Source organism: Leifsonia sp. NCR5 (assembly GCF_002105485.1).
Classification (GTDB): Bacteria; Actinomycetota; Actinomycetes; order Actinomycetales; family Microbacteriaceae; genus Leifsonia.
In genome coordinates this window covers 1-113592 of sequence record NZ_NCSR01000014.1, presented here as the reverse complement: position 1 = coordinate 113592, position 113592 = coordinate 1, and the positions used below count along the sequence as shown (strand labels likewise).

Below are 113592 nucleotides of genomic sequence, written 5' to 3'. Positions count from 1 at the left end.
CCGAAGTTCCAGGTGAGGAACGACGCGTTGTAGATGTGGAAGGAGATCAGGTCGCCGGCCGCCGGCTGGGCGTTGCCGAAGAGCACGAACGGGGTGTTGAAGTCGTTGAACGTCCATAAGAACATCACCAGCAACAGCACCGTGTTGACCGGCCGGAGCATCGGCAGAGTGATCGCACCCCACTGCCGGAACGGCTTCGCGCCGTCGACGGCAGAGGCCTCATAGACCTCCTCCGGGATGGATTGCAGCCCGGCCATCAGCATCAGGAAGGCGAACGGCCACAGGCGCCAGATCGCCACGACCACGATCGACCAGAATGCGTTGCCGCCGATCAGCCAAAATGGCTTGTCCCCCGGCAGCCCGAGGTTGTCGAACAGGAAGTGGTTCACCGCTCCCGTGTCCTTCTGCAGCATGAACTTCCAGGCGATGATGCCCGCGTACATCGGCAGCGCGTACGGCACCAGGAACAGGGTGCGGAAGAAGCCGCGGCCCCAGAACTTGCGCTGCAGGGCGACCGCGGCGGACATCCCGAGCGACCAGGAGATGCCGACCACCAGGATCGTGAACGCGCAGGTGATCAGGAACGACTGCAGCAGCGCCGCGCCGACGGAGCCGTTGAAGTCGAGGGCGACGGCGTAGTTCTTGAAGCCGACGAACGGCGCCTCCGACCAGTTGGCGATGTAGAACTTCGTGAGCTGCACGAAGCTGATCCAGATGCCCGTGAGCATCGGGATGACGTGGATCAGGATCTCGAAGATGATGGCGGGCGCGAGCAGGGCGAGAGGGATCCACCACCCCTTGTTCCTCTTCTTGCGCTTGCGCGGAGGGGCCGGCGCTGGGGCTGCGGTGGCGGTGCTGAGTGTCGTCGTCGACATGGTGACCTCTGTCTGGTCAGGAGGTGGTCATGGAGTGCTTGGGGGTGCTGCCAGGCACGGGATGCGCGGTGTGCTGCACGCGCATCCCGCACCTGGCGCCGGTGGTACTAGCCGCCGATGGACTGCTTCACCTGGTCTTGCGCCGACTGCAGCGCTGCCTTGATGTCGCTGTCGGAGACGGTGCCTCCTGTGGCGATCTTCGCGAACATGTCGTTCATGGCCTTGCCGACCGTGTTCTCGAACTGGTCCTCCGCCGGGACGAGCGGCAGCGGCTTCGACATGGTGTTGTAGATCTTCTGGAAGGTCGCGGCCTCTTCAGCGTTGTCGGTGAAGTTGGCCTTCGCCCCGTTGAGCACGGGGAGGGTGGCGTACGGCTTGCCCAGCGTGGTCTGGGTCTCCTCGCTCGTCATGTACTTGACGAACTGGAGCGCCGCATCCTTGTTCTTGGTGTTCTTCATGATCGACAGGTTGATGCCGGCGACGTGGCTGGCGACCGGCTTGCCGCCCTGAGGTGCAGGGAACGGGACGACGCCGTACGCGTCGGTCTTCATGCCGTTGGCGTTGATCGACGAGTCTGCGTTGTTCTGGCTGAGGATCATCGCGACCTTGCCCGTCGCGAAGTCGTTCACCGCCTGCACGCCGTTGTCGTACTGGGCGTTCGAGGTGTTGACGACCTTGTCGGTCTGCATCAGGTCGAGATAGCGCTTGATGCCGTCGACCGCCCCGCTCGACGTGAAGGTGGGGTTGCCCTTGGAGTCGAAGAACTCCGCGCCGTTCTGCGCGGCGTTGATGAAGGCGAAGTGCGCGTTCTCGGTGTAGCTGCCCGCCGCGAGGGAGAAGCCGTACGTCGTGCCGTTCGTCAGCTTCTTGGCGTCGGCGACGAGGTCTTCCCAGTTGGTCGGCGGCTGGACGCCGGCTGCGGTGAACATCGACTTGTTGTAGTACAGCCCGTATGCGAGGCCGTAGAGCGGGACGCTGGTGACGTCCTTGCCCGGCGCACCACCCGTCTCGAGCGCCGTCTTGACGAACTTGTCGGAGCCGCCGATGGCCTTCATGTTGGCGGAGTCGAACGGCATGAACGCGCCGGTGGCCTGCAGCGATGCCGCCCAGGTGTTGCCGATGTTCAGCACGTCGGGGCCCTGGCCGCTGGTGACGGCGGTCTGGATGCGGGTCTGCAGGTCGTTCCAGCCGATCACTTCCAGCTTGACCTTGATGCCGGTCTTCTTGGTGAAGGCGTCGAGCACCGGGGTGAGGACCTGCTTGTCGTTGTCGAGGCTGGTGCCCTGGTTGCTGGCCCAGTATGTGATGGTGGATCCGCTGGCCGAGCTACCCGATCCCGAGCTGCTGCAACCTGCTGCGACGAGCGCGACCGCGGCAGCGATGGCACCCGCGAGGATGGCGCGTTTCTTCATAGTGACTCCCTTGTCTCTTGGTCGTGGCGCACACACCACGAGTTATACGCTAACTGAACCGGTTCAGTTGTCAAGGGGGCGAAGAAAACGATTCGGCATCGGCTGCCTCCGCTATCGGGCGGGGATGCTCGTGGCCCGGACGACGAGCTCGCTCGGCTTCGCGGCGGTCACCTCGGAGGGCACGCCGGCCAGCGCATCCAGCAGCATCCGGGTGGCGCGCCTGCCCTGCTCCTCCGGGAACCGCGCGAGCGCGGTGATCGGGCGGGAGCCCAGGCGGCACATGAAGGAGTCGTCCCAGCTGACCAGCGCGACGTCGTCGCGCCCGAGCCTGCCGAAGGCGGCGGCTGCGCCGAGCGCGAGCACGTCGTTCGAGGTGACGACGGCGGTGATGCCGGGGTCCGCGGCCAGGTGCTCGATGACGAGCCGCTCCCCCGCCTCCGACGAGTAGTCCGACTCGGCGAACACCGTTCCGATGCCGCGCGCGAACGCCTCGACCTCGATGGAGGTCGCCCTGTCGCCCTCGTGCTCGAACTCCCGCGGACCGGTGACGTGCAGCACCGTGCGGTGGCCGAGCCGCGCCAGGTGCCCGACGATGAGCGCGGACTCGGCCGGCGGGTCGTAGACGAGCACGTGACCTGGCGCGATGTCGTCGCGGTTGCCGTGCATCACGTAGTCGAGGCCGAGCTGATCGAGGAGGGCCGGCCGCGGGTCGTTGACCCCGATGTCGAACAGCATCACGCCGTCGACCCTGCCCTGGGCGCTCCAGCGCCGGTAGGTCTCGAGGTCCTGGCCGACGCCGGTGCCGACCATCCGGAGCATGAGCGCCTGGTCGGTCTCCGCGAGCACGCTCTCGACGCCGGCGAGCAGGCTCATGTAGAACGGCTCCGTGCCGAGCAGGCTCGGGTCGCGGCGCAGCACGATGCCGATCGCGTCCGTGCGGGACCGCGACAGGGCGCGGGCGCTCGCGCTCGGGTGCCAGCCGAGGTCGGCCGCGAGGTCGAGCACCCTCCTGCGGGTCTCGTCGCTGACGCCCGGCTGGCCGTTGAGGGCGTAGGAGACCGACGCCTTGGAGAGCTTCAGCTGGGCCGCCAGCCCGGCGATCGTCACACGCGTCACGTCACCCTCCTTGTCGACTCAACGATACTCACAGGCGGTATGCGAACGTGCCGGCGAACACTCCCGGGCTCGCTACCCGAAAGTCCGCCCGGTGCTCGCCGGCACGACGCGCCAGTGGATGCGACCCGACAGTGTGCCGCATCCACCGGATGCCCAGAACTCTCCGCCCCGCAGCGGGAGTCCGGGTCTGGTCGGCGACGGGATGCGTTCAGGGGGGAATCTGCATCCCGCCGCCGAGTCTCACTGGGCGGCGGTGCCGCCGCCCAGAATCGTGTCGATCTCGTCCTGCGTGAGCGGAGCCCACGGGGACGCGTCCGGGTTGGCGCTGGCGGCCTCCGGGCTGTCGCCCTGGGTCCACCACTTGGCCTCGAACGGCACGCCGTCGAAGAGCACGCGGGCGCCCTTGTCGAACTGCGCGGTGCCCGTCCACTCCGGGTACGTGCCGGCCGGGACGGTGGGCTGCGGGATGGGCGTCTCGCCCGGCAGCACGGGGCCCACCAGCTCCCACGGCGTCTCCCACGCGTTCAGCACGGGGTCGTCCGGCATGTCGCCCTTCGTCCACCACTTGGCGACGTAGACGTTGTGGTGCCAGACCACCTTGGTGCCCTTGAGGTACGAGTGGGACGTGGTCCAGATCGCGTACGGCGAGGTGGCGGGGTCGTCCTTGGCGGCGGTCGAGACCGGCTCCGGCGTGGTGACGGCAGCCTCGCCGAGCGAGATGTGCCCGTCGAATCCCTTGGACAGCAGCCCGGCGAAGGTCTGCTTGCCCTGCTTCACGCCGCTGCACGCGTCCGAGACGACGGAGGTGTCCACGTAGTTCGACCCGCAGGTCTTGTCGCGGTTCGCCGACCACATCGACATCCGGCCGACGCCCGTGGAGACGGCCCACGCGTTGAACGACTTCGCGTCCGCGAGCGAGAAGACCTCCTTCTCGACGTCGTTCTGGCCGATCATCGGGGTGGCGCCGACTTTCGACCAGAGGCTCGGGTCCGACTGGTGCAGTTTGGCGCGGTCGTAGAGGATGCCGAGCTGGCGCTGGGTGGCGGTGACCGCATCCTGTGCGGCGTCGGACATCGACTGCTTGGCCTTCTTGGCGTCGCCGAAGTCCATCGTCATGGCGTTGACGCCCGCGATGTCGACCTTGGCCTTGAGCATGGCGGCGACCGCGTCCGTGCCCTGGCTGGTGAGCCCGGTCGGAGAGGCGGGCAGCGTCAGCCAGACGGCGAGGCTCTTGCCCTCCGCCCTGCGCTCCTTCTGCAGGGCGGCGATGGTGGATGCGCGGCGCGCGTTCGCGTCGGAGTCCGCCAGGCCGTCGCCCTCCAAGTCGAGGTCGATCGTGCCGATCTTGTAGCGGTCGATGACCGCGGCGTACGCGGCCTTCAGCTTGGTGGCGTCGGTGCAGGCGACAGCGAGCTCGTCGTTCAGCTGGCCGCCGAACGACACGGCGACGGTCCCGCCCTGCTGCTGCAGCCTGGCGATGCGGCGATCGAGATCGAGGGAGCCCCGAGCCTGGTCGAGCGTGTACGCGTTGCCCCACGACGGGGTGCATGCCGAGGAGGAGTCGGCCACGATGAACGAGAGGACGGCGTCCTTGTTCTTCGTGCTGCCGAGGTTCTCGAACGCGAACCGCGGAGTGGCGGTCACGTCGACGTACGACGCGAACCAGGGCTGCGCCTCCACGGCGGCCTTCGCACTCCACCACTGGAACCCGACGACACCGACGCTGACCACGACGGCGGCGACGAGCGCCGCGCCGACCACCCGGAGGGGCGAGAGGCGGCGGCCGCCGTCGGCGTGTCCGGCCGACGGGGACTGCGCGTCCGGAGCCTGCTCGGCAGGAGCCTGGGTCTTCGGCGTGTTCTTCCTCCCCATCAGGCGGCCTGCTTCTCGGTCTCGGCGGCCGGGAGGGCGATGCGCTCCACGTGCGGCAGGTCGCCGCCGGTGTGGCCGTGGTAGAGCACGGAGCGCCAGTCGATCACGTCGGCGGCGGGGGCCGTCGACGTCGCTGCCGTCTTGCGGTTCCGCTCCACGTACAGCGGCTTGGTGAGGCCGAGCCAGATGTCGACGATCGCGTTGCCGACACCGATGTAGCTGACGATCGCCCAGATGGCGAGGGTCGCGTTGAAGGCGGCGAACGCGGCGTTGCCCCAGTTCTGCGCGTTCACGTCACGCCACAGGGTGAAGGCCGAGAACGCGACGATCAGGAACGGCGTGATGACGTAGAGCAGCGGAGATGCCGTGCGGTTCTTGACCTTCGGGGTGCGGACGAACGGGATCTTCTTGCCGGTCAGCGACTGCTGGAGCGACTTGAGAACGCCGGCCAGGTTCACCGGGAGCAGGATCAGGTTGAACCCGTAGATGCGGAGAACGTCGGTGGCCTTGTATCCGGCGTAGCGCAGGTCGCTGGCCATCGCGATGAAGTACGGCAGTGCGGCGAGCAGCACGACGGGGCTGAGCAGGCGGCCGTCGTACGGGTACGCCAGCAGGAAGATCAGGCCGAAGCTGGCCCAGGCGATCGACGCCATGTAGTTCACGCGCAGCAGCAGCTCCGTGCGCGAGATGACCTCGCCGCGGCGCTTGCGCTCGCGCAGCTGACGCCACAGCTTCGGCAGGATGAGGAGTCCGCCGTTCGCCCAGCGGCGGCGCTGCACGATGAGCGAGCCGAAGTCGGGCGGGGTGGCGGAGTAGCTGAGGCGCTCCGGGTAGTTCACGAGCGTCCAGCCGTGGGTGCCGAGGTCGATGCTCGACTCGGTGTCCTCGATGACCGTGCGGTCCTGGACGTAGCGGCGCACCTCGAAGCCGCCGACGAACTCGGTCTCCACGATGTCCTCGATGGCGCGCTTGCGGATGACCGCGTTCGCACCCACCCAGAAGGTGGCGCCGTAGAAACTCATCCCCTGGTGCAGGATGTGCTGGATGTCGGTGGTCGCACCGGCGAGGCGCTCGATGCGCGTGCCTGCCCCACGGAAGGAGGAGTACGGCGTCTGCGTCACGGCGACGCGGGCGTTGTCCGGCTGCTGCAGCAGGTAGGTGAGACGGAGGCAGTACTCGCGGAGCAGGATCGAGTCCGCGTCGAGCGTGAGCAGGAAGTCGCTGTCCGGGATGACGATGTCACCCGGGCGGCGCGAGGACACCGGGGTCAGGATGGGGCCGTCCGGCGTCTCCTCGACGCGGTACGTTCCGCCCATCAGGCCGATGTACGCGTTGAGGTTCATCGCCTTGTTCGCCTCGTGGGACAGGGATGCCCACTGCTTGCGCTCGAACACGTCCAGCTCGGCGTCGAACGTCCAGGCCAGGCGGCGGTAGAGCTGCGCGACGCGCTCAGACGTCAGGGCCGCGCCCTCCTCGACGGCGGCTTCCACAGCCTGGGCGGTGAGCACCAGGTCGTCCCCGAGGGCGCGGAGCACCTGGTCGGCGAAGAACAGGTCGACGTGGTCTTCGACACCGTGGGCGTCCGCCTGGTCGTGCAGCCACTGCGCGGCCCAGGTGTAGTGCGCCGCCAGGTCGAGGGTGTCCGACTCGGAGGCGAACGCGCCGGTCTCGGTCAGCTCGTAGTGCAGCAGCGCGTCGCTGAAGCGGGTGCGCGGCTCGGCGAGCAGCGCCGCGATGTCCGTGCCGAGGGCGCGGGTGGCGTTGAGCCGCTCCGCGACGGCTGGATCCTTCGGGTTGGGGTTGTCGTCGAGCAGCAGCACGACGCGCATCGACGGGAACTCCTGCAGGGCGGCGGAGAGCAGCGTCATGCGCACGACCTCCGGCTCCTCGGCGTACGAGGGCACCAGGACCGTGATGGACGGCTGGTTCTCGGCGAAGTGCCTGTCCAGCTCGGCGCGGGGAACCCGCACGTGCTTCTGGAACCGCTGCAGCGCACCCTGGCGGGCGACCAGGTACATCAGAGCGGAGAAGGTCAGGAAGGTGACGACGATCAGGTAGCCGATCGCCTCCATCGTGAACCGGAAGTCCTGCGTGCCGAGCACGAGGAACTGGCGGATGATGGTGGTGACGACGTAGATGGCCCAGAAGAGCACGGTCGCGACGATGGCGACACGGCTCCAGGTGACCTTGCGGTCCGAGGGCTTCGGGTGGACGGTCGGGAGCGGCTCGGTGCGGCGCTCTGCGCCCCACTGGCGTTTCCGGGCAGGGGAATATGAACTTGTAGAACTCATGATCGGGTATGCGTCCTTGATTCTCAGAGAGCCCGCGCTTTCGGGTCGCGCGGTCGGGTAGCTCTCGTTGTCCACAATAGTGAGGACAAGCCGGGGTACAAACCCCCCGTTGTGGTGAGATTTCAGGCACGGGGCTACTGTTACGCCATGGACAGTGTCGCGGGTCGTCTGCGTTACGACCACGAACCGGTTGCCAGCGACCGGGATCAATACCAGCTCGGCAAGGATGCCAGAGCCCGCATCCCGCGGTCGACGCACGCCGAGTACACCCCGGATGCGCGGCGCGACCCCCTCGCGATCCTCGAGCAGCAGAACGCGAGCCGCCTGCCGAACCTGGTGCCGCTGCGCACCGCAAGGATGCTGCAGGATCCGTTCGCCTTCTACCGGGGAACCGCGGCACTGCAGGCCGCGGACCTGGCCGGCGGGGCAGCATCCGGAGCGAACGTGGTGGCCTGCGGCGACGCGCACATCGCCAACTTCGGCATCTTCGCTTCGCCGGAGCGCCGGATGGTGTTCGACCTCAACGACTTCGACGAGGCGACCATCGCGCCCTGGGAGTGGGACCTCAAGCGCCTAGTCACCAGCGTGGTCATCGCGGCGCGCGGCCGCGGGGCCACCGACGCCGCTGCGGAGGAGTCTGCACTGCGCTCCGCGATCGCGTATAGGGACGGGCTGCGGACCTCCCTCGGGCTCGACGTGACGCAGCGCTTCTTCGAGGCGGCGGTCATCCGGGGAGGGCGCCAGTACGGGAAGGAGACGCAGCGGCTGGTGAAGAAGGCCGTCGCCTCCGCCGAGAAGCGCACCTCCGCCCACGTCGTCTCACGCATCACCGAGCTGGCGGAGGACGGTTCCCGCCGGATCGTCGAGAACCCGCCGAGACTCACGCACGTCCCCGCGGAGATCGAGGACAGCGTCGGCGAAGTGCTCGCGCAGTACAGCCGCACCGTCTCCCCCGACATCGCGCTGCTGCTCGACCAGCACACCGTCACCGACATCGCGCGCCGCGTGGTCGGCGTCGGCAGCGTCGGAACGCGATGCTTCATCGTGGTGCTCACCGGGCCGCGCGGCGAACCGCTCGTGCTGCAGGTCAAGGAGGCGACCCAGTCGGTGCTGCACGAGTTCGGCGGTGTGCCGGAGTACGACGTGGCCGGGATCGACAGGGCGACCCTCGCCGCGCACCACGGCTACCGGGTCACGGCGAGCCAGCGCATCCTGCAGGCGGTCTCCGACCCGTTCCTCGGGTACGTCAATTTCGAGGGGTTCGGCTTCTACGTGCGTCAGTTCCGGGACAGGAACCTGTCGTTCGACATCCCGACCATGCCGGACGAGCCGTTCGACGACTACGTCCGCACCTGCGCGACGATCCTCTCCCGGGCGCACTCACGCAGCCCGAGCAGCGCGTTCGTCGCCGGGTACATCGGCAGCGGCGACGCGCTGCCGCGCGCGGTGACGGCCTGGTCGATGGCGTACGCCGACCAGTCGCTCGCCGACTTCGAGGCGCTCGGCGAAGCGGCCGCAGCCGGCCGCTTCGCCGTCAGCGACGTGCTTTAGCCTGACGCGGAGAAGCGGGGCGACACGCCGCCGGTTTGTCCGTTCGTGCGGAGAAACCGGCCAGATCGGCGCCGAACTCCGCTCGAACGGAGACGCGCTCAGCGCATCCGGGGACTCCGTTCAAGCGGAGGGATGCGCGAACGCCGCCGGTTTGTCCGTTGGAGCGGAGAAACCGGCGGCGTGTCGCGGCGGGGTTCCGCGTGAGCGGAGCGAGCGAGCGAGGCTAGCGCTTGCGCTTCTCGCGCACGCGCATGTTGAGCGTGATCGGCGTGCCCTCGAAACCGTAGATCTCGCGCAGGCGGCGGATGATGTATCGGCGGTAGCCGGGGTCGAGGAAGCCGGTGGTGAACACCACGAATGTCGGCGGACGGCTCGACGCCTGCGTGCCGAACAGGATGCGCGGCTGCTTCCCTCCGCGCACGGGGTGCGGGTGCGCCGCCGTGAGCTCGGCGAGGAAGGCGTTGAACTTGCCGGTCGGGATGCGGGTGTCCCACGACTCGAGCGCGAGCTCGAGGGCGGGGACCAGCTTCTCCAGGTGGCGTCCGGTGCGCGCGGAGATGTTGACGCGCGGCGCCCAGGAGACGTGGGCGAGGTCCTGCTCGATCTCGCGCTCCAGGTAGCGGCGGCGGTCGTCGTCGAGCAGATCCCACTTGTTGAACGCGAGCACCAGCGCGCGGCCGGACTCGAGCACGAGGTCGATGATCCGCACGTCCTGCTCGCTGATCGGCTCGGACACGTCGAGCACGACGACGGCGACCTCCGCCTTCTCCAGCGCGGTGGATGTGCGCAGCGAGGCGTAGAAGTCTGCACCCTGCTGCAGGTGCACGCGGCGGCGGATGCCGGCGGTGTCGACGAAGCGCCACACCTTGCCGGCGATCTCGACCTGCTCGTCCACCGGGTCGCGGGTGGTGCCCGCCAGCTCGTTGACGACGACGCGCTCTTCGCCTGCCGCCTTGTTGAGCAGCGACGACTTGCCGACGTTCGGGCGCCCGACGATCGCGACACGACGCGGACCGCCGACCTCCTGCTTGGCGACGGCGGAGACCTCGGGCAGCTTCTTCAGGATGTCGTCGAGCAGGTCGGCGACGCCGCGGCCGTGCAGCGCGGAGACCGGTCGGGGCTCGCCGAGGCCGAGCGACCACAGTTCGGTGGCGTGCGGCTCCTGGCGGAGGTCGTCGACCTTGTTGGCGGCGAGGAAGACGGGCTTCTTGGTCTTGCGCAGCATCCGGACGACGTGCTCGTCCGTCGCGGTCGCACCCACGTTCGCGTCGACCACGAACAGCACGGCGTCCGCGAGGTCGATCGCGACCTCGGCCTGGGCGGCGACGGAGGCGTCGATGCCCTTGGCGTCCGGCTCCCAGCCTCCGGTGTCCACGATGGTGAACCGGCGGCCGTTCCACTCCGCCTGGTACGAGACGCGGTCGCGGGTGACACCGGGGGTGTCCTCCACGACGGCCTCTCGACGGCCCAGGATGCGGTTGACCAGCGCCGACTTGCCCACGTTGGGGCGGCCGACGATGGCGAGCACGGGCAGAGCAGGCAGGTAGGTGATCGCATCGGGATCTTCGCTGGCGGTCTCGAGGATGTCGAGGTCGCCCTCGTCCAGCTCGTAGTCGTCCAGCCCGCTGCGGAGGGCGGCGGCGCGCTGCGTCGCCAGCTCCTCGTCGAGCCCGGAGAGACGCTCGACGAGGTCGTCGGCTCCCTGGGGCTCCTCAAGTTCTTTGTCAGACATGCGCGTCAGGCGCCTTTCCGGATTTCGGTCTGTACGACGTCGATGACCGCGGCCACGGTCTGCTCGAAGTCGAGATCGGTTGAATCGACGGTGGTCACACCGTCGGCGGCGTTCATGAAGTCGACGACCCGGGAGTCAGCCAGGTCGCGGCGGTGCAGCTGCTCACCGACATGGGCGGCGGAGTGGCCGACGAGTTCCGCGGAACGCCTGGCTATTCTAGCGGCTTCGCTGGCAGTCAGCAGGATGCGCACCGGAGCATCCGGGGCCACCACCGTCGTGATGTCCCTCCCCTCGACCACGATGCCCGGCTTGTCCGTGCCGCGCATGATGCGCCGGAACAGCTCGGTGAGGAACGTGCGCACCTCCGGAACGCGCGCGATGGCGCTGACGACGGCGGACACCTCCGGCTCCCGGATGGCGTCCGTCACGTCGTGGTCGCCGACGAACACGTGGTATGTGTCCGGGTCGGTGCCGATGCGGTAGTCGAAGTCGGGCAGCGCATCCACGACGGCTGCCGAGTCGGTGGGATCGAGCTTCCTCGCGACCACGAACCAGCTGAGCGCCCGGTATGCGGCCCCGGTGTCGAGGTAGGCGTATCCGAGCTCGCGCGCTGCCGCCTTGCTGACGCTCGACTTGCCGCTCCCCGCGGGGCCGTCGACGGCGACGACCGTCGGGGTCTGCTGCCTCTGCTGCTGTTCGGTCGCGCTCATCCGGCGATCCTCCATCCTCTGGCTGTCAGGTCGTCGATGGTGCGCTGCAGCACCTCGGGCAGCACGGCGATCTCCGCGAGCCCCACCTGCGCGCCGGGCGAGTGCTCGAGGCGCAGGTCTTCCAGGTTCACGCCGATCTCGCCCAGCTCGGTGAACAGCCGGCCGAGCTCGCCTGGGCGGTCGTCGACCATGACGACGATCGAGGTGTACCGCTTGTCCTGACCGTGCTTGCCCGGCAGGCGCGAGACGCCGACGTTGCCTCCCGCGATCTCCTCCGCGATGGTGCGCCTGGCCCCGGAGGCGTCGACGTCGCCGAGCGCAACGAGCATCCTGTCCAGGTCGTCGCGGTACGCGTGCAGGATCTCCACGATGGCCGGGGCGTTCGCTCCGAGGATCTGCACCCAGAGTTCCGGCTCGCTGCCCGCGATGCGGGTCACGTCGCGCAGTCCCTGACCGGCGAGGGCGAGAGCGGCGTCCGTCGATCCGGCGAGGCGCTTCGCCATCAGGCTCGCGACGATCTGCGGGGTGTGCGAGACCAGCGCGACGGCCGCGTCGTGCTCCGTCGTTCCCATCTCGACCGGCGTCGCACCGAGGTCGAGCAGCAGCGCCTCCACCAGGGAGACGGCGGACCTGTCGTTCTCCGGGCGGGCGCAGACCACCCACGGACGGCCGACGAACAGGTCGGCACGTGCAGACGACGGCCCTCCGCGCTCCCGTCCGGCCAGTGGATGCGAACCGACGTAACGGGACAGGTCGGCCCCGGTCGCCTCCAGCTCGGACAGCGGAGCGACCTTCACGCTCGCGACATCGGTGACAACCGCATCCGGATGCGCGGCGAGCTCGGCCAGCACCACGGACGCCACCAGGTCCGGCGGAACGGCCACGACGATCAGCGCCGGCTCTGCCGCGCCGTCGTCCGGACGCCCTGCTCCGTAGTCGGCGGCGAGCCGGAGGTGCGCCGGCGACGCGTCGGCAAGCAGCACGTCGACGCCGCGGGCGCGCAGCCCCAGCCCGACCGAGGCGCCGAGCAGCCCGGCGCCGACCACACGGACGGGTCCGGTGAGCCGGGAGGCGGTGTCGTTCACTTGGTGTCTTTCTGGCGGGAGATCGTCAGCAGCTGGCCGAGTTCCACCTTAGTCAGGTCGCGCATCTGGCCCACCCGGAGCGTGCCGAGGTGCAGAGGTCCGAACTGGCGCCTGACCAGCTCGATCACCGGGTGACCGACCTCGGCCATCATGCGCCGCACGATCCGGTTGCGGCCGGAGTGCAGGGTCAGCTCGACGAGGCTGTCCTTCGCGGACGAGCTGCGTTCGAGCAGCCGCGCCTTGTCGGCGGCGATGGGGCCGTCCTCCAGCTCGACCCCGCGGGTGAGCGTCGCGATGGTCTGCGGGGTGACGACGCCGCGCACGCGCGCGATGTACGTCTTGGTCACGCCGAAGCTGGGGTGGGCGAGCACGTGCGCGAGCTCCCCGTCGTTCGTGAGGATGAGCAGGCCGGAGGTCTCGGCATCCAGGCGCCCGACGTTGAACAGGCGCTCGGGAAAGTCGGCGGTGAACCGGGACAGATCGGGGCGTCCCTGCTCGTCGCGCATGGAGCTGACGACGCCGACGGGCTTGTTCAGCATCACGTAGCGGCGCGAGGTGTCCAGCTGCACGGCGGAGCCGTCGACGGCGACCAGGTCGGTGAGCGGGTCGATCCTGCGGCCGAGCTCGGTGACGACGTCGCCGTTCACGGTGACCCTGCCGGCCGCGATCAGGTCTTCGGAGACCCGGCGGGATGCGACGCCCGCCGCGGCCATGACCTTCTGCAGCCGCTCCCCCTCCGGGCTGCCGTCCGCCTGCTGCGGGTGCGTCTTCTTGTCGTCGCTGTAGTCTCTAGCGTCTTTAGCGGACATCGCCGTCGAATCCATCCGTTCCGTCCGCCAGCAGCGGGGAGATCTTGGGAAGCTCGTCGATCGAGTTGATGCCGAGCTGGGTGAGCAGGAGCTCCGTGGTGCCGTAGTTGATGGCGCCGGTCTCGCTGTCGGTGAACATCTCCGTGATCAGCCCGCGACCGAGCAGCGTGCGGACGACCGAGTCGACGTTCACCGCCCGGATCGAGGCGATGGCACCGCGGCTGATCGGCTGCTTGTACGCGATCACGGCGAGCGTCTCCAGAGCGGCCTGGGACAGCTTGGTGGGGTTCTGGGCGAGCACGTAGTCGGCGACGACGGGGTCGAACTCCGGCCGCACGTAGATGCGCCATCCTCCCCCGACTTCGCGCAGCTCGAAGCCGCGGCGCGTTCCTCCGTCCGCTCCGTCGAAGTCGGCGACCAGCGCATCCACTGCTGCCCGGACGCGCTTGACGGGTGCGCCGACGGCGGTGGCGAGGGTGACGACGCTCATCGGCTCGTCGGCCACCATCAGGATCGCTTCGAGGGCGCGCTCGATGGCGACGCCCTCCGGCAGAGCCGGCCGTGCCTCGTCCTGGGTCGCCGTGTCCACGTCGTCAACCGTCATAGTCCGCTCCCAAATTCGACAGATTCTCCTCCGACCAGTGCTCCGCCGTCCAGCGGAGCGTCAGCTCACCGAGTGGTTCGAGCTGTTCGAACGCGATCGCCGCGTGACGATACAGTTCCAGCACCGCGAGGAACCTCGCGATCACGACCCCCTTGAGGTCGGCGCCGGCCACCAGCTGCCGGAAGGTCACGGTCTCGCCGGACCGCAGCATCCCGACCACGAGCGCCGCCTGCTCCCGGATGCTCACCAGCGGGGCGTGCAGGTGGTCGAGCCCGACCACCGGGATCTCCCTGGGCGTGAGCGCGAGCGTCGCGATGGCCGCGAAGTCCTCCGCGGTCAGCGTCCACACCAGCTCCGGTGTGCGCTGCCGGTACTTGTCCTCCAGGCGGACGCTGCGCGTGTGCCTGGTCGCCTCCGCCTCCATGCCGCTCTGGAACCACGCGGACGCCTCCTTGAACGCGCGGTACTGCAGCAGCCGCGCGAACAGCAGGTCGCGGGCCTCCAGCAGGGCGACGTCCTCCGCATCCACCAGCTCGCCCTGCGGGAGGAGGCCGGCCACCTTGAGGTCGAGCAGCGTCGCGGCGACGAGCAGGAACTCGCTCGCCTCGTCGAGGCTGTCCGCCGAGTCGAGCGCGCGCAGGTAGGCGATGAACTCGTCCGTCACGCGGCTCAGCGAGATCTCGGTGATGTCGAGCTCGTGCTTGGTGATGAGCGACAGCAGCAGATCGAACGGGCCCTCGAAGTCGCCGAGCGCGACACGGAACGTCGCCGGCTGCTGGGTCTCCTCGCCGGCAGGGCTAGGCGACGGCACCACGCGCGATCAGTTCCCTCGCGAGCTGGCGGTACGCCTCGGCCGCGGAGTGCTCCGGAGCGAACTGGGTGATCGGGGTGGCGGCCACGGACGCATCCGGGAACTTGACCGTGCGCGAGATGACCGTCTCGAGCACCCGGTCGCCGAATGCGTCGACCACGCGCTCCAGGACCTCGCGGGAGTGCAGCGTGCGGGAGTCGTACATGGTGGCCAGGATGCCGTCCAGCTCGATGGCCGGGTTGAGGCGCTCGCGCACCTTGTCGATCGTCTCGATCAGCAGGGCGACACCGCGCAGCGCGAAGTACTCGCACTCCAGCGGGATGAGCACCCCGTGTGCAGCGGTCAGCGCGTTCACCGTGAGGATGCCGAGCGACGGCTGGCAGTCGATCAGGATGACGTCGTAGTCGCCGCTCACCTTGCGCAGCACGCTGGCGAGGATCTGCTCGCGCGCGACCTCGTTGACGAGGTGCACCTCCGCAGCGGACAGGTCGATGTTGGCCGGGATGATGTCGAGCCCGGGGACGCCGGTCTTCTGGATCGCCTCCGCCGGGTCCTTCGAGCGTGAGAGCAGGAGGTCGTAGATGGTGGTGACGTCGTGGGTCTGCGCGCCGAGACCGGCGGACAGCGCACCCTGGGGGTCGAAGTCGATCGCGAGCACCCTGCGGCCGTACTCGGCCAGGGTCGCCCCCAGGTTGATGCTCGTCGTCGTCTTGCCGACGCCGCCCTTCTGGTTGCACAGGGCGATGATGCGCGCGGGTCCGTGACCCTTCAGCGCGGGAGGCACAGGGAACGGCCGCAGCGGGCGGCCGGTGGGTCCGAGCGGCACGGCGAGCGATGCGTCATCCATGCCCGGAAGCTGGGTTCTGACCTCGTCGTTGCGCGTCACCTGCGTGTTCCTCGTCCCTTTGTCGCTGACTTACGTCAGTTGCCCATCCTACCGACGCAACCCCCATCTCGCGGGGCGCACCGCCGCGCGGCGGCGGGGCCAGGGTCAGCGGGCGCGGGTCAGCGGGCGCGGGGGTGGGCCGAGGTGTAGACGTCGCGGAGGGTGTCAGCGGTGACGAGCGTGTAGATCTGCGTCGTCGCCACCGAGGAGTGGCCGAGAAGCTCCTGCACGACGCGCACGTCCGCCCCTCCGGCGAGCAGGTGGGTGGCGAACGAGTGGCGCAGCGTGTGCGGGGAGACCTCGACGCCGAGCTGCGCGCGCTCCGCGGCCGCCCGGATGATCAGCCAGGCGTTCTGGCGGGACAGCCTGGCCCCGCGCATCCCGAGGAAGAGGGCGGGCGTCGCCCTGCCCTTCAGCGAGAGGGTGGGGCGCGCGCGCACCAGGTAGGTGTCGATCGCCGCCCTGGCGTAGCTGCCGAGCGGCACGATGCGCTGCTTGCTGCCCTTGCCGGTGAGGCGAACGATGTCGTCGTCGATCACGTCATCCACGTTGAGGTTCACCGCCTCGCTGACGCGCGCGCCCGTCGCGTAGAGCAGTTCGAGCAGCGCCTTGTCCCTGAGCGAGGCGATGCTGTCGCCGTCCGTCGCGGCGAGCAGCGCGGAGACCTGGTCGACGCTGATCGCCTTCGGCAGACGGCTGGCCAGCTTCGGCGGCTTCACCTCGTGCGCCACGTCCCGATCGACGACACCCTCGTCGAGCAGGAAGCGGTGGAAGCCGCGGACCGTGGACAGCACCCTGGCGAGCGACGACGAGGTCAGCGGGGATTCGGCGCGTGAACCGAGGTGGAGCGTGAACGCGGAGATCATCGGCGTCGTGATCTCCGCCGGGGCTGTCACCTGCTGCTCGGCCAGCCACTGCGTGTACAGGCCGAGGTCGCGCCGGTACGCGGCGACGGTGTTCGCCGACAGCCCGCGCTCGATCGAGACGTGCCGCAGATACGAGTCGGCGGCCGCCTCGACGGTCATGCCTCGAGCTTCGGGTGCCGCAGCCACGGCAGGTCGGCCGCGCCCAGCTGCGACCAGCCGTTCTGCCGTCCGATGTGCGCGGCCAGCACGCCGATGGTCAGCGACGGGTTCTGGATGCGGCGGGCGAGCACAGCATCCACCGCCTCGTCGAGCGGCACCCAGCGCACCTCGATGTCCGCCTCCTCGTCGAAGCGGTCGAACGCCTCAGCGGTCGGCCGCAGCCCACGGGCGAGGTAGATCCTGATCGCCTCGTCGCTCCCGCCCGGGCTCGTGTAGAACTCGGAGAGCACGTTCCACTGGTCGGCCTGGAAGTCCGCTTCCTCTGCCAGCTCGCGCTTGGCGGCATCCAGCGGATGCTCGCCGCGCACGTCGAGCAGACCGGCCGGGATCTCCCAGTCGCGGTGCCGCACGGGGTGCCGGTACTGCTTGATGAGCAGCACCCGGCCGTCGTCGTCCAGGGCGAGGACGGCGACGGCACCCGTGTGGTCGACGAAGTCGCGGCCGATCTCGTCGCCGTTGTAGCGGAACGTCTCGTGCCGCACGTCCCACACCCGGCCGGAGAAGACCGTCTCCGAGGAGACGACCTCCGGCGAGAACGGGTCGTCCGTCAGCTCCGCCGTCATCAGGCGTCCGCGGCGACTTCGAACAGCATGCTGGCCTTCTGCCGTTCGAGAGCGGCGCCGACGAGCCCGCGGAACAGCGGGTGCGCACGGTTCGGGCGCGACCGCAGCTCGGGATGCGCCTGGGTGCCGACGTAGAACGGGTGCACGTCGCGCGGAAGCTCGACGTACTCGACCAGGTGGCCGTCCGGCGACGTTCCGGAGAACCACAGGCCGGCGTCCGCGATCTGCTCGCGGTAGTTGTTGTTCACCTCGTAGCGGTGGCGGTGACGCTCGGACGCCTCTGGCGCCCCATAGAGCTCGGAGACGATGGAGCCGTCGGCGAGGAGCGCCGGGTAGAGGCCGAGGCGCATGGTGCCGCCCAGGTCGCCGCCCGCGATGATCTCCACCTGCTCCGCCATCGTCGCGATGACGGGGAACTCGGTGTCCGGGTCGAACTCCGACGACGACGCTCCGCCGAGACCGGCCTCGTTGCGGGCGTACTCGATCACCATGCACTGCAGGCCGAGGCACAGGCCGAGGGCCGGGATGGCGTTCTCACGGGCGAACCGCAGCGCGCCGAGCTTGCCCTCGATGCCGCGCACGCCGAACCCGCCGGGCACGCAGATCGCATCCACGTCGCTCAGCTGAGCCGCCGCGCCCTCGGGGGTCTGGCACTCGTCGGAGGCGATCCACTTGAGGTGCACCTTGGTGTTGTGCGCGAAACCGCCTGCGCGCAGCGCCTCGGTGACCGAGAGGTACGCATCCGGGAGGTCGATGTATTTGCCGACCAGGCCGATGGTGACCTCGTGCTTGGGGTCGTGGACGGCGTCGAGCAGCTCGCTCCAGCCGTCCCAGTTGACCTCGTCGGCCTTGTCGAGGCCGAGCTGGTCGATGATGTACGCGTCGAGGCCCTGGTCGTGCAGCATCGTCGGGATGTCGTAGATGCTCGGCACGTCGACGGCGTTGACCACTGCGCTCTCGTCGACGTCGCACATCAGCGCGATCTTGCGCTTGTTCGACTCGGAGACCGGGCGGTCGCTGCGGAGGACCAGCGCATCCGGCTGGATGCCGATGGAGCGGAGGGCGGCGACGGAGTGCTGGGTCGGCTTGGTCTTCTGCTCGCCGGAGGCGTTCATGAACGGCACCAGGGAGACGTGCACGAAGAAGCAGTTCTTGCGGCCGAGCTCGTGACGCACCTGCCTGGCCGACTCGATGAACGGCTGGGACTCGATGTCGCCGACCGTTCCGCCGATCTCGGTGATGATGACGTCCGGAGCGGGCTCGCCGTCCGGCCCAGGCTGGGCCTGGAGGCGCATCCTGCGCTTGATCTCGTCGGTGATGTGCGGGATGACCTGCACCGTGTCGCCGAGGTATTCGCCCCGGCGCTCCTTGGCGATCACGTTGGAGTAGATCTGGCCCGTCGTCACGTTGGCCGACTGGCCGAGGTTGATGTCGAGGAACCGCTCGTAGTGCCCGATGTCGAGGTCGGTCTCCGCACCGTCGTCGGTGACGAACACCTCGCCGTGCTGGAACGGGTTCATCGTTCCAGGGTCGACGTTGAGGTACGGATCGAGTTTCTGCATCACGACGCGAAGGCCGCGAGCAGTGAGAAGGTTGCCGAGGCTAGCGGCCGTAAGACCCTTGCCCAACGAAGAAACGACACCACCCGTCACGAAAATGTGCTTGGTAATGCCGTTCGAAATGCCCGCGTCTGATTTATCCACCACGGGCTTTTATCCTATCACCCTGTTCGGGACGTTCCGTGCGCGCGACATCACCGCGACGCTCCCGCCATCTCCACCAGCTCGCGCGCGTGGGCGAGTCCGCTCTCGGAGTCGGGCAGACCGGAGAGCAGGCGAGCCATCTCAGCGATGCGCTCGTCGCCGCCCAGCTGCCGGACACTGGATGCGGTCACCGACCCGTCGCTGCCCTTCACCACGGTGAGGTGGTTGCCCGCGAACGCGGCCACCTGCGCGAGGTGCGTGACGACGATCACCTGGGAGGTCTCCGCCAGCTTCGCGAGCCTGCGGCCGATCTCGATGGCCGCCGCCCCGCCGACGCCCGCGTCGATCTCGTCGAAGATGAAGGTGGGCACAGGGTCCGTGCCGGCGATGACGACCTCGATGGCGAGCATCACGCGGGAGAGCTCGCCCCCGGATGCGCCCTTGCCGAGCGGCCGGGGCTCCGCGCCGGAGTGCGGCTGCAGCAGGATCGAGACCTGGTCGCGGCCGGCGGCGGTGAACTCGTCGCGCTGGATCACCTCGACCACCACGCGCGCGTCGGCCATCGCGAGGGCCGTCAGTTCGTCGGAGACGGCCGTGCTCAGTCGCTCAGCGGCCGACCGACGCTGGGCGCTGAGGCCGTCCGCGAGCTGCTCGGCGAGGGCGGCGTCCGCCTCGACCTCTGCCCGCAGCTCCTCGATCCTGTCGGAGTCCCCGTCGAGTTCGAGCAGGCGGCCGCTTCCGGTGTCGAGCGCCCCGATCACGTCGGCGAGCGTCGGACCGTACTTGCGCACGAGCGTCGCAAGCTCCGCGCGCCTGTCCTGCACGATCTCGAGTTCGCGCGCACCGTCGGTGTCCAGGGTCGCCAGGTAGGTCGACAGCTGCGCGGCGACATCGGAGATCAGGTAGTTGGCGTTCGCGACGGACTCGGCGACGGCGACGAGCGCGCTGTCGTGCTCGGAGACGCGTTCGAGGTGCCTCCTGGCGCTGTCGAGGAGACCGAGCGCATCAGCGCCCTCCGACTCCTCCGCAGAGAGCAGTTCGCGGGCGCTGGCCGCTGCCAGCCGCAGTTCTTCGAGGTTGGACAGCCGCTCTGCGCGCTCGGCCAGTTCGTCGTCCTCCCCCGGCTGCGGAGCGACGGCCTCGATCTCGGCCATCGCGATCCGCAGGTCTTCCGCCTCGCGGGCGCGCCGGTCCTGATCGGCCACCAGCTCGTCCAGCTCGGCGCGGTTGTCGCGCCAGCGGTGGAAGACCTGCGCGTACGCGTCGACGGCTGCCGCGAAGTCCGGACCGGCGAACCGATCGAGCGCCTCGCGCTGCGCGACGGCGGACCGCAGCCGGATCTGGTCGGACTGGCCGTGCACGACGACCAGCTGGCCGCCCAGCTCGGTGAGCACGCTCACCGGCGCGCTGCGGCCCCCGACGATCGCGCGCGAGCGCCCCTCGGACGAGACGGAGCGCGTGAGCACCAGCTCCGCTCCCCCTCCACCGACGGGGTCGACGTCTCCGCCTGCATCCCGCACACGCTCGACGACATCGCTCGACTCCGCGATGCGCCAGCGCCCTTCGACCCACGCCTGCGCGCTGCCGAGCCGCACGGCTCCCGTGTCCGCCCGCTCGCCGAGCAGCAGCCCGAGCGCGGAGACCACCATCGTCTTGCCTGCGCCCGTCTCGCCGGTGATCGCCGTGAAGCCCGGTCCGAGTGGAAGAGAGGCGTCGGCGATGACACCCAGGTCTTTGATCGAGATCTCCTCGATGCCTCCGCGGTTCTCAGTCACGGTCGGCCGGCCCCCTCCATCCCGTGACGGGAAGGTTGAACTTGTGCACCAGGCGGTCGGTGAACGGACCGGGATGCAGGCGGGCGAGACGCACAGGGATGGGCGACCTGCGCACGACGACGCGCGCTCCGGGCGGCAGATCGTATGCACGGCGGCCGTCGCACCAGAGGATGCCGGCCCCGCCCGTCCTGTCGAGCAGCTCCACGGCGAGCGAGGAGTCCGCGTCGACCACCAGCGGCCGTGCGAAGAGGGCGTGCGCGCTCAGCGGCACGAGCAGCAGGGCCGCGACGCCCGGCCACACCACAGGGCCGCCGGCGGAGAACGAGTATGCGGTGGACCCGGTCGGCGTCGACATCACGACGCCGTCGCAGCCGAAGCTCGACATCGGTCGTCCGTCGACCTCGATCACCACTTCGAGCATGCGCTCGCGGCTCGCCTTCTCGACGGTGGCCTCGTTGAGTGCCCAGCTCTCGTAGACGACCTCCTTGCCGAGCTTGACGCGTGCAGACAGCGTCATGCGCTCCTCGACCTCGTAGTCCTTGGCGAGACCGCGCGCGACGGCCAGCGCGAGGTCGTCCCGCTCGCTCTCGGCGAGGAACCCGACGTGGCCGAGGTTGATGCCGAGCAGCGGGGCCGAGCATCCACGGATCAGCTCGGCGGCGCGCAGGATGGTGCCGTCTCCACCCAGCACGATGACGAGCTCCAGCTCGTTCGGCTGCACGTCGACGCCGAGCACGGCCACGTCGTCGAAGCTCGGCCTGGCGGCGAGGACGTCACGCCGCTCGTCTTCGCTGAGCACGGGCACGACGCCCGCCTCGATCAGCTGGGAGCAGACCTGCACCCCTGCTTCGAGAGAATCTTGGCGACCGGTGTGCGCGACGACGAGGATGTACCTGGTGGGTGCATCCATTGGCGTCACGCTCCATTCTGGTGGTGGAATCCGGTCTTCCCATTCTGTCGGTTTTCGGCACGTCTGTGTGAGCGCGCGGCAGGTTGGGGAAAGCTCTCAGGGTGTGGACAACGTGTTCGCGCCGTGCCTGAGCGTCAGCGCGCGGTGACCGCCTGCACCTCGGCCAGCCACTCGGTGGGGTTGACCCCGGATGCGTTCAGCCAGACCAGGTATTCGCGGTTGCCCTGGCTGCCGGCGATCGGCGACGCGATGAAGCCCTTCGTGCCGAGGCCGAGGTCGTGCGCGGCCCAGAGCACGCTCGTCACCGCGTCGGAGCGGAGCGCCGCGTCGCGCACGATCCCCTCCTTGATGCCCGTGCGGCCCACCTCGAACTGCGGCTTCACCAGCAGCACGAAGTCGGCTCCGTCCGCCGCCGTCTCCGCGAGCGCAGGCAGCACCTGGGTCAGCGAGATGAACGACAGATCCCCGACCACGAGATCCGGACGCACCTCATCGCCGACCAGCCCGGCGAGCGTCCTCGCGGTGAGCGTCCGCACGTTCACGCCCTCGAACGACGCCAGCCGCTCGTCGCCCGCGATCAGCGGGGAGAGCTGCCCGTGGCCGACGTCCACGGCGATCACCCTGGCGGCTCCGCGCTCCAGCAGCACCTGGCTGAACCCGCCCGTGGATGCTCCCGCGTCGAGCGCGACGCGGCCCGCGACGTCGATGCCGAACGCATCCAGTGCACCGATCAGCTTGTGTGCGCCGCGGCTGACGTAGTGGTCGGCGCCGGCCACCTCGACCACCTGGTCGTCCCGCACCTTGTGCGACGCGCGGGTGACGGGCACGCCGTCCACCGTGACCAGTCCGTCGGCGATCACGGTGGCGGCGTGCGAGCGCGACCGTGCGAGTCCCCTGGCGGCGAGCGCGACGTCGAGACGGGAGTCAGCCATTGCGCTGCACGTCGCCGCCCTCGAGCTGGTCGCGCAGTTCGTCGTGCACCTGCGCGTACGCCTCCGCCCGCGCTGCGAGCGCCTGCTCTTCGATCACGGCGAGGCGGGAGACGAGCCCGTCTTCACCCCTGTCTGTCGCATCCATGGGTTCAACGGTACGCGACAGGGCGGTCGGCTACTCGACGAACAGGCCGGCGAGCGTCTTCTTGCCGCGGCGGAGCACGACGAGGTTGCCGGGGAGAACCAGGTCGCCGACCGGCACCTCTCCGTCGTCCACCTTCGTGTTGTTCACGTAGACGCCGCCCTGCGCGATGGCACGCCTGGCCTCGCCGAGGCTCGATGTGAGGCCGGTGTCGACCAGGGACTGGGTGACGGTCGCCGTGGGTGCCGTCGTGGTGTTCGGCAGCTCGCGCAGCGCTGCTTCCAGCGTCGACGCATCCAGTGCCGTCAGCTCGCCCTGGCCGAAGAGGGCCTGGGCGGCGGCGATCGCAGCCTCCGTCGCCTCTGTGCCGTGCACCAGGCTGGTCACCTCGAAGGCGAGCGTGCGCTGCGCCTCCCGCTTGAACGGCTCGTCGGCGACGGCCTGGGCGAGGCGCTCGATCTCGGCGCGGCTGAGGAAGGTGAACACCTTGAGGCGGTCGACAACATCCGCGTCGTCCGTGTTCAGCCAGAACTGGTACATGGCGTACGGGCTGGTGAGCGTCGCATCCAGCCAGATGGCGTTGCCCTCGCTCTTGCCGAACTTGGTGCCGTCGCTGTTCAGGATGAGCGGGGTGCCGATGGCGTGGACGGAGACGTGCTCGACGCGGCGGACCAGATCGGTGCCGCTGGTGAGGTTGCCCCACTGGTCGCTTCCGCCGGTCTGCAGCACGCAGCCGTATTCGCGGTACAGCTCCAGGTAGTCGAGACCCTGCAGGATCTGGTAGCTGAACTCGGTGTAGCTGATGCCCTCGTCGGAGTTGAGGCGCGCGGCGACGGCGTCCTTCTTGAGCATGGTGCCGACGCGGAAGTGCTTGCCGATGTCGCGGAGGAAGTCGATGGCGGACAGCGGCTCTGTCCAGTCGAGGTTGTTGACCAGCCGCACAGCGTTGTCGCCCTCCGCGCTGAGGAAGCGCGAGACCTGCCCCTGCAGGTAGCCGACCCACTCGGAGACCGTCTCCTTGGTGTTCAGCGTGCGCTCCGCGCTCGGGCGGGGGTCGCCGATCAGGCCGGTGGAGCCGCCGACCAGGCCGAGCGGCTTGTGGCCGGCCAGCTGCAGCCTGCGCATGGTGAGGAGCTGCACCAGGTTGCCGAGGTGCAGGCTGGCCGCTGTCGGGTCGAAGCCGCAGTAATAGGTGACCGGCTCGCCGGCGAGGAGCTGTTTGAGCGCTGCTTCATCCGTGGACACCTGGATGAGCCCGCGCCACACCAGCTCATCCCAGACGTCGTCGAAGGACGGATCGTTGGTCTGTGCGTTGAGCGTTTCGGAGTCGGACACGCACTCAGATTATCAGCGGGGCCTCCGCGAGATTGCCGCGGGCGATCAGGGCTGTGGGCCTGATCCGGGTTGAATCAGGTCTGTGGGCCTGATATTGTCAGCATCAGGTTCACAGCCCTGATGGAAGGAGTGCACCGTGTACGTCATCACCGCAGATCAGGTCGACAGCAGGAACAGGCCGGACATCGTCGCCTCCGCCCTGGACGACCTCAACGGGCGCTACGCCGACCGGCTCGAACTCCCCGTCGACCGCAACGCGGGAGACGAGCTCCAGGCGCTCACCGCGTCGGCGGACGCGGCCGTCGACCTCGTGCTCGACCTCACCAGGCGGGGCGCCTGGAGCGTCGGCCTGGGCATCGGAGCCGTGCGCACCCCGCTCCCCGACGCTACCCGCAAAGCGGCAGGGGACGCGTTCGTCGCCGCGAGAGACGCCGTCACCAGGGCGAAGCGCGCCAGCACCCGCTTCGCAGCCGCGTCCGTCGCATCCGAAGCCTCCGGAGCCTCCGAGCAGGACGCAGCGGACGTCGAGGCCCTGATGAACCTCCTGCTCACCATCCGGGCGGAACGTTCCGACGCCGGCTGGGAGCTCTACGACCTGCTGGAGACCGGCCTCACCCAGGCGGAGGCCGGCGCCCGCCTCGGCATCACACCGCAGTCGGCCAACGACAGGGCGCGGGTGGCGAACCTCCGCGTCGAGCAGTCCGCCGTCCCCGCTCTGACTAGGCTGGTGGCGCGTGCCGACGAAGCCGGGCGCGACGCCGGGCGCAGAACGGAGAGAGCGTGACGACCATCCCATACCCCGCGATCCTCGCCGCTGCCGGCCCGATCGCCGCCTGGTCGTTCGCGCTGGTGCTCGCCATCGCAGCGCTCTGCTGCATGATCGCCACACTGCGGTCGCCGCGGCGTCCGCTGGTCTACGTCGCCTCCGGGCTGCTCGCCCTGGCGGTGGTGCTCGTGATCCTGCCCGGCCAGCACGCTCCCCTGCTCTTCCAGGTGCTCATCGGCATCGTGGCCATCGCGCTCAGCGTGGCGGGAGGCGGACCGGCCTCGCAGGTGGTGCTGGCCCTCGCATCCCGGTCCACCGTCGACGGCGTGCACGGCGGCATCGTCGTCCCCGACCGCGTCGACGGCCAGAACGGCACCCGCGAGGTGCTGCGCGGCGGAACGACGATCGGCTTCCTCGAACGCTTCGCGACGACCGGCGCGATCATGGCCGGCTTCCCGGAGGCCATCGCCGTGCTCGTTGCCATCAAGGGCGTCGGCCGCTTCACCGAGCTGGACGCGGCCGAGGCGCGCGAGCGGTTCATCATCGGCACGCTGACCAGCCTGGTCTGGGCGTGCGTGTGCGCCGCGCTGTTCCGGATCGCCGCCGGCTAGTCGTGCGCACGCTGCTCCCGCCGGATGCGCACACCTGCCCGGATGGGTGACCTCCGTCAGCAGATGGCACCTTGCTGCACCGCCTCAGTGAGCAGGGTGACGCCGCCGAGGAGCACCAGGTTGCTGGGTGTGATGACCCGTTGCACGTCGTTGACATTTTTCAGGACGCAGCCCTGGGCGGAGAGGACGAGTGGCGCCTTCTGTCGCCCTGCGACCACCGCACCCGCCAGGGCATCAGGGAAGTTCATGCCGGACGCGAGGTACATGCTGCCGCCCGTGGTGTGGTGGGCTTTAGCGATCAGCGTGGATGTGTTGAACCGGTCGGTGCCGGCGTAACGGACGACCGAGTATTTGGCCTTCAAGCCGGTCTCGATGCCCACTGAAACGACCGTTGCGCCTCCGGCGATGTAGGCGGTCTTCACGCCGATGCCGCTGAGGAACGCGGTCGTGGTCGCAGGAACAGCACCATATGTACCGGGGACGAGGACGACCGGAGCGCCGAGCTTCCCCGCCGCTGCGCCCGCAGAGAGCGCGTCGGGATAGTCGAGGCCGGTCGCGACGAACGCGGTAGTCGACGACGTCCAGCCGTACTTCCCGATCGCGACAGACGTATCGAACCGGTCAGCGCCGGAGATGCGCTGCACGGTGCCACCGGCCGTCACGAGTACCTTCAGCGCGGCCTCGACAGCGCTCGGGATGACCGTAGCGCCGCCAACAATGACGATCTTCGATGGCTTCAGCCGTTTGATCTCCGTCGTCGTCGCGGCGGGCAGACCGCTGGGATGGGCGAGCAGGAGTGGGCCGCCGAGCTTCGCCGCGAGCGGCGCTGCGGCGAGCGCGTCGGGGAAGTCGGTGCCGGTCGCGACGACCAGGGTGGACACCTTCGCCGGATCGGCGAATCCGTGCCGGGAGATCGTGGCGGCGGTCTCGTACCGGTCACCACCGGACAGGCGGGTGATCGGGGTGCGGGTGCGGTAGTTCGCGATCACGGGCGCCATCAGGTTGAAGCTGCGCGCGGCATCCGCCGCGGGGGTGCCGGACGGGATGGTGGGATGGCCGATGAACTTCACGTTCGGGTTCGAATATTGAAGCTTCTGGGCACAGTCGTTTTTCGGGCAGTCGTAGGCCATGATGTCTCGCGCCTTGCCAGCGACCTGGTGTCCATAGCTGAAGGCGTATGGCACATCTTCTTTTTTCGTGTTCGCGATGTTGTGGTTGCTGCCGAAGTTGTGGCCGAGTTCGTGCGCCAGGGCGTTGCCATCCAAGCAGCTCTCCGGCGTGACGCTGAACGCGTAGTCCGGGACACCCCCGGCGAACGGGATGTAACCCCTCCCGCACTCGCCACGCGTCACCTGAGGAACGATGAGAGCAACGAGGTCCGCCCCAATCGCATCTCGCTGGTTGTGCAATTGACCGAGCCCGTTGGAGCCCTGCTGCAGACGCCGAATATCGGCCAGCAACCCTTCTGCCGACTGCGCGTAGGCGACGGGCGCGATAGACATGAGATTCACACGCATGTTCACACCCGAGGTAGCGAGCGCTGCATTCGTTTCCGTGATGCGCTGGGTGATTTTTGCCGTCACAGCGGCACCGAGCGAGCTCGAATATCCAACGAGCAGATCAATCGTCGTGAGGGTGGCCGCCGCCCGGCCGGGAGGAGCCATCTCAGCGGGATCGGGTGCTGTGACCGCCCCCGGCGCAATGACGGCGTCGTCGACTTCGGCAGTACCTTCCTGGGCCTCCCCAATTTCATGGAGGACAGCGATTCCGCGGGAGGGCTGGTCAATCTCCACCCGCGATTCGGTGCCGCGGTCGATCCCGCCAGAGAGCGCGTAGCGCCCCGAGTCGTCGGGAATGAACGTGAACGCCGCGGTTGCACCGTAGCCCTCGCCCTCTCGCCTACTGCCGATCACTTCGACGGTTGGCATCGGATCGACGCCGTCGGCATCCAGAGAAACCGCAACCTCGGACACGTCGATCATCAGCCGCTCCCCACCGAAGAGAGTCAGCGAGAGGTCTCCGTTCTTGGGAACGATCAGGCGTTCCCCCGTCTGGGCGAGCGCGAGGGACTGAGGCGACACCACGGCCCGCACAGCGGTGTCCGCATCCAGCACAACGGCCCGGCTCCGCGTCGTGCCCGATGGCGCCTCTTCGGCAACATTCCGACCAAGCCGGGCGTCCGCGGCGAACCACTCGCCAGCGCCATCCCGTGGCGCGGCGGACGCGACGGTCGCCGGGACCGTGATGAACCCGGCGAAGAGGATCGCGGCGACCGAAAGCGCCGCCCTGGATGTGGTGATGACTTTCATGGGACTCCGTGTCTGGGACCGTTACCGTGGGTAAGCTTGCCACATGCACAACGCCACTATAAAACATATAGGTTATGGAAATAACATGTCGCGCAGGCCGCGAAGGCTTCTAGAACGAGTGGTCTGTTCTGCGTACGTCGGCCTCAGTACAGCCGCCATCGGCATTCTGACGATCACCGCGCCCGCGCTCGCCCTGGACGAACCCACTCCCACGCAGACAGCCGAAACCCCACTTTTGCCGCGGGAGGACTACGGAAGGGTCGCCACATTCACCGTTTCCCCGCAGCACGCGCTTCCCGGTGGGCTTGTTCGCGCCACGGGCACATGTACCCTCGCGGGCAGCCCGGCGACAGAGGTTATGTTCTTCCTTGCTCCGCTCGACAGAGACCTGGGCGAGATTGCGATCCGCGTGCCCCCGCCTGGCTCGGATGGCAGGTTCGACGCAGACGTGCGCATCCCCGACGATGTGCCGCCGGGACCGTACGACCTGGGAATGCTCTGCGCCCTCGACGACATGGTCTTCGGCGGAACCGCCGAGGATATTCGCTTCACCGTGCTGACCCCGGAGACGCCGACTCCCGACCCATCGCCGACGCCTACGGCACCGATCGTGCACGCCGACGACAGACCGGCAACCACGGGCGGCGCAACGGACGAACTCGCTGCCACCGGGGCATCCACCAGTACCGCCGCCATCGCCGCCACGGCCCTCGCCGCAGCGGGCCTCTCCGCCCTGCTCATGCACCGCCGACGCTCCCGCCGCAACTCCTAGTCGTGCGACTTCGGGTGCCGCTTGTACGCGGACACCGACGGTTCCCCCGGCAGCCAGTACCGCCACGGGAACGCCGCTCCCCCGCCTGCCCCTGACACTCCGGTGCGCGGGCCCGTCTCGTGCGGCAGCGGGATGCGCGGCAGCAGCAGCGAGAACGGCGGCGCGTACAGGTCGGCACCGTCGTCGGCGAGGGTGATCCCGGCGGCGACGACGAGCCGCGCAGGCCCGCGTCCCAGGTCGCGGCGCGCGACGACGCGCCCCGTCGGGCCGGAGCGCCGCAGCGTCGCCAGCTCTTCGCCCTCGACCACCTCTGCGCCGCGCAGCAGCACAGCCGAGGCCTCGCCAGGCGGCGAGCAGACGACGTTGGCGCAGACGTGCATCCCGTAGGTGAAGTACGCGTAGAGGTGCCCTGGCTCGCCGTACATGACGGCGTTGCGCTTGGTGCGGCCGCGGAAGGCGTGCGATCCCGGGTCGAGGCCGTCGCCGATGTACGCCTCGACCTCGGTGATGCGCAGGGAGACCGCGCCCTCCGGCGTCTCGTGCCGCAGCACGCCACCGAGGAGCCGAGGGGCGACGTCGAGCGACGACGCCAGGAAGAACTCGCGGTCGGGCAGGAAGAGCCCGTCCGCGAGCTCCCCCTGGCCGCCCGAGGTCATGTCCGCTCGCCGCTCAGAAGATCCGGCCGCCGGCCACGAGCGTGACGATCAGGCCGACGACGATCACCAGCACGGCGACCACGACGATCGCCGGGATGATCCACGGGTAGCGCGGAGACTTCTTGTCGGGACGATAGCCGCTCATCAGCCGAGATCCCGTCGTGCTGCGACGAACGCCGAGGTCAGCACGCGAACCCGCTCGGTGAGCGCGGCGAGCTGCTCTGCCACGCGCACGGGAGCGGTTCCTCCCACGTTGTCGCGGCTGGCGACGGAGCCGTCGATGGTCAGCACCTCGCGCACATCCGGGGTCAGCAGCGGCGACACCGAGGCGAGACCGGCGTCGTCGACGTCGCTCAGCTCCAGGCCGCGCTCCTCCGCGAACTTCACCAGGTTGCCGGTGATCTCGTGCGCATCCCGGAACGGGACGCGCCGCTTGACCAGCCACTCGGCCACATCGGTCGCGAGCGAGAAGCCCTGCGGCGCAAGCTCGGCCATCCTGTCGGTGTGGAAGCGGAGCGTCGCGACCATGCCGGTGAATGCGGGGAGCACCACCTCCAGGGTCGTCACAGAGTCGAACACCGGCTCCTTGTCCTCCTGCAGGTCGCGGTTGTACGCGAGCGGGAGGCCCTTGAGGGTGGTGAGCAGGCCCGTCAGGTTGCCGATCAGGCGCCCGGCCTTGCCGCGGGTGAGCTCCGCGATGTCCGGGTTCTTCTTCTGCGGCATGATCGACGACCCGGTCGAGTACGAGTCGTCGAGGGTGACGAAGCCGAACTCGCGCGTGTTCCAGAGGATGATCTCCTCGGCGAACCGCGACAGGTCCACGCCGATCTGGGCGCAGACGAACGCGAACTCCGCCACCACATCCCGGGCGGCGGTGCCGTCGATCGAGTTCTCCGAGCTGGCGGCGAAACCGAGGTCGCGCGCGACGAGCAGCGGGTCGAGCCCGAGCGTGGAGCCCGCGAGAGCTCCGGAGCCGTACGGCGAGACGTTCGCGCGCTTGTCCCAGTCGGCCAGGCGCTCCAGGTCGCGGACCAGCGGCCAGCAGTGCGCGAGCAGGTGGTGCGCGAGCAGCACCGGCTGCGCGTGCTGCAGGTGCGTGCGCCCCGGCAGGATGGCCGATGGATGCGCGTCCGCCTGAGCGGCGATGGCGTCGATCAGGGCGATCAGCCGCTCGGCGATGACACCGGCGTGGTCGCGCAGGTAGAGCCGCACCAGCGTCGCGATCTGGTCGTTGCGGCTGCGCCCGGCGCGCAGCTTGCCGCCGAGCTCCGTTCCCGCCCGCTCGATCAGGCCGCGTTCGAGCGCGGAGTGCACGTCCTCGTCCGTCTCGAGCGCCGCGAACGCGCCGGAGGCGACGTCGGCGTCGAGGCGGTCGAGTGCCGCGAGCATCCCGTCCAGTTCCTCGGGCGCGAGGTAGCCGGCTGCCGCGAGGGCGCGGGCGTGCGCCCGGGATCCCGCGATGTCGTACGCGGCGAGCTGCCAGTCGAACTGGGTGGACTTGCTGAGCGCTGCCAGCTCCGGAGACGGCCCGCCGGCGAAGCGGCCGCCCCAGAGGGCGCCCGCCTCGCCGGCGCGATTGCCCGCGGCCGGCTGATCGTTCTGATCAGACACCGTGCTCCTTACTGGGCCTGGTCACGACGAGCCGAGATCTTGCTCGGCAGCGACCACAGCTCGATGAAGCCCTTGGCGAGCGACTGGTCGAACGTGTCGCCGGTGTCGTACGTGGCGAGGTTGAAGTCGTACAGGCTGGTGTCGCTGCGGCGGCCGGTGACGACCGCGGAGCCTGCGTGCAGCTTCAGGCGGATGTCGCCGTTGACGTACTTCTGCGTCTCGTCGATGAACACGTCCAGGGCGCGCTTCAGACCGGAGAACCAGAGGCCGTCGTAGACGAGCTCCGACCACTTGGCCTCGACGGTCCGCTTGTAGCGGGCGACGTCGCGCTCGACGGTCATGTTCTCGAGCTCCTCGTGGGCGGCGATCAGCGCGATGCCGGCCGGCGACTCGTAGACCTCGCGGCTCTTGATGCCGACGAGGCGGTCCTCGACGATGTCGATGCGGCCAACGCCCTGACCACCGGCGACGGTGTTCATCAGCTGGACGGCCTCCAGCGGGGTGACCGGCTTGCCGTCGATGGCCACGGGGATGCCCTCGCGGAACGAGATGACGACCTCCACGGGGTCGCGGGTCACGGCCGGGTCCTGCGTGTAGGTGTACAGGTCTTCGATCGGGGCGTTCCACGGGTCTTCGAGGAAGCCGGTCTCGACGGCGCGGCCCCACACGTTCTGGTCGATGGAGTACGGCGACTTCTTCGACTGCTCGATCGGGAGGTTGTGCTCGGCCGCGTAGACGATGGCCTTGTCGCGGGTGAGCGCGAAGTCGCGGACGGGGGCCAGCGAGGTCAGCTCGGGGGCGAGCGCTGCGACGGCGGCCTCGAACCGCACCTGGTCGTTGCCCTTGCCCGTGCATCCGTGGGCCACGCTGTCCGCACCGAGTGCCTTCGCAGTCTGCGCGAGGTGCTTGGCGATCACCGGGCGGCTGAGCGCGGAGACCAGCGGGTAGCGCTTCTGGTACAGGGCGTTGGCCTTGAGCGCCGGCATGATGTAGTCGTCGGCGAACTCGTCCTTCGCATCCACGACCACGGACTCGACCGCGCCGCAGTCGAGCGCGCGCTGACGGATGGCCTCCATGTCCTCTCCGCCCTGTCCGACGTCGACCGCCAGGGCCACGACCTCTTTACCGGTCGCGTCCTTCAGCCAGCCGATGCCGACCGAGGTGTCGAGACCGCCCGAGTACGCGAGAACAACACGTTCCGCCATGATTCTCCTTCAGTTCTGTTTCGTAAAGATTCTAGGGAGTGCCGCTATGCGGCGTTCTTCGCGAGCAGCCAGACCAGCAGGGCCTTCTGGGCGTGCAGGCGGTTCTCCGCCTCGTCCCAGATAACCGACTGGGGGCCGTCGATGACGTCGGCCGTGACCTCGTAGCCACGGTCGGCGGGAAGACAGTGCATGAACAGCGCATCCGGCTGGGCGAGCGCCATCAGGTCGGAGTCGACGCGGTAGCCGCCGAAGACAGCGATGCGCTCCGCCTTCTCGTCCTCCTTGCCCATCGACACCCAGGTGTCCGTGATCATCACGTCCGAGCCGGCAGCCGCCTCGCGCGGGTCGGCGAACAGGGTGACGGACCCTCCGGTCTGCTCCGCGATGGCCTCCGCGTCGGCGACGACCGCTGCGCTCGGGGCGTAGTCGGCCGGGGAGGCGACGCGCACGTGCATCCCGGCCGTGACGCCGCCGAGCAGGTAGGACTGGCCCATGTTGCTCGCGCCGTCGCCGAAGAAGGTGAGGGTGAGCCCCGCGAGCGATCCACGCTTCTCCCTGATCGTCAGGAGGTCGGCGAGGATCTGGCACGGGTGGAAATCGTCGGAGAGGGCGTTGACGACGGGAACCGTCGTTCCCTTCGCCATCTCCTCCAGGCCGGACTGCGCGTATGTGCGCCAGACGATCGCGGACACCATGCGCTCCAGCACGCGAGCCGTATCGGACGGCGTCTCCTTTCCGCCGAGCTGACTGTTGGCCGTCGAGATGATCAGCGGGCTGCCGCCGAGGTCGGCGATGCCGACGGCGAACGAGACGCGCGTACGGGTCGACGACTTGTCGAAGATCACGGCGACCGTCTGCGGACCGGCGAGCGGCTTGGTGCCGAAGCGGTCCTGCTTCAGCTGCACGGCGAGATCCAGGATCTCGGCCTGCTCGGAGGGGCTGATGTCGTCGTCGCGCAGAAAATGCCTGGTCATGATTTCTTTCCGGTGGTGTGGATGGAGGCGAGGGCTCGGCCGAATCGCTCGCGGAACTCCGCCAGCTCGTCGTCGCCGACGATCAGCGGCGGGGCCAGCCGGATGCTCGACTCGTTGGGGGCGTTGATGATGAGCCCGTTGGCGAGCGCGGCATCGGAGAGCCGGTGCGCCTCCCCCTCTGTCAGGCCGATGCCGACGAGGAGGCCCTGGCCGCGCACGTCGCCGATCAGCGGGGAGTCGTAGCCGCGGATGATCGCCCGCAGCTCCTCTCCTCGGCGCTCGGCGTTGCCGACCAGGTCGGCGCGCTCGATCTCGCCGAGCACGGCGTTGCCCGCCGCGGTCGCGAGCGGGTTGCCGCCGAAGGTCGAGCCGTGCTGGCCCTGCGAGAACAGCTCGGACGCCCAGCCGAAGGTGACGAGCGCGCCGATCGGGACGCCGCCCGCGATGCCCTTGGCGACCGTCACAGCGTCCGGCAGGATGCCGGCGTGCTCGTAGGCGAACCAGCGTCCCGTGCGGCCGACACCGGTCTGGATCTCGTCGATGATGAGCAGCACCCCGTGCTGCTCTGTCAGCTCGCGCGCCCGCTTCAGGAAGCCGTCCGGCAGGTCGAGCACGCCGGCCTCGCCCTTGATCGGCTCGACGAACAGCGCGGCGACGCGGTCGTCGATGGCTGCTTCGAGCGCCTCGATCGTGGTGTCGATGTGCTCCACCCCGGCGGGCAGCGGCTCGAACGCCTCGCGCATCGGCGGCTTGCCGGTGAGCGCCAGCGACCCCATCGTGCGGCCGTGGAACGCGTTGTTCAGCGCGAGCACGCGGGTGCGGTGACCGGCTGACCTGTTGAGCCTGGCCAGCTTGAAGGCCGCCTCGTTCGCCTCAGCTCCCGAGTTGCAGAAGTACACGCGCCCGGCGTCGCCGGCCCCGGTGATCCTGGTGAGACGCTCGGCCAGTTCCAGCTGCGGCGGGGTGGCGAAGTAGTTGGAGACGTGCGCGAGCGTCGCGATCTGGCGGGAGACCGCATCCACCAGCACGGGATGCGCGTGGCCGAGCGAGTTGACCGCGATCCCCGCGAGGAAGTCGAGGTACTCGTCGCCGTCCACGTCCCAGACGCGGCAGCCCTCCCCGCGCGCCAGCATCAGCTTGGGCGTGGCGAGCGTGCGCATCATGGTGTGGCCGAAACGGTCGGTCCAGCCGGTCGTCGTGCTGGTGCTCACGATGGCACCACCTCCGTTCCGATCCCCGATTGGGTGAAGACTTCGAGCAGGATCGAGTGCGGGATGCGCCCGTCGATGATCGCGGCCTTCGCGACGCCGCCGTCGACGGCGTCGAGGCAGGCGGACATCTTCGGGATCATGCCGGACTCGAGCGTCGGCAGCAGTTCGCGCAGCTCGCCGGCGTCGATCTTGGACAGCAGCGAGTCGCGGTTCGGCCAGTCGCTGTACAGCCCGGCGACGTCGGTCAGGATGACGAGCTTCGCCGCCCCGAGGGCGACGGCGAGGGCCGCGGCCGCCGCGTCGGCGTTGACGTTGAGCGAGTGCCCTGGGTCGTCGATGTCCGGCGCGATCGAGGACACGACCGGGATGCGCCCGGCGTCCAGCTGCGCGTGCACGGCCTCCGGGTTCACGCCGATCACGTCGCCGACCAGCCCGAGGTCCACCTCGACGCCGTCGACGACGGTTCCGCGCTTGCGCCCCTGGAACAGCCCGGCGTCCTCACCGGAGATGCCGGCGGCGAGCGGACCGTGCTTGTTGATGTTGCTGACGAGGTCGCGGTTGATCTGGCCGGTGAGGACCATGCGCACCACATCCATCGCCTCCGGTGTCGTCACCCGGTACCCGCCGCGGAACTCGGACTCGATGCCGAGCCTGTCCAGCATCGCGGAGATCTGCGGGCCGCCACCGTGCACCACGACCGGCCGGATGCCCGCGTAGCGCAGGTAGACCATGTCCTCGGCGAACGCCTGCTGCAGCTCCTCGCTGACCATCGCGTTGCCACCGAACTTGACCACGATGATCTGGTCGTGGAACCGCTTCAGCCAGGGAAGCGACTCGATCAGCGTCTCGGCCTTGGCCGAGGCGCTCCTGCGCTCCTCCGCCTCCGAAGCGTCGGTCTCTGCTCTCGTGTCGAGCGTGCTGTCGTCTGTCATCTCAGCTCGCGTATGCACTGTTCTCGTGCACGTAGTCGTGCGTGAGATCGTTGGTCAGGATGGTCGCCGTCTCGCTCCCGGCGTGCAGATCGATCAGGATGTGCACGGCGCGCGGCGTCAGGTCGACCAGCTCGCGCGGCTGGTCCGGCTCCCCCGCCGTGCAGATCTGGATGCCATTGATCGCGACGTCGATGCCGTACGGGTCGAACACCGCGTCGGTCGTGCCGACCGCTGCGAGCACCCTGCCCCAGTTGGGATCGTTGCCGAAGATGGCCGCCTTGAACAGGTTGCTGCGGGAGACGGCGCGGCCGACGGTCACGGCGTCGTCCTCGCTCGCCGCGTTGACGACCTCGATGGCGATGTCGTGGGATGCGCCCTCCGCGTCGGCCTGCAGCTGCTCGGCGAGATCGCGGCACACCGCGGTGAGCGCCGCGGCGAACTCCGCCTCGTCCGCTGCGACGCCGCTCGCGCCGGAGCCGAGCAGGGCGACGGTGTCGTTGGTGGACATGCAGCCGTCGGAGTCGAGCCTGTCGAAGGTGACCCTGGTCGCGGCCCGGAGCGCCGCATCCAGCTGGGCGGAGTCGAGGACGGCGTCGGTGGTGATGACCACGAGCATGGTCGCGAGGCCGGGCGCGAGCATTCCCGCTCCCTTGGCCATGCCGCCGACCGTCCAGCCCGCCGGCGAGCGCTGCTCCGCCTGTTTGGGCTTCGTGTCCGTCGTCATGATCGCCTCGGCGGCGGCGAGTCCGGCATCCGCGCCGAGGCCCGTTCCCTCGGCGAGGGCTGCCGCGGCGTCTGTGACGCCCGCCGTGAGCTTGCCGAGGTCGAGCTGGTCGCCGATCAGGCCGGTCGAGCAGACGAGCACGTCTCCGGCGGAGACGCCGAGCCGTTCGCCGACCGCCTCAGCGGTGGCATGGGTGGTCTGGAAGCCCTGGGCACCGGTGTAGCAGTTGGCTCCGCCCGAGTTGAGGACGATGGCGGAGACCACGCCGTCCGCGATGACCTGCCTGCTCCAGATGACCGGGTTGGCCTGACACCTGTTGGTCGTGAACACTGTGGCCGCTGCGCTGAGCGGGCCGAGGTTCTGCACGATCGCGAGGTCGCGCGTGCCGCTGGCCTTGAGGCCGGCTGCGACCCCCGCCGCGGCGAATCCGGATGCTGCTGTGACGCTCACGGTGCCACTCCGTTCACGGTCAGGCCGGCGGTCTCGTCGAGACCGAGGGCGATATTGGCGGACTGGATGGCGGCGCCGGCCGTCCCCTTGTAGAGATTGTCGAGCGCGAGGACCGTGACGACGCGGCCCGCGGCCTCGTCGACGGCAACGGCGATCAGAGCGGTGTTCGCGCCGAGCACGTCGGCGGTGCGCGGCACCGTGCCGGCCGGGAGCACCTGCACGAACGTCTCGCCCGCATAGGCGGACTCCCACGCGCTCTGCACCTGCTCGGCCGTCACGCCCGGCTTCAGCCTCGCGGTGGAGGTGGCCAGGATGCCCCGCGACATCGGAACGAGCACCGGGGTGAACGAGACCGTGGGGTTGGCGGCCCCGGCCTTGCGGAGGTTCTGCTGAATCTCCGGGATGTGGCGGTGGGTCCCGCCGACCGCGTACGGATTGGCCGAGCCCAGGATCTCGCTGGCCAGGTACATCGTCTTGAGGCTCTTGCCTGCGCCGGACGGGCCGACGGCGAGGACGGCGACGATGTCCTCCTCCTCGATCAGCCCAGCGGCGATGCCGGGGGCGAGCGCGAGGGAGACGGCGCTGGCGTTGCACCCGGGTGCCGCGATGCGCTTGGCTCCGGCCAGCGCATCCCGCTGCTTGCCGTCGCCGACGGGCAGCTCGGGCACACCGTACGCCCAGGAGCCGAAGTACTCGCCGCCGTAGAACGCGGCCCACGACTCCGGGCTCTCCAGCCGGTGGTCGGCGCCGCAGTCGACGACGAGCGTCTCCTCCGGCAGCAGCGCCGCGATCTCGCCGGACTTGCCGTGCGGAAGGGCCAGGAAGACCACGTCGTGACCGGAGAGGTTCTCCACGGTCGACTCGACCAGGGTCAGGTGGCTGAGGGAACGGAGGTGGGGCTGGTGCGAGACGAGCGGCTGCCCGGCGTTCTGATGCGCCGTGACGGTGCGGACCTCGAAGTCTGGATGACCGGCGAGGATCCGCAGGAGCTCTCCGCCCGCGTAACCGGATGCTCCGGCGACGGCTACCGAGAAAGTCATGCTTCTACCTTATTGAGTGGACGACAGGGGGCCTCGACGAAGGCGGCACCCACGAGTCCCTCGGAAAGGGTCGCGCCAGCGCCGCCTAGATTCGGCGGTCGCGCAGGCGTCGGCGCATGGCGCGGGCGGCGGAAGCCGAGCGCGTGTCCTCGATGCACCGAACGAAAAGCATGCGCCAACCCTATCGTCACTCCCCACCCCCGCACCAAATCGGGCGCCGAACGCGCGAGAGCGCGGCCCCGGCAGACGGGGCCGCGCTCTCGCACCGTGGATGGTCGATCAGTCGCGGATGTGCGCTCCGAACAGCTCCTCGGCGCGCGCCGCTCCCGCGAGCTTGGCCTCGCTGGCCTCCGCCGCGGTAAGCGTGCGGTCGTCCGCGCGGAACCGCAGCGCGAACGTCAGGCTCTTGTGCCCGGCGGGCAGGCCGTGGCCGCGGTAGTCGTCCACCAACCGGATGTGCTCCAGCAGCGCCCCTGCACCCTCCTGCACCGCACGCTTGACGTCGCCGGCCGGAACCTCCTGGCGCACGACGAGCGAGAGATCCTGGGTGGCGGCGGGGAAACCGGAGATCGTCCCGGCTACGACGTCGGCGGGCGCGACCGCGATCAGCGCATCCAGGTCGAGCTCGAACACCGCGACGACGCGCGGCAGGTCGAGCTCCTCCGCCAGCGCCGGCAGCAGTTCGCCCGCGTAGCCGACGGGCACCTCGACGCCGTCTGCTCCCCGGGCGATCAGCTGCGCCGTGCGGCCGGGGTGCATCGCCTGGTGCGTGCTCTGCACGGGGTCCACCTCGATGCCGAGCGCCGCTGCGGTCTGCGCCACCATCGTGAGCGCGTCGGCGACACCGGCGGCGATCGCCTCCTGACCTGGCTGCTTCTGCACGGGATGCCCGAGCACCAGCCCGGCGAGGTGCCTCGGCTGCGCCGGGATGCCGGCGTTGAGCCCGGCGAGCACGTCGTCGGACGGCAGAGCAGCGCCGAGCGGGAGCGTCTCGCTCCCGAGGCCGTCGCCGGACGGACGGAAGACGGTGCCCAGCTCGTAGATGCTCAGGTCGACCAGGCCGCGGGCGAGGTTGCGCTTGGCCGCGTCGACCAGGCCGGGGAGCAGGGCCGTTCGCAGGTACGGCGCCGTCGCGTCCAGGGCGTTCGCCAGCTTGACGGCAGGGACGCCGCCCGCCTCCGGCGAGCCGAAGAGGTCGTTCGCCTTCTCGCTCACGAACGGGAACGCCAGGATCTCGGTGGCGCCGTTGTCCGCGAGGGTCTGCGCGACCGCGCGGCGCAGCTTCTGCTCGCGGGTGAGGCCTCGGCCGGGAGGCGCGACGGGCAGCTCCGACGGGATGCGGTCGTAGCCGACGATGCGCGCCACCTCCTCCGCGAGGTCGGACTTGTCGCGCAGGTCCGGACGCCAGGTCGGAGGGACGACCAGGAGGTCGCCGTCGGACTCGGAGACGGCTCCGCCGATCTCGGCGAGCGCGCCGCGCACCTCGTCGTCGGTGAACTCGACGCCGATGAGGGAGGCGATGTACGTGCGGGGAAGGCGGATCGCCTCCGGAGCCTCCGCGGCATCCAGCACGGAGCCGAGCGCGTCGGCGTGGCCGCCGGCGAGCTGTTCGAGCAGCTGAACGACGCGTCCGGCGGCAGCGACGGCGACGCGCGGGTCGACGCCGCGCTCGAAGCGCTTGGACGCCTCGCTCGGCAGCTTGTGCCTGCGGGCGGTGCGCGCGATCGACACCGGGTCGAAGTTGGCGGCCTCGATCAGGACGTTCGAGGTCTCTGCGCCGATCTCGGTGGATGCGCCGCCCATCACGCCGGCGAGGCCGATGGGACCGGAGTCGTCCGTGATGACGAGGTCTTCCGCATCCAGCGTCCTGGTCTGGTCGTCCAGGGTCACCAGGGTCTCCCCCTGGTGCGCCCTGCGCACGACGATGCCTCCGTGCAGCTTGTCCAGGTCGTAGCCGTGGATGGGCTGGCCGAGCTCGAGCATCACGTAGTTGGTGATGTCGACCACGAGAGAGATGGAGCGGATGCCGGCGAGCTTGAGCCTGGCGATCATCCACGCGGGCGTCGGGCGGGAGCCGTCGACGTCGCGGACGACGCGGGTGACGAACACGGTCGCTCCCGAGCGGCCGCGGATCGGGGCCCTGTCGTCGATCGCGACGCTGAAGCCGTGCGCGTGCGCACCGGCCGGCAGGATGCCCGCCGCGTCGGCGGGGTCGCGGAACGCCGCACCGGTGGCGTGCGAGTACTCGCGGGCGATGCCGCGGATCGAGAACGCGTATCCGCGGTCGGGGGTCACGTTGACCTCGACGGCGGTGTCGTCCAGGCCGAGCAGGGCGATCGCGTCCGCTCCCACCTCCGGGTCGAGCCCCAGGGTGGAGAGGCGCAGGATGCCGTCGTGCTCGTCGCCGAGGCCCAGCTCGCGGGCGGAGGCGATCATGCCGTCGGAGACATGGCCGTATGTCTTGCGGGCGGCGATCGGGAACGGTCCGGGCAGGACGGAGCCCGGCAGGGTCACCACGACCTTGTCGCCGGGGAAGAAGTTGCGGGCACCGCAGACGATGCCGTGCACGGCGTCTCCGCCGTCCGCGGCCTTCTCACCCTCCGGCGCGACGCGCACCTGGCACCACCGGATGGTCTTGCCGTTGCTCTGCGGCTCCTCGACGAAGTCGAGCACCTCGCCGACCACGACAGGTCCGGAGATCTCGAACGAGTGGATCTCCTCCTCTTCGAGACCGACGGAGACGAGGGCCGCGTGGACCTCCTCGGGGGTCGTACCCGGCTCGAGGTCGACGTACTCGCCGAGCCAACTCAGGGGGACGCGCATCAGACCACCATTCCGAACTGCTGAGAGAACCGGACATCGCCCTCGGCCATGTCACGCATGTCTTTGACGTCGTTGCGGAACATCAGCGCCCGCTCGACGCCCATCCCGAACGCGAAGCCCGAGTACACCTCTGGATCGATCCCCGCCGAGCGGAGCACGTTGGGGTTGACCATGCCGCAGCCGCCCCACTCGATCCAGCGCGCCCCGCCCTTGAAGGTGGGGTGCCAGAGGTCGAGCTCGGCGCTCGGCTCGGTGAACGGGAAGTAGTTGGGGCGCAGCCGCACCTTCGCCTCGTCGCCGAACAGCGTCTTGACGAAGTGGTCGAGGGTGCCGCGCAGGTGCGCCATCGTGAGGCCCTTGTCGACCGCGATGCCCTCTGTCTGGTGGAACACCGGAAGGTGGGTCGCGTCGAACTCGTCCGTGCGGAACACCCGGCCGGGCGCGATCCGGTACACCGGCAGCTCGTTGCCCAGCAGGGCGCGCAGCTGCACCGGAGACGTGTGGGTGCGCATCACGAGGTGCGCGTTCGTCGGCTCGACGAAGAAGGTGTCCTGCATCGCACGCGCCGGGTGGTCCTCATCGAAGTTGAGGGCGTCGAAGTTGTACCACTCGCTCTCCAGCTCCGGGCCTTCCGCGACCTCCCAGCCCATGCCGACGAAGACGTCGGCGATGCGCTCCTGCAGCAGCGAGAGCGGGTGACGGGCGCCCGGGGTCCAGCGCGAAGGGAGGGCGGTGACGTCGAGCGCCTCCGCTGCGAGACGAGCCTCGTTCTCCTCGCGCTCGATCTGGGCCTCCTTGGCCGCGAACGCCTGGTTGACGGTTCCCCTCGCCTGGCCGACCAGTTTGCCGGCGGAGGCCTTCTGGTCGTTGGGCACGGAGCGGATGGCGGCGTTCAGGCGCGCGAGCGGCGAGCCCTCGGCCGTGTGCTCTGCGCGCACGACCTTGAGTGCAGCCGAGTCGGCCGCGGCGTCGATCGCCGCGATGGCCGACGCGACCGCCGCCTCGACGGCGGCTTCGGAGATTTCGGAGGATTCAGACACGAGACCCAAGTTTAGTGGGCAGCGCTAGCCGGCACTCCCCTGGTGCGCACCGAGCCCGACCGCCGGCAGCAGCACGCCGTCGATCAGCGAGATGAGGAACTCCCTGTCCACCGGCTTGTGCAGGATGAGGGTGCGGTACGAGGCCATCGACGGCGTCACGAGCGCGAGCGTCTCGATGTCGCAGTCCGCGGAGATCTCCCCGCGCTCGATCGCCCTGCGCATGAAGAACCGGTTGACGGATGCGCGGGGCTCGACGATCGCCGCGTTGACCGCCTCCGCCAGGTCGGGGTCCTGCGCGAGCATCGAGATGAGCCCGGCCATCACGCGCAGCTTCCTCTCCGCGTCTTCGAGGCTGTGCGGCTTGATCATCGCGATCATGTCGCCGCGGAGCGTCCCGGTGTCCGGCAGCGCACCCTGGTCGACGTCGATCTTCTTCATGCACGCGACGGCCTCGATGACCAGTTCGGCCTTGGAGCTCCAGCGGCGGTAGACCGTGGCCTTCCCCGCCTTGGCGCGGGAGGCGACCATGTCCATCGTCATGCGTTCGTACCCGGTCTCGGCCAGGACGTCGAGAGCGGCGGCGAGGATTTCGGGGTCGCGCGTGTGGTCGCGTTTGCGACCCAGCTTCGCGGGCGCCGTCCGCGTTTCGTCAACGGTGTCGAGCTGCGTCATTGCGGCTTCCTTCGTGTTGTGGCTGTCCATCCAGACCATTGTAAGGTTAATTTTAGAACTTGGTAGATCCGGAACTGCTTAGTTTCGTATATAGTGACCTCCATGTCGCAGAATCCCCCTCCCGTTTCGACCCGCCGCTGGTGGACGCTCGTCACCGTCGCCCTCGCGCAGCTCATGGTCGTCCTCGACTCCACGGTCGTGAACATCGCCCTCCCGTCGGCACAGGCCGACCTCGGTTTCAGCAACGCCGACCGCCAGTGGATCGTCACCGCATACTCCCTCGCCTTCGGCAGCCTGCTGCTGTTCGGCGGAAGGCTCTCCGACCTCATCGGCCGCAAACGCGCCTTCATCATCGGCCTCATCGGCTTCGCGGGGGCATCCGCCCTCGGCGGGGCTGCCGGCAGCTTCGGGATGCTCGTGGGCGCCAGGGCACTGCAGGGCGCGTTCGGCGCACTGCTCGCCCCCACCGCCCTCGCCGTGCTCACCACCACCTTCACCATCCCCAAGGAGCGTGCCCGCGCGTTCGGCATCTTCGGAGCCATCGCCGGAGCAGGCGGCGCGGTCGGCCTGCTGCTCGGCGGCTTCCTCACCGAGCAGTTCGACTGGCGCTGGAACCTCTACATCAACGTCGTCATCGCCATTGTGGCGATCATCGGCGCGACCATCTTCGTCAGCAGCGTCGCCCGCTCCGGCCCGCGGCCGAAGCTCGACGTGCCGGGCACGATCCTCGTCTCCGGCGCGCTGTTCAGCCTCGTCTACGGGTTCTCCAACGCGGAGACGGACGGCTGGGACTCCCCGCAGAGCTGGGGGCTGCTCGCCGCATCCGGTGTGCTGCTGATCGCGTTCGTGCTCTGGCAGCGCAGGGCGGCGCATCCCTTGCTTCCGCTGTCGATCGTGCTCGACCGCAACCGCGGAGCCTCGTACTCGTCCATCCTGATCGCCGGGGCGGGGATGTTCGGCATCTTCCTCTTCGTCACCTACTACCTGCAGACCACGCTGAAGTTCAGCCCCATCCAGACCGGCCTCGGCTTCCTGCCGATGATCGTGATGCTGGTGATCGCCGCCCAGCTGTCGACCAACATCTTCGTGCCCAAGTTCGGGCCGAAGGTGATGGTGCCGATCGGCATGACCATCGCCGCGATCGGCATGGTCTACCTGACCCACCTCGGCGTCACGGCCAACTACGCGACCGACGTGCTGCCCGCGCTGATGATCCTCGGAACCGGCATGGGCTCGATCATGCCCGCGGCGATCCAGACCGCGACCCTCGGCGTCGACCGGCACTTCGCCGGGGTCGCCTCCGCGATGGTGAACACCAGCCAGCAGGTCGGCGGATCCATCGGCACTGCACTGCTCAACACGCTCGCGGCTACCGCGGCGACCGACTACATCGCCTCGCACCTGCCGCCCACCCCCTCGGTGGCGGCGGAGGCCGCCGTGCACAGCTACGCGACCGCGTACTGGTGGGGCGCAGCATTCTTCGTGTTCGGCGCGATCCTGTCCGCGCTGCTCTACCGCCGCCGCGGAGACGGCGCGTCGCTCGGCAACCCGGGCGGCACGGCGGGGGCGGCAGCGGACGCACCGGAGCCGACCGAGCCGGTCGTCGCGCACTGAGGTTCTGACGCGCTTACGCACTCATGCAGGAACGCCCTGCGCGGATATCCACGCAGGGCGTTCGTGCGTCCCTGGCCGGGACGACGCTCAGTCCGTCACCGCGGCCGAGCGCTGCGCGAACGCGGACTCGTAGAGGCACACGCTCGCGGCGGTCGCCAGGTTCATCGACTCCGCCTTGCCGTAGATCGGCACGGTGACGACGCGGTCGACCAGGGGAAGCAGCTCGTCGGCGAGGCCGTGCGCCTCGTTGCCGAACACCCACGCGGTGGGGCGGGCGAGCTGCCCGTCCGTGCGCGCGGCGAGAAGGTCTTCGCCCTTGATGTCGGCGGCGAGCACCTGCAGTCCGGCGCTGTGGGCGCGCTGAAACACGTCGTCCAGAGTGGCGCCGACAGCGACGGGGACGTGGAAGAGCGAGCCGGTGGTCGAGCGGACCACCTTCGGGTTGTAGAGGTCGACGGTGCGGCCGGTGAGCACGACGGCGTCTGCACCGGCGGAGTCCGCGGCGCGGATGATCGTGCCGGCGTTGCCGGGGTCGCGCACTTCCTCGAGGACCGCGACCAGGCGCGGCTCGTCCCGGAAGATGTCCTTCACCGAGGTGGGGAACTGGCGGCACACGGCCACGAAGCCCTGCGGGGTGACCGTGTCGGCCATCGCATCCAGCACCTGCTCGGTGACGAACTCGACGTCGACACCAGCATCCACGGCGGTCTGGCCGATGTCGCTGTACCGTTCGAGCGCCGTCGGCGTCGCGTACAGCTCGACCACGAGCTCCGGACGGAACGACAGAGCCTCGGCGACGGCCTGCGGCCCTTCGAGGAGGAACAGGCCGGTCTCAGCCCTGGCGGCACGCTTCGCGAGTTTGGCGACGGCCCGAACGCGCGGTGAGCGCGGGTTGTCAAGCATGTCCCCAGCTTAGAGGGATGCGCCCGCACAACGAGAGAACCCGGCCGACACGATGGTCGACCGGGTTCTGACGTGGTGGGTGCGAGTTACGCAGCAGCCTTCGGCGCCGAGGTGTCGGCGGGGAGAGCCTTCTTGGCGGTCTGCACGAGAGCCGCGAAGGTGGCGGGCTCGTTGACGGCCAGCTCGGCGAGGATGCGACGGTCGACCTCGACACCCGCGAGACCCAGGCCCTGGATCAGACGGTTGTACGTGAGGCCGTTCGCGCGGCTCGCGGCGTTGATGCGCTGGATCCACAGGCGGCGGAAGTCGCCCTTGCGCGCACGGCGGTCACGGTAGCTGTAGACCAGCGAGTGAGTGACCTGCTCCTTGGCCTTGCGGTAGAGGCGCGAACGCTGTCCGCGGTAGCCCTCGGCACGCTCGAGGATGACCCGACGCTTCTTGTGAGCGTTGACCGCCCTTTTTACTCTTGCCATGTCTTCTTTACTTCCTTAAAAAGTCGGGTGGGGTTACTTGCCGAGCATGCGGCGGATGACCTTGGCATCCACCTCGGGAACGACCTGCTCCTGGTTGAGGCGACGCTTGCGGTCGCTGGACTTGACCTCCAGGTTGTGGCGCATCCCGGCCTGCTGCTTCATGACCTTGCCGCTTCCGGTGATCTTGAAACGCTTCTTGGCCCCGGAGTGGGTCTTCTGCTTGGGCATTATTTCTCCTCGTTCGTCGCCTCGGCGGGCGAACTCTCTTCGGACTGAGCAGAGTCGTCTGCGTCAGCAACCGCCTCGGTGTCGCGGCCCTGGGCCCGCGCTTTCGTGGCGGCACGTTGTGCGTTGGCCTCGGCCTTGGCCTCTGACTTGTTCTTCAGAGGGCCGATGACCATGACCATGTTTCGACCGTCGATGGTCGGGTTGGATTCGACCGAGCCGAACTCGGCCACATCTTCTGCGAAACGCTGGAGAAGACGCACACCCTGGTCTGGGCGCGACTGCTCGCGACCCCGGAACAGGATCATCGCCTTCACCTTGTCGCCGGCCTTCAGGAAGCCTTCGGCGCGCTTGCGCTTCGTCTCGTAGTCGTGCTTGTCGATCTTGAGGCGGAAACGCACCTCTTTGAGGATGGTGTTCGCCTGGTTGCGCCGGGCCTCCTTGGCCTTCTGCGCAGCCTCGTACTTGAACTTGCCGTAGTCCATGATCTTCGCGACAGGCGGCTTGGAGTTGGGAGCAACCTCAACCAGATCCAGGTCTGCTTCCTGTGCGAGTCGGAGGGCGACCTCGATTTTGACGACGCCGACCTGCTCACCGCTGGGGCCGACAAGTCGAACTTCGGGGACGCGGATACGGTCATTGGTACGGGGATCGCTGATGCTTTTCTCCTCTGATCAAGCGATACTTCGCGGCCGCGATCTCGTCGGGTGACGACACCGGCGAAAGAGGATTTTCCACGCACCAACGCATTCCCGCGATTTCTCGCAGGCCTGGTACAGCACCCTGACTACCCCCGCGCTTGCGCGCGTTGGCGGAGTGCAACAACCCGGTAACCTAATAAAGCGGTCAAGCGCGGGTGGGAGGAATCTCCACTTTCGTACCGAGACAGATGTCCCGGAGCCCGAACGATTCTAACAGAGGAAAGCAGTGAGCGACACACCCCACGTCTTCGACGACACCGACGACGTCAGCGCGGCCACCCGCGACATCTCCGAAGTGCCCGCCGTGGAGGTCATCACGACCACCGCCGTGCACCTGATGAGCGCCGCGGCGGTCAAATGCGGTCTGGCAGACGACCCGGATGCGCAGACCGACCTCGACGAGGCCCGCAAGCTCATCGACGCCCTCGCCGGCCTGGTCACCGCGAGCGCGGCGCACCTCGGCGACCAGCACGCCCGCAGCCTCCGCGACGGCCTGCGCTCCCTGCAGCTCGCGTTCCGCGAGGCCTCCCCCATCCCGGACGAACTGGGCAAGGGGCCGGGCGAGAAATACACCGGCCCGGTCAACTAGCTCGCGTCTAGCTCGCGTCGGCCGGCACGCTCGCGAGCGCGTCCGCGACGGCAGCGGCCGTCCGCGCCGCCTCGGCGCGGTCGGTCTGGAAGTTGCTCACCGAGAAACGCAGCACGGCCTGCCCGCGCCAGCGCGACGGTGAGCCGAAGGCGACCCCCGCACCGTTCAGCGCGGCGGTCACGGCCCGCGTGCGCTCGTCGCTGCCGAAGGTCGCACAGACCTGGGTGAACACCACGTCGTTCAGGATGCGCACCCCCGGCAGCGCGGACAGCCGCTCCCGCAGTTCGGCCGCCGCATCCGCCAGCCGCTCGACGAGGTCGGCGACGCCGTCGCGGCCCAGTTGCGCGAGCACCGCGTACGCGGGAACGCCGCGCGCCCTCCTGGAGAGCTCCGGCACCCTGTCGTTCGGGTCGGAGCCGTCCACCGACGCCGGCAGGTAGGCGGCCTGCTGCGCGAACGACGCGTGCAACGCCTCCGGTCTCGCCACGATGGCGATGCCGCAGTCGTACGGCACGTTGAGGGTCTTGTGCGCATCCGTCGCCCAGGAGTCGGCCGCCGCCATCCCGGCGGTCAGGTGCCTCAGGCGCGGCGATGCAGCCGCCCACAGCCCGAACGCGCCGTCGATGTGCACCCAGGCTCCCGCCGCGTGCGCGACCTCGATGGCGTCGGCGATGGGGTCGAACGCTCCGGAGTGCACGTTGCCCGCCTGCAGGCAGACGATGGCGGGGCCGGTGCCGGAGTCCGTGCCGCCGCCGAGCGTCGCGCGCAGCGCGTCCACGCGCATCCGCCCCTCGTCGTCGGCGTCGACGAGCTGCGGCCTCCCCAGCCCGGCGAAGCGTCCGGCCTCCTCGAGGGAGCCGTGGCATTCCGCGCCCGCGATGAAGCGCACGCGGGGACCGCCGGACAGACCGTCGGAGGCGACGTCCCAGCCGGCGTCACGCAGCACCTGGTCCCTGCCGGTGACGAGACCGACGAAGTTCGCCATCGTCGCGCCCGTGACGAAGCCGGCCTCCGCGGTCGACGGCAGCCCGAGCAGGTCGACGATCCACTCGCCGGCCAGCTCCTCCGCAGCGACGACGCCGGGCGTCACCGTGCGCAGGGTGGCGTTCTGGTCCCACGCGGAGACCAGCCAGTCCGCGGCGAGCGCCACCGGCTCCGCTCCGCCGATCACCCAGCCGTGGAACCGCGGGGAGTGCATCCTGAGCAGCCCGGGCTCGATGGCGTCGCCCATCCGGCGCAGCACAGCGGTGGCTGGCTCGCCGCGGTCGGGGAGGCTCCCGCCGAGCGCATCCTTGACCTGCTCGATGCTCGCGGTCGCCGGGATACTGCCCTCGCGGACGCCGTCGAGCCACCGCCCGGCGAGCTGCGACGCTTCGCCGAGCGCTGCATCGAACGGGTGGTCCGCGCTCACGCCCGTTATCGTACGCCGGTCACCAGAGCGGCGGGTAGCGGAGCCGGCTGCCATCGCGCTCCGACGCGACGGCAGCCAAGCGCTCAGCTCGCGGTGACGAAGAACGTAGTGTTCACCGCATCGTCCCGCGCCCCTGCCAAGGTCAGCGCAGCGCGAACCTCATAGGCCCGAGCGTGCGAGACCAGTGCCACCGTGCACAGCGAACTCGACACGCCCGCGCGGCGGGTTTCGCCGCGCGAGCGGCCGCTGGGTCAGCGATCTCCGTCGCAGCGAAGCCCGCCGTGCAGACCATGATGCCAAGGCGCCCGCCATCGGGCGACGAGCCCGTCGCCGGGTGTGCTTCTCGAGTGTCTTCATGCCGCATCCGTCACCCCCGCGGCACCATCCCGAGGCGCTGAGCCTCCGGCCACGTTCCCGAGGACTTCGTCGCGCCGAGTGAGCCGTCACCGACGGTGGATGCGAGCCACAGCTCCGTAGACCACGGAGTTGTGTGATATCCAATACGGGTCTCGTTGTTCACTAGCCCCTCGATCGCGAAGGTTTTCACCTTCGTCCAGTTCGCTCCCCACCGATCGGCCGGGGCCATCGAGACAGCTTCCGCGGCGAATTCTGGAACAGACTCGTTGTACACCCCGAGATAGGCCACAGGCTTCTTCGTTGTCGCATCACCGACGATCAGGTCGGGCACATTGTCGCCGTTCACGTCGGCGATCCCCAGGAGTTTCACCCCTGTGCCTGCAGGCACGAGCACAGTCTCTGTGCCGAGATAGATGCTATTGGCCTTCTGGCGGTGGATGCTGATCTGTCCGTTGTTCTTCTGAATGACGACTCCGCTGCCGCGGAAGCCGCCGCCCGCATAGCCACTCGGCAGATTTCCGGTATACGCAACGCTGGCAATGTCTTTGCCGACCCCGTTCAGAACACTCATCGGAGCCGCCAGCGTCTTACTGCCTGACTGATAGGTGCTGTAAACCAGGTTGTCGCCTTTGATCCAGAGCACCCCGTTGAAGGCATCCGAAAGTCCATACGTCGGGGTCGCGATCGGACTCGTCCAGTCTTCAGCGATCGTGAGGTTCGGTCTGGTGTCGATCACTCCGTTGATCGTGACCGAGTGATAGGAGAGCGTCTTCTTCTCGGTGTCGATCACCGGAACATCCGCAAATCCATCGCCCGTAGCGTCCCAGACATTCGGCCCCGAGTCGAGTTTGAGGTTCCGGGGAGCCGGGATCACGTGGATGGGTGCAACCCACCGGCCGGACGAGACAGCCTTGCTGGGCTTGCCGTTCTTCACCGGGCTCACATTGAGGAGGTATGACGCGTCGCGATAGCCGTACCTAGCCTCGTGATTCACCCAGTCGTCCAGAACGAACACGTCGTCGACTCCCGCCGCCGTGGCCAGATTGTCGGGGGTCGACGCGAATGCGATGGTCGATCCAGCTTCCAGTCCGCGGTACGACTGAACGGCACCGCTGTCAGGCTGGCGAACAACCAGATCCGGGATCGTGTCGCCACTCACGTCGGCGACTCCGACCAGCTTCACCGTCGTCCCCGCGGGCATGACTTCGCGTTCAGCACCCAGCGCGACCGTATACGGGTCTTTCTCGTGTGCCACGATCTGGCCGTTCGTCTTCTGAATGATGATCGCAGTCCCAGTACCCACTGTCTCCTTCGTCTGGTGACGTGTGTATGCGATACCGGAGATGTCGTTTGCGACGCCGGGCGCTACGAGAGTGCCATCGTCCAGCGCCTCCTTCTCGCGCACGTACTCGTAGTAGTAGAGATCGTCGCCCTTGCTCGCGAGCAGTCCGTTGGTTCCCCGCACCCTGTAGTCGTACACGGCAGCCGCCAATGCGCCGACCTTGCCGATGGCGACCCCGTTGGTGGGATCGATCAGGCCGGTGTCACCGACGGAGTGGAGGGACACCGTGGTGCGATCCTTTCCGATCACCGGGATGTCCGCCGATCCGTCGCCGGTGAAGTCCCAAACGCTTCGGCTCTCGTCCCGCACGTTGACAGCGTCGACGAGCGACATGCGCTGGCTCACCACGCCCCGCCTGCCCTCGCGCGTGTCCTGCACGCCGACGCCCGTCTCCTGAAGGAGCTTCGTGAGCTTGTCGACGCTGACGTTCTCGTAGCCGAAGCGCTGGCGGAGCACCGCGAAAGCACCCGCCACCTGCGGGGCGGCAAACGAGGTTCCCAGAGCCCAAATCGCCCGGCTCGACGGCGCCGCGTCCCGTGGGAAGTTCGCATGAGAAGTCCACAGCCTATTTCCGACGGTTCCGTCGCCCACGGGGGCCAACAGCGCCACCCGCGTCGACGCATTCGTCCCCGTGTTCTCGCCGACCGTCAGCGTAGACATGTCGTTGACATTGGTGCTTCCCACGGCAATAGCCGCCTCCGATGCGGCCAGCAGGCCGACGCCGTCTGCTGCCTCTGTGTTACCGGCTGCGACGACAACAGCGACGCCATCCCGCTTGAGGTCCGCCATCACGGGAAAGTAGGGCTCCGGTCTCTCGTCGCTGTCGTGGACGAACTCGTGCAGGTTCTTATTCGCGTCCTTCCACGCGAATGACGCGGAGATATTGATCGCCGCAATCGGTTTCCCCTTGTCCTTGTACTTCGGTCGCAGATCGTCCTGAACGTACTGAAGAGCCGCACCGAGGGCGTCAAGATTCCAGGCCTCTTGCACACCGACCTTGATCAGGACGAGATCTGCGCCCGGAGCGACCCCTGAAAGCGTCGCAACTCCTTCCTGGCCGCCAAGGTCGATCGTCCACGGGGTTCCTGCAACGAGCCCGGCGACTTTGGTCCCATGGCTCTCGTGGCACACGTGTTCGACGTTGTTGTCCTCTGGCACCTTCTCGAAGCACGCCGCGTTGTATGTGGACGAACCGGCTCCCGATTCGAAAACGATATTGGTGCCGGGCTGCTTGACCGCATCCGGGGAGCAGAGACTGTCGGTGAAGTCCGACGGCACTGCGTAGCTGCCGAAGCACGCCTCTTCGACGACGCGGTCCTTCAGCATCGGATGCTCCGGATGGAATGCCCCGTCGATGACGACGACGGTCTGGCCGGAGCCGTCGTAGGCAACGCCATCCGATGAGAATCCGGCACCGGCGATACCACCCACGTTTTCCGGGGCCGACGTCGACGCGACTGCGGGAGTTGACACCAGCCCGGCAGCGGCGATCGCGATCGCAGCGAGCGTCGCCGCCCAGCGTCGCTGTCGCCGACGGCGTTTCGAGGCACCAGGGTCACCGTCGAAGACGGCTTTGTGAACGAGATCCATGTGTTATGAGTTCCTTGCGAGTCGAGTGAAACAGTGCGCCGATGCTGGATACACGCGCACACTCGAGCCGCGCCACGGCAAAACGCGGCAGAGCGAATCGGGTCTCATGCCAGCATCGAGTGAGCAAGCATAACATCCAAGATTTCTAATCTCGAATTAATATAAAAATACTGGACGTTTCGTCGCAGTGGTTAGCGAGCGTCGAGACCGGCAGGCATTTTACGTTCCACAGACGCAGGCGCTCATGAGGGGACGGTCACCAGAGCGGCGGGTAGCGGAGCTGCCAGCGCACCTTCCGTTCGAGCTGGGCGGCCAGGGACAGCAGCGTGCGCTCTCCTCCCGGCCTCCCGATCAGCTGCACGCCCATCGGCAGGCCGTCGGCGGTCTGCGCGATCGGCAGCACGATAGCGGGCAGGCCGGACACGTTGAGCATCGAGGTGAACGGCGTGTACTGCACCTGCTGCTCGAAGTTGCGTTCGCCGTCCTCCTGGTCGTACCAGCCGACCGGGCGCGGGGTCATCGCCATCGCGGGGGTGAGCACGGCGTCGAAGCTCGACAGCTGCCGGATGAGGGAGCGCTCGTATGCCGTGAGCGTCGACAGGGCCTCGCTCAGCTCCCGGGCGCTGAGCGCCCTCCCGCGGCGCAGCAGCCAGGCGGTGAGCGGTTCGAGCAGGTTCTCCGTGTCGCCCTCCGCCGGGATGCGCGCAGCACCCGCCTGCCAGATCGTGCAGAACGCCGGCGCGTACGTCGGGTCGGAGACCAGCGCCGTCTCCTCCATGCCGTGCCCCAGGTCGCTGAACGCCTGCACGGCCGCGTCCAGCGCGGCCAGCGCCTCCGGGGCGATCACGATGTCGTACGCGTCGTCCCAGGCGGAGGTCGTCATCACGCCGAGCTGAAAGCGGCCCTCTCCGCGGACGGCGGTGCCGAGGAAGGGGCCGTCGTCGTCGTACGGGGCGCGGAGTGTGTAGTGGTGGTCGATGCGGCCGTCGCGGCGCGCGATCATCCCGTCGAGCAGGAGGGCGGCGTCCGCGGTCGTGCGCGCGAGCGGTCCGTCCACCACGAGGCCCGCGAGCGAGTCGATGCCGCTGCCTGCCGGCACGAGGCCCCGGCTCGGCTTCAGCCCGACCAGCCCGCACGCGGCAGCCGGGATGCGCACGGAGCCTCCGCCGTCCGAGCCGGGCGCGAACGGGAGCATCCCGCTGGCCACGGCCACCGCCGCTCCCCCGCTCGACCCGCCGGAGCCGAGGGACGGGTCCCACGGGTTGCGGGCGGGAGGCGCCGCGAGCGACTCGGTGTATGCGGGGAGCCCGAACTCCGGGGCGTTGGTCTTTCCGAGGCTGACGGCGCCCGCCGCATCCAGGGTCTCGACGATCTCGTCGGAGGTGTCCGGCACGAACTCCGCCATCAGGCGGGAGCCGAAGCCGGTGCGGACGCCCGCGCGCATCCACAGGTCTTTGTCTCCGGAGGGGAGGCCCCAGAGCGGGGCGGTCTTCGGCACCGCGTCGGCAACGTGATCTGCGCGCTGCAGGGCGAGGTCGCGGGTGACGGTGACGAACGCGCCGAGCTGCGGGTTGAGCCTCTCGATGCGGTCGAGGTAGTGGGCGGCGAGTTCTCGGGGGGAGACCCGGCCGGTCTGCAGTTCCTGCCAGAGGGCGAGGGCGGTGAGCTCGTGGAGTTCGGCCATGCTCCGAGGCTATCCCCGATCCGCACGAAGAAATCTCTTGACAATGCAGGCCGAGCCTGGTTGGTTAGTTACATCAGTAACTAACCCATGAGGGTGCAGAGCCGGAGGTACCGATGATCGAAGAGGGAAAGCCGATCTTCGTACAGATCGCCGAACAGATCGAGAACGACATCATCGACGGCGTATACCCCCCGGAGACCCAGGTGCCGTCAACCAACGAGTTCGCGGCCTTCTACCGCATCAATCCCGCAACAGCAGGCAAAGGCGTCAACATCCTGGTGGACGACGGGATTCTCTACAAGAAGAGAGGAATCGGCATGTTCGTTGCCGAAGGCGCCCGCGAGCGCCTCATCGCCAAGCGGCGCGACGCGTTCCGCGACGAATACCTCCGCCCCCTGCTCGCCGAGGCGGCGAAGCTCGGGATCGGACCCCAGCAACTCACCGAGATGATCACCACGGAAGGAATCAGCGCATGAGTGCCACAGCGACACCCACCTCGATCGCGCCGGCCGTGCACGTCGACGGCCTCACCAAGCGGTTCGGATCGTTCACCGCCATCGACGACGTCAGCTTCACCGTCAAGTCCAACAAGATCTACGGGCTCCTCGGCCGCAACGGCGCGGGCAAGACCACCATCATGCAGCTGCTCACCGGCCAGGTCTTCGCCTCGGCGGGCGAGGTCAGGGTGTTCGGGGAGAGCCCGGTCGAGAACGCCCGGGTGCTGCAGAACCTCTGCTTCATCAAGGAGAGCCAGCGGTATCCGGACGACTTCCAGCCGAAGCACGTCTTCCGCAGCGCCCCCTGGTTCTTCGAGAACTGGGATGCGGAGCTCGCCGAACAGCTGATCGCCGACTTCCGCCTGCCGGTGAACCGCCGCATCAAGAAGCTGTCCCGTGGTCAGCTCTCCGCCGTCGGCGTGATCGTCGGGCTCGCATCCCGTGCCCCGCTCACGTTCTTCGACGAGCCGTACCTCGGACTGGATGCGGTGGCCAGGCAGATCTTCTACGACCGCCTCCTCGAGGACTACGCGGAGCATCCCCGCACGATCATCCTGTCGACTCACCTCATCGACGAGGTCGCCAACCTGCTCGAGCACGTCATCGTGATCGACCAGGGGCGCATCCTGATCGATCAGGATGCGGAGGAGATGCGCGGATCGGCCACCACCGTGGTCGGCCAGCGCAGCGCCGTCGACCAGTTCGTCGCCGGGCGCGACGTGATCCACCGCGACGGCATCGGCGGGCTCGCGTCCGTCACCGTCGCCGACCTCACGCCGGCCGACCGCGCCCAGGCGGCCACCGCAGGGCTGGAACTCAGCCCCGTCTCCCTCCAGCAACTCATCGTCCGCAAGACCAACGTCCGAGCGACAGAATTCGAGCAGAGCGCATGACCGCCGTCACACCGGAGTCGGTGAACCTCCGCACAACGCCCGCGTCCGCCCACCGCATCTGGAGGGTGGTGAGGCTCAACCTGGTCAACAAGTGGTCGACCATCTGGGTGCCCATGATGATCATGGCGTTCATCTGGCTGATCAACTATCTGATCTGGTGGATCATCTGGCTGGCCACCGCCCCGGCGGACCGGGCGCACGCGTTCGAGGGGACGCAGTGGAGCGGCGGGGCGTCGTACATCTTCGTCTACATGCTGGTGATCGGTATCCAGGTGATCTCGATGACCTTCCCGTTCGCGCTCGGATACAGCGTCACGCGGCGCGACTTCTACCTGGGAGCAGCCCTCACGTTCCTCCTGCTCGCCGCCGGATACTCGATCGGCTTCACCGTGCTGTCCGCGATCGAGGAGGCGACAGGGGGCTGGGGTCTCGGAGGCCACCTGTACACGTCGATCTACTTCGGCGATGGCGGGTTCTTCTCGCGCCTGTTCATCGTGTTCGCGCTGATGTCGTTCTTCTTCTTCACCGGCTCGATCAGCGGAACCCTCTACATGCGCTGGCGGATGAACGGTGTGCTCGTGGCCGGAGCGATCCTCGCCCTGATCATCGTGGGTGCGATCGCGCTGATCACCTTCACGTCGAGCTGGCCGGCGGTCGGCGACTGGTTCGCCACGATGGGCCCGACCGGTGTCGCGGCCTGGCTGCTCCTCCCCACGGCGGTGGCGGCGGTCGCCGGCTACTTCGTGATCAGCAGGGCGACGCCGAAGAGCTGAGCCGGGCATCCATTCGCGGCCCCAGTCGCATCGCGGCCCCTGTCAGGGTTGCTCGCCGAGTTCCTGGAACACGGTGAGCTGCAACCCGGCGGGGGCCGCGAGCCGTGCGTTCAGGGAGTTCCACGGGGTGCGGGTGGGCGGCGCAATCAGCTCGGCCCCCGCATCCACCAGGTCGGAGGTGACGGCCTGGCTGTCCTCCACCTCGAACGCCAGCCGGATGCGCGGGGCGACGGGCCTGCCCACCTCCACCTGGTCGATCATGGCTTTCTGCGCCGGGTTCGCGATCTCCAAGGTCGCTCGCCCGGCATCCAGGATCGACACCAGCGCTCCCCCATCGCCCGCGTACGAGTCCTGCTCCTCGAGCCCGAGCGCATCCCGGAAGAACGCCAGCGCCTCGTCGTAGTCCTCCGCCTCGACGACGATCCTCAACTGCCTCACCCTCGCGCGCTTCTCGCCCTGGCCCTGGCCCATCGTGTCGTCCTCCCGCTAGCGTGTGTACTGCCCGGCGCCCCGCCGGCTGACGGGAGCGACCAGCTGTGCTCGGTTACCTCTACCTCGGCATCGCCATCGCCACCGAGGTCATAGCCACCACTTTCCTGAAGTTCACCTCCGGCGACAACCCCCGGTGGTGGGCGTACGTCATCGTGGTGGTCGGATACGTGGCGTCGTTCTTCGCCCTCTCGCTGTCGCTCGGCCGCGGCGTGCCGCTCGGCATCGCCTATGCGATCTGGTCGGCGATCGGCGTGGTCGCCATCGTGCTCATCTCGTGGATCTTCTTCAAGGAGAGCCTCACCTGGGTGCAGCTCGCGGGCATCGTGCTCGTGATCGGCGGGGTGGGCCTGCTGGAGCTGGGCGGGGCTAGAACTTCCGCGTGAACGGCAGCGGTTTCCGCATCCGGATCAGCAGTAGCAACGGCACGAGCACGTACGGCCCGTTGTAGAGCAGGAAGATGAACGGCTGCGGGGTGCGCTGCGCCGCGTCGCCGAAGAACTCGACGCCGAAGATCGGGATGCCCGTGAGGCTGATGATCATGGTCGCGTAGATCACCGCGTACAGCTGGATCCAGTTGTATCCCTTGGACAGGCAGATGACGAGCAGCACGTAGAACGGCAGGTAGATGAACGCCGAGGTGCCGGTGATGAAGCGCAGCCAGATCGGCGGGTTCTGGTAGAGCGGGTCGTACTGCGAGGAGTACGTGTAGTTCCACTGCGCGAACAGGTTCGTGGTGGTCGAGGTCTGCGGGATGCCGAGCGTCGGGATGGCATCGCTGATGATGCAGGTCACGATGAACAGCGAGAACATCACGATGAAGAAGATGTCGACGGGGCGTTTGCGCAGCGGCAGGTTCGCGGGCGTCGCGGGAGCGGCGGAGGCGACGCGGCCGTTGTCCGGAGTCACGGTGGTCACCTTCGACACCTTAGTCACGGGAGCGGCCGCCCGTGCGCTGGGCGGCCGCCCGCGTGTCACGTCGTGCCGAGGTTGGCGATGACCTGCTTCGCGAGGGCCACGAGCTGCTCGTGCGAGATGTCCTTCCCGTCCGGCACCGCGTGCACCTGCAGCCAGCCGGAGTCCACCACGATGTTGAGGTAGCCGTTCGGCGCCCAGTATGCGGCCTGGCCGACGCCCGGCTGCTCGACGGCGTCGCTGCCGCGCAGGTGCTCCAGATACGTGGCTCCTCCCGGAAGCACGCCGACGGAGACGCTGGCCGTGCCGTCGTCTTCCACCCAGACGCACCAGTACGCGCCGACCTGGTGGCCGACGTCGAGTTTCGAGTTCGAGTACTCGCCGTCGTCCGACTTCACCTCGCGGGACGGGCCGAAGCCGATGGTCTGCGTGAGCTGGGCTGTCGTGGCGAGGCCGTCGCAGGTGGTCGCCCCTCTGAGCGCGGGCGCAGCGGGCTGCCAGACCGGAGCAGGGGCATCGAGAGCCGACACCACGCCGTAGCTCTGCGCGAGCAGTGCGGCGACCGCCGAGGTGGCCGCATCCGGCGATGCATCGCTGCCGAACACCGTGCCGACGATCCCGTAGCCGGGCAGCAAGGCGTGGAAGCCGCACTGGGTCACCGGGGTGCCGAAGCAGTACGTGTACGCGTCCGGTCCGACGGGCGACGGCGTGTCCTGCGACGCGACCGCCTCTCCCGTCCGATACGCCTCGAATCCTGCCCTGGATGCGCCGGGGACGACGGCGATCCACACGGCGGGTGCCGTCGGGCTGGCCGGGTCGGTGGTCGACCATTGGCAGGTGAGCACCCCCATCCGCTCGTCCGCGTACCCGGTCGGGGTCGCGGTGCGCTCGGGTGTCGACGTCACGAGGTGCGCGCCGCCCGCCTGGTCGACGAGTGCCTGCGTCGCGAGGGCGTCGCAGGTGGTCGCCACGCGGACCGTCGGTGCCGCTGCCTGCGTCGCGGTGGGCGTGGGCGTGGTCGTCGGTTTCGCGGTGGTGGCGACCGGTGCGGCCGGCGCCCCCTGCGCGCATCCCGAGAGTGTGAGGACCACCGCGACGGCGACGGCGCCGAGAACGGATACGGCTGAACGCTTCATATATTCCCCCCAGAGTATGTGCGCATTTCAGCGCCCGCCGTCAGCGTACTGCGACCGGCCGCATCCTGGTCGTCGCGATGCCGAACCGTTATTTGAGGGAGCGCTGCATCAGCACGGTGCCGAGCCAGCGGTCGAACTTGTAGCCGACCCTGCCCATCCGCCCGATCTCGGTGAAGCCGAAGTTCTCGTGCATCTTGATCGACGCCTCTGCGCCCTTGTCGGCGATCACGGCGATCATCTCTTTGAGGCCCGCCGCCTTGGAGCGGTCGATGAGCTCCTGCATCAGCACGGGGCCGAGGCCCTTGCCTGTGGATGCCGCGCCCAGGTAGATCGAGTTCTCCACCGTGAACCGGTATGCGCGCTTCTGCTTCCACGGCGAGACGAGCGCGTAGCCGAGGATCTGGCCGCTCGGCGAGACGGCGACGATGAACGGCATGTTCAGTTTGTGCAGGTAGGCGTACTTGCTCTTCCACTCGCGCAGCGTCATCGCGTCCTCGTCGAAGGTGACCGTGCTGTTGGCGACGTAGTGGTTGTAGATCTCGCGGACCCACGGCAGGTCGGCGGGGACCGCATCCCGGATCGTGTAGTCGAACGGCGCCTCAGCTGGTTCCGACTTCCTCAGGTGACGCGGCAGCTCCCTGCGCGGCTGGTATTCCTCTTCAAGCACGGCACAAGCCTACGCGCGCGGCGGTTTCGGGGAGGTTACGAGTAGGGCAGGCCCACGCCTCACGGTTCGAGCGACCAGTCGACCGGGTCGACGCCGCGCAGCCGCAACGCCTCGTTGGCGCGGGAGAACGGCCGCGACCCGAAGAACCCGCGCGACGCGGACAGCGGGCTGGGATGCGGTGACTCGATCGACGGGTTGCCGCCGAGCATCGGTTTCAGCGTCGCAGCATCCCTGCCCCACAGGATGGAGACGAACGGCGTCCCCCGCTCGACCAGGCAGCGGATCGCGTGCTCGGTCACCGGCTCCCAGCCCTTGCCCCGGTGCGAGGCCGGCTCGCCGGGGCGCACGGTGAGCACGCGGTTCAGGAGCATGATGCCGTGGCGCGACCACGCGCTCAGGTCGCCGTGCGGCGGAGGGGTGACGCCGAGGTCGTCGCGCAGTTCGCGGTAGATGTTCTGCAGGCTGCGCGGAACAGGGCGCACGTGCCGCTCGACCGCGAAGGACAGGCCGATGGGATGCCCGGGCGTCGGGTACGGGTCCTGGCCGACGATGAGCACGCGCACATCGGCCAGCGGGGCACGGAAGGCGCGCAGCACGTTCTCGCCCGCCGGGAGATACGGACGGCCTGCTGCGACCTCCGCGCGGAGGAAGTCGCCCATCCCCGCGATGCGGTCGGCGACGGGAGCGAGCGCGGACGCCCAGCCGGGATCCATCGACCCGTCGGCGGCCAGGTCGTCGAGAGACTTCGGGACCACGATCCAGGATGCCCTGCTCAGGCTCCGGCGGTGACCGGAGGGAGCGCAGACCAGGGGAAGGTGATCCAGCGGTCGGTGCGGCGCCAGACGAAGTCGGGGTCGAGCACCGTGCGCGGCTTCGAGTACAGGCAGACTGTGCGCACGTCCGCACCGGATGCGGCGATCAGGTCGACGACCATCGCCAGCGTCCTGCCCGAGTCGGACACGTCGTCGACGAGGAGGACGCGCTTGGACTGGAGGGCGCTCTGGTCGAGCATCGGCGGCAGCACCACCGGCTCGGGCAGGCGCTCGTCGACGCCGGTGTAGAACTCGACGTTGAGGGCGCCGCACGACTTGATGCCGAGCGCGTACGACATCGCCCCGGCAAGCAGCAGACCGCCGCGCGCGATGGCGACCACCAGATCCGGTTCGAAGCCGGATTCGACGACCTCGCCTGCCAGGTGCCTGGCGGCCTCACCGAACTCGAGCCAGCCCAGGACCTCTCGCTCGGTCTCCTGGAGAACGGCTGATCCTGAGTCGTCGAGTTCGCCTGCCATCCTCCTACCGTACCGGCCAGCACACCTCCCCGCGAGACACGGATACCGGTCGCGGTCGCCCTGCTGTTAGCATCCAGAAATGGTGTCAGGGAGGACAGGGTCCAGGGTCGCGCTCGGCGTGACCGCCGGACTGATCGGGTGGCTCGCCTTCGTCGAGGTCACGAGCGGGATTCTGCAGGGATACTACGTTCCGCTGATCTCCGACATCGTGCAGCATCTGGGCATCCACGACGCCGACTACAACTGGTTCGAGGCCGCTCAGCTGCTGCTGTCCGCCCTGGTGGTTCCCGTGCTCGCCAAGCTCGGCGACATGTTCGGGCACAAGCGCATCCTGCTGGTCGCCACCGTGCTCACCGCCCTGGCGACGTGGGCGCTGGCGTTCTCCAGCAACTTCACGACGTTCCTCATCGCCTTCGCCCTGCAGGGCTTCTACGTGGTGTGGCTGCCGCTCGAGGTCGCGCTGATCTTCGACCGTGGCCGCCGCACCGGCACTGCAGCGTCGCAGACGCGCAAGGCGGCCGGGCTCCTGGTGGTCGCGCTGGAGGGCGGGGCGATCGTCGGCGCCGTCGGCGCCGGCCTGCTGTTCGAGGCGCTGGGCAAGAACGTGACCCTCACGCTGATCGTGCCCGCCGTGGCCGTCACGCTCGTCTTCTTCGCCATCCTGTTCGGCGTGCCGGAGTCCGAGCCGGTGCCGGGCAGACGACTGGATGCGGTGGGCTTCACCATCCTGACGCTCGGCCTCCTGCTGATCACCTCGGGCCTCACGTTCCTGCGCATCAACGGAGTCGGCACCTGGTGGGTCTGGGTGCTGATCGCGGTCGGCGTGCTCACGTTCATCCCGTTCGGCCGCTGGGAACTGAAGCAGGACGACCCGGCGATCGACCTGCGGGTGCTTCGCCGCCCGAACATGTGGCCCGTGCAGCTCACGGCCGGTCTCATCGGCATCAGCCTGCTGGGCGCGCAGGCCCCGCTCAGCACCTTCGCGGGCACAGACCCGGTGAACGGCTACGGGCTCGGTCTGTCGGCCGGTCAGCGCAGCATCCTGATCGGCGCATACCTGATCTCGATGATCGTCGGCGCCGTGCTGTTCCCCGTGGTGTCGTCGTGGCTGAGTCCCCGGGTGACCCTGATCGTCGCCGCGTTCCTGGTGGGAATCGGCTACCTGCTGTTCCTGCCGTTCCACGCGGAGACGTGGCAGGTGTTCACCAACATGGCGATCGCGGGCATCGGCTCCGGGGCGCTGGTCGGCGCGCTCCCGGCGGCGGCCGCCGCGGCTGCTCCGCGCGGCCAGACCGGGATCGCCACGGCCCTCACCAACACGACCAAGACCATCGGCGGCTCGTTCGCCTCCGCCGTCTTCGGCGTCGTCCTGCTGACCGGGGCCGCGACCGTCACGGCGACGGCGGCCAGCCTGTTCGGGTACATGCTCGTGTGGACCATCTGCGGGCTCGGCGCCATCGTCGCCGCCGTGCTGCTCTTCTTCGTGCCCAAGCTCGCCTTCGCCGACGCCGACGCGGGCGCGGAGCCCGAGCCGGACGCCGTCGCGGCGGAGTCGCCGGTGATCTGACCACGCCGCAAACGCGAGATGCCAGCAACAGTCGCGAATCGTCCGGGATTCGGCACAGTTACTGGCATCTCGTCGATGCGGTGCGGCGGCGGCTAGGCGCGCGCTGCCTCCACGACGGAGCGGGCGGCCGTCAGGCCGGCCTGCAGGTCGGTCTTCAGGTCGTCGATGTTCTCGAGGCCGACCGAGAGGCGCACCAGGCCGGGCGTGACGCCGGCGGTGAGCTGCTGCTCGGGGGTCAGCTGCGAGTGCGTGGTCGACGCCGGGTGGATGACCAGGCTGCGCACGTCGCCGATGTTGGCGAGGTGGCTGAACAGGCTGAGGTTGTCGACGAGCGCGCGGCCCGCATCCACCCCGCCCTTGAGCTCGAACGAGAGCACGGCGCCGACGCCCTTGGGGGCGTACCTGTTGGCCGCCGCGTACCAGGGGCTGGTGGGCAGCCCCGAGTAGTTGACGCTTGCGACATCCGGGTGGTTCTCGAGGAACTCGGCGATCTCCTGGGCGTTCTGCACGTGGCGCTCGACGCGCAGCGACAGGGTCTCGATGCCCTGGATGAGCTGCCACGCGCTGGCCGGGGCGATGGCCGCTCCGAGGTCGCGGAGCAGCTGGACGCGCGCCTTGATGATGTATGCGAGGCCGTCGCCGACCGCAGCCGTGTACACCGCGCCGTGGTACGACGGGTCCGGCTGGGTGAGGCCGGGGAACTTCTCCGCGTTCTCGGTCCAGGCGAACTTTCCTCCGTCGACGATCACGCCGCCGATGACCGTCCCGTGTCCGCCGAGGAACTTGGTGGCGGAGTGCACGACGATGTCCGCGCCGTGCTCGAACGGGCGGATGAGGTACGGGGTCGCGATGGTGTTGTCCACGATCAGCGGGACACCGGATTCGTGGGCGACGTCCGCGACCAGCGCGATGTCGAGGATGTTGATCTTCGGGTTGCCGATGGTCTCCGCGAAGAACAGCTTGGTGTTCGGGCGGACGGCGCGGCGCCACTCGTCGGCGTCGTCCTGGTTCTCCACGAACGTGGTCTCGATGCCGAGCTTGGCGAGGGTGTACTTGAAGAGGTTGTACGTCCCGCCGTAGATCGAGCTGGACGACACGATGTGGTCGCCGGCCTGCGCGATGTTCAGCACGGCGAAGGTCTCCGCGGCCTGGCCGGAGGCGACGAGGAGAGCGCCTGTGCCCCCTTCGAGCGCGGCGACGCGCTCCTCGACGACGGCCTGCGTCGGGTTCTGGATGCGCGTGTAGATGTTGCCGAACTCGGCGAGCGCGAACAGGTTCTTGGCGTGCTCCGCGTTGTTGAACACGTACGAGGTGGTCTGGTAGATCGGCGTGGCGCGAGCATTGGTCACCGGGTCGGGTGCTGCACCGGTGTGGATCTGCTTGGTCTCGAACTGCCAGTCGGCGGCGTCGGTCATGGCTCACTCCTTCGGGTGGATGCGTGTCGAGCGGTCTGCCACCGCCTCAACAGCAGGCTAGACGCGCGGGCAGGTGCGGGCAATGCGCGCGCAACATGCCGTAATCCGTGAAGAATAGGCGCATGAGCGTGAGACGGGTCGTTGTGACGGGTGCCAGTTCCGGGATCGGGGAGGCGGCCGTCCGGCTGTTCCGGTCGCACGGGTGGGATGTGGTCGGGGTGGCCCGCAGGGCGGACCGGCTCTCCGCACTGGCCGAGGAGACCGGCGCCGATGTCTTCGCCGCCGACCTCACCAGGCAGGAGGACGTGGATGCGCTGCGCTCCCACCTCGAGGCGACCGGCCCCATCCACGCGCTCGTCAACAACGCGGGAGGCGCGCGCGGCCTCGACTCCGTCGAGAAGTCGGACGTGGACGACTGGGTGTGGATGTACGAGATCAACGTCATCGCGACCAAGCGCGTCATCACCGCGCTGCTCCCCCTGCTGAGGGAGGGCGCGCGGCAGACAGGCCACGCCGACATCCTGAACCTCACCTCGATCGCCGGGCACACGGCGTACGTGGGAGGCGGAGGGTACAACGCGGCGAAGTTCGCCGAGCACGCCCTCACCGAGGTGCTGCGGCTGGAACTGAACGGCGAGCCCATCCGGGTGATCGAGGTCGCGCCGGGCATGGTGGCGACCGAGGAGTTCTCTCTGGTCCGGTTCGGCGGAGACAAGCAGAAACGGGATGCGGTCTACGAGGACGTGCCGGAGCCGCTGTCGGCCGACGACGTGGCGGCGACCATCGTGGATGCGCTGGAGCGGCCACGGCATGTCGACCTCGACCTGATCGTGATCAAACCGGTGGCACAGGCCGCGCCGTACCGGTTCCACAAGGGCGAGCTGCGGGTCGACGGCGACTGAGATGGCGGGCGACGAGAGCAGGAGGACCGTCTGGGAGGACCGGACGGCGTGGCCGCTGCTCGTCGCCAGCGTGCTGTTCCTCGTCGCGTACTCGTGGTCGATCCTGCAGCCGTCGCGCCCGGCGTGGCTGGGCGCGCTGCTCAACGGCGTGCTGTTCGTCGTGTGGGTTGCCTTCCTCGTCGACTACGTCGTGCGGCTGGTGCTGAGCCGGCAGAAGTGGCTGTTCGTCAGGAAGAACCCCATCGACCTGGCCTCCGTGCTGTTCCCCGTCGCCCGGCCGTTCCGGCTGCTGCGCGAACTGCACCGCATCCCGTTGCTGCGCGGCCGGTCGCCGTCGCACGTGCGCAGGCGGGTGCTGATCGTGGCCGCGACGACGGTGGTGATGTTCGTCTACGTCATCGCGCTGGCGGTCTACCAGGCGGAGCGGTATGCGCCGCACGCCACGATCGTGAGTTTCGGCGACGCGGTGTGGTGGGCGTGCGTCACGATGGCGACGGTCGGCTACGGCGACTTCGTGCCGGTGACCATCGCCGGTCGTATCCTGGCCGTCGTGCTGATGATCGGCGGCATCGCCATCGTCGGCACGGCGAGCGCGACGATCGTGTCGTACATCAACGAGCAGTCGCAGCGCCTGCGCCCGCCGAAGGACCACGAGCAGCACGACGAGCACGAGCCGGAGCACCAGCCGGACGAGCCCGCGTAACACGCACGCCCTCCCTCCCGCACTGAGCCAGTATGGAGACATGGAGTGGCAGACATCCGCCGATACGGCCCCGTCGAGTTTCATCACGGACGCCCAAGCGAGGTCGCTCCTCGGCAAGCCTCCGGCGAGTGGGGCCTGGAAGGAGTCGGACCCCGAGGGTTCCCGCTCGTTCGTCGGCATCGGCGAGTTCGCCTTCGAGAGCGGGCAGCGCATCCCGTATGTGCGCGTCGCGTACGAGACCTGGGGCACGCTGTCCGCTGAACGCGACAACGCCGTGCTCGTGCTGCACGCCCTCACCGGCGACAGCCACGCGGTCGGCAGCGCCGGCCCTGGACACCCGACCGCCGGGTGGTGGCAGGGCATCATCGGGCCGGGCAAGGCGATCGACACCGACCGGTTCTTCGTGGTCGTGCCGAACATGCTCGGCGGCTGCCAGGGGACGACCGGGCCCGCCTCCATCGCCCCGGACGGCACGGAGTGGGGTCCGCGGTTCCCGTTCACGAGCATCCGGGACCAGGTGAACGCGCAGGCCGCGTTCGCAGACGCGATCGGCATCGACCGCTGGGCGGCCGTGGTCGGCGGTTCGATGGGCGGGATGCAGGCGCTCGAGTGGGCGGTCAGCTACCCGGAGCGCGTCGAACGGCTCGCCGTCATCGCCGCTCCCCCGTTCTCCACGGCCGACCAGATCGCACTCAACTCCGTGCAGATCGAGGCGGTGCGCACCGACCCGCTGTTCCGCGGCGGCCTCTACTACGACGCCGGAGACGGCAACGGGCCGCACCAGGGTCTCGCGCTCGCCCGCCGCATGGCGCTGATCAGCTACCGCAGCTCCTCCGAGCTGAACGGACGGTTCGAGCGCACATGGCAGAGCGAGATCAGCCCGCTCGGCGACAACGGGCGCTTCGCCGTGGAGTCGTACCTCGACTTCCACGGGAACAAGTTCACCAGGCGCTTCGACGCGAACAGCTACATCACCCTGGTGCAGGCGATGAACTCGCACGACATCGGCCGCGACAGGGGCGGGCTGGCCGCCGCCCTGGCACGCGTCACCGCGCGCACCCTGGTGGTCGGCATCGACAGCGACCGGCTGTTCCCCGTCGAGGGACAGCAGCAGATCGCCGCGCACCTCCCCGCCACCATCGACGGAACGGAGCCGGTCGTAATAGAGTCGGACTTCGGGCATGACGGATTCCTCATCGAGGACGATGCCGTGAGCGATCAGCTGCGCAGGCTGTTCGCCGCCTGAGCGGAACGGAGGAGCATGTCGCGCATCCAGAAGGAGCGTGATCGTCTCCTCGCGATGACGGCGAGGAACATCGGCCTCACTGCGACTGCGACCTCCCTGCTCTGCCTGAGCATCCCGGGCACCCTCCCACTTCCGCTGTATCTGGCGGCCGTCGTGCTGCTCGCCTGTCTCGCGTACGCGCAGTTCCAGCTGGCGTCGCTGGCGCACACCGAGGTGTGGGTGGTGGTGATCGTCGTCGCTGGCGCGGCGATCGTCCTGCTCAACCTGCTCCCGGATGTGCCCCTCGGCCCCGCGGCGCTCAGCGCTGTCGGGATGATCGCGGGAGCGGCCGTCGCGAGCGTCGCCATCCCGACCGTGACCTCGCGCGGGAGGGTCGGGCTGCTGGTCGGCGCCTCCGTCGTCACCCTCGCGGCCGAGTCCGCAACGCTCGTGCTCACCGACTCCCAGCGGGGCGAGCCGCTGATCTTCACGGTCGCAGGATGGGTCGCCCTCACCGCCACCGGCGTGTGGCTGTCGCGCACCGTTCCCCGCACGCTGACGCGCATCTCGACGATGAGCCGCGCATACCGGGTCGAGCGCCAGGCGAGCGAGACGGAGGCGCGTCGCCGCCAGGGGGCGCGGCTGCTGCACGACACGGTGCTGGCGACCCTGACGCTGCTCGCGCACTCCGGCGTCGGCGTCAGCGCGGGCGCGCTCCGCGAGCAGGCCGGCGAGGATGCTGCACTGCTCCGCCAGCTGCGGCTCGGCTTCACCCCGGACCCCACCCGCTCCGGCGACTACAAGCTCAAGCCGGTCGAGGAGTCGACGCTCGGCAACACGCTCGAGTCCGTCAAGCAACGCTTCCGCAGGATGGGCCTCGAAGTGAACTGGCACGGCACGGGTCAGGTGCTGCTGCCGAGCGACATCCTGGATGCGTTCCTGCTGGCGCTCGGCGAGTGCCTGGAGAACGTGCGCAGGCACTCCGGCGTCAACGAGGCGCACGTCACGATCACCGACGACGAGACGACGGTGCGCGCGATGGTCACCGACTCCGGCAAAGGCTTCGACGTGAGCACGATCGAACAGGGCAGGCTCGGCTTCACCGAGTCGATCGTCGCCCGGCTGAGGGAGGTGGGCGGCAACGCCCGCCTGTTCTCCTCGCCGGGCAGCGGCACGACCGTCGTCCTCGAGGTGCCGAAATGACCCGCACCACGGAGGAGACCCTGTCCAGGCGCGTCGGCAGCGACAGCGAACGGGATGCGCTCGGCCGCGCCAGGCTCGACATCGGCTTCAATGTGGCCGCCTTCGCCCTCATCGCGTTCCAGCTGGCCGTGATGCTGATCAACCTGGGCAGCTACACCGCCCTGCCGCTCTCGCTGGCGGCGTGGGCGGGGCTGCTCGTCACCCTCGTCGCCGCCGTGATCGTGCGGCCGCGCCTGCCGGACGAACTGCCCAACGGGATGTTCTACACGGCCATCGCGATCTGGGCGGCGGTCGTCGCCCTCGACGTGGTGGGGACCTGGGCTCCCGGCGACACCGGCGCGCAGCCGACCGCCGCCGTCGCCGTCGGGTCCGCGCTGCTGCTCTGCGTGGCCGCGCGTCCCCCGTCGGACATCGTCATCGCATCCATCGGCCTGGGCGTCGTGCTCGCGGGCGAGTTCGCCCTCCGCGGCCAGCACGACCTCTCCGCGCTCGGGCCGGCGTTCGTCACCATCGCGCTGAGCGTCGCTCCCCCGCTGCTCGGCGTGCAGATCGTGCGGTCGCTGCGCACGCTCATCCAGTTGGAGCTCGACCTCGTGCAGGTGCAGAGCACGGTCTCCTCCCCCGGATACGCGGTCGGGATGCTCGCCTCCGAGGAGCTGGCCAGGCTCGACCTCGCCGCAGAGCGCCTGCTCGACGGCGTCGCGAGCGGACGCACCACCCTGCCGCTGAACGAGGAGACGGCGTCTGCGGCGTCGAGCATCGCCACCGAGCTGCGCTTGCACCTCATCCAGGGCCGCAAGGAGACCTGGCTGTACCACGCCGTGACGGAGTCCGCGCTGCTCGGACCGGCGGTGGCGCTGACCGACAGCGAGGGGCTCGCCGCTGCGCTCACCCGCGATCAGCGCGACGGGCTGCTGACCGCGGTGTGGCTGCTGATCAGCGATCCGGTGCGGCAGGGAGCGTCCCAGCCGCGCAGTCTGACGCTCGACCTCAGCCGTCCCAGCGCGCCAGAGCACGGCGACCCCAATCCGGGTGCCAGAATATCGATCGTGATTTCGACCACCGGTGTGCCGCGAAACGGGGTGGACCCCGCCGCATGGCAAGCTATCCGTAAGGTGGGCCGGTACGTCGAGACCTTCGCGGGATCGACGCTGCGCATCGAGATCACCAGTGTGAGCGACAGCTCGGCCGATCTCGCCTGACAGCAGCACCGTCGGCTCCCTCTACCGTCAAGAAAGGCAGCCCGTGACCGAGGCACCTCCCATCAGAATCGCGATCGTCGACGATCACAAGATGCTGCTCGGGGCACTGACCGAGTGGATCCGCAACGCCGCGGACGACATCCGGATGGTCGCAGCCGTAGCCAGCTGGCCCGAACTCCTCACGCACCCCGAGTTCCCCGTCGACGTCGTCCTGCTCGACCTCGACCTCAAAGACAACATCCCCGTCTCGCTGAAGCTCTCGACCCTGAAGACCACCGGCGTCCGCACCGTCCTGATGAGCACGTACTCCGAGCCCGCCGTGGTGCGCGAGGCCATCGCGGCCGGCGCGCTCGGCTACCTGGTGAAAAGCGAGGACGCGGAGATGATCGTCGAGGCGATCCGCGCCGCCCGCAAGGGCGAGTCGTTCATCTCGGCCGAGCTCGACCTCGCGCTGAACTCGGGAGAGGTCGGCGGCGCGCCCAAGCTGAGCGCGCAGGAGCGCCGCGTGATGGCGCTGTACGGCGCAGGCGAGCCGGTGAAGGCCGTCGCCTTCCAGCTCGGCATCTCCGACGAGACCGCCAAGAGCTACCTCAAGCGCATCCGCGAGAAGTACCGCGTGGCCGGGTACGACGTCGGCACGAAGGTGGCCCTCCGCAAGCGCGCCATCCAAGACGGCATCCTGCTGCAGAACGACTGACGTGTCCGTGAGGAGCGGCGCGGTGCTCGGCGACGTGCTCGCCGAGCTCGCGGCTCTCGAAGACCCCCGCGTCCGCGCCGTCAACGAACGGCACGGGGACGACCACGGCGTCAACCTCACGAAGCTGCGCGCTGTCGCGAAGAACGTGGGAACGGACCCCGCCCTCGCCGCGGAGCTGTGGGACACCGGCGGCACGGCGGCGCGCCTGGTCGCCATCCTGATCGGCCGTCCTCGTGAATACACCGCCGCCGACCTGGATGCCATGATCCGGGATGCGCGCGTGCCCAAAGTGCACGACTGGCTGATCTCTTACGTGGTGAAGAAGAGCAGGCACGCCGAGGAGCTGCGCGTTTCGTGGCTGGCCGACGACGATCCCGTGGTGGCGAGCGCCGGCTGGGCGCTGACCAGCGACCGCGTCGCGAAGAACCCGGACGGCCTCGACCTCCCCGGCCTGCTCGACACCATCGAGGCCGAACTGAAGGACGCCCCCGACCGCCTGCAGTGGTCGATGAACGAGTGCCTGGCGACCATCGGCATCCACGACGGCGCGTTGCGCGCCAGAGCGATGGCCATCGGCGAACGCCTCGGAGTGCTCAAGGACTACCCGACGCCGCCTGGCTGCACCTCGCCGTACGCCCCGCTGTGGATCGCGGAGCTCGTCCGGCGCCGCGAGCAGGCGTAGCGGCGCAGGCGGCTTCGGCCTCCGCGGCCTCCGCCGCTCAGTCCACCGGCAGCGGGTCTGGGCGCTGCGCGTGCACCACGCCGGTGTCGACGCCGCGGCGCTCGCGCGAGCGGTCGATCGAGAACGACACGACCGCGAGCGCGATCCCGGCGACGCAGAGGATCGCGCCGACCACCACCGGCGACAGGTAGCCGAAGCCCGCCGCGATCGTCAGGCCGCCGAGGTACGCTCCCGCCGCGTTCGCGATGTTGAGGGCGGAGTGGTTGAGGGCTGCCGCGATCGACTGGCTCTCGTGCGCCACATCCATCAGCCTGGTCTGGATGGTCGGGGACATCGCACAGCAGGCGGCCGAGATCACGAACAGCGACACGAGCAGCCCCACCACCGTGGAGGCGGTGAAGTAGAGCGCGCCGAGGCCGAGCAGCAGGATGACGAAGAACGCGAGCATCCCGGGTTTGAGGGCGCGGTCGGCGACGCGTCCGCCAATCAGGTTGCCGACCGTCATCCCGAGGCCGATCAGGATGAGCACCAGCGGCACCGCCGACTCTTTCAGCCCGGTGATGGTCGTCACCATCGGCGCGACATACGTGTACACCGCGAAGAAGCCACCGAATCCGATGGCACCGATGAGGAGCGCCAGCCAGACCTGCAGGCGGCTGAACGCCTTCAGCTCGTTCGCCATCGTCGCCTTCGGGTTGCCCGCCTGCCAGGGCACGAGTGTGGCCACCGCGACGAACGTGAGAGCGAAGATCCCCGCGACCACGAGGTATGCGGCACGCCAGCCGTGCGTCTGCCCCAGCCAGGTGATCAGAGGGACGCCGATCACGTTCGCGATCGTCAGGCCGGAGAGCACGAACGCCACGCCCTGCCCGCGCTTGCCCGGCCCCATCAGCGACGCGGCCACGAGGGAGGCGATCCCGAAGTATGCGCCGTGCGGCAGCGCGCTGATGAACCGGGCCACCAGCACCAGCTGGAAGGTCGGCGCGAGCGCGGACGCGACCGTGCCGAGGGTGAACGCGACGAGCAGCCAGAGCAGCAGCTGCTTGCGCGGCAGCCGGGCGGCGAACGCCGCGATGGTCGGGGCGCCGACCACAACGCCGAGCGCGTACGCCGAGATCGCCCAGCCCGCCTGCGCGTTCGCGTCGGACGGGGAGGCCGCGTAGACGGCGGGCAGCAGGTCGTGGGCGATGTTCGGCAGCAGCCCCATCGCGACGAACTCGGTCGAGCCGATGCCGAAGCCGCCGAGGGCGAGCGCGAGCAGCGCCAGCCTGGTGCGCGCAGGAGTGAGTCGGGGTGTGGAGGTCTGGGTGGTCGGGGCGGCGCTCACGCGCTCGGCCCGGAAAGCGTCGGGGTCACCCGAAAATCCTATATCGAATCGTTTCGAGCGGTGACACCAGTGACGCGCTCCTCCGGATGCGCGCCCAACCCCTCCAGCTCGCTGAACAGCTCGTCGGTCGCCTCCTGGTCGTCCTCCTCCCGGCCGGCGACGCCCGCGCGGATCGCTCCGACCACGGCGACGATCACGAACCCGAGCAGCGGGCCGAGCACCAGGATCGCCACGACGGCGACCACCGGCCAATACAGGTAGAACGCCACGACGATGGGAAGCACCCAGTCCGACACGGTCACGGCGTCACGCCTCGCGGTCGAGCGCCGCTTCGAGCCGCTCGACCTTGCCGGAGAGCTCCCCGGTGTAGCCCGGCCGGATGTCCGCCTTCAGCACGAGCGACACCCGTGTGCCGAACGCGGCGACGGCCTCCGTCGCCCGTTTGACGACGTCGAACACCTCATCCCACTCGCCCTCGACGGTGGTGAACATCGCGTCGGTGTGGTTCGGCAGCCCGGACTCGCGCACGATCCGCACCGCTGCGGCGACCGCATCGTGCACGGAGGCGTCCGGCCCCTCTCCCCCACTCGGTGCGACAGAGAACGCGACCAGCATGATTCCTCCTCGCGCAGCCGCTGCACTCCGGCCGCGACTACAGCCTAGCCACCGGGTCGGCCGATGGCTCCTGCTTCGGAGCGCGGAACGGCCACGCGTGCTGCGGCAGCGAGTCCGCATCGGCCTCCGTGCCGCGCGGCCCGCGCCAGAGCGCCGCGATCGCCCAGCCCAGCACCACGAAATACATCAGGTTGCGCACGGTGAGCACCGCGACCATCGCGGGATGCACGCTGAGCAGCCAGTCGTAGAGGTACGGGTAGATGAGCTGCGTGAGCGCCGCCGTGACGGTCACCAGGGTGGCCGGGATGCGGAACCCGCGCCCCTGGTACACCAGCCCGAGCACCACCGGCACCGCCAGCCAGGCGACGTACTGCGGCGAGCCGACCTTGTTGAACGCGATGAAGGCGCTGACCAGCGCCAGCGTCAGCTCGGGCAGGATGCGCGTGACCGGCGTGCCCCTCCGCACCGCCCGGATCCCGATCAGCGCGACGACCACCGAGCAGACGGCGAGCAGCGGGTTCATCAGCGATGCCGCCGTGACGCTGCCTGCGCCGGTGACCTGGAAGGTGAGGATGTCCCTGTCGTAGTACACGACGGCATCCGGCACGTGGAAGGCGGCCTGCCACATCCAGATCGTGCTGACCGGCGCCTCGATCTGCAGCCCGCGGCCGGTCTGCGCCGTGATGAAGCTGAGCACGTGCATCCCGGCCCCGAAGATGAGCGGGACGATCACGATCACCAGGCTGGTCACCGCGGCGGTGACGACGATGCGCCACCTGCTACGCAGGGCGATCACGGCGGCCACGATGAGCGCGGCGGGCCAGACCTTGATCCAGGTGGCGACGGTGAGCGTGACGACGGCGGCGCGCTCGTGCAGCGTCAGCCAGAGCAGCCCGACGATGGCGAGCGCGACGGAGACGGCGTCGAGGCGTCCGACGGCGATCGGACCGAGCAGCAGGAGGAAGGCGAGCCACCACCAGCCTGCGGCCAGCCGCCTGCGCTCCCTGCCGCCGATCAGCACGGCGAACGCAGCCGCATCCACCAGCAGCACCAGGGTGAGCCAGCCGCCGACATAGTTGTCCGCCCCGGCCAGCAGCGGCAGCATGATCGGGACGAGGGCGGCGAACGGGTAGACCCAGTCCGTGCTCACGCCGACGATGGAGGTGCCCTGCGCGGCCAGCTGCGCCCACGGCTTGTAGACGAGGTAGACGTCGCCGAGGCCCATCCCGTTGCCGTGCAGTGCGAGCCCGCCGAGCAGCAGGTGCACGGAGAGGAAGGCGATCCACAGGCTGAGCGGGCTGGCGGCGACGCGCCGCAGCGTGCTCGGGGACGCCGGAGCAGGAACCCGTGTCGCCTCGATCCCCATGCGGTCATCGTAGCGGCCCACTCCCCCCTCCTGCCGCTCCGACGGGATGCGCGGCCGACGATCCAGGCACTCCATCGAACACTCTCAGGAAGTCGACATGCCCGTTCCATACGCTCGATGACATGTCACCTTTACGGACCTCGTCGAAAGTCTGGATCGGCGTCGCAGCCGGAGTGCTCGTGCTCGGGGTGGCAGCGGCCATCGCCGGCCCGTACGTCTACCGCGACCTGATCTCCGCGCCTCCCGCCGCCGTCCCGACCATCTCGCTCACGCCGGACCCGGATGCGAAGACCACCATCGACACCTCCGACCTGAGCGGCGCGTGGACGGTTGGCGACGGGTCGTTCGCCGGGTACCGCGTGAAGGAGGTGCTCAACGGCGTCGACGTCACCGTCACCGGGCGCACGGAGAAGGTCACGGGCGACCTCACGGTCGACGGCCTCACGCTGACCGCGGCGACCGTGACCGTGGATGTGGCGAGCATCGCCACCGACGAGCCGGCCCGCGACAGCTACTTCCGCTCGACGGCGCTGCAGACGGACAGGTATCCGACCGCCACCTTCACGCTCACCCAGCCGGTGACCGCAGACGGCGCACCGAAAGCCGGTGCCGTCCAGACGCTGAAGGCGACGGGCGACCTCACCATGCACGGCGTGACCAAGACGGTGACGGCGGACCTCCAGGTGGCCCTGAACGGCAACGGCGGCACGCTGACGGGCAGCATCCCCGTCACGTTCTCCGACTACGGGGTGGATGCGCCGAGCCTCGGCTTCGTGACGGTGGAGAAGACCGGTTCCGTCGAGTTCCTGCTCACCGTGAAGAAGGGCTGACGCCTCCGTCGTCCAGGAGCTCCCTGACCGCATCCGGGAGCGCCTCGGCGATGTCGAGCGCGACGATCGGGCCACCCCTCGACGCAGCCGTGCCCGCCCTGCCGTGCAGGTATGCGGCGGTCGCCGCCAGGGCGGCCACCGTGGGCGCGGGCGCCTGGGCGATCTCGTCGGCGTGCGTCGCCACGAGGGCGCCGAGTACCCCGCCCAGCACGTCGCCGCTGCCGGCCGTTGCGAGCCACGCCGGTCCGGCGGTGACCGCGTAGCGCGCGCCGTCCGGCCCGGCGACGTAGGTGGTGTGGCCTTTCAGCAGCACGGTGACACCGAGGCTCTCACTCGCCCGCACGGCCCAGCCGGCCGGGTCGGCTGCGATGTCGTCCGCCGTGACGGCATCGGAGTCGTCGTCGGCCGCGCCGGCGAGCACCCCGGCGAGTTCGCGGTAGTGCGGGGTGATGACGACGGGGCCGGTGGCGCGGTGGACGAGGTCGAGCGCGCCGGCGTCTATCACGACGGGAGTGCCGTCGGCGAGCGCCGCCTCGAGGCGGTGGGCGTCGTCGGCCGGGCGCTGGGACGCATCCATCCCCGAACCGATCAGCCAGGCCTGCACCCTGCCGGGAGCCGTGACAGCCTCCGGCCGCCTGCGCAGCACCTCGGCGGCAGCGCCCTTCGCGCCGAGGTAGCGGATCATCCCGAGCCCGGTGCGCGCTGCGGCCTCGACGCCGAGGACGGCTGCTCCGGGGTACAGGTCGGAACCGGTGACGACGCCGAGCACGCCGCGCGTGTACTTGTCGCTGGCCTCGCCGGGCACCGCGATCCAGGGCTCGCTCTCCACAGCTCCCCAGTTCTGCCAGTTGTCCACCGTTCCTCCGTTCGCCGCCGACCGTTCGCTCACTCCACGATAGGTTCAAGAGGAAGGAAAGAGGTCGGTTCTATGGGTATCAGCATCCCGGGCAAGGTCATCGTGTTCGACTACGGCGAGGTCATCTCCACATCGCCGTCCGAGGCGGACAGGGAGCAGCTGGCCGGTCTGGCCGGCGGGGACTCCGAGGTGTTCTGGCCGGCGTACTGGCGGCATCGCGACGCGCTCGACCAGGGCACGCTGAGCATCCAGCAATACTGGCGCGGCATCGAGAGGGAGCTGGGCGAGCAGTGGGGGGATGCGAAGATCCACCGGCTCTGGCTGGCCGACTTCCGCAGCTGGCTGAGCATCGACCACGACACCCTGGACGTGCTGGTCGACCTGCACGAGGGCGGCACGCGGATGGCGCTGCTGTCGAACGCGGGCAGGGACTTCGGCTCGTACTTCCGGCACGGCACCCTCGGCGACCTGTTCGAGCAGGTGTTCGTCAGTGGTGAGCTCGGCACCATCAAGCCGAGTGCGGAGATCTTCGAGCACGTCATGCGCGAACTGGGCATCACCCCGGCCGAGATGGTCTTCATCGACAACAAAGAGGTCAACGTGCGCGGTGCGGAAGACCTCGGCATCGCCGGTCATGTGTTCACGACGGGTTCCGACCTGCGGGCATATCTCGAAGCGCTGGCGGCTTAGAACCAGCATGGCAACACTTTTCGACCCGTTGACCCTGCGCGACGTCACGGTCCGCAACCGCATCTGGACCTCGCCGATGTGTCAGTACTCTGTGCTCGACGAATCGGGCATCCCGCAGACCTGGCACCTCGTGCACCTCGGCTCCTTCGCCACCGGAGGAAGCGGACTCGTCATCACCGAGGCCACCGCGGTGAACGCCGAGGGACGCATCTCGCCGCGCGACACCGGCATCTGGACCGACGAGCAGCGCGACGCGTGGAAGCCGATCGCCGCGTTCATCGCCTCGCAGGGCGCCGTGCCGGGCATGCAGCTCGCTCACGCCGGCCGCAAGGCGTCGAGCTGGCCCGCGTGGGGCTACGAAGACCGCACCGGCAGCGTCCCGCCCTCCGAGGGTGGCTGGCGCACGGTCGCCCCATCCTCCGTCGCGTTCGGCGACATGGACACCCCGGCCGAGCTCCTCCCCTCCGGCATCGACAAGATCGTCGACGACTTCCGCTCAGCGGCCCGCCGCGCCGTCGACGCCGGATTCGAAGTGCTCGAAGTGCACGCCGCCCACGGCTACCTGCTGCACCAGTTCCTCTCCCCCATCGCCAACAAGCGCACAGACGAATACGGCGGAAGCCTGGAGAACCGCGCGCGGTTGCTCCTGCGCATCGTCGAGGCCGTGCGCGCCGAGGTCGGCGACGGCGTACCCCTGTTCGTCCGGTTCTCCGGCAGCGACTGGACCCCCGGCGGCTGGGACGAGCAGCAGACCGCGACGGTCGCCGGCTGGGCCCAGGATGCGGGAGCCGACTTCTTCGACATCTCCAGCGGCGGCATCCAGAGCGGCATCCGCATCCCGCTGGAGCCCGGCTACCAGGTGCCGTTCGCCGAGCACGTGCGGTCGTCCGCAGAGGTGGAGGTGAGTGCCGTCGGCCTCATCACCACACCGGAGCAGGCGGCCGAGATCGTGGAGAGCGGCAGGGCGGACGCCGTCATGCTGGCACGCGAACTGCTCCGCGACCCGCACTTCCCGCTCCGCGCTGCGCACGAGCTGGGCTACGAGGTGGACTTCTGGCCGCCGCAGTACCTCCGCGCTCGCTGGCGCCGGTAGTCCAGGCGCGCAACTGAACGCGGCGGCGGCGCATCCGGGTGGGATGCGCCGCCGCCGTGTCAGCTCACTTCAGGTGCCGGACGAAGAACCGGGCGGCGTCATCGCCGGCGTGCGCCGGGACGCCCCGATGTCCGCCCAGGTTGGCCTGCAGCGTCTTCTCGGTGGAGCCGAAGGCGTCGAACAGGTCGAGGGCGAGCTGCCGGTCGTTGCCTTCGTCGTCCCACTGCAGCAGCACGTGCAGTGGGATCGTGATGCGATGGGCCTCGTCGAACATCGAGAGCGGCACGTAGCTGCCGGCGAAGAGCCCGGCAGCCGCGATACGCGGTTCGACGAGAGCCAGCCGCATGGCGATGGCGATCACGCCGCCGGAGATCGCGACGGGGCCGCCGATCTCCGGGAGCGCCAGCAGTGCATCCAGTGTCATCTGCCATTCGGGGACGGCAGCCTCCACCAGCGGGAGGACCAGCCTGTCGACGATCCCGTCGACGGGCTCTCCCGCCGATAGTGCCGCGTGCAGGTCGGCGCGGGCCTGCTCGGCCTCCGCCGTGCGCGGGCGGTCCCCGCTGCCCGGCAGCTCGATGGTGGCCGTTGCGATGCCGCTCGCGGCGGCGCTCCTGGCGCGTCCGAGCAGCCGCTGGTACATCATCCCGAGCCCGCCGGGATGCCCGAGCAGGATCAGCGGTGCCGGTGTGGATGCGTCGGCGGACGGCGGCGTCCAGAGGATGCCGGGGATGTCGCCGATGGTGAATTCGCGTTCGAGGATCTCGTCCGCGGTGCCGTCGTCAAGACGGTGATGTGTTGTGAAGGGGAGGTTCATGGTCGTGCCTTTCGGGAGTGCTCAGCTGATGGCGCTCCCGGGCGACCTACCGCCCGACCGTGACCCCAGGAAGGAGCACCCACGTCGATTCGTTCACGGGTACCACCTCCTCTGTCCGTCGTCCGGTCCTCGCACACCCTAGCAGTGGCTAGCCGTCGAGCGCGATGACCGCGTGCACGACGGGTGCGTGGCGCCGGGCGTCTGCGTCGTCCCATCGGCCGAGCAGGTGCAGCGTCGCCATCCGGAACACCAGCGCGCGCAGCAGCAGCTGCCGCCACCGGCCGATGCCGAAGTCCTCCGCCAGCCGCTTCACCGGATGCGCGTGCCAGCACACGGCGTCGGCCACGGCTACCGCGGCGGAGAACCCCGCCGGCCGCCAGTACGGCGCCCAGTCGATCACCGCGGGAGGGCGCCCCGGCGCGAACAGCACGTTGCCCAGCAGGTCGGCGTGGACGACCTGGCTCGGCGCATCCACGCCGCGGTACTCGGCGGCGAGCGCCGCCAGCAGCGGGTCGGCAGCCAGCAGCGCCGCGTCGCGGTCCGGCTCGCCCCACGCCAGCAGGTCTGCGCGCGCCCAGGCATGCTCCGCCCGCGCGATGAACCCCGGCTCCGGATGCCCCGCCAGCGCCTCCTGGAACGCCAGGCCGGCGCGCACGACGTCCCCCACCCTCGTCGGATCCGCCGCGCCGGGCACCCACCGCAGCGCCTCCCAGCCGTCGCGGATCCACTCGCCTGCGTCGTCGCGGAGCGGAGTGGGCACGGTGAACGCCGACGACTCCGGCAGGCGCGACAGCGCCTCCGACTTCCACGTCGTCTCCTCGTCCGGCTCCGCAGGGCGCAGCACGACGTCACCGGCACGCCAGGTCAGGCCGCGGCCGCCGGGGAGCAGCACGGGCACGCCCGACACGCCGAACGCGCGCAGCACCTCCCGGGCAGGCGGGAGTGCCGCATCCACCCGGTGCGGCTACCGGACGGCGTCCTCCGCCGACGCGTGCACCTCAGCGGGATGCACGCGCGCGGTCTGCCGTCGTACCCGGGTAGCTCAGGAGCGCTGCGAGATGCAGAGGATGTTCCCTTCGCTGTCCGTGAACCACGCCGCCCGCTCTTCCGCGTTCGTCGCGATCCCGTTCTCCGTCTTCAATCCGGGGAAATCGTAGTCCTCGAAGACCACGCCGCGCCCGCGCAGGTGCTCGACCGCCGCGTCGATGTCATCGACCATCCAGCCCATCGCGGTGTTCTGCGCTGTTCCGGCGTTCTCGGTCTCGTAGACCTGGATCTTGGCATCCGTCCCCGTGCCGTAGACGGCACTTCCTTCGCCCGTCCGTTCCGGTTCGAGCTCGAGCTTGTCGCGGTACCAGTCCACGGCTCGCTGCAGGTTCGAAGCTGGAAGGACGGAGTACGTCACCGACGACTCCAACATGAGTGTTCCTCTCTTCCGCTCCCGAGCGTCACGCTACTCGCCCGACTCACCGGGAAGGAACTGGAACAGCGGTTCTAGGCGTCAGGACCGGCGGGTCGCATCCTGCACCTCGCCGACCAGCTCCTCGATGATGTCCTCCAGGAACAGCACGCCGACCGTCCGCCCCTCCGCGTCGACCACGCGCGCCAGGTGGCTGCCGGAGCGGCGCATGGTCGCCAGGGCGTCCTCGAGGTCGCTCTCCGCGAACACCGTCACCAGTCTCCGGATGCGCTTGGCCGGCACCGGGAGCTCGAACCCGGTCTCCTCCAGGTCCAGCACATCCTTGAGGTGCAGGTAGCCCGTCGGCTCTCCGGACTCGTCGAGCACGACGTAGCGAGAGAAGCCGTTCTTCGACACGGCCTTCTCCACGTCGGCCGGGGTCGGCTGCGCCGGGAGCGAGACCAGCTTGTCGAGGCCGAGCGCGACCTCGTTGACCTTCTTCTCCGTGAACTCGAACGCCGCGGTGAGCGCCCCCGTCCTGTCGGTGAGCACGCCCTCCCTGGTCGAGCGGTTGACGATGCTCGCCACCTCTTCGAGCGTGAACGTGCTCGCCGCCTCGTCCTTCGGCTCCACCCCGAACAGACGCAGCACGCTGTTGGCCGTGGCGTTCAGCGCCACGATGATCGGCCGCACCACGCGTCCGACGGCGACCAGCGGCGGTGCGAGCAGCAGCGCGGCCTTGTCCGGCATCGAGAACGAGATGTTCTTCGGCACCATCTCGCCGAACACCACGTGCAGGAACGACACGAGCACGAGCGTCACGATGAACGCGACGGTGCCGATGACGTCGTCCGACCATCCTGTCGCGTGCAGCGGCACCTCGAGCAGGTGGTGGATCGCCGGCTCCGAGACGTTCAGGATGAGCAGCGAGCACACGGTGATGCCGAGCTGCGTTGTCGCGAGCATGAGCGTCGCGTGCTCCATCGCGTACAGCGCCGTCTTCGCGCTCCGCTTGCCCCGTTCGGCCAGCGGCTCGATCTGCGACCGCCGAGCGGAGATGACGGCGAACTCGGCGGCGACGAAGAAGGCGTTGACCACCAGCAGCACCACCAGCCAGGCGATTCCGGCCCAATCACTCATGGCCGTTCACCTCCTCGCCGGGAAGCACGGGATCCGGGGTGTACCGGATGCGGTCCACCCTCCGCCCTTCGAGTCGCTCGACCCGCAGGGTGCCTCCGTCGATCTGCACCTCGTCGCCCACCTTCGGCAGTCGGCCGAGCTCGTTCATCACGAATCCGGCGACGGTCTCGTACGGACCGTCCTCCGGCACGGTGACGCCTGCCCGTTCGAGCAGCTCGTCCGGCCGAAGGATGCCGGGGAAGGTCAGGGAGTCGCGGCCACGGACGACGCCCGCTCTGGTGCGATCGTGCTCGTCCGCCACTTCGCCGACGATCTCCTCCACCAGGTCTTCGAGCGTCGCGATGCCGGAGGTTCCCCCGTACTCGTCCACGACGACCGCCATCTGGTATCCCCGTCCGCGCAGCTCGCCGAGCAGCGTGTCGAGGTTCATCGTCTCCGGCACGCGCAGCGCGTCCGTCTGCAGCGCAGACACCGGCACGCGGGCTCGCCGCGGCCGCGGGACGGCGACGGCCTGCTTCACGTGCACGAACCCGACCACGTCGTCGATGTCGTCGTCGACGACGGGGAACCGCGAGTACCCGGTCGACCGCGCGAGATCGAGCACGGCCTGCGCCGGCTCGCTGCGCTGCACGGTCGCGATGCGCGGCCGCGGGGTCATCACGTCGGACGCGGTGTGGTTCGAGAACGCCAGCGTGCGGCTGAGCAGCGTGGCGGTGTCCTCTTCGAGCACACCGGCGCTGGCCGACCTGCGGACGAGCGACGACAGCTCCTCGGCCGTGCGCGCGCCGGACAGCTCCTCCTTCGGCTCGATGCCGAGCATCCGGAGTATGCCGTTGGCCGTGCCGTTGAGGACGACGATGAACGGGCGGAAGATCGCGGTGAACACCGTCTGGAACGGGATGACGAGCTTGGCCGTCGCGAGCGGGAGCGCGAGGGCGAAGTTCTTGGGGACGAGCTCGCCGAGGATCATCGACAGCAGGGTCGCCACGACGATCGCGACGGTGGTCGCGATCGGGCCGACTGCCCCCTCCGGGATGCCCACGGACGTCAGCGGCCCGTTCAGCAGCGAGCTGATGGCCGGTTCCATCGTGTAACCGGTGAGCAGCGTCGTCAGGGTGATGCCGAGCTGTGCACTCGACAGGTGCGTCGACGTGATCTTCAACGCGGCGATGGTCATCGTGAGCCGGGACTCCCCGCGCTCACGCCGCGCTTCGAGGTCGCCGCGGTCGAGGTTGACCAGCGCGAACTCGCTCGCGACGAAGAGGCCGGTGCCGACGGTCAGGAGCAGACCGACGCCGAGCATGATCCACTCATAGAGCACGGCGGTCACCCCGCTCGGGCCTCAGGCCGCGGGTGGGCGGCGAGATCGTGGAACTCGCCGGGGCGAATGGGCTATCAGAAGGAGGGTCGTCCATTTCCCGCTCAGTATACCGGCGCGGTTTCCGGGAAAAGGGTGTGTGCCGCAGCGGATTCGTGGCCGCTCCCAGCGCATCCGTAATCGGTTCATAGCGAACCGCGAACGTCCGGCGGCACACTCGCACAGACAGCCGAGCACGATGGCGGAAGGACGCGACGATGACCACCAGCCCCGAGTACGCACCACCCACCGGGCAGCCGTGGCAGCCTGCTGCCCCGGCTCAGCCCCAGCAGCCGCCGTATCCGCCGGTCGCGGCGACACCCGCATCCGGTGGATACGTGCTGCATCGCTGGCCGCGCTGGGCTCAGAACACCGCGGTGATCGTCGGAGCGGTCGCCGTGCTGGTCGTCGTGTTCTTCGCGGGGTTCTTCACCGCGCACGCGACGGACGGCGGTCGCCCGGGCATCGGGAACCGGCAGGAGTTCCAGCCGCGCCAGTTCGGCAACGGGTTCGGCCAGAACGGCGGCCCGTCGCAGAACGGCGGCCAGACCCAGAACGGCGGCCAGACCCAGAACGGCGGATGACCTACCAGGAGACCGGCAGCGCCTTGCCCTCCTCGTAGCCGGCGGCCGACTGGATGCCCACCAGCGCGCGCTCGTGGAACTCCGGCACCGAGCGCGCGCCCGCGTACGTGAACGAGCTGCGCACGCCCGTCGTGATCATGTCGAGCAGGTCTTCGACGGACGGGCGCTGCGGGTCGAGGTAGATGCGCGAGCTGGAGATGCCCTCCGCGAAGAGGGTCTTCCTGGCCAGCTCGTACGCGTCGAGTCGCTCGAAGCGGCCCTTGACCGCCTTGGTGCTCGCCATGCCCCAGCTCTCCTTGAAGAGCTGGCCGTTCGCATCCCGGTCGAGGAGGCCCGGCGCCTCGATGGTCCCGGCGAACCAGGAGCCGATCATCACGGACGCCCCTCCGGCGGCGAGCGCGAGGGCGACGTCGCGCGGGTAGCGCACTCCGCCGTCCGCCCAGACGTGGGCGCCGAGCTCGCGGGCGGCCTCCGAGGTCTCCAGCACCGCGGAGAACTGCGGGCGGCCGACGGCGGTCATCATGCGGGTGGTGCACATCGCGCCGGGTCCGACGCCCACCTTGAGGATGTCGGCGCCGGCGGAGACGAGGTCGCGGACGGCCTGCTCGGTGACCACGTTGCCCGCCACGATCGGCAGGCCGAGCCCGAGGCCCTTGACCGTGTGGATGGCGCGGCGCATCCCGTCCTGGTCGCCGTGCGCCGTGTCGATGACCAGCACGTCCACTCCTGCTGCCGCGAGCGCCTTCGCCTTGCTCGCGACGTCGCCGTTGATGCCGACGGCGGCCGCGACGCGGAGTCGGCCGTGCGCATCGAGAGCCGGCTGATAGATCGTGGAGCGCATGGCGCTCTTCTGGCTGAGGGTGCCGACCACGCGGCCGTGGTCGAGCACGGGGGCGAACTCGAGTCCGGCGGCGCTCATCACGTCGAAGGCGGCGCGGCCGTCCGGCAGGTCTTCTGCGTCGAGGGCGGTGAGGGCTCCGTGCAGGAGGTCGCCGAGGCGCGCATCCGGGAGGGCTGAGCCGAGCTGCGTCGCGGCGAGGCAGCCGAGGTACTTCCCGTCGGTGTCGTGGATGACGATGCCGTGGCCCTCGACGGCCGGCACGCGGCGGAGCGCGTCGGCGACCGTCTCCTCCGGAGACGCGGAGTACGGGGTGTCGAACGCGACGGGCTGCGCCTTGACCCAGCGGATCGCGTCGTCGAGGTCCTGCAGGTGCATGTCCTGCGGCAGCACCCCGAGACCGCCGCGGCGGGCGAGGGTCGCGGCAAGGCGTTTGCCGGTCACCGAGTTCATGTTGGCGGACACGATCGGGATGGTCGCCCCTGTGCCGTCGTTGGGCGCGAGCGACACGTCGAGGCGGCTCGTCACGTTGGATCTCGACGGCACGAGGAACACGTCGGAGTATGTGAGATCGTGGCGCGGGGTCGTTCCATAGAACTGCATGGGAATAACGGTATCCCTCACGGGCGAGCGCCCGCACCAGGCGCCGGAAGGGATTAGGCTTGATGACTGGATGGAAACGGGTGGTGACCGTGCTGCCTGGCAACAAAGAATCAATGGAGAGAGTGGGCGAGCGGCTGTGTCGAGCCAACTGACCGGAGTGGGAACCGACGACGGATCGTCGGGCGAATTCGGAGCCAATGAATGGCTCGTCGACGAACTGTACGAGCAGTTCGTCGTCGACAAGAATTCGGTCGACAAGTCCTGGTGGCCGATCCTCGAGAGCTACCAGCCGACCGTGAAGGACGACGGTCAGGCATCCACCCCTGCCGAGCCGTCGACGCCGGCAGGCGACGCACATCCCGTCACCGCGCCCATCCCGGTCATCGGCGCCCAGCCCGTCGCACGCACCACGTCGATCGCGCCGAAGCCGCAGCCCGTGCCGGCCGACGCCCCCGTCACCGCCCCGCAGACCGTCGTCTCCGGCGAGGACGGCGCGCCGGAGACGCAGGACAAGATCACCCCGCTCCGCGGCATGTCCAAGACGCTCGCCACCAACATGGATGCGTCGCTCACCGTGCCGACCGCCACCAGCGTCCGCACCATCCCGGCCAAGCTGATGATCGACAACCGCATCGTCATCAACAACCACCTGAAGCGCGCCCGCGGCGGCAAGGTCTCGTTCACGCACCTGATCGGCTGGGCGCTGATCCAGGCGCTCAAGGAGTTCCCGAGCCAGAACGTGTACTACGACGTGATCGACGGCAAGCCGTCGCTCGTCGCGCCTGCGCACGTCAACCTCGGCATCGCGATCGACCTCCCCAAGCCGGACGGCACCCGCGCCCTCCTCGTCCCGAGCATCAAGCGTGCGGACACGATGGGCTTCGGCGAGTACCTCGCCGCATACGAAGACCTGGTCAGCCGCGCCCGCAACAACAAGCTGGGCGCAGGCGACTTCGCGGGAACCACCATCTCGCTCACCAACCCGGGCGGCATCGGCACCGTGCACTCCGTGCCCCGCCTGATGAAGGGCCAGGGCGCCATCATCGGCGCCGGCGCCCTCGAATACCCTGCCGAGTTCCAGGGGTCGAGCGAGAAGACGCTCGCCGGGCTCGCCATCGGCAAGACCATCACGCTCACCAGCACGTACGACCACCGCGTCATCCAGGGTGCAGGCTCCGGCGAGTTCCTGAAGATCGTGCACGAGATGCTGATCGGCAAGCGCAGCTTCTACGAGGACATCTTCGCCGCGCTGCGCATCCCGTACGAGCCGATCCGCTGGGCGCCGGACATCAGCGTCGACCTCGCGAGCGCCGTCGACAAGACCGCCCGCGTGCAGGAGCTGATCAACGCGTTCCGCGTGCGCGGCCACCTGATGGCCGACATCGACCCGCTCGAGTACGTCCAGCGTTCGCACCCCGACCTCGACATCGCGAGCCACGGCCTCACCTTCTGGGACCTCGACCGCGAGTTCGTCACCGGCCAGTTCGGCGGGGACAAGCGCAAGATGCTGCTCCGCGACATCCTCGGCGTGCTGCGCGACTCGTACTGCCGCACGGTCGGCATCGAGTACATGCACATCCAGGACCCCGCCCAGCGCAAGTGGATCCAGGACAAGGTCGAGCGCGGCTACGAGAAGCCGTCGCACGACGAGCAGCTCCGCATCCTCGGCAAGCTGAACGAGGCCGAGGCGTTCGAGACCTTCCTGCAGACCAAGTACGTCGGCCAGAAGCGGTTCAGCCTCGAAGGCGGAGAGTCCACCATCGCCCTCCTGGATGCGATCCTCGAGGGTGCGGCGACCGAGAAGCTCGACGAGGTCGCGATCGCGATGGCCCACCGCGGCCGCCTCAACGTCCTCACCAACATCGCCGGCAAGACGTACGGTCAGATCTTCCGCGAGTTCGAGGGCACGCAGGACCCCCGCACGGTGCAGGGCTCCGGCGACGTCAAGTACCACCTCGGCACCGAGGGCACCTTCCGCGGGGCCGACGGCGAGGAGATCCCGGTCTACCTGGCCGCGAACCCGTCGCACCTCGAAGCCGTCGACGGCGTGCTGGAAGGCATCGTCCGCGCCAAGCAGGACCGCCGCCCGCCGAACACCTTCCTCACGCTGCCCGTGCTCATCCACGGTGACGCCGCGATGGCCGGCCAGGGCATCGTCGTCGAGACGCTGCAGATGTCGCAGCTGCGGGCATACCGCACCGGCGGCACGATCCACGTCAACATCAACAACCAGGTCGGCTTCACCACGCCGCCCACCGAGTCCCGCTCATCGGTGTACTCGACCGACGTGGCCAAGACCATCCAGGCGCCGATCTTCCACGTGAACGGCGACGACCCGGAGGCCGTCGTCCGCGTCGCCCAGCTGGCGTTCGAGTACCGCCAGGAGTTCAAGCGCGACGTGGTCATCGACCTCATCTGCTACCGCCGCCGCGGCCACAACGAGGGAGACGACCCCTCGATGACGCAGCCGCTCATGTACAACCTCATCGAGGCCAAGCGCTCCGTGCGCCGCCTGTACACCGAGGCCCTCGTCGGCCGCGGCGACATCACCGAGGAAGAGTACGAGCAGGCGCACCGCGACTTCCAGGAGCGCCTGGAGCGCGCCTTCATGGAGACGCACGCCGCGCAGACCAACTCGACGCCGGTGGTCACCGGCGACGGAGCGGTCGCCGACCTCGAACTGCCTGCCGCCCAGCAGGAGGACAACGTCGGGGAGCCGGAGACCACGGCCGTCAGCGAGCAGGTCATCCACCTCATCGGCGACGCGTTCAACAACCCGCCTGCCGGCTTCACCGTGCACCCGAAGCTGCAGCAGCTCCTCGCCAAGCGCGGAGAGATGAGCCGCAACGGAGGCATCGACTGGGGCTTCGGCGAGCTGCTCGCCCTCGGTTCGCTGCTGCTCGAGGGCACCCCGGTCCGCATGGCCGGCCAGGACACCCGGCGCGGCACCTTCGTGCAGCGTCACGCCGTGTTCCACGACCGCTCGAACGGCCAGGAGTGGCTGCCGCTGGCGAACCTCAGCGACAACCAGGCCAAGTTCTGGATCTACGACTCGCTGCTGAGCGAGTACGCGGCGATGGGCTTCGAGTATGGATACTCGGTCGAGCGACCGGATGCCCTCGTCCTGTGGGAGGCGCAGTTCGGCGACTTCGCCAACGGCGCCCAGACGATCATCGACGAGTTCGTGTCGTCGGCCGAGCAGAAGTGGGGCCAGCGCTCGTCGCTCGTCCTGCTGCTCCCGCACGGCTACGAGGGTCAGGGACCTGACCACTCCAGTGCGCGCATCGAGCGCTACCTGCAGCTGTGTGCGGAGAACAACATGACCGTCGCGCGTCCGTCGACGCCCGCGTCGTACTTCCACCTGCTGCGCCGTCAGGCGTACGCCCGCCCCCGCCGCCCGCTCGTCGTCTTCACCCCGAAGGCGATGCTGCGACTGCGCGGAGCATCCAGTGAGGTCGGCGACTTCACGCAGGGCAAGTTCGAGCCGGTCATCGACGACGCCAGGATCAGCGACAAGGGCGCCGTCAAGCGCGTGCTGCTGATGGCGGGCAAGCTCTACTACGACCTCGCCAACGAGCTGCAGAAGAACCCGAACCCGGAGATCGCCCTCGTGCGCGTCGAGCAGTACTACCCGCTCCCCGCCACCGAGCTGAAGGCCGTCGTCGACTCGTACCCGAACGCCGAACTGGTATGGGTGCAGGACGAGCCGGAGAACCAGGGCGCCTGGCCGTACATGATCCTCGAGACCTCCAAGCTGGGCCCGCGCCCGCTCGGTGTCATCTCGCGGGCTGCGTCGGCTTCGCCCGCCGCCGGTTCGGCCAAGCGTCACGCGCAGGAGCAGAGCGTGCTGATCCAGCGCGCGCTCACGCTGTAACCGCATCCCGGTCCTGTCAGGGGCGTCTCGCGTCAGCGCGAGGCGCCCCTCGCCGTTTGCGGCGGCCGCGCGTATGGTGACGGCATGACTGTCGTGACGAAGCACCGCCTCGGGGAGCCATGCTGGGTCGACTATGCGAGCTCAGACGTTCCCCGGGCCACGGAGTTCTACACCGCCCTGTTCGGCTGGACGGCCGAGGAGGGCGGCGGGGAGTACGGCGGCTACGTCACGTTCCGCCGCGACGGGCACGCCGTCGCCGGTCTCGGAGCCGTGATGGGCGACGCGCAGCCGAACTCCTGGCTCACCTACCTGCTGGTCGAGGACGTGGATGCGTCCGAGCGAGCGGCCGTCGACGCCGGGGCGGAGGTCTACTCCCCCGCGATGACGGTCGGCGACCAGGGCAGGATGGCCGTCATCGCCGACCCGGGCGGCGCTGTGATCGGGCTCTGGGAGCCCGGAGCGCACCGCGGGTTCGAGCTGGTCGCGGAGATCGGCGGGCCGGCCTGGCACGAGCTGTACGCGCGCAGCTACGCGACGCAGGTCGACTTCTACACGAAGGTGTTCAACTGGCAGACGCAGGTGCTCGGCGACACCGCCGACTTCCGCTACTGCACGTTCGGCCCGGACGGGATGCCTGCGGGTGGCGTCTACGACGCGGACAAGATGCTTCCGGAGGGCGTGCCGTCGCACTGGGTCGTGTACTTCGGCGTGCAGAACGCCGAGGAGTCGTGCGCCCGCGTCGTCGAGCTGGGCGGGACCGTCATCCGCGACCCGTGGGACAGCGAGTTCGGACGGTTCGCGCAGGTCACCGACCCGCTGGGCGGGCTGTTCCTCCTGCACCAGGTGCGGTAGCGGGAACTGCCGTCGCCCCGGTCGGTGCCGGCTCGCTCAGTGGGTGGCCTGGAAACCCCGGATGCGCAGCAGCACTTCCTCGCGCAGCGTCTCCGGCGCCGTCTCCTTGCACGCCCGCTGCACCACCTCGGTGAGGACGACGCTCAGGTGCGCTTCGTCAGCGCATCCATTGCAGGTGGCGAGGTGCTCGCGGATGTCGGCAGCATCTTCGCTGCAGAGTTCGTTGCGCAGGTATTCCTCGAGGTCCTGTTTGGCCTTGTCGCAGCCGCAGTCGGTCATTTCGTGCTCCTGGGTGTTTGCACGGCGGAAAGTCCCCGCTCGTGCGCGTAGTCGGTGAGAAGCTCCCTCAGCATCCGGCGGCCGCGGTGCAGGCGGCTCATCACGGTGCCGATCGGGGTCTTCATGATGTCGGCGATCTCCTGATAGGAGAAGCCTTCGACATCAGCGAAGTACACGGCCATCCTGAAGTCTTCCGGAATGGCCTGCAGCGCGTCTTTGACGGCACTGTCTGGCAGGTGGTCGATCGCCTCGGCCTCAGCCGAACGGCTGGTGGATGCGGTGGTCGACTCCGCGCCGCCGAGCTGCCAGTCCTCGAGCTCGTCGATCGTGCCCTGGTACGGCTCGCGCTGCTTCTTGCGGTAGGTGTTGATGAAGGTGTTCGTGAGGATGCGGTACAGCCAGGCCTTCAGGTTGGTGCCCTGCTGGAACTGGTTGAACGCCGCGTATGCCTTGACGAAGGTCTCCTGGACCAGATCTTGCGCGTCGGCAGGGTTTCTGGTCATGCGGAGAGCCGCTGCGTACAGCTGGTCCATGTACTGCAGCGCCTGCTCTTCGAAGAGCGGACCGAGGTCGTCAGTTGCGGTGGTCATCACGGGCAAGTCTAGTTCCGCGCGTGTATCCACGCGCGGAGAGTCCAGGACGGCGCTCGTGAGGGTCACAGACTTTCCTTCCTTCGGTCGAAAACGCGGATACCCTTGACAACGATGCTGATCTCGAAATATTCCGCGCCAGAGTTCGATCCGTACGGCGACAACCGTGCCGACGAGCCGAACACGCTGTGGCCGGCGCCCGTCGCGACCGGTCCGCTCACCGCATCCGTGTCGCTGCCCGGCTCCAAATCGCTGACGGCGAGGGAGCTGGTGCTCTCCGCTCTCGCGGACGGGCCGTCGCTGCTGCGCGCCCCTCTGCACTCGCGCGACAGCGAGAACATGGTCGAGGCGCTGCGCGCCCTCGGCGTCGGCATCAAGGCGAAGAAGGGCGCGAGCGAGTTCGGCGACGACCTCCTGGTGACGCCCGCCGACGAGCTGCTCGGCAGCACGACGATCGAGTGCGGCCAGGCGGGCACCGTCATGCGGTTCGTTCCCCCGATCGCCGGTCTGGCGCTCGGGCCGACCATGTTCGACGCGGACGACTCGGCCCGCGGCCGGCCGATGTCGTCGATCATCTCCTCGCTGCGCGACCTCGGCGTCGACGTCAACGACGACGGCCGCGGTTCCCTGCCGTTCACCGTGCACGGCACGGGGACGGTCGCCGGTGGCGCCATCACGATCGACGCATCGTCGTCCAGCCAGTTCGTCAGCGCGCTGCTGCTCTCCGCCAGCCGGTTCGAGAACGGCATCGACCTCACCCACTCCGGCGAGCGCCTCCCGAGCCTTCCGCACATCGAGATGACCATTCAGACGCTCGCGGCGCGCGGCGTGACGGTCGAGTCGCCCGAGGTGGGCCGCTGGGTCGTCGCGCCTGGCACGATCGGCGCCCGCGACGTCGACATCGAGCCGGACCTCTCCAACGCGGCGCCCTTCCTGGCCGCGGCGGTCGTCACCGGAGGCTCCGTGACGTTCACCGGATGGCCGGAGCACACGACGCAGGTCGGCGCAGACCTGGCCGACCTCCTCCCGCTGTTCGGCGCGACGGTCACCCGCGACGGCGACCGTCTCACGGTGACCGGCGGAGACCGCATCCCGGGTGTCACCCTCGACCTGACGACGGGCGGAGAGCTCGCTCCCGCACTGGTCGCCATCGCCGCACTGGCGGACGGACCGAGCGAGATCACCGGCATCGGGCACATCCGGCACCACGAGACGGACAGGCTGGCGGCGCTGGTCGCCGAGATCAACGGCCTCGGAGGTGCGGTCACCGAGCTCGAGGACGGCCTGCGCATCGAGCCGCGTCCGCTGACCGGCGGCGTGTGGCGCAGCTACGAGGACCACCGGATGGCCACGGCAGGCGCGATCATCGGCCTGGTGGTTCCCGGCGTCGAGATCGAGAACGTCGCCACGACCGCGAAGACCCTCCCCCAGTTCACGCAGCTCTGGGCTCGCCTGGTCGAGGAAGGCACCGCCCCAGCGTGACGGAGAACGCAGCGTGACGGAGAACACCGGGTCGTGGTGGGACGACGACGATGACGACGACGAGGCGTACTCCGAGTTCGACGAGTCGAGCATCCGGAGCCGCCCCAACCCGAAGGGCAACCGGCCGCGCACCAAGACGAGGCCGGAGCACGGGGATGCGCAGATCGCGCGGGTGCTCGGCGTCGACCGCGGCAGGTACACGGTGCTCCTCGACGAGGACACCCCGGACGAACGGCAGATGACGGCGGCCCGCGCCAGCGAGCTGCGCAAGCAGGCCATCGTGACCGGCGACCGCGTCGCCGTGGTCGGGGACACGACCGGCGAGGACGGCACGCTCGGCCGGATCGTCCGCATCGAGCCGCGCACCACCCTGCTGCGGAGGAGCGCGGACGACACGGACGAGGTCGAGCGGGTGATCGTCGCCAACGCCGACCAGATGCTCATCGTCGTGGCCGCCGCGAATCCTGAGCCGAGAACCCGACTGGTGGACCGCTATCTGGTCGCCGCGTACGACGCCGGCATCACCCCGATGCTCTGCGTCACGAAGATCGACCTCGCCGACCCTGCGCCGTTCCTGGAGAACTTCGCCGGGCTCGACCTGCCCGTGTTCACGAGCAGGGAGGACCACATCCCGGTGGAGGCGATCAAGGCCGCCCTGGTGGGGCACGACACGGTGGTGGTCGGGCACTCGGGCGTCGGCAAGTCGACGCTGGTCAACGAGATCGTGCCGGGCGCGATGCGCGCGACGGGCCATGTGAACGTGGTGACCGGCCGCGGCAGGCACACGTCGTCGTCGACCGTGTCGCTGCGGGTGGAGAACGCCGAAGGACACGGCTGGGTCATCGACACCCCTGGCGTGCGGTCCTTCGGGCTCGGGCACATCAACACCGACAGCATCCTGAAGTCGTTCACCGACCTCGCCGAACTCGCCGAGGATTGCCCGCGGGGATGCACGCACCTGCCGGATGCGCCGGACTGCGCGATCGTGGAGGCCGTCGAAGCCGGAGCGCTCGGCGAGACGGGGCGCGCGCGGCTGGACTCGCTGCAGCGGCTGCTCGCGACGTTCGCCTGAGTTCTTCTGAGCGAGCCCGATTCGCCCGCGCGGCCCACTGGTGCGCGAGAATGAAGCCATGACTGATGTGCGACTCGAAGCGGGAGACGCCGCCCCGGCGTTCACGCTCACAGACCAGGACGGCGCGCCCGTCTCGCTCGGCGACTACGCGGGCAAGAACGTGATCGTGTACTTCTACCCGGCGGCCATGACCCCCGGCTGCACCACGGAGGCCTGCGACTTCCGCGACAACCTCAACTCTCTGGCGTCCGCCGACTACCAGGTCATCGGCATCTCCAAGGACGCCCCGGCCAAGAACAAGCAGTTCCAGGAGCAGGAGGGCCTCAACTTCCCGCTGCTGAGCGACGAAGACCTCGCCGTGCACCAGGCATACGGCGCGTACGGGGAGAAGAAGCTCTACGGCAAGACCGTCACCGGCGTCATCCGCTCGACGTTCGTCCTGAACCCGGACGGCACCGTCCGTCTCCCCCTCTACAACGTGAAGGCCACCGGCCACGTCGCGATGCTGCGCAAGAAGCTCGGCATTGACTGAGATTACAAATATTTACGGGTGTGATCCAGCACTCTAGAGTCGGGATGCGGCGTCCACCGCCGCATCCCGCACGAAGGAGTGTCCCATGAGCAGCATCGCAGAGCAGAACCAGGGAACCGCGCCGTCGGCCGCGACTGAACCCCCGCAGCCCGCCCGCGTCGAGATCGCCGATCCTGGACCGCTCGGACTCGCGGCGTTCGCCCTCACGACGCTGCTGCTCAGCCTCGCCAACGCCAGGATCCTTCACGAGGCAGGCGCCGCGGCGGTGAGCATGGCCCTATTCTTCGGCGGACTGACCCAGGCGGCCGCCGGGCTCTGGGAGTTCGCGCGCGGCAACACGTTCGGCGCCACGGCGTTCACGGCCTACGGGGCGTTCTGGCTGTCGTTCTGGTGGCTGCAGACGAACCCGGACGTCGCCGAGCGCGCCGGGTCGGCCGGTGTCGGTGTCTACCTGCTGGGCTGGACGCTCTTCACCGCCTTGATGACTGTCGCCGCGGCGAAGACCAACGGGGCGACGCTCGCGGTCTTCGTGCTCCTCACCATCACGTTCGCCGCGCTCACCATCGGCGACCTCGCCGGCGCGGAGGCCGCCACGCGGCTCGGAGGGTGGCTGGGCCTCGTCACCGGCCTCACGGCTCTCTACACCTCCTGGGCGGGCGTCACCAATGCCACCTGGAAGCGCGATGTGCTCCCGGTGTGGCCGCGCGCCTGAGCAATCCTGCCCTGCCCGTCCTCCCCGGCCCGTCCCCTCGCTCCGGCCGTCGCGCGCTCGTGTGCACCGTGTGGCGCGTCGCGCTCCCGCGCGCGGCGACCGGACCTACACGCCGAAGCTAGACGGGCAGTCGCGGCACCGAGGCGAGCAGGCGCTGGGTGTACGGGTCCTGCGGGCGGCCGAGCACCTCGGTCGTGGCACCCTGCTCGACCACGCGGCCTCCGCGCAGCACGACCGTCTGGTCGCACAGCGACGCGACCACGCCGAGGTCGTGCGAGACCATGACGACGGTCATGCCCTCCCGCCTGCTCAGTTCGCCGAGCAGGTCGATGATCTGGATGCGCGTCGTCACGTCGAGCGCGCTCACCGGCTCGTCGGCGAGCAGCACCCTCGGCCGGGAGACCACGGCGCGCGCGATGGCGATGCGCTGCCGCTGGCCGCCGGAGAACTCGTGCGGGAAGCGCGCAGCGGCATCCACCGGCAGGCCGACGGCCGTGAGCGCCTCGGCCACCCTGTCGCGCGCATCCTGACCGGAGGCGACCTTCAGGCTGGTCAGCGGCTCGGCGATGATGCGGCCGACGCTCTGCCGGGGGTCGAGCGACGAGTACGGGTCTTGGAACACCGTCTGGACGCTGCGGCGGAACTCGCGCATCCTGGCCCTGTCGCGGCGGTCGAGAGGCGTTCCGTCGAACAGGAGCTCGCCGCTCGTCGGGCTGGTCAGCCCGAGCAGCAGGGACAGCGCGGTGGTCTTGCCTGCGCCGGACTCTCCGACCAGGCCGACGTTGCGGCCGGGCTCGACGGCGAGCGAGACGGCGTCCAGCGCGGCAGTGGATGCGCGCCGATAGCGGAAACCGGCCTCACGAAGCTCCAGGATGGCGCTCACGACACCTCCAGGGCTCTGTCGAGTTCGCGTGCGCTGGCGACGAGTTCGATCGTGTACGGGTCGCTGGGGGCCGTGAGGAGCCGCTGGATGCTGCCCTCCTCGACCACCCGGCCGGCCCGGAGGACGAGCGCGCGCTCCGTCATCCGGGAGACGACGGCGAGATCGTGGCTCACGAACACCAGCGCCATGCCGCGCTCGGCCACGATGGCGTCGATAAGCGACAGGATCTCCGCCTGCACCGTCACGTCGAGCGCGGTCGTCGGCTCGTCCGCGATGAGCAGCTGCGGGCGGCAGGCGAGGGCGGCTGCGATGGCGACGCGCTGCCGCTGACCGCCGGAGATCTCGTGCGGGTACGCGCGGGCGATCCGCTCCGGCTCCGGCAGCCGCACCTCGGCGAGCGCGTCGAGCACGGCGCGGTGCAGCGCGTCTCCGCGGAGCCCGAGGTGGCGACGCAGGGGTTCCGCGACCTGCTTGCCGAGGCGCATCAGCGGGTCGAGGGCGGTGAGCGGCTCCTGGAAGACCACGGACGCGACGCGTCCGCGCAGCGCGACCAGATCGCGCTCCTTCGCACCGACCACCTCCACGCCGCCGAGCACGGCGCTCCCGGATGCGACGAGCCCGGCCGGCAGCAGCCCGGTGACGGCGAACGACGTGAGCGACTTGCCGGAGCCGGACTCGCCGATCAGGCTCAGCCGCTCCCCCGCCGCGACGCTGAACGTCACGTCGCGCACGAGCGGTGCGCCGGACGCCGAGGTCACGCCGAGCCCGCGCACGTCGAGCAGCATCTCCGCATCCCGTTCGGTGGAATCGCTCATCGGGATCGCCTCCTCGTGGGGTCTGCGACGTCGCGGAGCCCGTCGGCGACGAGATTGACGCCGATCACCAGCACCACGAGGGCCACACCGGGCGCGATCGCACCGACAGGTGCCGTCGCCACCGTTCCCTGGGCCTCCTGAAGCAGCCGGCCCCACGACGCGTTCGGCGGCGGGGCGCCGAGCCCGAGGTACGACAGGCTCGCCTCCGCCAGCACGGCGACGCCGAACTGCAGCGCGAGGTTCACGCTGAGCGTCGGCCAGATGTTGGGCAGGATGTGCTTGCCGACGATGCCCAGCCAGGTCGTGCCGGACGTGCGGGCCGCCGTGACGTACTGCATCGAGAGCACACGTTTGGCGAGCACGCGGGTGAGCCGGGCGACCACGGCGGACATCGCCAGGCCGATCGCGAGAATGGCCGTGCCGAGCGATGCGCCCTGCGCCGCCACGATCAGCATCGCGAGCAGCAGCGTCGGGAACGCGATCAGGATGTCGAGCGCTGCCGAGATCGTGTCGTCGAGCCAGGTGGTGGCGAATGCGGCGAGCAATCCGAGCGTGATGCCGATGAGCGCCCCGATGGCGACGGAGCCGACACCCACCGCCAGCGCGATGCGCGCGCCCACCATCAGCTGCGAGAGCAGGTCGCGGCCGAGCTTGTCCGTGCCGAGCCAGTGCGCAGCATCCGGATGCTCGAGCCGGCCGCCCGCCGTGTCGCTCGGCGCGTACGGCAGCCAGAAGAACGAGACGACGGCGACCACGACGACGATGCCCACCAGCACGGCGCCGATGCTGAGCGACGCGGACCGGCGCCTGCGCACCCGAGCCGGCGGCTGCTGCCCTGTCTCTCCCGCGTGTCCAGCGGCCTGGTCGACGATGGCGCTCATCGGTTGCCCGAGATGCTCTGCCGCAGACGCGGGTCGACGAGACGCTGCACCAGGTCGGCCGCGAAGCCGATCAGCAGCACCGCCAGGGTGCTCACGAACAGGATGCCCTGGATGTTCGGGTAGTCGTGCTGCTGGATCGCGCGCAGCAGCATGCTCCCGAGCCCGGGCAGCGTGAACACGCTCTCCACCACCACGGCGCCGAGGAAGGTCGTCGCCAGCTCGATGCCCAGGATGGAGATGACGGGCACAGCGCCGTTGCGCAGCCCGTGCCTCCTCATGGCCTGGCCGAAGCTCGACCCGAGGGCGCGCGAGTTGCGGAGGTAGTCGCTGCCGATCACATCCAGGGTGGCGCTGCGCACATACCGGGCGATGGATGCGCTCATCACCACGGCGATCGTGATCACCGGGAGGGCGAGCGACGTGAGGGCTGCGCCCGGGTCGGCCCAGTCGTCGCGCGGGAAGCCGCCGGATGGGAACCACCGCAGATTGATCGAGAAGGCGCTCACCAGCAGGATGCCGACCCAGAAGACGGGCACGGCGATCCCGAGTTGCGAGATGGCGGACAGGGCGACGCCGTACCAGGTGTCCGACTTCCAGGCAGCGACGAACCCGATCACGAGCGCGAGTGCCAGCGCGATCACGAACGAGATGAGCGTGAGCGGGATGGTCACCGCCAGCCGGGAGGCGATCTCCGGGCCGACCGGCAGCGAGGAGACGAACGACTCCCCCAGATCGAGCGTGAGCATCTGGCCGAACCAGGAGAAGAACTGCTGCAGCAGCGGCTGGTCGCTGCCCACCTGCTCCTGCGCGGCCTTGATCTGCTCCGGAGTGGCGTTCACGGACAGCAGTGCGTTGGACGGGTCTCCCGGCAGCACCCTCAGCAGCAGGAAGAGGACCACCATGGCAAGCAGCAGCGACACCACCAGGAAGGCGAAGCGACGCAGAAGATAGACGGCCATGACGTTCTCAAGAGTAAATGCTCGGGGAGCCGGCGACCGGCCCCCCGAGCATCCGGTGGATAACTCGCCCCTGTCTACTTCTTGACGATGTCGTATGCGTAGAACTGGGAGTTCAGCCCGTTGACCGGGTACCCGCTGAGGTCGCTCGACGCGACCACGATCTGCGGGTAGAGGTACAGCCAGGCGCTGGCGGCGTCCTTCGCGATCTGCTCGTTGACGAGCTTCAGCTTCGCGGTCTGGTCAGCGGTGCTGGTCGCCTGCTCGGCCTCGTCGACCCACTTGGTCACCTGCGGGTTGTTGTAGCCCCAGTAGAAGTCCGGGTTGCCGTACCAGACCACGTCGCGGTCGTTGACGTGCTCCTGCAGGGTGGCGGCGAAGTCGTGGTTCTTGAACACCTTCGTGTACCACTCGTCGGCCGAGATGGAGTTGATGTTCACCGTGATGCCGACCTTGGCGAGCTCGCTCTTCAGGAACTCGGCGACGGCGGGGTGCGGGTCGTAGGTCGGGGTGTCGAGCGTGAACGTGAAGCCGTTCGGAAGACCGGCGGCCGCCAGCTCCTTCTTGGCCAGCGTCACGTCGTACGGGTTCACCTTCGTGAGGTCTTCGTACCAGGGGTCGCTCGGCGGGACCATCGAGCCGATCAGCGTGCCGTACTTGCCCCAGATGGAGCTCAGCAGCTTCTTCGTGTCGATCGCCGAGTAGACGGCCTTGCGCACCTCGACCTTGTCGAACGGGGCGACCTTGTCGTTGAAGGCCAGCAGCTCCTTCGTCGTGGACTTGCCGTTGGAGATCGTGTAGTCCTTGTTGCCGTCGAACTGGGTCAGCGCATCCGGGCTCTGGATGCTGGTGACCACGTCCACCTGGTTGGTCACCAGAGAGTTGGAGAGGGCGGTGGCGTCGGTGAAGTAGTCGAAGACGACCTCCTTGTTCTTCGCCTTGTCACCCCAGTAGCCGGCCGAGCGCTCGAGGCTCAGCGAGCTCCCGCGCTTCCAGGTGCCGAGCGTGTACGGGCCGGTGCCGTCCTCCGCGGTCTTGTAGTTCTTGGTGCCCGGGCCGTAGATCCAGATGTAGCTGAGGTTGTACGGCAGCGAGATCGAGCGTGACTTCAGCGAGATGACGACGGTCTTGTCGTCCGGGGTCGCGATGCCGGAGATCACGGCGAGCTGCGACTTGCGGGCGGACTGCGAGTCGGCGGCGGTCACCCGCTCGATGCTGCTCTTGACGTCTGCGCTGGTGAGCGCCTTGCCGGAGTGGAACTTCACGCCGTCGCGCAGGGTGAACGTGTACGTGAGGCCGTCGTCGCTCATCGTGTACTTCGTGGCGAGCAGGGGCTCGACCTTGCCGTCGTCCGTGAGCTTGAACAGGCCCTCGTAGACGTTGCCGTTCAGCGCCTCGGTGACACCCTGGCCGCCGCCGGCGGTGTTGTCGAGGTTGACGGGCTCATACAGCGAGCCGATGGCGATGGATGCGTCTGCGCCGCTCGACGACGACGAGCCGCCCGAGCATCCGGCCAGAGCCAGAGTGGTGGCGACGGCCGTGGCGAGCACGACGAGAAGGGATTTCTTTCTCAACGGAGTTCTCCTGGTGGGGGTTGGGATGCTGTGCTGTGAAGCTGTGGTGCGCGCTGCGCGTACCGCGCGCAACCGCGGGTGCCGTGCGCCGCCGCTAGTGCGCGAAGCCGTCGCGGAACACGACGACCTTCTCGCCGGCGTCGACCGGGACGGCGAAACGGTTGTTGCGCGGCGGGAGCGGACAGTTGTACTGGTCCGAGAAACCGCACGGGGGCACGAACGCGCGGTTGAAGTCGAGGACGGCCTTGTCGCCGTCGTGCTGCACGAACAGGAAGCGGCCGGAACCGTACGTGCCGTCGTCGCCCTCCGCGCCATTGGTCGGGTCGCCGAAGACGAGCAGCAGCGTTCCGTCGTCGTCGAACGCGCTCAGCGAGTATTCGACGCCGTCTTTGCTGAAGGTGATGTCGCCCGGGACGACGAGGTCGCGGGTGCCTCCGTTGTCGCGGATGTGCTCGAACGGGACCGTGCGGGCGCCGTCGACCGGCGTGAAGGTGGCCTCGATGACCCACTCCGGGTTGAACGGGAACGCCGTGATGGTCTCGAACGCCTGGATCGCGGGCGAATTCGCGTCCCAGAGGCGGATGCCGCGCTCCGGCTGCCCCGTCTCCAGGTTGGTGCGGCTGAGCTCGGTGGCCGTGACGGTGTCCGGGCGCCCGGCCAGCGCATCCTGAGTGGTCGTCGTGTCGCCCTCGGCAAGCCAGCGGGTCTCGATGAGGCTGAGGTTCCCTGTCGCCGCGACGACGGAGGCGAGACGCCATTCGCGCCACGCCTGGTGGCCGGCGCGGGCTTCGTCGATGGTGGATGAGGAGGCGAGCGGAGCGATGGATGTTTCAGTCACGATGTCTGCCATAACCATCAGAGTCTGCGACTTGTTCCCGCATCGGCCCTATTCGTGTTGCACAGTGTTGCGCGTCGTGGCCTTGACCACCTGCGGCGAGACGGCGAGGACGATGCCGACGAGCGCGGGGACGAGCAGCGCCCAGCCGAGGTCGGGACGTGCGTAGAGGCCCTGGAAGGAACCGACGGCGACCGCGACCTGCAGGATCTGGATGGTCACCGCCGACGCACGCGTCCAGTTCTGCGCCCTGAGCGCTCCGATCGCGGTCGCGACCACCCAGATGGCCGCGATGACCACGAGCACCAGGATGGCGACAGCCGTCGTGAACGACTCCGGCGTGACCGTGAGCAGTTCGACGAGCAGCCACACCGCCGCCCCGGCGACGAGCAGCGCCTCCAGGAAGAGCAGGACGGCGAGCGCGACCAGCAGTGGGGGCCGCCAGTGGACGTCGGAGGCCGCGCTCACAGGGTCGCCCTGACGGTCGGGACGGGGGTCGGTGGAACGGTCGGACTGGTCCCCATCGGGGGGCGGAACTCTAGCACTCATTCATTTCTCGCTTGTGTTCACAGCGTTATCTCATACAAAACTATTGATTCGGATTATGCGCTATGGGAGCATATTCGAGGTCGAGTTAGCGCTCACAGGGTCGTGGGCAGGTCTATCCCCCACGGATCATTCACCCTGTAGCTCGACTGCTTACCATGCATCCTAGGCCGTAGCGGCCGGGGAACAATCAGCAAACAAGGAGCACATCTTCATGGACTGGCGCGACAAAGCTGCCTGCCTCACAGCGGACCCCGAGCTTTTCTTCCCCGTCGGCAACACCGGGCCCGCCGTCGACCAGATCGACAAGGCGAAGTCCGTGTGCGCCCGCTGCACCGTGACCGAGATCTGCCTCCAGTACGCCCTCGAGACCGGACAGGACTCCGGCGTCTGGGGTGGCCTCTCCGAAGACGAGCGCCGCGCGCTCAAGCGCCGCGCCGCCCGCGCACGCCGGGCCTCCTAGACCCGCCACAGCACGAGGCGCCCCGCCGAGGCGCTCCCTCGCACACCTAGCATTCGAGGGAGCGGCCTCGGCTTTCGTGTTTAACGCGCGCGAGCAGTCGTAGACCCTCCGCACGAACGGAGAACAGGGCGCCACCTCCCCAGACTCCGCACGAACGGAGAACCGGACATCCCTGCCCCGAAACTCCGCACGAACGGAGTCCGCGACGGCGTGGCGGGCGCGAACTCCGCTCGAACGGAGTTCGGGCGGATGACGCGCAACGGCGGAAAATCGGGCCGACGCGCCGTGGAGATGTCCGCTTGAGCGGAGAAGCCGCGCACCCACGACCGGATGTCCGCTTGAGCGGAGAAACCGGGACCGAGAGGCGCGGGTCAGCCGGGCAGCTGGCCGAGACCGTCGACCTTCGGGATGGCGGCGAGCAGGCGGCGCGTGTAGCTCGCCTGCGGGTTGTTCCAGACCTCGGCGACCGGGCCGCGCTCGACGATGCGCCCGGCGCTCATCACCGCGACGTCGTCGGCGATCTCGCGCACGATGGCGAGGTCGTGGCTGATGAACAGCAGGGCGGCGCCCGTCTCGATCGCCAGGGTGCGCATCATCCCGGCCACGCGCGCCTGCAGCGAGGCGTCGAGCGACGCGATCGGCTCGTCGCCGATCAGCAGGTCCGGTCCGGTGGCGATGGCACGCGCGATGGCGATCCGCTGACGCTGGCCGCCCGAGAACGCGTGCGGGTGCTTGGTCGCGGCCGACGCATCCAGTTCGACGGCTTCGAGCAGCGACGCGACCGTCCAGGCCGACCGGTCCGGGTTGATGCGCAGGCCGTCGGTCAGCTGGCTCGCGATGGTCCTCCGCGGGTTGAGCGACGCATACGGATTCTGGAACACCATCTGGATGCGCAGCTGCGCCTTGTCCCGCTTCCGCAGCCCGAGCCTGCGCACCGGCTCGCCCTCGAAGTGGATGCTGCCGTGCTGCACGGGCTCGAGGCCGCAGACCGCGCGGGCGATCGTCGACTTCCCGCATCCCGATTCACCGACGAGGCCGAGCACCTGGCGTTTGTCGAGGCGCAGGCTGACGCCGTCGACAGCGGTCAGCCGTCCGCGCCCCGGCTGCTTGTACGTGACGACGAGGTCCTCGATGTCGAGCAGGCTCATGATGCATCCCTGTCGGTGCTGGGCAGCGCGTCGATGAGCGCGCGCGTGTATTCGTTCTGCGGGTCCGTGATGATCTGGAACCGGTCGCCGTGCTCGACGATCTCTCCGTTGCGCATCACCGCGATGGTGTCCGCCAGCGCCGACATCACGCCGAGGTCGTGCGTGACGAGCAGCACGGCGAGGTCGAGCTCGTCGCACAGGGTGCGCAGCAGCCGCAGGATGCCCGCCTGCACGGTCACGTCGAGCGCGGTCGTCGGCTCGTCGGCGACCAGCACGGACGGCCCGCAGATGATCGCCATCGCGATGGCGATGCGCTGCAGCTGGCCTCCGGAGAACTGGTGCGGGTACTTCTTCAGCGCCCCGGCCGGGTCGGGCACCTTCACCAGTTCGAGCGTGTCGATGGCGCGCGCAATGGCCTCCTTCTTGGATATCTTGCGGTGCGCTCTGAGGTGGTCGGTGAGCTGCCCCTCGATCGTGAGCATCGGGTGCAGGCTCGCTGTCGGATCCTGGAACACCATCGCGACCCGCGAGCCGCGCAGCTCGTTCAGCGCTCTCCCTCGCAGTTCGAGCAGGTTGCGCCCCTCGAATTCGATCGTGCCGCCGGTCTGCGATCCGGCGGGCAGCAGCCCGAGGGCCGCGAGCCCCGTCATGGTCTTGCCCGACCCGGACTCTCCGGCCAGCCCGGTGATCCGGCCGGCGGGCACCTCGAGGTCGATGCCGCGCAGGATGTGCTTCGCACGCTCCCCTGACCCGATCGACATCGTCAGGTTCCGGATGCTCAACCCGCTCACAGTGCCCTCCCCTGAACGCTCTCAGCCGTGCGCGGATCCAGGGAGTCGCGCAGGGCGTCCCCGAGGAAGTTGAACGCGAGCACCACGGAGAGGATCGCGAGCCCAGGGAACACGGCGATCCACCAGGACGAGAAGTTGAGGACGCCGGACGAGACCATCGCGCCCCAGTCCGGCGTCGGCGGCACGGCGCCGAGGCCGAGGAACGACAGGCCGGACAGCAGCAGGATCGCCGTGCCCACATCCAGGGTCGCCAGCACGAACACCGGCGCGATGATGTTGGGCAGGATGTCCTTCGACAGCGACACCACCGGGCTGTTGCCCAGCAGTCGTCCCGCGATCACGTACTCGCTCGTGCGCGCCCCCAGCACCAGCGAACGGGTGACGCGGGCGTATGCGGGCCACGACACGATCAGCATCGCGATCACCGCGTTGGTCAGGCTCGGGCCGAGGGATGCGGCGATCACCATCGCGAGGATGATCGTCGGAAACGCGAACACCAGGTCGGCGATGCGCATGATGATCTCGTCGGCCGCCTTGCCGATGTATCCGGCGACGGCCCCGAGGATCGAGCCGATCACCAGCGACGACGCCACCAGCAGCAGCGCGAGCAGGATGGAGACGCGCGCGCCGGCGATGACGCGGGAGAGCACATCCCTCCCCACCTCGTCGGTGCCGAACCAGTTGACCGGGTTCGGGGCGAGCAGCTTGGTGAAGCTCTGGGCGAGAGGGTCGTACGGCGCGATCCACGGTGCGAGGATCGCGACCAGCAGCCACACCACCACGATCGCGCCGCCGGTGACGGCGAGCGGCGTCCGCATCGCGCGCGGCACGTTGAGCCTGGCGCGGAACGGGCGGCGCAGCCCGCGGGAGAGAACGTCCTGGGTCATGCCGTCCTCACTCTCGGGTCGATCAGACCGTACGCGATGTCGACCACCAGATTGAGCCCGATGTAGACGAAGCCGACCACGAGGCCGACGCCCATGATGGCGGGGAGGTCGAGCTTGGTCGCCGCGGAGAACGCGTACTCGCCGAGCCCGTGCCAGGAGTAGATCTTCTCGACGAGCACGGTGCCCGAGAGCAGGGAGCCGAACGCCAGGCCGACTACGGTGATGATCGGCACGAGCGAGCCGCGCAGCACGTAGCGGAACACCACGGTGTGCGCGGGGAGGCCCTTGGCCCTGGCGGCACGCACGTAGTCGAGGTCCAGGACTTCGAGCACGGCGGAGCGCGCGAACCTGGTCAGCAGGCCGATCGTGTACAGCGCGAGCACGGAGGCGGGAAGGATGAGGTGGTAGACCGCATCCCAGAACGTCGGCAGGTCGCCGGCGAGCAGCGCATCCACGGTATAGAGGCCCGTGACCTGCGGGGGCGCGATCGCCGTCGGTGCCAGCCGGCCGGACCCGGGGAACAGGTGCAGCTGGTAGAAGAAGACGAAGTAGACGACCAGCGCCAGCCAGAACGCGGGCATCGAGACGCCGATGAGGCTGATGACGCGGATGAGCTGATCCCAGAACGTGCGCCGCTTGAGGGCGGCGATCAGGCCGAGGCCGATGCCCAGGACGATCGAGATGACGATCGCGGTCACCGCCAGCTCGATCGTGGCGGGGAACGCCCGCGACAGGTCGGAGGCGACGGCGTTGTGCGTCTGGGTGGACGTGCCGAGGTTGCCCTGGAGCACGTGACCGAGGTAGGTGAGGTACTGCACCGGCAGCGGCCTGTCGAGTCCCTGCGCCTCGCGGAACTGCTGCACGATCGCCGGGTCGGCGGCCGCCTGCTCGCCGAGGGCCGCCTGCACGGGGTCGGCCGGGACGAGGTTGGTCAGCGTGAACGTGACGAGCGTGACTCCGAAGAGGAGCAGGACGGTGATGCCGAGCCGGATCGCGAGGTAACGCGCCAGCGGGGGGATCCCCGCCGGCGCGTTCCTCTCGCGTTCGCCCGGAGGCGTCTTACTTGATGCCCGCAAAGTCGATCGTCCAGAGCGGGTTGAGCGACAGGGACGTGATGGACTTCGCGGTCACCACGTTCTGCGCAGGCTGCAGCAGCGGGATGAACGGCCCTGAGGCGTTCTGCGCCTTCTGCAGCGCCTGGTAGGCGGCGGTGCGCTCCTCCGTGCCGGTCGCGGCCTTGGCCTTCGCTGCCAGGTCGCTCACGGTCGGGTCGGCATCCGCCGTCCAGCCGGCGCGGAGGCCGACCAGTTCACCGGGGGTGAACGCCAGGTAGTTCGAGGGGTCCGGGAAGTCCGGGCCCCAGTACCAGAGTCCCATCGGCTCCTTGCCGTTGCGGTACGCATCCAGCTCGGTGGCGACGGGCGCGGGGGCGAGTTGGACGGTGATGCCGACGGTCTTGAGCTGAGCCTGGATGGACTCGGCGACCGACTGCAGCGACAGGCCCTGCACGGTGATGTCGTTCGGGAAGTTCAGCTTGACCGTCTGTCCGCTGTATCCGGACTTCGCGAGCGCCGCCTTCGCGCCGCTGAGGTCGAACTGGTTGCCGTCCGACGCCTTCAGCGCGCCGATGAAGATCGACGGGATGACGCCGCCCGGCCGCTCGGACCCCTTGCCTGCCAGGTCGAGGATCTTGTCGTAGTCGATCCCCTTCTTGACGGCGTCGAGGAAGTCCGGGTTGCTGGTGAACGGGTCGACGGCCTTGTCCTGATTGAGCAGGAGGAAGATCGTGTATCGCGACGCCGCCGAGATGACGTTGACCTTGGAGGCGTCGATGGCCGCGACCTGGTCGGGGTTCAGGTCGAGTGCGATCTGCGAGTCGCCCGCCTCCACGTTCAGCTTCTGGGTCGGTCCCTGCACGTTGCGCAGCACGACGCGGTCGTATGCCGGAGCCTTGCCGCTGTACTTCGGGTTCTTCTTCAGCACCACCTGGGAGGCGGCGTCGAACGACTCGAGCATGTACGGGCCGGAGCCTGCCGACGTCTTGTTGAGGAAGGACTCCGCCTTGTCGTCTGCGGTCGCCGATCCGCCGTTCTTCTCGACGACCTTCTGGTTCACGACGCCGAGCGCCGGGTTGGGAAGGATGTACGGGAGAGCGGGGTTCGGCTCTGCCGATGTGAGAGTCAGCGTGGTGTCCGAGGTCTTCGCCACGGTGATGCCGTCGAGCAGGAAGGACGGGTTGCCCTTGATGCCGAGCACGCGCTGCAGCGAGAACACGGCGTCGTCGACGGTCACTTTCGAGCCGTCCGAGAATGTGGAGTCGCCCTTCATGGTGAGGGTGAGCACCTTGTTGTCGGCCGACATGGTGTAGCTGGCGAGACCGTCGACCGGCTTCGAGACATCGCTGCCGTCGAAGGTGAGGAGTGTCTGGTAGAGAGCGTGGGCGACCATGCCGCCGGTCGTCTCGTACTCGCGGTTCGGGTCTGCGGTCTTCAGGTCGAACGAAGCGTCGACCACGATCGACTTTCCGCCAGACGATGACGCGTTGTTGGAGGTGCCGCCGCAGGCGCTCAGGACGAGCGCGCTGGCGACTGCGATGCCGACGAGGCCGGCGCGACGCAGGGAATGGGACACGGATGACCCCTTTGACTTGGTTGGAAGGTTAGGTGTGAAATTACTGTCATCCATGAATGTGTGTCAACTTTGCGCAGAAATCTCGGACGAATGTGCTGCGCTTCTGCCCTCGACGGCATATTATCTCCATCACGCGGGCCATTTCGCCCGCTCGGAGGACGAATGTGAGGGCGCATGGAACTCGACGAGACGCATATCCGGATGCTGGAACTTCTGCGAGAGGATGGCCGCACCTCCATCGCCGCCCTGGCCGAAGAACTCGGCATCTCGCGCTCCAACGCGTACGCCCGCTACGAGGCTCTCGTGAAGAACGGCGTGATCCGCGGGGTGCACGCCGACATCGACCCGGCCGCCGTCGGCCTGAGCGTCTCAGCACTGGTCTTCGTCACCCTCCGGCAGAGCCAGTGGGCCGACTTCCGCAGCAGGCTGGAGACCCTGCCGGAACTCGAATACTTCACCGTGATGACCGGCGAGCACGACGCGATGCTGCTCGTCCGCGCCAGCGGCGTCTCCGCCATCCACAACCTTGTGGCCACCCGGCTCGCGCAGTGGCCGTCGATCAAGGCGACGGTCACGGTGTTCCTCATGGACGAGCAGGCGACGAGGGTGTCGCTCCGGATGCCCAGGGTCGCCTCCGACGCACTGCAGACCTCGGGCGAGCGCTATGGCATGACCCGGTTCGTCCGCACCAGCGACCAGCGGGCGGAGCGGGCGACGGCCGATCCGCGCAGACGGCGGTGAGCTGAGGCTATGCCACCTCGCGGCACACGGAGACGTGCTGCGCGCCATCCGGGGTCGCGAACTCCTCGGTGAGGATCAGCCGGCCGTCGTCGTCGGTGGAGAGCGTCGACGTGGCACTCCCCTGCGCCGTACTGCCGTCGATGCCGTGGTGCACGAACGAGATGTGCAGCACGTCGTCCTCCCTGCGCCCGACGAAGCGGCCCACCGCGACGGTGTCGCCGACGTACTCGCCCCACAGCACCCCGGAGTCCTCACGGTAGAGGAAACGCGTGGGAGCATCCTCGGCCACCACACTCGACGTCGACGAGATCATGTCGAAGTACTTGCCGTCGAGGGGAGCGGATGCGCGGGTGTTCTTGGCGGAGGCGGTCACGGCGGACCATTCTGCCCCCGTTGCCCTGGGGGATGTCAAACCGGGATGCGATCCGTCCAGCGGGCGCGCATCCGGAGCCTGTTGCGCGGCATTTGTGTTACGAAACGCCGTTTGCGCGGAACGATTCGTCCCGAACCACGTTTTCACCGCTACAGATGGCTGCGGTAGGTGCGAACGACCGGACGTTATGACTTCGTGAGGTAGCGCAGCGGCACCTCGATGGTCACCTCTGTGCCCTGCCCCATCATCGTGTGCCAGTCGATCGTGCCGCCCAGCTCGCCCTGGATGAGCGTGCGCACGATCTGCGTGCCGAGCCCGCTGCCCACCTTGCCCTCCGGCAGCCCGGAGCCGTTGTCGACCACCTTGACCGTGAGCGAGTCCTCCGAGCGGTCGGCGATGATCTCCACCTCACCCTCGCGACCCGCGAGCCCGTGCTCGACGGCGTTGGTGACGAGCTCGGTGAGTGCGAGGGCGAGCGGCGTCGCGTACTCGCTCGGCAGCGAACCGAAGCTGCCGGACGACTTCGGGTGCACGGTCGTGTTGTGGCTCGACGCGACCTCGGCCACCAGCAGCAGCACCCGTGCGAACACGTCGTCGAAGTCGACGATCTGGTTGAGCCCGGTGGAGAGAGTGTCGTGAACGACGGCGATGGCCGCCACCCGGCGCATCGCCTGGTTGAGGGCCTCCCTGGCCTCCTCCGAGTGCGTGCGGCGGGCCTGGATACGCAGCAGCGACGCGACGGTCTGCAGGTTGTTCTTCACCCGGTGGTGGATCTCCCGGATGGTCGCATCCTTGGTGATGAGCTCGCGCTCCTGGTGCCGCAGCTCGGACACGTCGCGGCAGAGGACGATCGCGCCGACGCGCTCCCCCCTGTTGCGGATCGGGATGGCCCTGAGCGACACGGTGACGCCGCGCGCCTCGATGTCGGTGCGCCACGGTGCCCGCCCGGTGACGACGAGCGGGAGGGACTCGTCGACGGTCATCCGGCCGGACAACAGCCGGGTTGTGACGGTGGCGAGGGACTCGCCCTCCAGCTCCTCGGTGAAGCCCATCCTGTTGAAGGCGCTGAGGGCGTTCGGGCTGGCGAAGGTGGTGATCCCGTCCACGTCGAGCCTGATGAGGCCGTCGGAGGCGCGGGGCGCTCCACGCCTTGGACCGCTCGGCGCCCCCAGGTCGGGGAAGTCGCCGGTGGCGATCATGTTGAAGAGGTCGTTGGCGCACGCGTTGAACGTGAGTTCCTGACGGCCGGGGGTGCGCGCCTCGCTGAGGTTGGAGTGCCGCGTGATGACGGCGACAGGCTGCTCGGCGGTCTCCGGAGAGTTGACGCTCAGCCGCCGGATGACCGGGACGGCGAGCACCCTGGTGGGCGTCTCCTCGAACCAGTCCGGCGCGTTGGTGTCGATGATCTGCTTGGTCTGGAACGCATCCGTGACTTGCTGCCGCCACTCCGGCTTGATCCGCTGGCCGACGAAGTCACGGTAGAACAGGGTCGCGGCGCTCGACGGGCGCGCGTGCGCGACGGCGACGAAATCGTCATCGGTGGTCGGCACCCACAGCACGATGTCGGCGAAGGCCAGATCGGCGAGGAGCTGCCAGTCCCCGACGAGGCCGTGCAGCCAATCGACGTCCTCCTCCGAGGAACGGGTATGGGCATGCACAAGATCACTGAGCGTCGACACGCACCTAGTCTAGGCAGTCCCCCGACACGATCACGGATGTTATCCACAGCCTGTGTTAGAGCCCTGGACTCCCCGTAGACGCGCCTGCTTGAGTGACACTCACGCGGCGGCCGGAGCGAGGAGAGGCTTCCCGCTGCCAGCACCGAAGCAAGTCGCCGCACAGCCGCGGCCACGACGAGGGGAAAACTCCTGTGACCACCGTTCTCAACCACCACGACGACCGCACCAGCCCGACCGCCCTCCGCGAACGGGCCGGGATGCGCCTCCGGGCGCGGCAGGGGGTGGATGCGGTGGCTGCGCCTGAAGCGGCTCAGGAGGCGCGTGGACGGGGCCGGGGGCCCGAGGGTGGGGCTGCGCCGTTCCGGGCCGTCGCGGAGCTTCCAGCCGTCCCGCGCGCGGACGGGCTGCCCGATCCGGCGCCTCTCGCAGCCAACCTCGCTCTGCGCGTCATCGAGGTCCTGGCCGGAGCGAGGAACATCGACCAGCTCAGCCGCTGGGTGAGCGACTCGGTCTTCGTGCATCTGCTGCGACGCACCACCATCTCGGAGCGCACCAGGAAGATCGCGGGCAACCCGGTCCAGCGCCCGCGCCTCTGGGTCGGCGAGCCGTACATAGCGACGCCCCGCGACGGCGTGATCGAGGCGGTCGTGCTCGTGCACCAGCCCAACCGCACGCGCGCCGTCGCCATGCGCCTCGACGTGGTCGGCTCGCGCTGGAGGGCGAGCGCGATGACAGTGCTGTGAAATCACCAGCCGGAGACGCGAATGGCCGCCCCGGGCGGGGCGGCCATTCGTGGTCGGTCAGGCGCTGGTCAGCGCTTCTTGCCCTGGGCGCGGCGCTCTGCGCGGTTGGCGGGCGCGGCGTCGTCGCTGTCGGAGACGCGCTGGCCGAAGGCTCCACGCTGGGTGCCGCCCTGTGCGGGGGGCGCCGATGCCTCGTTCAGCTGCGCCTGCGCACGCTGGGCGCGGGCGGTGGCGCTCTGCTCGATCTGGCCGCGCTGGTTGCGGACCTCGACGCCGCCGGCGTCGCTCGGAGCGGAGTAGCTGAGCGGGGCGTCGTCGTCGCCGCGGCCGAGGCCCTTGGCGGCCACGCTCGGCGCCTCGACCTCGCCGGGAGCCTCGTTGACCTCCACCTCCAGGTTGAACAGGAAGCCGACCGTCTCCTCGCGGATCGAGCCCATCATCTGCTGGAACATCGCGTAGCCCTCGCGCTGGTACTCGACCAGCGGGTCGCGCTGGGCCATCGCGCGCAGGCCGATGCCGTCCTTCAGGTAGTCCATCTCGTAGAGGTGGTCGCGCCAGCGGCGGTCGATCACCGAGAGGACGACGCGGCGCTCCAGTTCGCGCATTGCGGGCGAACCGAGCGACTCCTCGCGCTTCTTGTAGGCGATCCGCGCATCCGACAGGATCTCGCGGCGCATGAAGTCGCGGTTGATCTTGCCCTTGTTGCCCGCCTCGGTGATGACCTCGTCGATCGTCACGCCCACCGGGTAGAGCGTCTTCAGCTCGGCCCACAGGGCGTCGAAGTCCCAGTCGTCGCCGTTGCCCTCGCCCGTGTGCTGGTCGAGGATGTCGTCGATCACCTCGGTGAGGAACTGCTGCGTGCGCTCGTGCAGGTCGTCGCCCTCGAGGATGCGACGGCGGTCGCCGTAGATCGCCTCGCGCTGGCGGTTGAGGACGTCGTCGTACTTGAGGACGTTCTTTCGGATCTCCGCGTTGCGGGCCTCCACCTGCGACTGGGCGCTGCGGATGGCCCTGCTGACCACCTTCGACTCGATGGCGAGGTCGTCGGGGACGTTTCCTCTGCCCATCAGCGATTCGGCTGCTCCCGCGTTGAACAGGCGCATCAGGTCGTCGGTCAGCGACAGGTAGAAGCGGCTCTCGCCCGGGTCGCCCTGACGGCCGGAACGACCGCGCAGCTGGTTGTCGATGCGGCGCGACTCGTGGCGCTCCGTGCCGAGCACGTAGAGCCCGCCCGCCGCGACGACCTTGTCCGCCTCGGTCTGGACCTTCTCCTTGACGGAGTTGAAGACCTCATCCCAGGCCGCCTCGTACTCCTCCGGGGTGTCGACGGGCGACAGGCCGCGGGCGTTCATCTCGGCGACGGCGATGAACTCGGCGTTGCCGCCGAGCATGATGTCTGTTCCACGACCGGCCATGTTGGTGGCGACGGTGACGGCGCCGAGGCGTCCGGCCTGCGCGACGATCGCGGCCTCTCGCGCGTGGTTCTTGGCGTTGAGCACCTCGTGCCGCACGCCCTTCTTGGCGAGCAGGCGGGAGAGGTATTCGCTCTTCTCGACGCTGGTCGTTCCGACGAGGACCGGCTGGCCCTTCTCGTGGCGCTCCGCGATGTCTTCGACCACCTGGGCGAACTTCGCCTGCTCGTTCTTGTAGACGAGGTCGGACTGGTCGATGCGCTGCATCGGCTTGTTCGTCGGGATGGGGACGACGCCGAGCTTGTACGTGCTCATGAACTCGGCGGCCTCCGTCTCGGCCGTTCCGGTCATGCCGGACAGCTTCTTGTAGAGGCGGAAGTAGTTCTGCAGGGTGACCGTGGCGAGGGTCTGGTTCTCGGCCTTGACCTCGACACCCTCCTTCGCCTCGATGGCCTGGTGGATGCCCTCGTTGTATCGGCGACCCATCAGGATGCGGCCGGTGTGCTCGTCGACGATCAGCACCTCGCCGTTCATCACGACGTAGTCCTTGTCGCGCTTGAACAGGGCGTTCGCCTTGATCGCGTTGTTGAGGAAGGAGATGAGGGGCGTGTTGGCCGACTCGTAGAGGTTGTCGATGCCGAGGTAGTCCTCGACCTTCTCGATTCCGGGTTCGAGCACGCCGACGGTGCGCTTCTTCTCGTCGATCTCGAAGTCGACCTCCGGCTCGAGACGCTTGGCGAGGTTGGCGAACTCGTTGAACCAGCGGTTCGCCTCACCGGAGGACGGACCGGAGATGATCAGCGGGGTGCGGGCCTCGTCGATGAGGATGGAGTCGACCTCGTCGACGATCGCGAAGAAGTGGCCGCGCTGGACCATGTCGCTCGCCTGCCACGCCATGTTGTCGCGCAGGTAGTCGAAGCCGAACTCGTTGTTGGTGCCGTACGTGATGTCTGCCGCGTACTGCTCGCGGCGCTCCTCCGGCGTCTGGCCTGCGAGGATCACGCCGGTGCTCATGCCGAGCGCGCGGAACACGCGGCCCATCAGCTCGGACTGGTAGCTGGCGAGGTAGTCGTTGACCGTGATGACGTGCACGCCGCGGCTGGCGATCGCGTTGAGGTACGCGGCCGTCGTGGCGACGAGGGTCTTGCCCTCACCGGTCTTCATCTCGGCGATGTTGCCGAGGTGCAGGGCGGCGCCGCCCATGATCTGCACGTCGAAGTGACGCATCCCGAGGGTGCGCTTCGCGGCCTCGCGCACCGCGGCGAAGGCCTCGGGCAGCAGGTCGTCGAGAGACTCGCCGTTGCTGTATCGCTCCCGCAGTTCGACGGTCTCGTGCATGAGCTCTTCGTCGGTGAGTTCGCTGAAGTCGTCCTCGAGCGCGTTCACCGCTTTGGCGTACGCCTCCAGGCGACGGAGGGTACGGCCCTCGCCGACTCGGAGGACCCTTTCCAATACTGAGGCCACGTATGCACTCCACTTTGTTTGTTCAGGCTGATGTCGCCTGTCGCCCAGTCGGGCGCACGTCGAACCGCCGGCCGTGGCCGACGCTAGACATATCGTACTTGTTTCGCCGTTGGGTTCGGCGGGTAGTTCCTGTGAGGGCGCTCCGGAAAGCGGGGCGCCGATGGTGACGGCCGCCTGGGCCGCCACCATCGGCGCTGTTCCGGTGTCACAAAGCCGGTGTCACCGAGACCGGATGCCGGTCAGCCTCCGAGCTTGCGGCTCGCGGTCGCGACCTCCTGCAGTTCCTCCGCCTCGTCGTCCAGGGCGATCACGCCGTAGTCCCAGCCTTTGCGGCGGTAGACGACGCTCGGGCGCTGGTTCTCCTGGTCGATGAAGAGGTAGAAATCGTGGCCGACGAGCTCCATGTAGTACAGAGCGTCGTCGACGGTCATGGGGACGGAGGCGAACACCTTCTTGCGGATGACGACGGGGCTGTAATCGTCCTCCGCCTCCTCCGCTCCTTCCGCATCATCGGAGACGACGGGAACGCTGCCCGTCCTCACCTGATCGAGTACTGCGACGGGGGCCGCTGCGAGTCCGACGGCGCTGAAGCCGTCCGTGCTCGCCTCTCGGAGCGACGTCGGCCTGTGCTGGCCGCGATGCACCTTGCGACGGTCCTTCGCCCTGCGCACCCGTTCCAGGAGCTTTCCGAGGGCGATGTCGAACGCCGCGTACTTGTCGGTCCCGGTCGCTTCCGACCTCACGACGGCCTTGGGGCCGACGAGTGTCAGTTCGACGCGATCATCGCCGTTCTGGGTGCCGACCTTCTCGTTGTGACGGCTGACTTTGATCTCGAAAGAGATCGCGCGTTCGGCGAGGTGCGAGACCTTTTCCGCCTTCTCAGTCGCGTATTCACGGAAACGATCGGTGATTCCCAGGTTGCGTCCGATGATGTTGATGTCCATGGAGACCTCCCTGTTCCGGCGTGCCGTCCGCCCGGATCACGAAGGGCGGGTCATCCACACCTTTTCGACCACCGTAGTGCCGTCCGCCTCGGAAGTGAACAGGGAGAAGTGCTCTATCTGCCGAAGGTTTCCCGAGCGGTCCCCGTGCGTCAGGACAACCGCGGCGTGCCCCCTCGCAGCGGCGTCCGCGCGACTGCTACGGCGACGACGATCCTGCCTCCGGCAGCGGCGACGGCACGTGCCGCCTCCCGCACGGTGGAACCCGTGGTGACGATGTCGTCGACGATCAGGCAGTCCCTCCCCCGCAGCCGCGGGGACGCGGCGAGGCTGCCCTCCCGGTTGCCTGCACGCTGGCGGGCGGTGAGGCCGACCTGGTCGTGGGTCTGCCTGGTGAGCCGCAGCGCGCGCCACAACGGGGGCGACAGGATGCGCGACCGGCGCAGGAGCATCGCCGTCGGATGGTATCCCCTGCGGCGGAAGGCGGCGCGGGTCGACGGGATGACGACGGGGAGGACGGCGCGCGGTGCATCAGGGCGGAGACGCACGGGAGGCGCATCCGGTCGCAGCTGAGGAAGGGCTGCCATGATGGCCGCCCGCAAAGCTCCGGCGAGCACGGGCGCCGCGTCGGTTCGCCCTCCGTCTTTGAAGGCGAGCAGCACGCGCCTGGTCACGCCGTCGTAGTCGAGCGCTGCGAACACCGGAGGGTCGAAGGTGTCCGGTGCGATCGGTCCTGGCCGCATGGCGCGCGTGCAGTTCGCGCAGACGGCGCGGTCTGGGCGGCCGCAGCCGCTGCAGCGCACGGGGAGCAGCACGGCGGCCGCGTCGAGGAGGGAGTCTCGGATCAGGGTGGTCGGTGTCATGGTTCGAGCATCCCGTGCGGGAGGTCGCGGCGGACCGGGCGGTGGGAATCGGTGGAGAACGCGCCGAACTACCTGGCCTGTGGAGAGAACAGCTGCGCCGCTCTCAGCGCAGCAGGGTCACGGCTGGCCGAGCTGCACCGCGACGGCGCCGACCTTGTCGGTCTGCGCCTGCCAGCCTGTGCCCGTCGGGGCTTGCAGCGAGCCGTCGGAGGTGAGCACCAGGTAGCGGGCGAGGCCGCCTGCTCCGACGATCGTCATGCCTCCACCCGGGCCCGCGGTCGTGGTGGAGGTGCCGCCGATGGTCTGCTCGGAGATCGACGTCGCGTCGCCGCTCAGGTCGCTGAGCACGGCGACCGTCAGCTCGCCGGTCCAGGCCACGGAGCGCGGGGTCCCCTGGCCGACGGCCAGTTCGATCGGCTCGGTGAGGGCTGTCGGCACCCCTGCCTCACCGCGGACGATGCCCGCAGCGACCAGGAGCGTCTGCGCGCCGTTCGCGAGCAGCGCGACCACGCGCGTTCCGTCGCGGGACACCGCGAGCGACTCGATCGCGGACGCAGACGGCCACGCGGTCTTCACCGGATGCGCCTGCCCGTCCTGGCTGTACGCCTGCAGCGCGCCCGGGCTGCCCTGCGGCACCGACCAGACCCAGCCGCTCGTGTCGATGGCGGGCGCGATCAGGCCGGGGCGCACATCCACTTTTGCGGGCTCAGCGCTCTTGCGCACGACGTACGCCGCTCCGTGGGACAGCACGGCCGCCTCGTCCCGTGCCGCGTTCAGGGCGACGGCGGTGGGCTGCAGGGCGACGATCTTGTCGCTGATCCCGCTCAGCTCGGTAACGCTCGACCCGCTCAGCAGGCCGAAGGTGTTCTGGCGGTAGACGATGGGGTGCGAGTCGACGGGCGGGTCCTGGGTGGGCG

At 69.0% G+C, this 113592-nt stretch carries 109 protein-coding genes (1 of these 109 only partly in view); 31 read left to right on the top strand and 78 right to left on the bottom strand.

Features of this window, described 5'->3' with window-relative positions; all coding sequences use genetic code 11:
- The 5 genes from B7438_RS13080 to B7438_RS13060 all read right to left on the bottom strand — a co-directional run.
- A protein-coding gene (locus B7438_RS13080) for a carbohydrate ABC transporter permease (protein ID WP_085370033.1) crosses the window boundary here: on the bottom strand, positions 1–875 show its 5' portion. 97 nt of this gene lie to the left of the window's left edge; only the first 875 of its 972 coding nucleotides appear in the window; it begins with the start codon at positions 873–875; its stop codon lies off the left edge, out of view.
- Positions 876–982: 107 nt separating this feature from the next.
- Positions 983–2287, bottom strand: coding sequence for an ABC transporter substrate-binding protein (locus B7438_RS13075; RefSeq protein ID WP_085370032.1), 1305 nt, complete (start codon positions 2285–2287; stop codon positions 983–985).
- Positions 2288–2398: 111 nt separating this feature from the next.
- Positions 2399–3403 (bottom strand): LacI family DNA-binding transcriptional regulator, encoded by a 1005-nt coding sequence (locus B7438_RS13070; protein WP_085370031.1) that lies wholly within the window; start codon positions 3401–3403, stop codon positions 2399–2401.
- A 240-nt stretch (positions 3404–3643) separates the two neighbouring features.
- The gene (locus B7438_RS13065; protein WP_085370030.1) at positions 3644–5275 is read right to left on the bottom strand and encodes a chitinase; all 1632 of its coding nucleotides are present in this window, start codon (positions 5273–5275) and stop codon (positions 3644–3646) included.
- Complete coding sequence (locus B7438_RS13060) at positions 5275–7566, bottom strand: glycosyltransferase family 2 protein (RefSeq protein WP_085370053.1); 2292 nt, start codon at positions 7564–7566, stop codon at positions 5275–5277. Before B7438_RS13060 ends, B7438_RS13065 begins: the two co-directional genes overlap by 1 nt.
- A gap of 147 nt (positions 7567–7713) precedes the next feature.
- On the opposite strand from B7438_RS13060, the gene B7438_RS13055 reads away from it, so the two are divergent.
- Positions 7714–9117 carry a DUF2252 domain-containing protein gene (locus tag B7438_RS13055; protein WP_085370029.1) on the top strand — a complete coding sequence of 468 codons (1404 nt, stop codon included), beginning with the start codon at positions 7714–7716 and terminating at the stop codon, positions 9115–9117.
- Positions 9118–9340: 223 nt separating this feature from the next.
- Here the strand turns inward: B7438_RS13055 and der are convergent, their stop codons facing one another.
- The 15 genes from der to tyrS form a co-directional block, all read right to left on the bottom strand.
- Positions 9341–10849 carry a ribosome biogenesis GTPase Der gene (gene der / locus B7438_RS13050; protein ID WP_085370028.1) on the bottom strand — a complete coding sequence of 503 codons (1509 nt, stop codon included), beginning with the start codon at positions 10847–10849 and terminating at the stop codon, positions 9341–9343.
- Positions 10850–10854: 5 nt separating this feature from the next.
- Entirely contained in the window at positions 10855–11559 is a 705-nt protein-coding gene (cmk, locus tag B7438_RS13045) for a (d)CMP kinase (RefSeq protein ID WP_085370027.1), read from the bottom strand.
- On the bottom strand, positions 11556–12644 hold the full coding sequence (locus B7438_RS13040; protein WP_085370026.1) for a prephenate dehydrogenase: 1089 nt from the start codon (positions 12642–12644) through the stop codon (positions 11556–11558). Before B7438_RS13040 ends, cmk begins: the two co-directional genes overlap by 4 nt.
- Complete coding sequence (locus B7438_RS13035) at positions 12641–13453, bottom strand: pseudouridine synthase (RefSeq protein ID WP_085370025.1); 813 nt, start codon at positions 13451–13453, stop codon at positions 12641–12643. Before B7438_RS13035 ends, B7438_RS13040 begins: the two co-directional genes overlap by 4 nt.
- Entirely contained in the window at positions 13443–14057 is a 615-nt protein-coding gene (gene scpB, locus B7438_RS13030) for an SMC-Scp complex subunit ScpB (RefSeq protein WP_085370024.1), read from the bottom strand. Before scpB ends, B7438_RS13035 begins: the two co-directional genes overlap by 11 nt.
- Positions 14047–14871: a ScpA family protein gene (locus B7438_RS13025; protein WP_085370023.1), complete on the bottom strand. Its 825-nt coding sequence runs from the start codon at positions 14869–14871 to the stop codon at positions 14047–14049. Before B7438_RS13025 ends, scpB begins: the two co-directional genes overlap by 11 nt.
- Positions 14855–15715: a ParA family protein gene (locus B7438_RS13020; RefSeq protein ID WP_168690790.1), complete on the bottom strand. Its 861-nt coding sequence runs from the start codon at positions 15713–15715 to the stop codon at positions 14855–14857. Before B7438_RS13020 ends, B7438_RS13025 begins: the two co-directional genes overlap by 17 nt.
- Positions 15716–15873: 158 nt before the next feature.
- Positions 15874–16779, bottom strand: coding sequence for a site-specific tyrosine recombinase XerD (xerD, locus tag B7438_RS13015; protein ID WP_085370021.1), 906 nt, complete (start codon positions 16777–16779; stop codon positions 15874–15876).
- On the bottom strand, positions 16776–17402 hold the full coding sequence (locus B7438_RS13010) for an NUDIX hydrolase (RefSeq protein WP_085370020.1): 627 nt from the start codon (positions 17400–17402) through the stop codon (positions 16776–16778). The genes xerD and B7438_RS13010 overlap by 4 nt, the downstream gene beginning before the upstream one ends.
- Positions 17402–19108, bottom strand: a complete 1707-nt coding sequence (locus B7438_RS13005; protein WP_085370019.1) for a CTP synthase — start codon at positions 19106–19108, stop codon at positions 17402–17404. The genes B7438_RS13010 and B7438_RS13005 overlap by 1 nt, the downstream gene beginning before the upstream one ends.
- A gap of 47 nt (positions 19109–19155) precedes the next feature.
- Positions 19156–20880, bottom strand: a complete 1725-nt coding sequence (gene recN / locus B7438_RS13000) for a DNA repair protein RecN (protein WP_085370018.1) — start codon at positions 20878–20880, stop codon at positions 19156–19158.
- Positions 20873–21790, bottom strand: coding sequence for an NAD kinase (locus B7438_RS12995; protein ID WP_085370017.1), 918 nt, complete (start codon positions 21788–21790; stop codon positions 20873–20875). Before B7438_RS12995 ends, recN begins: the two co-directional genes overlap by 8 nt.
- Before the next feature lie 134 nt (positions 21791–21924).
- The gene (locus tag B7438_RS12990; RefSeq protein ID WP_085370016.1) at positions 21925–22722 is read right to left on the bottom strand and encodes a TlyA family RNA methyltransferase; all 798 of its coding nucleotides are present in this window, start codon (positions 22720–22722) and stop codon (positions 21925–21927) included.
- Positions 22715–22867, bottom strand: coding sequence for a hypothetical protein (locus B7438_RS20575; RefSeq protein WP_168688943.1), 153 nt, complete (start codon positions 22865–22867; stop codon positions 22715–22717). The genes B7438_RS12990 and B7438_RS20575 overlap by 8 nt, the downstream gene beginning before the upstream one ends.
- A 30-nt stretch (positions 22868–22897) precedes the next feature.
- Positions 22898–24199, bottom strand: coding sequence for a tyrosine--tRNA ligase (tyrS, locus tag B7438_RS12985; RefSeq protein ID WP_085370015.1), 1302 nt, complete (start codon positions 24197–24199; stop codon positions 22898–22900).
- Between the two features lie 136 nt (positions 24200–24335).
- On the opposite strand from tyrS, the gene B7438_RS12980 reads away from it, so the two are divergent.
- Positions 24336–24983: a DNA-binding protein gene (locus B7438_RS12980; protein ID WP_085370014.1), complete on the top strand. Its 648-nt coding sequence runs from the start codon at positions 24336–24338 to the stop codon at positions 24981–24983.
- The gene (locus tag B7438_RS12975) at positions 24980–25576 is read left to right on the top strand and encodes a hypothetical protein (protein WP_256922022.1); all 597 of its coding nucleotides are present in this window, start codon (positions 24980–24982) and stop codon (positions 25574–25576) included. Before B7438_RS12980 ends, B7438_RS12975 begins: the two co-directional genes overlap by 4 nt.
- A 56-nt stretch (positions 25577–25632) precedes the next feature.
- Here B7438_RS12975 and B7438_RS12970 read toward each other — a convergent pair whose 3' ends face one another.
- Complete coding sequence (locus B7438_RS12970; protein WP_085370013.1) at positions 25633–27885, bottom strand: cell wall-binding repeat-containing protein; 2253 nt, start codon at positions 27883–27885, stop codon at positions 25633–25635.
- A 448-nt stretch (positions 27886–28333) separates the two neighbouring features.
- Between B7438_RS12970 and B7438_RS20570 the strand changes: the two genes are divergently transcribed.
- Positions 28334–28657 carry an LPXTG cell wall anchor domain-containing protein gene (locus tag B7438_RS20570; RefSeq protein WP_179150812.1) on the top strand — a complete coding sequence of 108 codons (324 nt, stop codon included), beginning with the start codon at positions 28334–28336 and terminating at the stop codon, positions 28655–28657.
- On the opposite strand, the gene B7438_RS12960 is transcribed toward B7438_RS20570, so the two are convergent.
- The 12 genes from B7438_RS12960 to B7438_RS12910 form a co-directional block, all read right to left on the bottom strand.
- Complete coding sequence (locus B7438_RS12960; RefSeq protein ID WP_085370011.1) at positions 28654–29313, bottom strand: DNA-3-methyladenine glycosylase; 660 nt, start codon at positions 29311–29313, stop codon at positions 28654–28656. The genes B7438_RS20570 and B7438_RS12960 overlap by 4 nt on opposite strands.
- 13 nt (positions 29314–29326) lie before the next feature.
- Positions 29327–29458 (bottom strand): hypothetical protein, encoded by a 132-nt coding sequence (locus B7438_RS20855; RefSeq protein WP_256922021.1) that lies wholly within the window; start codon positions 29456–29458, stop codon positions 29327–29329.
- A complete protein-coding gene (argH, locus tag B7438_RS12955; RefSeq protein WP_085370010.1) occupies positions 29458–30924 on the bottom strand; it encodes an argininosuccinate lyase in 1467 nt (488 codons plus the stop codon). Before argH ends, B7438_RS20855 begins: the two co-directional genes overlap by 1 nt.
- 8 nt (positions 30925–30932) lie before the next feature.
- On the bottom strand, positions 30933–32129 hold the full coding sequence (locus B7438_RS12950) for an argininosuccinate synthase (protein ID WP_085370009.1): 1197 nt from the start codon (positions 32127–32129) through the stop codon (positions 30933–30935).
- Positions 32130–32173: 44 nt separating this feature from the next.
- Positions 32174–33103, bottom strand: coding sequence for an ornithine carbamoyltransferase (gene argF, locus B7438_RS12945; RefSeq protein ID WP_085370008.1), 930 nt, complete (start codon positions 33101–33103; stop codon positions 32174–32176).
- Complete coding sequence (locus tag B7438_RS12940) at positions 33100–34314, bottom strand: acetylornithine transaminase (RefSeq protein ID WP_085370007.1); 1215 nt, start codon at positions 34312–34314, stop codon at positions 33100–33102. The genes argF and B7438_RS12940 overlap by 4 nt, the downstream gene beginning before the upstream one ends.
- Complete coding sequence (argB, locus tag B7438_RS12935; protein ID WP_085370006.1) at positions 34311–35246, bottom strand: acetylglutamate kinase; 936 nt, start codon at positions 35244–35246, stop codon at positions 34311–34313. Before argB ends, B7438_RS12940 begins: the two co-directional genes overlap by 4 nt.
- Position 35247: 1 nt before the next feature.
- Positions 35248–36420, bottom strand: a complete 1173-nt coding sequence (gene argJ, locus B7438_RS12930) for a bifunctional glutamate N-acetyltransferase/amino-acid acetyltransferase ArgJ (RefSeq protein WP_085370005.1) — start codon at positions 36418–36420, stop codon at positions 35248–35250.
- Positions 36417–37460 carry an N-acetyl-gamma-glutamyl-phosphate reductase gene (argC, locus tag B7438_RS12925; protein WP_085370004.1) on the bottom strand — a complete coding sequence of 348 codons (1044 nt, stop codon included), beginning with the start codon at positions 37458–37460 and terminating at the stop codon, positions 36417–36419. The genes argJ and argC overlap by 4 nt, the downstream gene beginning before the upstream one ends.
- A gap of 279 nt (positions 37461–37739) precedes the next feature.
- Positions 37740–40283 carry a phenylalanine--tRNA ligase subunit beta gene (gene pheT, locus B7438_RS12920; RefSeq protein ID WP_085370003.1) on the bottom strand — a complete coding sequence of 848 codons (2544 nt, stop codon included), beginning with the start codon at positions 40281–40283 and terminating at the stop codon, positions 37740–37742.
- Positions 40283–41323 (bottom strand): phenylalanine--tRNA ligase subunit alpha, encoded by a 1041-nt coding sequence (gene pheS / locus B7438_RS12915; protein ID WP_085370002.1) that lies wholly within the window; start codon positions 41321–41323, stop codon positions 40283–40285. Before pheS ends, pheT begins: the two co-directional genes overlap by 1 nt.
- A gap of 24 nt (positions 41324–41347) precedes the next feature.
- A complete protein-coding gene (locus B7438_RS12910; protein ID WP_085370051.1) occupies positions 41348–42025 on the bottom strand; it encodes a TetR/AcrR family transcriptional regulator in 678 nt (225 codons plus the stop codon).
- 72 nt (positions 42026–42097) lie between these two features.
- Here B7438_RS12910 and B7438_RS12905 point away from each other — a divergent pair, with 72 nt between their 5' ends.
- Positions 42098–43609: an MFS transporter gene (locus B7438_RS12905; RefSeq protein WP_085370001.1), complete on the top strand. Its 1512-nt coding sequence runs from the start codon at positions 42098–42100 to the stop codon at positions 43607–43609.
- Between the two features lie 87 nt (positions 43610–43696).
- Here the strand turns inward: B7438_RS12905 and B7438_RS12900 are convergent, their stop codons facing one another.
- From B7438_RS12900 to infC, 4 genes are all read right to left on the bottom strand, one after another.
- Entirely contained in the window at positions 43697–44512 is an 816-nt protein-coding gene (locus tag B7438_RS12900; RefSeq protein WP_085370000.1) for an RNA methyltransferase, read from the bottom strand.
- 86 nt (positions 44513–44598) lie between these two features.
- Positions 44599–44985, bottom strand: a complete 387-nt coding sequence (gene rplT, locus B7438_RS12895) for a 50S ribosomal protein L20 (protein ID WP_055891081.1) — start codon at positions 44983–44985, stop codon at positions 44599–44601.
- Between the two features lie 33 nt (positions 44986–45018).
- Complete coding sequence (gene rpmI / locus B7438_RS12890) at positions 45019–45213, bottom strand: 50S ribosomal protein L35 (RefSeq protein ID WP_055891076.1); 195 nt, start codon at positions 45211–45213, stop codon at positions 45019–45021.
- Positions 45213–45869 (bottom strand): translation initiation factor IF-3, encoded by a 657-nt coding sequence (infC, locus tag B7438_RS12885; protein ID WP_085369999.1) that lies wholly within the window; start codon positions 45867–45869, stop codon positions 45213–45215. Before infC ends, rpmI begins: the two co-directional genes overlap by 1 nt.
- A gap of 268 nt (positions 45870–46137) precedes the next feature.
- On the opposite strand from infC, the gene B7438_RS12880 reads away from it, so the two are divergent.
- The gene (locus B7438_RS12880) at positions 46138–46500 is read left to right on the top strand and encodes a DUF1844 domain-containing protein (RefSeq protein WP_085369998.1); all 363 of its coding nucleotides are present in this window, start codon (positions 46138–46140) and stop codon (positions 46498–46500) included.
- Positions 46501–46507: 7 nt separating this feature from the next.
- Here B7438_RS12880 and B7438_RS12875 read toward each other — a convergent pair whose 3' ends face one another.
- The 3 genes from B7438_RS12875 to B7438_RS12865 all read right to left on the bottom strand — a co-directional run bounded on the left by B7438_RS12875 (position 46508) and on the right by B7438_RS12865 (position 52884).
- Positions 46508–47911, bottom strand: coding sequence for a pyridoxal-dependent decarboxylase (locus B7438_RS12875; protein ID WP_085369997.1), 1404 nt, complete (start codon positions 47909–47911; stop codon positions 46508–46510).
- Positions 47912–48278: 367 nt separating this feature from the next.
- A complete protein-coding gene (locus B7438_RS12870; RefSeq protein ID WP_085369996.1) occupies positions 48279–51200 on the bottom strand; it encodes a S8 family serine peptidase in 2922 nt (973 codons plus the stop codon).
- A gap of 256 nt (positions 51201–51456) precedes the next feature.
- Positions 51457–52884: an amidase gene (locus tag B7438_RS12865; RefSeq protein ID WP_085369995.1), complete on the bottom strand. Its 1428-nt coding sequence runs from the start codon at positions 52882–52884 to the stop codon at positions 51457–51459.
- Positions 52885–52997: 113 nt separating this feature from the next.
- Here B7438_RS12865 and B7438_RS12860 point away from each other — a divergent pair, with 113 nt between their 5' ends.
- Genes B7438_RS12860 through B7438_RS12850 form a run of 3 tightly spaced genes read left to right on the top strand, consistent with a single transcriptional unit; the run spans position 52998 to position 55047 of the window.
- Complete coding sequence (locus tag B7438_RS12860) at positions 52998–53360, top strand: GntR family transcriptional regulator (RefSeq protein WP_085369994.1); 363 nt, start codon at positions 52998–53000, stop codon at positions 53358–53360.
- Positions 53357–54274, top strand: a complete 918-nt coding sequence (locus B7438_RS12855) for an ABC transporter ATP-binding protein (RefSeq protein ID WP_085369993.1) — start codon at positions 53357–53359, stop codon at positions 54272–54274. The genes B7438_RS12860 and B7438_RS12855 overlap by 4 nt, the downstream gene beginning before the upstream one ends.
- Complete coding sequence (locus tag B7438_RS12850; RefSeq protein WP_085369992.1) at positions 54271–55047, top strand: hypothetical protein; 777 nt, start codon at positions 54271–54273, stop codon at positions 55045–55047. Before B7438_RS12855 ends, B7438_RS12850 begins: the two co-directional genes overlap by 4 nt.
- A gap of 42 nt (positions 55048–55089) precedes the next feature.
- Here B7438_RS12850 and B7438_RS12845 read toward each other — a convergent pair whose 3' ends face one another.
- The gene (locus tag B7438_RS12845; protein WP_085369991.1) at positions 55090–55518 is read right to left on the bottom strand and encodes a glyoxalase/bleomycin resistance/extradiol dioxygenase family protein; all 429 of its coding nucleotides are present in this window, start codon (positions 55516–55518) and stop codon (positions 55090–55092) included.
- 65 nt (positions 55519–55583) lie between these two features.
- Between B7438_RS12845 and B7438_RS12840 the strand changes: the two genes are divergently transcribed.
- Positions 55584–55922, top strand: a complete 339-nt coding sequence (locus B7438_RS12840) for a multidrug efflux SMR transporter (RefSeq protein WP_085369990.1) — start codon at positions 55584–55586, stop codon at positions 55920–55922.
- Here B7438_RS12840 and B7438_RS12835 read toward each other — a convergent pair.
- From B7438_RS12835 to B7438_RS12815, 5 genes are all read right to left on the bottom strand, one after another.
- Positions 55906–56454, bottom strand: a complete 549-nt coding sequence (locus tag B7438_RS12835; RefSeq protein ID WP_085369989.1) for a DUF2781 domain-containing protein — start codon at positions 56452–56454, stop codon at positions 55906–55908. The genes B7438_RS12840 and B7438_RS12835 overlap by 17 nt on opposite strands.
- Positions 56455–56510: 56 nt before the next feature.
- Positions 56511–57587 (bottom strand): hypothetical protein, encoded by a 1077-nt coding sequence (locus tag B7438_RS12830; protein WP_085369988.1) that lies wholly within the window; start codon positions 57585–57587, stop codon positions 56511–56513.
- An 88-nt stretch (positions 57588–57675) separates the two neighbouring features.
- The gene (locus tag B7438_RS12825) at positions 57676–58254 is read right to left on the bottom strand and encodes a GNAT family N-acetyltransferase (protein WP_085369987.1); all 579 of its coding nucleotides are present in this window, start codon (positions 58252–58254) and stop codon (positions 57676–57678) included.
- 59 nt (positions 58255–58313) lie between these two features.
- On the bottom strand, positions 58314–58967 hold the full coding sequence (locus tag B7438_RS12820; protein WP_085370050.1) for a uracil-DNA glycosylase: 654 nt from the start codon (positions 58965–58967) through the stop codon (positions 58314–58316).
- A gap of 59 nt (positions 58968–59026) precedes the next feature.
- Positions 59027–59545 carry a phosphoribosyltransferase gene (locus tag B7438_RS12815; protein WP_085369986.1) on the bottom strand — a complete coding sequence of 173 codons (519 nt, stop codon included), beginning with the start codon at positions 59543–59545 and terminating at the stop codon, positions 59027–59029.
- Between the two features lie 79 nt (positions 59546–59624).
- Between B7438_RS12815 and B7438_RS12810 the strand changes: the two genes are divergently transcribed.
- Positions 59625–61112 (top strand): MFS transporter, encoded by a 1488-nt coding sequence (locus B7438_RS12810; RefSeq protein WP_085369985.1) that lies wholly within the window; start codon positions 59625–59627, stop codon positions 61110–61112.
- 92 nt (positions 61113–61204) lie between these two features.
- Here B7438_RS12810 and B7438_RS12805 read toward each other — a convergent pair whose 3' ends face one another.
- The gene (locus B7438_RS12805; protein ID WP_085369984.1) at positions 61205–62527 is read right to left on the bottom strand and encodes a bifunctional o-acetylhomoserine/o-acetylserine sulfhydrylase; all 1323 of its coding nucleotides are present in this window, start codon (positions 62525–62527) and stop codon (positions 61205–61207) included.
- A 122-nt stretch (positions 62528–62649) separates the two neighbouring features.
- Here B7438_RS12805 and B7438_RS12800 point away from each other — a divergent pair, with 122 nt between their 5' ends.
- From B7438_RS12800 to B7438_RS12770, 7 genes are read left to right on the top strand one after another with little or no spacing between them, the layout of a single operon-like run.
- Positions 62650–63429, top strand: a complete 780-nt coding sequence (locus tag B7438_RS12800) for an SDR family oxidoreductase (protein WP_085369983.1) — start codon at positions 62650–62652, stop codon at positions 63427–63429.
- 1 nt (position 63430) lies between these two features.
- Positions 63431–64132, top strand: coding sequence for a potassium channel family protein (locus B7438_RS12795; RefSeq protein ID WP_085369982.1), 702 nt, complete (start codon positions 63431–63433; stop codon positions 64130–64132).
- 40 nt (positions 64133–64172) lie between these two features.
- Entirely contained in the window at positions 64173–65378 is a 1206-nt protein-coding gene (locus B7438_RS12790; protein ID WP_085369981.1) for a homoserine O-acetyltransferase, read from the top strand.
- A 15-nt stretch (positions 65379–65393) separates the two neighbouring features.
- Positions 65394–66560 carry a sensor histidine kinase gene (locus tag B7438_RS12785; protein ID WP_085369980.1) on the top strand — a complete coding sequence of 389 codons (1167 nt, stop codon included), beginning with the start codon at positions 65394–65396 and terminating at the stop codon, positions 66558–66560.
- Positions 66557–67762, top strand: a complete 1206-nt coding sequence (locus B7438_RS12780) for a hypothetical protein (RefSeq protein WP_085369979.1) — start codon at positions 66557–66559, stop codon at positions 67760–67762. The genes B7438_RS12785 and B7438_RS12780 overlap by 4 nt, the downstream gene beginning before the upstream one ends.
- A gap of 43 nt (positions 67763–67805) precedes the next feature.
- Entirely contained in the window at positions 67806–68459 is a 654-nt protein-coding gene (locus B7438_RS12775; RefSeq protein ID WP_085369978.1) for a response regulator transcription factor, read from the top strand.
- Between the two features lies 1 nt (position 68460).
- Entirely contained in the window at positions 68461–69141 is a 681-nt protein-coding gene (locus B7438_RS12770) for a DNA alkylation repair protein (RefSeq protein WP_218775162.1), read from the top strand.
- Between the two features lie 37 nt (positions 69142–69178).
- On the opposite strand, the gene B7438_RS12765 is transcribed toward B7438_RS12770, so the two are convergent.
- From B7438_RS12765 to B7438_RS12750, 4 genes are read right to left on the bottom strand one after another with little or no spacing between them, the layout of a single operon-like run.
- The gene (locus B7438_RS12765) at positions 69179–70468 is read right to left on the bottom strand and encodes an MFS transporter (RefSeq protein WP_085369977.1); all 1290 of its coding nucleotides are present in this window, start codon (positions 70466–70468) and stop codon (positions 69179–69181) included.
- Positions 70469–70506: 38 nt separating this feature from the next.
- Entirely contained in the window at positions 70507–70770 is a 264-nt protein-coding gene (locus B7438_RS12760; RefSeq protein WP_085369976.1) for a hypothetical protein, read from the bottom strand.
- 4 nt (positions 70771–70774) lie between these two features.
- Complete coding sequence (locus B7438_RS12755; RefSeq protein WP_085369975.1) at positions 70775–71083, bottom strand: thiamine-binding protein; 309 nt, start codon at positions 71081–71083, stop codon at positions 70775–70777.
- A gap of 37 nt (positions 71084–71120) precedes the next feature.
- Complete coding sequence (locus B7438_RS12750; protein ID WP_256922020.1) at positions 71121–72470, bottom strand: hypothetical protein; 1350 nt, start codon at positions 72468–72470, stop codon at positions 71121–71123.
- Positions 72471–72571: 101 nt separating this feature from the next.
- Here B7438_RS12750 and B7438_RS12745 point away from each other — a divergent pair, with 101 nt between their 5' ends.
- Positions 72572–73279, top strand: a complete 708-nt coding sequence (locus B7438_RS12745) for a YceI family protein (RefSeq protein WP_085369974.1) — start codon at positions 72572–72574, stop codon at positions 73277–73279.
- On the opposite strand, the gene B7438_RS12740 is transcribed toward B7438_RS12745, so the two are convergent.
- On the bottom strand, positions 73260–74135 hold the full coding sequence (locus B7438_RS12740; RefSeq protein ID WP_085370047.1) for an ADP/ATP-dependent (S)-NAD(P)H-hydrate dehydratase: 876 nt from the start codon (positions 74133–74135) through the stop codon (positions 73260–73262). The genes B7438_RS12745 and B7438_RS12740 overlap by 20 nt on opposite strands.
- A gap of 72 nt (positions 74136–74207) precedes the next feature.
- Between B7438_RS12740 and B7438_RS12735 the strand changes: the two genes are divergently transcribed.
- Positions 74208–74825 carry an HAD family phosphatase gene (locus B7438_RS12735; RefSeq protein WP_085369973.1) on the top strand — a complete coding sequence of 206 codons (618 nt, stop codon included), beginning with the start codon at positions 74208–74210 and terminating at the stop codon, positions 74823–74825.
- A 7-nt stretch (positions 74826–74832) separates the two neighbouring features.
- A complete protein-coding gene (locus B7438_RS12730; protein ID WP_085369972.1) occupies positions 74833–75918 on the top strand; it encodes an NADH:flavin oxidoreductase/NADH oxidase in 1086 nt (361 codons plus the stop codon).
- Positions 75919–75982: 64 nt separating this feature from the next.
- Here the strand turns inward: B7438_RS12730 and B7438_RS12725 are convergent, their stop codons facing one another.
- From B7438_RS12725 to B7438_RS12705, 5 genes are all read right to left on the bottom strand, one after another.
- On the bottom strand, positions 75983–76735 hold the full coding sequence (locus B7438_RS12725; RefSeq protein WP_085369971.1) for an alpha/beta hydrolase: 753 nt from the start codon (positions 76733–76735) through the stop codon (positions 75983–75985).
- Positions 76736–76883: 148 nt separating this feature from the next.
- On the bottom strand, positions 76884–77690 hold the full coding sequence (locus B7438_RS12720; RefSeq protein ID WP_085369970.1) for a hypothetical protein: 807 nt from the start codon (positions 77688–77690) through the stop codon (positions 76884–76886).
- 87 nt (positions 77691–77777) lie between these two features.
- On the bottom strand, positions 77778–78155 hold the full coding sequence (locus B7438_RS12715) for a VOC family protein (RefSeq protein WP_085369969.1): 378 nt from the start codon (positions 78153–78155) through the stop codon (positions 77778–77780).
- An 81-nt stretch (positions 78156–78236) separates the two neighbouring features.
- The gene (locus tag B7438_RS12710; RefSeq protein WP_085369968.1) at positions 78237–79274 is read right to left on the bottom strand and encodes a hemolysin family protein; all 1038 of its coding nucleotides are present in this window, start codon (positions 79272–79274) and stop codon (positions 78237–78239) included.
- Complete coding sequence (locus tag B7438_RS12705; protein WP_168690782.1) at positions 79267–80577, bottom strand: hemolysin family protein; 1311 nt, start codon at positions 80575–80577, stop codon at positions 79267–79269. The genes B7438_RS12710 and B7438_RS12705 overlap by 8 nt, the downstream gene beginning before the upstream one ends.
- Before the next feature lie 272 nt (positions 80578–80849).
- Here B7438_RS12705 and B7438_RS12700 point away from each other — a divergent pair, with 272 nt between their 5' ends.
- The gene (locus B7438_RS12700) at positions 80850–81215 is read left to right on the top strand and encodes a hypothetical protein (RefSeq protein WP_085369966.1); all 366 of its coding nucleotides are present in this window, start codon (positions 80850–80852) and stop codon (positions 81213–81215) included.
- A gap of 1 nt (position 81216) precedes the next feature.
- Here the strand turns inward: B7438_RS12700 and B7438_RS12695 are convergent, their stop codons facing one another.
- Complete coding sequence (locus tag B7438_RS12695) at positions 81217–82656, bottom strand: GuaB1 family IMP dehydrogenase-related protein (RefSeq protein WP_085369965.1); 1440 nt, start codon at positions 82654–82656, stop codon at positions 81217–81219.
- Between the two features lie 136 nt (positions 82657–82792).
- On the opposite strand from B7438_RS12695, the gene B7438_RS12690 reads away from it, so the two are divergent.
- Both B7438_RS12690 and B7438_RS12685 read left to right on the top strand, forming a co-directional pair.
- Positions 82793–86530: a multifunctional oxoglutarate decarboxylase/oxoglutarate dehydrogenase thiamine pyrophosphate-binding subunit/dihydrolipoyllysine-residue succinyltransferase subunit gene (locus B7438_RS12690; protein WP_179150811.1), complete on the top strand. Its 3738-nt coding sequence runs from the start codon at positions 82793–82795 to the stop codon at positions 86528–86530.
- 84 nt (positions 86531–86614) lie between these two features.
- Positions 86615–87382 carry a VOC family protein gene (locus tag B7438_RS12685; protein ID WP_085369964.1) on the top strand — a complete coding sequence of 256 codons (768 nt, stop codon included), beginning with the start codon at positions 86615–86617 and terminating at the stop codon, positions 87380–87382.
- Between the two features lie 36 nt (positions 87383–87418).
- On the opposite strand, the gene B7438_RS12680 is transcribed toward B7438_RS12685, so the two are convergent.
- Both B7438_RS12680 and B7438_RS12675 read right to left on the bottom strand, forming a co-directional pair.
- Complete coding sequence (locus B7438_RS12680) at positions 87419–87661, bottom strand: zf-HC2 domain-containing protein (RefSeq protein WP_085369963.1); 243 nt, start codon at positions 87659–87661, stop codon at positions 87419–87421.
- Complete coding sequence (locus B7438_RS12675; protein ID WP_247597317.1) at positions 87658–88251, bottom strand: sigma-70 family RNA polymerase sigma factor; 594 nt, start codon at positions 88249–88251, stop codon at positions 87658–87660. Before B7438_RS12675 ends, B7438_RS12680 begins: the two co-directional genes overlap by 4 nt.
- A 114-nt stretch (positions 88252–88365) precedes the next feature.
- On the opposite strand from B7438_RS12675, the gene aroA reads away from it, so the two are divergent.
- The 4 genes from aroA to B7438_RS12655 all read left to right on the top strand — a co-directional run bounded on the left by aroA (position 88366) and on the right by B7438_RS12655 (position 92049).
- A complete protein-coding gene (gene aroA / locus B7438_RS12670; RefSeq protein WP_085369962.1) occupies positions 88366–89733 on the top strand; it encodes a 3-phosphoshikimate 1-carboxyvinyltransferase in 1368 nt (455 codons plus the stop codon).
- Between the two features lie 13 nt (positions 89734–89746).
- A complete protein-coding gene (rsgA, locus tag B7438_RS12665; RefSeq protein WP_085369961.1) occupies positions 89747–90805 on the top strand; it encodes a ribosome small subunit-dependent GTPase A in 1059 nt (352 codons plus the stop codon).
- Between the two features lie 58 nt (positions 90806–90863).
- Complete coding sequence (bcp, locus tag B7438_RS12660; RefSeq protein WP_085369960.1) at positions 90864–91337, top strand: thioredoxin-dependent thiol peroxidase; 474 nt, start codon at positions 90864–90866, stop codon at positions 91335–91337.
- An 85-nt stretch (positions 91338–91422) separates the two neighbouring features.
- Positions 91423–92049 carry an acetate uptake transporter family protein gene (locus tag B7438_RS12655; protein ID WP_085369959.1) on the top strand — a complete coding sequence of 209 codons (627 nt, stop codon included), beginning with the start codon at positions 91423–91425 and terminating at the stop codon, positions 92047–92049.
- A 118-nt stretch (positions 92050–92167) separates the two neighbouring features.
- Here the strand turns inward: B7438_RS12655 and B7438_RS12650 are convergent, their stop codons facing one another.
- From B7438_RS12650 to B7438_RS12620, 7 genes are all read right to left on the bottom strand, one after another.
- Entirely contained in the window at positions 92168–92932 is a 765-nt protein-coding gene (locus B7438_RS12650) for an ABC transporter ATP-binding protein (RefSeq protein WP_085369958.1), read from the bottom strand.
- A complete protein-coding gene (locus tag B7438_RS12645; protein ID WP_085369957.1) occupies positions 92929–93747 on the bottom strand; it encodes an ABC transporter ATP-binding protein in 819 nt (272 codons plus the stop codon). Before B7438_RS12645 ends, B7438_RS12650 begins: the two co-directional genes overlap by 4 nt.
- Positions 93744–94628 (bottom strand): ABC transporter permease, encoded by an 885-nt coding sequence (locus tag B7438_RS12640; protein ID WP_085369956.1) that lies wholly within the window; start codon positions 94626–94628, stop codon positions 93744–93746. Before B7438_RS12640 ends, B7438_RS12645 begins: the two co-directional genes overlap by 4 nt.
- A complete protein-coding gene (locus B7438_RS12635) occupies positions 94625–95587 on the bottom strand; it encodes an ABC transporter permease (protein ID WP_085369955.1) in 963 nt (320 codons plus the stop codon). Before B7438_RS12635 ends, B7438_RS12640 begins: the two co-directional genes overlap by 4 nt.
- A 74-nt stretch (positions 95588–95661) precedes the next feature.
- Entirely contained in the window at positions 95662–97158 is a 1497-nt protein-coding gene (locus tag B7438_RS12630) for an ABC transporter substrate-binding protein (RefSeq protein ID WP_085369954.1), read from the bottom strand.
- Positions 97159–97252: 94 nt separating this feature from the next.
- Positions 97253–98008: a DUF1684 domain-containing protein gene (locus B7438_RS12625; protein ID WP_085369953.1), complete on the bottom strand. Its 756-nt coding sequence runs from the start codon at positions 98006–98008 to the stop codon at positions 97253–97255.
- A gap of 36 nt (positions 98009–98044) precedes the next feature.
- Complete coding sequence (locus B7438_RS12620; protein WP_085369952.1) at positions 98045–98461, bottom strand: hypothetical protein; 417 nt, start codon at positions 98459–98461, stop codon at positions 98045–98047.
- 292 nt (positions 98462–98753) lie between these two features.
- Between B7438_RS12620 and B7438_RS12615 the strand changes: the two genes are divergently transcribed.
- Positions 98754–99002, top strand: coding sequence for a WhiB family transcriptional regulator (locus B7438_RS12615; protein WP_055890939.1), 249 nt, complete (start codon positions 98754–98756; stop codon positions 99000–99002).
- 371 nt (positions 99003–99373) lie between these two features.
- Here the strand turns inward: B7438_RS12615 and B7438_RS12610 are convergent, their stop codons facing one another.
- The 5 genes from B7438_RS12610 to B7438_RS12590 are packed head-to-tail and all read right to left on the bottom strand — an operon-like array spanning position 99374 to position 104459.
- Positions 99374–100150, bottom strand: coding sequence for an ABC transporter ATP-binding protein (locus B7438_RS12610; RefSeq protein WP_085369951.1), 777 nt, complete (start codon positions 100148–100150; stop codon positions 99374–99376).
- A complete protein-coding gene (locus tag B7438_RS12605) occupies positions 100147–100941 on the bottom strand; it encodes an ABC transporter ATP-binding protein (protein ID WP_247597316.1) in 795 nt (264 codons plus the stop codon). Before B7438_RS12605 ends, B7438_RS12610 begins: the two co-directional genes overlap by 4 nt.
- The gene (locus tag B7438_RS12600) at positions 100938–101828 is read right to left on the bottom strand and encodes an ABC transporter permease (RefSeq protein ID WP_085369950.1); all 891 of its coding nucleotides are present in this window, start codon (positions 101826–101828) and stop codon (positions 100938–100940) included. Before B7438_RS12600 ends, B7438_RS12605 begins: the two co-directional genes overlap by 4 nt.
- A complete protein-coding gene (locus B7438_RS12595; protein WP_179150810.1) occupies positions 101825–102904 on the bottom strand; it encodes an ABC transporter permease in 1080 nt (359 codons plus the stop codon). The genes B7438_RS12600 and B7438_RS12595 overlap by 4 nt, the downstream gene beginning before the upstream one ends.
- Positions 102888–104459 carry an ABC transporter substrate-binding protein gene (locus tag B7438_RS12590; RefSeq protein ID WP_210724025.1) on the bottom strand — a complete coding sequence of 524 codons (1572 nt, stop codon included), beginning with the start codon at positions 104457–104459 and terminating at the stop codon, positions 102888–102890. The genes B7438_RS12595 and B7438_RS12590 overlap by 17 nt, the downstream gene beginning before the upstream one ends.
- A gap of 174 nt (positions 104460–104633) precedes the next feature.
- Here B7438_RS12590 and B7438_RS12585 point away from each other — a divergent pair, with 174 nt between their 5' ends.
- Positions 104634–105200 (top strand): Lrp/AsnC family transcriptional regulator, encoded by a 567-nt coding sequence (locus B7438_RS12585; protein WP_085369948.1) that lies wholly within the window; start codon positions 104634–104636, stop codon positions 105198–105200.
- 7 nt (positions 105201–105207) lie between these two features.
- Here the strand turns inward: B7438_RS12585 and B7438_RS12580 are convergent, their stop codons facing one another.
- Both B7438_RS12580 and B7438_RS12575 read right to left on the bottom strand, forming a co-directional pair.
- Positions 105208–105573 carry a hypothetical protein gene (locus B7438_RS12580; protein ID WP_210724024.1) on the bottom strand — a complete coding sequence of 122 codons (366 nt, stop codon included), beginning with the start codon at positions 105571–105573 and terminating at the stop codon, positions 105208–105210.
- Between the two features lie 185 nt (positions 105574–105758).
- Positions 105759–107252: a sensor histidine kinase gene (locus B7438_RS12575; RefSeq protein ID WP_085369947.1), complete on the bottom strand. Its 1494-nt coding sequence runs from the start codon at positions 107250–107252 to the stop codon at positions 105759–105761.
- 191 nt (positions 107253–107443) lie between these two features.
- Here B7438_RS12575 and B7438_RS12570 point away from each other — a divergent pair, with 191 nt between their 5' ends.
- Positions 107444–107995, top strand: a complete 552-nt coding sequence (locus B7438_RS12570; RefSeq protein ID WP_085369946.1) for an Rv3235 family protein — start codon at positions 107444–107446, stop codon at positions 107993–107995.
- 68 nt (positions 107996–108063) lie between these two features.
- Here B7438_RS12570 and secA read toward each other — a convergent pair whose 3' ends face one another.
- From secA to B7438_RS12550, 4 genes are all read right to left on the bottom strand, one after another.
- Positions 108064–110871 (bottom strand): preprotein translocase subunit SecA, encoded by a 2808-nt coding sequence (secA, locus tag B7438_RS12565; protein ID WP_085369945.1) that lies wholly within the window; start codon positions 110869–110871, stop codon positions 108064–108066.
- Between the two features lie 239 nt (positions 110872–111110).
- A complete protein-coding gene (gene hpf / locus B7438_RS12560) occupies positions 111111–111815 on the bottom strand; it encodes a ribosome hibernation-promoting factor, HPF/YfiA family (protein WP_085369944.1) in 705 nt (234 codons plus the stop codon).
- A gap of 149 nt (positions 111816–111964) precedes the next feature.
- A complete protein-coding gene (locus B7438_RS12555; RefSeq protein WP_085369943.1) occupies positions 111965–112675 on the bottom strand; it encodes a ComF family protein in 711 nt (236 codons plus the stop codon).
- 117 nt (positions 112676–112792) lie between these two features.
- Positions 112793–113592, bottom strand: an 800-nt coding sequence (locus B7438_RS12550) for an LpqB family beta-propeller domain-containing protein (protein WP_256922017.1), incomplete at its 5' end; no start/stop codon positions are given.

Bases quoted from the DNA above. Each gene is read 5' to 3' on its own strand.
- B7438_RS12970 (WP_085370013.1), bottom strand. From the start codon at position 27,885: ATGAAAGTCATCACCACATCCAGGGCGGCGCTTTCGGTCGCCGCGATC.
- B7438_RS12695 (WP_085369965.1), bottom strand. From the start codon at position 82,656: ATGCAGTTCTATGGAACGACCCCGCGCCACGATCTCACATACTCCGAC.
- scpB (WP_085370024.1), bottom strand. From the start codon at position 14,057: ATGACGGTTGACGACGTGGACACGGCGACCCAGGACGAGGCACGGCCG.
- B7438_RS12855 (WP_085369993.1), top strand. From the start codon at position 53,357: ATGAGTGCCACAGCGACACCCACCTCGATCGCGCCGGCCGTGCACGTC.
- B7438_RS12790 (WP_085369981.1), top strand. From the start codon at position 64,173: ATGGAGTGGCAGACATCCGCCGATACGGCCCCGTCGAGTTTCATCACG.
- B7438_RS12800 (WP_085369983.1), top strand. From the start codon at position 62,650: ATGAGCGTGAGACGGGTCGTTGTGACGGGTGCCAGTTCCGGGATCGGG.
- B7438_RS12950 (WP_085370009.1), bottom strand. From the start codon at position 32,129: ATGGCGGAACGTGTTGTTCTCGCGTACTCGGGCGGTCTCGACACCTCG.
- B7438_RS20575 (WP_168688943.1), bottom strand. From the start codon at position 22,867: ATGGATGCGACAGACAGGGGTGAAGACGGGCTCGTCTCCCGCCTCGCC.
- B7438_RS12865 (WP_085369995.1), bottom strand. From the start codon at position 52,884: ATGGCCGAACTCCACGAGCTCACCGCCCTCGCCCTCTGGCAGGAACTG.
- B7438_RS12755 (WP_085369975.1), bottom strand. From the start codon at position 71,083: ATGCTGGTCGCGTTCTCTGTCGCACCGAGTGGGGGAGAGGGGCCGGAC.
- B7438_RS12685 (WP_085369964.1), top strand. From the start codon at position 86,615: ATGACTGTCGTGACGAAGCACCGCCTCGGGGAGCCATGCTGGGTCGAC.
- B7438_RS13065 (WP_085370030.1), bottom strand. From the start codon at position 5,275: ATGGGGAGGAAGAACACGCCGAAGACCCAGGCTCCTGCCGAGCAGGCT.
- B7438_RS13055 (WP_085370029.1), top strand. From the start codon at position 7,714: ATGGACAGTGTCGCGGGTCGTCTGCGTTACGACCACGAACCGGTTGCC.
- aroA (WP_085369962.1), top strand. From the start codon at position 88,366: ATGCTGATCTCGAAATATTCCGCGCCAGAGTTCGATCCGTACGGCGAC.
- B7438_RS12735 (WP_085369973.1), top strand. From the start codon at position 74,208: ATGGGTATCAGCATCCCGGGCAAGGTCATCGTGTTCGACTACGGCGAG.
- der (WP_085370028.1), bottom strand. From the start codon at position 10,849: ATGTCTGACAAAGAACTTGAGGAGCCCCAGGGAGCCGACGACCTCGTC.
- B7438_RS12645 (WP_085369957.1), bottom strand. From the start codon at position 93,747: ATGAGCGATTCCACCGAACGGGATGCGGAGATGCTGCTCGACGTGCGC.
- B7438_RS12815 (WP_085369986.1), bottom strand. From the start codon at position 59,545: ATGGCAGGCGAACTCGACGACTCAGGATCAGCCGTTCTCCAGGAGACC.
- B7438_RS12990 (WP_085370016.1), bottom strand. From the start codon at position 22,722: ATGGCTGACTCCCGTCTCGACGTCGCGCTCGCCGCCAGGGGACTCGCA.
- B7438_RS12795 (WP_085369982.1), top strand. From the start codon at position 63,431: ATGGCGGGCGACGAGAGCAGGAGGACCGTCTGGGAGGACCGGACGGCG.
- B7438_RS12600 (WP_085369950.1), bottom strand. From the start codon at position 101,828: ATGACCCAGGACGTTCTCTCCCGCGGGCTGCGCCGCCCGTTCCGCGCC.
- B7438_RS12640 (WP_085369956.1), bottom strand. From the start codon at position 94,628: ATGAGCGCCATCGTCGACCAGGCCGCTGGACACGCGGGAGAGACAGGG.
- B7438_RS12710 (WP_085369968.1), bottom strand. From the start codon at position 79,274: ATGAGTGATTGGGCCGGAATCGCCTGGCTGGTGGTGCTGCTGGTGGTC.
- xerD (WP_085370021.1), bottom strand. From the start codon at position 16,779: ATGACCGTCGAGGCGGCCGCCGACTCGTATCTGCGGCACGTCTCGATC.
- bcp (WP_085369960.1), top strand. From the start codon at position 90,864: ATGACTGATGTGCGACTCGAAGCGGGAGACGCCGCCCCGGCGTTCACG.
- B7438_RS12610 (WP_085369951.1), bottom strand. From the start codon at position 100,150: ATGAGCCTGCTCGACATCGAGGACCTCGTCGTCACGTACAAGCAGCCG.
- B7438_RS12845 (WP_085369991.1), bottom strand. From the start codon at position 55,518: ATGGGCCAGGGCCAGGGCGAGAAGCGCGCGAGGGTGAGGCAGTTGAGG.
- B7438_RS20855 (WP_256922021.1), bottom strand. From the start codon at position 29,458: ATGAGCGGCTATCGTCCCGACAAGAAGTCTCCGCGCTACCCGTGGATC.
- B7438_RS12615 (WP_055890939.1), top strand. From the start codon at position 98,754: ATGGACTGGCGCGACAAAGCTGCCTGCCTCACAGCGGACCCCGAGCTT.
- B7438_RS12675 (WP_247597317.1), bottom strand. From the start codon at position 88,251: ATGACCACCGCAACTGACGACCTCGGTCCGCTCTTCGAAGAGCAGGCG.
- B7438_RS12905 (WP_085370001.1), top strand. From the start codon at position 42,098: ATGTCGCAGAATCCCCCTCCCGTTTCGACCCGCCGCTGGTGGACGCTC.
- B7438_RS12810 (WP_085369985.1), top strand. From the start codon at position 59,625: ATGGTGTCAGGGAGGACAGGGTCCAGGGTCGCGCTCGGCGTGACCGCC.
- B7438_RS12850 (WP_085369992.1), top strand. From the start codon at position 54,271: ATGACCGCCGTCACACCGGAGTCGGTGAACCTCCGCACAACGCCCGCG.
- B7438_RS12995 (WP_085370017.1), bottom strand. From the start codon at position 21,790: ATGGATGCACCCACCAGGTACATCCTCGTCGTCGCGCACACCGGTCGC.
- B7438_RS13035 (WP_085370025.1), bottom strand. From the start codon at position 13,453: ATGTCCGCTAAAGACGCTAGAGACTACAGCGACGACAAGAAGACGCAC.
- B7438_RS12730 (WP_085369972.1), top strand. From the start codon at position 74,833: ATGGCAACACTTTTCGACCCGTTGACCCTGCGCGACGTCACGGTCCGC.
- B7438_RS12785 (WP_085369980.1), top strand. From the start codon at position 65,394: ATGTCGCGCATCCAGAAGGAGCGTGATCGTCTCCTCGCGATGACGGCG.
- B7438_RS12900 (WP_085370000.1), bottom strand. From the start codon at position 44,512: ATGCTTGACAACCCGCGCTCACCGCGCGTTCGGGCCGTCGCCAAACTC.
- B7438_RS12910 (WP_085370051.1), bottom strand. From the start codon at position 42,025: ATGGACAGCCACAACACGAAGGAAGCCGCAATGACGCAGCTCGACACC.
- B7438_RS12680 (WP_085369963.1), bottom strand. From the start codon at position 87,661: ATGACCGACTGCGGCTGCGACAAGGCCAAACAGGACCTCGAGGAATAC.
- B7438_RS13075 (WP_085370032.1), bottom strand. From the start codon at position 2,287: ATGAAGAAACGCGCCATCCTCGCGGGTGCCATCGCTGCCGCGGTCGCG.
- cmk (WP_085370027.1), bottom strand. From the start codon at position 11,559: ATGAGCGCGACCGAACAGCAGCAGAGGCAGCAGACCCCGACGGTCGTC.
- B7438_RS12745 (WP_085369974.1), top strand. From the start codon at position 72,572: ATGTCACCTTTACGGACCTCGTCGAAAGTCTGGATCGGCGTCGCAGCC.
- B7438_RS12625 (WP_085369953.1), bottom strand. From the start codon at position 98,008: ATGGCAGACATCGTGACTGAAACATCCATCGCTCCGCTCGCCTCCTCA.
- rpmI (WP_055891076.1), bottom strand. From the start codon at position 45,213: ATGCCCAAGCAGAAGACCCACTCCGGGGCCAAGAAGCGTTTCAAGATC.
- B7438_RS13010 (WP_085370020.1), bottom strand. From the start codon at position 17,402: ATGACGGCGGAGCTGACGGACGACCCGTTCTCGCCGGAGGTCGTCTCC.
- B7438_RS12780 (WP_085369979.1), top strand. From the start codon at position 66,557: ATGACCCGCACCACGGAGGAGACCCTGTCCAGGCGCGTCGGCAGCGAC.
- B7438_RS12635 (WP_085369955.1), bottom strand. From the start codon at position 95,587: ATGGCCGTCTATCTTCTGCGTCGCTTCGCCTTCCTGGTGGTGTCGCTG.
- argB (WP_085370006.1), bottom strand. From the start codon at position 35,246: ATGACAGACGACAGCACGCTCGACACGAGAGCAGAGACCGACGCTTCG.
- B7438_RS12555 (WP_085369943.1), bottom strand. From the start codon at position 112,675: ATGACACCGACCACCCTGATCCGAGACTCCCTCCTCGACGCGGCCGCC.
- B7438_RS12655 (WP_085369959.1), top strand. From the start codon at position 91,423: ATGAGCAGCATCGCAGAGCAGAACCAGGGAACCGCGCCGTCGGCCGCG.
- B7438_RS12830 (WP_085369988.1), bottom strand. From the start codon at position 57,587: ATGAAGCGTTCAGCCGTATCCGTTCTCGGCGCCGTCGCCGTCGCGGTG.
- B7438_RS12860 (WP_085369994.1), top strand. From the start codon at position 52,998: ATGATCGAAGAGGGAAAGCCGATCTTCGTACAGATCGCCGAACAGATC.
- pheT (WP_085370003.1), bottom strand. From the start codon at position 40,283: ATGCGCGTCCCCCTGAGTTGGCTCGGCGAGTACGTCGACCTCGAGCCG.
- argF (WP_085370008.1), bottom strand. From the start codon at position 33,103: ATGACCAGGCATTTTCTGCGCGACGACGACATCAGCCCCTCCGAGCAG.
- B7438_RS12870 (WP_085369996.1), bottom strand. From the start codon at position 51,200: ATGGATCTCGTTCACAAAGCCGTCTTCGACGGTGACCCTGGTGCCTCG.
- B7438_RS12715 (WP_085369969.1), bottom strand. From the start codon at position 78,155: ATGTTGGAGTCGTCGGTGACGTACTCCGTCCTTCCAGCTTCGAACCTG.
- hpf (WP_085369944.1), bottom strand. From the start codon at position 111,815: ATGGACATCAACATCATCGGACGCAACCTGGGAATCACCGATCGTTTC.
- B7438_RS12960 (WP_085370011.1), bottom strand. From the start codon at position 29,313: ATGACCTCGGGCGGCCAGGGGGAGCTCGCGGACGGGCTCTTCCTGCCC.
- B7438_RS13020 (WP_168690790.1), bottom strand. From the start codon at position 15,715: ATGGATGACGCATCGCTCGCCGTGCCGCTCGGACCCACCGGCCGCCCG.
- B7438_RS12585 (WP_085369948.1), top strand. From the start codon at position 104,634: ATGGAACTCGACGAGACGCATATCCGGATGCTGGAACTTCTGCGAGAG.
- B7438_RS12700 (WP_085369966.1), top strand. From the start codon at position 80,850: ATGACCACCAGCCCCGAGTACGCACCACCCACCGGGCAGCCGTGGCAG.
- B7438_RS12725 (WP_085369971.1), bottom strand. From the start codon at position 76,735: ATGAACCTCCCCTTCACAACACATCACCGTCTTGACGACGGCACCGCG.
- B7438_RS12820 (WP_085370050.1), bottom strand. From the start codon at position 58,967: ATGGATCCCGGCTGGGCGTCCGCGCTCGCTCCCGTCGCCGACCGCATC.
- B7438_RS12705 (WP_168690782.1), bottom strand. From the start codon at position 80,577: ATGCTCGGCGTCGGTCTGCTCCTGACCGTCGGCACCGGCCTCTTCGTC.
- rplT (WP_055891081.1), bottom strand. From the start codon at position 44,985: ATGGCAAGAGTAAAAAGGGCGGTCAACGCTCACAAGAAGCGTCGGGTC.
- argC (WP_085370004.1), bottom strand. From the start codon at position 37,460: ATGACTTTCTCGGTAGCCGTCGCCGGAGCATCCGGTTACGCGGGCGGA.
- B7438_RS12805 (WP_085369984.1), bottom strand. From the start codon at position 62,527: ATGACCGACGCCGCCGACTGGCAGTTCGAGACCAAGCAGATCCACACC.
- B7438_RS13060 (WP_085370053.1), bottom strand. From the start codon at position 7,566: ATGAGTTCTACAAGTTCATATTCCCCTGCCCGGAAACGCCAGTGGGGC.